The organism is Leptotrichia shahii, assembly GCF_008327825.1.
In the GTDB taxonomy this organism is placed as follows: Bacteria; Fusobacteriota; Fusobacteriia; order Fusobacteriales; family Leptotrichiaceae; genus Leptotrichia; species Leptotrichia shahii.
This window is the reverse complement of the sequence record NZ_AP019827.1, coordinates 1,845,485-1,960,827: the sequence shown is the minus strand read 5'-3', so window position 1 is coordinate 1,960,827 and position 115,343 is coordinate 1,845,485. Positions and strand designations below refer to the sequence as shown.

At 30.8% G+C, this 115,343-nt stretch carries 101 protein-coding genes, 8 tRNA genes, 3 rRNA genes and 1 pseudogene (2 of these 113 running past the window's edge); 53 read left to right on the top strand and 60 right to left on the bottom strand.

Going from position 1 to position 115,343, the window contains the following annotated elements; genetic code table 11:
- The 5 genes in view from F1564_RS09100 to F1564_RS09080 are tightly spaced (at most 58 nt apart) and all read left to right on the top strand, a layout consistent with a single transcriptional unit that may run on beyond the window.
- Positions 1-173, top strand: the final stretch of a protein-coding gene (locus F1564_RS09100) for an amino acid ABC transporter permease (RefSeq protein WP_018451004.1). The gene continues 505 nt to the left of window position 1, outside the view; only the last 173 of its 678 coding nucleotides appear in the window; the start codon falls outside the window, past its left edge; it ends in the stop codon at positions 171-173.
- A gap of 27 nt (positions 174-200) precedes the next feature.
- Entirely contained in the window at positions 201-983 is a 783-nt protein-coding gene (locus tag F1564_RS09095; protein ID WP_018451003.1) for an amino acid ABC transporter ATP-binding protein, read from the top strand.
- 58 nt (positions 984-1,041) lie between these two features.
- Entirely contained in the window at positions 1,042-2,307 is a 1,266-nt protein-coding gene (locus F1564_RS09090) for a dicarboxylate/amino acid:cation symporter (protein WP_018451002.1), read from the top strand.
- Positions 2,308-2,339: 32 nt separating this feature from the next.
- Positions 2,340-3,287, top strand: a complete 948-nt coding sequence (locus tag F1564_RS09085) for an ATP-grasp domain-containing protein (RefSeq protein WP_018451001.1) — start codon at positions 2,340-2,342, stop codon at positions 3,285-3,287.
- 37 nt (positions 3,288-3,324) lie between these two features.
- Complete coding sequence (locus F1564_RS09080) at positions 3,325-4,173, top strand: cysteine ABC transporter substrate-binding protein (protein ID WP_018451000.1); 849 nt, start codon at positions 3,325-3,327, stop codon at positions 4,171-4,173.
- A gap of 100 nt (positions 4,174-4,273) precedes the next feature.
- Here F1564_RS09080 and F1564_RS09075 read toward each other — a convergent pair whose 3' ends face one another.
- Positions 4,274-5,284: a low temperature requirement protein A gene (locus F1564_RS09075; protein ID WP_083917129.1), complete on the bottom strand. Its 1,011-nt coding sequence runs from the start codon at positions 5,282-5,284 to the stop codon at positions 4,274-4,276.
- A 293-nt stretch (positions 5,285-5,577) separates the two neighbouring features.
- Between F1564_RS09075 and recG the strand changes: the two genes are divergently transcribed.
- The 10 genes from recG (at position 5,578) to F1564_RS09025 (ending at position 15,415) form a co-directional block, all read left to right on the top strand.
- Positions 5,578-7,647, top strand: a complete 2,070-nt coding sequence (gene recG / locus F1564_RS09070; protein WP_018450998.1) for an ATP-dependent DNA helicase RecG — start codon at positions 5,578-5,580, stop codon at positions 7,645-7,647.
- A gap of 691 nt (positions 7,648-8,338) precedes the next feature.
- Entirely contained in the window at positions 8,339-9,223 is an 885-nt protein-coding gene (locus F1564_RS09065; protein WP_018450997.1) for a DMT family transporter, read from the top strand.
- A 98-nt stretch (positions 9,224-9,321) separates the two neighbouring features.
- Entirely contained in the window at positions 9,322-9,840 is a 519-nt protein-coding gene (gene def / locus F1564_RS09060) for a peptide deformylase (RefSeq protein ID WP_018450996.1), read from the top strand.
- Positions 9,841-9,863: 23 nt separating this feature from the next.
- Entirely contained in the window at positions 9,864-10,835 is a 972-nt protein-coding gene (gene fmt / locus F1564_RS09055; RefSeq protein ID WP_018450995.1) for a methionyl-tRNA formyltransferase, read from the top strand.
- Between the two features lie 104 nt (positions 10,836-10,939).
- The gene (locus tag F1564_RS09050) at positions 10,940-11,617 is read left to right on the top strand and encodes a redox-sensing transcriptional repressor Rex (RefSeq protein ID WP_018450994.1); all 678 of its coding nucleotides are present in this window, start codon (positions 10,940-10,942) and stop codon (positions 11,615-11,617) included.
- 69 nt (positions 11,618-11,686) lie between these two features.
- Entirely contained in the window at positions 11,687-12,544 is an 858-nt protein-coding gene (gene folD, locus F1564_RS09045) for a bifunctional methylenetetrahydrofolate dehydrogenase/methenyltetrahydrofolate cyclohydrolase FolD (protein WP_018450993.1), read from the top strand.
- Positions 12,545-12,563: 19 nt separating this feature from the next.
- Positions 12,564-13,043 (top strand): acetyl-CoA carboxylase biotin carboxyl carrier protein, encoded by a 480-nt coding sequence (gene accB, locus F1564_RS09040; RefSeq protein WP_018450992.1) that lies wholly within the window; start codon positions 12,564-12,566, stop codon positions 13,041-13,043.
- A 40-nt stretch (positions 13,044-13,083) separates the two neighbouring features.
- Positions 13,084-14,397: a hemolysin family protein gene (locus F1564_RS09035; protein ID WP_018450991.1), complete on the top strand. Its 1,314-nt coding sequence runs from the start codon at positions 13,084-13,086 to the stop codon at positions 14,395-14,397.
- On the top strand, positions 14,384-14,836 hold the full coding sequence (locus F1564_RS09030) for an NUDIX domain-containing protein (RefSeq protein ID WP_018450990.1): 453 nt from the start codon (positions 14,384-14,386) through the stop codon (positions 14,834-14,836). The genes F1564_RS09035 and F1564_RS09030 overlap by 14 nt, the downstream gene beginning before the upstream one ends.
- Before the next feature lie 48 nt (positions 14,837-14,884).
- Positions 14,885-15,415 (top strand): adenine phosphoribosyltransferase, encoded by a 531-nt coding sequence (locus F1564_RS09025; RefSeq protein WP_018450989.1) that lies wholly within the window; start codon positions 14,885-14,887, stop codon positions 15,413-15,415.
- A 222-nt stretch (positions 15,416-15,637) separates the two neighbouring features.
- On the opposite strand, the gene F1564_RS09020 is transcribed toward F1564_RS09025, so the two are convergent.
- Positions 15,638-16,420, bottom strand: coding sequence for an IS30 family transposase (locus F1564_RS09020; protein WP_232053415.1), 783 nt, complete (start codon positions 16,418-16,420; stop codon positions 15,638-15,640).
- Positions 16,378-16,680, bottom strand: a complete 303-nt coding sequence (locus F1564_RS09015) for a helix-turn-helix domain-containing protein (RefSeq protein WP_169333548.1) — start codon at positions 16,678-16,680, stop codon at positions 16,378-16,380. The genes F1564_RS09020 and F1564_RS09015 overlap by 43 nt, the downstream gene beginning before the upstream one ends.
- 314 nt (positions 16,681-16,994) lie before the next feature.
- Between F1564_RS09015 and F1564_RS09010 the strand changes: the two genes are divergently transcribed.
- The 6 genes from F1564_RS09010 (at position 16,995) to F1564_RS08985 (ending at position 21,908) form a co-directional block, all read left to right on the top strand.
- Positions 16,995-18,506, top strand: a 16S ribosomal RNA gene (locus F1564_RS09010).
- Between the two features lie 38 nt (positions 18,507-18,544).
- Positions 18,545-18,621: transfer RNA gene (locus F1564_RS09005), tRNA-Ile, on the top strand.
- 11 nt (positions 18,622-18,632) lie between these two features.
- Positions 18,633-18,708 (top strand) — tRNA-Ala (locus F1564_RS09000).
- 75 nt (positions 18,709-18,783) lie between these two features.
- A 23S ribosomal RNA gene (locus F1564_RS08995) occupies positions 18,784-21,644 on the top strand.
- A 58-nt stretch (positions 21,645-21,702) separates the two neighbouring features.
- Positions 21,703-21,815, top strand: a 5S ribosomal RNA gene (gene rrf / locus F1564_RS08990).
- The 16S, 23S and 5S rRNA genes sit together here with 3 tRNA genes alongside, the layout of an rRNA operon.
- 16 nt (positions 21,816-21,831) lie before the next feature.
- Positions 21,832-21,908: transfer RNA gene (locus F1564_RS08985), tRNA-Asn, on the top strand.
- Positions 21,909-22,163: 255 nt separating this feature from the next.
- Here F1564_RS08985 and F1564_RS08980 read toward each other — a convergent pair.
- Entirely contained in the window at positions 22,164-22,790 is a 627-nt protein-coding gene (locus tag F1564_RS08980) for a histidine phosphatase family protein (RefSeq protein ID WP_018450400.1), read from the bottom strand.
- 1,048 nt (positions 22,791-23,838) lie between these two features.
- Here F1564_RS08980 and F1564_RS08975 point away from each other — a divergent pair.
- The 11 genes and pseudogenes from F1564_RS08975 to F1564_RS08915 all read left to right on the top strand — a co-directional run bounded on the left by F1564_RS08975 (position 23,839) and on the right by F1564_RS08915 (position 28,792).
- Complete coding sequence (locus tag F1564_RS08975; protein WP_018450401.1) at positions 23,839-24,051, top strand: precorrin-6A/cobalt-precorrin-6A reductase; 213 nt, start codon at positions 23,839-23,841, stop codon at positions 24,049-24,051.
- A 529-nt stretch (positions 24,052-24,580) separates the two neighbouring features.
- Positions 24,581-25,000, top strand: a pseudogene (locus F1564_RS08965) (precorrin-6A/cobalt-precorrin-6A reductase); the annotation flags it as partial.
- Positions 25,001-25,504: 504 nt separating this feature from the next.
- Positions 25,505-25,708, top strand: a complete 204-nt coding sequence (locus F1564_RS08955) for a precorrin-6A/cobalt-precorrin-6A reductase (protein ID WP_018450404.1) — start codon at positions 25,505-25,507, stop codon at positions 25,706-25,708.
- Between the two features lie 19 nt (positions 25,709-25,727).
- A complete protein-coding gene (locus tag F1564_RS08950; protein WP_018450405.1) occupies positions 25,728-26,318 on the top strand; it encodes an IMPACT family protein in 591 nt (196 codons plus the stop codon).
- 144 nt (positions 26,319-26,462) lie between these two features.
- A tRNA-Glu gene (locus F1564_RS08945) sits at positions 26,463-26,537 on the top strand.
- 40 nt (positions 26,538-26,577) lie between these two features.
- Positions 26,578-26,653, top strand: a tRNA-Val gene (locus F1564_RS08940).
- Between the two features lie 7 nt (positions 26,654-26,660).
- Positions 26,661-26,737, top strand: a tRNA-Asp gene (locus F1564_RS08935).
- A gap of 6 nt (positions 26,738-26,743) precedes the next feature.
- Positions 26,744-26,819 (top strand) — tRNA-Thr (locus F1564_RS08930).
- 23 nt (positions 26,820-26,842) lie between these two features.
- Positions 26,843-26,927, top strand: a tRNA-Tyr gene (locus tag F1564_RS08925).
- A gap of 68 nt (positions 26,928-26,995) precedes the next feature.
- Positions 26,996-27,355, top strand: a complete 360-nt coding sequence (locus tag F1564_RS08920) for a YbaB/EbfC family nucleoid-associated protein (RefSeq protein WP_018450406.1) — start codon at positions 26,996-26,998, stop codon at positions 27,353-27,355.
- A 231-nt stretch (positions 27,356-27,586) separates the two neighbouring features.
- A complete protein-coding gene (locus F1564_RS08915; protein ID WP_018450407.1) occupies positions 27,587-28,792 on the top strand; it encodes an MFS transporter in 1,206 nt (401 codons plus the stop codon).
- Positions 28,793-28,975: 183 nt separating this feature from the next.
- On the opposite strand, the gene F1564_RS08910 is transcribed toward F1564_RS08915, so the two are convergent.
- The 5 genes from F1564_RS08910 to F1564_RS08890 form a co-directional block, all read right to left on the bottom strand.
- Positions 28,976-30,229: a Glu/Leu/Phe/Val family dehydrogenase gene (locus F1564_RS08910; RefSeq protein ID WP_018450408.1), complete on the bottom strand. Its 1,254-nt coding sequence runs from the start codon at positions 30,227-30,229 to the stop codon at positions 28,976-28,978.
- A 200-nt stretch (positions 30,230-30,429) separates the two neighbouring features.
- Complete coding sequence (locus F1564_RS08905; protein ID WP_018450409.1) at positions 30,430-32,019, bottom strand: prolyl oligopeptidase family serine peptidase; 1,590 nt, start codon at positions 32,017-32,019, stop codon at positions 30,430-30,432.
- A gap of 74 nt (positions 32,020-32,093) precedes the next feature.
- Positions 32,094-33,488 (bottom strand): sucrose-specific PTS transporter subunit IIBC, encoded by a 1,395-nt coding sequence (locus tag F1564_RS08900; protein WP_018450410.1) that lies wholly within the window; start codon positions 33,486-33,488, stop codon positions 32,094-32,096.
- Between the two features lie 296 nt (positions 33,489-33,784).
- Positions 33,785-34,846 (bottom strand): SIMPL domain-containing protein, encoded by a 1,062-nt coding sequence (locus F1564_RS08895; protein ID WP_018450411.1) that lies wholly within the window; start codon positions 34,844-34,846, stop codon positions 33,785-33,787.
- A 98-nt stretch (positions 34,847-34,944) separates the two neighbouring features.
- Positions 34,945-36,081: an SIMPL domain-containing protein gene (locus F1564_RS08890; RefSeq protein ID WP_018450412.1), complete on the bottom strand. Its 1,137-nt coding sequence runs from the start codon at positions 36,079-36,081 to the stop codon at positions 34,945-34,947.
- A 202-nt stretch (positions 36,082-36,283) separates the two neighbouring features.
- Here F1564_RS08890 and F1564_RS08885 point away from each other — a divergent pair, with 202 nt between their 5' ends.
- From F1564_RS08885 to F1564_RS08860, 6 genes are all read left to right on the top strand, one after another.
- The gene (locus F1564_RS08885; RefSeq protein WP_018450413.1) at positions 36,284-37,246 is read left to right on the top strand and encodes a PASTA domain-containing protein; all 963 of its coding nucleotides are present in this window, start codon (positions 36,284-36,286) and stop codon (positions 37,244-37,246) included.
- Between the two features lie 136 nt (positions 37,247-37,382).
- Positions 37,383-38,363 carry a ribosome small subunit-dependent GTPase A gene (gene rsgA, locus F1564_RS08880; protein WP_018450414.1) on the top strand — a complete coding sequence of 327 codons (981 nt, stop codon included), beginning with the start codon at positions 37,383-37,385 and terminating at the stop codon, positions 38,361-38,363.
- Positions 38,364-38,412: 49 nt separating this feature from the next.
- Positions 38,413-39,045 (top strand): ribulose-phosphate 3-epimerase, encoded by a 633-nt coding sequence (gene rpe / locus F1564_RS08875; RefSeq protein ID WP_018450415.1) that lies wholly within the window; start codon positions 38,413-38,415, stop codon positions 39,043-39,045.
- 118 nt (positions 39,046-39,163) lie between these two features.
- The gene (locus F1564_RS08870; RefSeq protein WP_018450416.1) at positions 39,164-39,826 is read left to right on the top strand and encodes a MarR family transcriptional regulator; all 663 of its coding nucleotides are present in this window, start codon (positions 39,164-39,166) and stop codon (positions 39,824-39,826) included.
- Between the two features lie 41 nt (positions 39,827-39,867).
- Positions 39,868-41,529 carry an Rqc2 family fibronectin-binding protein gene (locus F1564_RS08865; protein WP_018450417.1) on the top strand — a complete coding sequence of 554 codons (1,662 nt, stop codon included), beginning with the start codon at positions 39,868-39,870 and terminating at the stop codon, positions 41,527-41,529.
- Positions 41,530-41,656: 127 nt separating this feature from the next.
- The gene (locus F1564_RS08860; protein ID WP_018450418.1) at positions 41,657-41,917 is read left to right on the top strand and encodes an HPr family phosphocarrier protein; all 261 of its coding nucleotides are present in this window, start codon (positions 41,657-41,659) and stop codon (positions 41,915-41,917) included.
- 254 nt (positions 41,918-42,171) lie between these two features.
- Here the strand turns inward: F1564_RS08860 and F1564_RS08855 are convergent, their stop codons facing one another.
- The 18 genes from F1564_RS08855 to F1564_RS08775 all read right to left on the bottom strand — a co-directional run bounded on the left by F1564_RS08855 (position 42,172) and on the right by F1564_RS08775 (position 57,378).
- Positions 42,172-42,597 (bottom strand): lysozyme inhibitor LprI family protein, encoded by a 426-nt coding sequence (locus tag F1564_RS08855; protein WP_018450419.1) that lies wholly within the window; start codon positions 42,595-42,597, stop codon positions 42,172-42,174.
- 78 nt (positions 42,598-42,675) lie between these two features.
- Positions 42,676-43,320: a hypothetical protein gene (locus tag F1564_RS08850; RefSeq protein WP_018450420.1), complete on the bottom strand. Its 645-nt coding sequence runs from the start codon at positions 43,318-43,320 to the stop codon at positions 42,676-42,678.
- A 64-nt stretch (positions 43,321-43,384) separates the two neighbouring features.
- Positions 43,385-43,861 carry a hypothetical protein gene (locus F1564_RS08845; RefSeq protein WP_018450421.1) on the bottom strand — a complete coding sequence of 159 codons (477 nt, stop codon included), beginning with the start codon at positions 43,859-43,861 and terminating at the stop codon, positions 43,385-43,387.
- A gap of 110 nt (positions 43,862-43,971) precedes the next feature.
- Positions 43,972-45,186, bottom strand: a complete 1,215-nt coding sequence (locus F1564_RS08840) for a DKNYY domain-containing protein (RefSeq protein WP_018450422.1) — start codon at positions 45,184-45,186, stop codon at positions 43,972-43,974.
- Between the two features lie 41 nt (positions 45,187-45,227).
- Entirely contained in the window at positions 45,228-45,749 is a 522-nt protein-coding gene (locus F1564_RS08835) for a lysozyme inhibitor LprI family protein (protein ID WP_018450423.1), read from the bottom strand.
- 148 nt (positions 45,750-45,897) lie between these two features.
- The gene (locus tag F1564_RS08830; RefSeq protein ID WP_018450424.1) at positions 45,898-46,245 is read right to left on the bottom strand and encodes a hypothetical protein; all 348 of its coding nucleotides are present in this window, start codon (positions 46,243-46,245) and stop codon (positions 45,898-45,900) included.
- A 252-nt stretch (positions 46,246-46,497) separates the two neighbouring features.
- Positions 46,498-46,842, bottom strand: coding sequence for a hypothetical protein (locus F1564_RS08825; RefSeq protein WP_018450425.1), 345 nt, complete (start codon positions 46,840-46,842; stop codon positions 46,498-46,500).
- Between the two features lie 72 nt (positions 46,843-46,914).
- Complete coding sequence (locus F1564_RS08820) at positions 46,915-47,559, bottom strand: C40 family peptidase (protein WP_018450426.1); 645 nt, start codon at positions 47,557-47,559, stop codon at positions 46,915-46,917.
- 218 nt (positions 47,560-47,777) lie between these two features.
- Positions 47,778-48,563, bottom strand: a complete 786-nt coding sequence (locus tag F1564_RS08815; protein WP_018450427.1) for an META domain-containing protein — start codon at positions 48,561-48,563, stop codon at positions 47,778-47,780.
- A gap of 103 nt (positions 48,564-48,666) precedes the next feature.
- Positions 48,667-49,389 (bottom strand): acid phosphatase AphA, encoded by a 723-nt coding sequence (aphA, locus tag F1564_RS08810; RefSeq protein ID WP_018450428.1) that lies wholly within the window; start codon positions 49,387-49,389, stop codon positions 48,667-48,669.
- Positions 49,390-49,411: 22 nt separating this feature from the next.
- Positions 49,412-49,723, bottom strand: coding sequence for a hypothetical protein (locus F1564_RS08805; protein WP_018450429.1), 312 nt, complete (start codon positions 49,721-49,723; stop codon positions 49,412-49,414).
- Positions 49,724-49,753: 30 nt separating this feature from the next.
- The gene (locus F1564_RS08800; RefSeq protein WP_018450430.1) at positions 49,754-50,170 is read right to left on the bottom strand and encodes a hypothetical protein; all 417 of its coding nucleotides are present in this window, start codon (positions 50,168-50,170) and stop codon (positions 49,754-49,756) included.
- 68 nt (positions 50,171-50,238) lie between these two features.
- Complete coding sequence (locus tag F1564_RS10190; protein WP_018450431.1) at positions 50,239-50,400, bottom strand: hypothetical protein; 162 nt, start codon at positions 50,398-50,400, stop codon at positions 50,239-50,241.
- 197 nt (positions 50,401-50,597) lie between these two features.
- Positions 50,598-52,016, bottom strand: a complete 1,419-nt coding sequence (locus tag F1564_RS08795; protein ID WP_018450432.1) for an NADP-dependent glyceraldehyde-3-phosphate dehydrogenase — start codon at positions 52,014-52,016, stop codon at positions 50,598-50,600.
- 163 nt (positions 52,017-52,179) lie between these two features.
- On the bottom strand, positions 52,180-53,712 hold the full coding sequence (locus F1564_RS08790) for a coproporphyrinogen III oxidase (protein ID WP_018450433.1): 1,533 nt from the start codon (positions 53,710-53,712) through the stop codon (positions 52,180-52,182).
- A complete protein-coding gene (locus tag F1564_RS08785; protein ID WP_018450434.1) occupies positions 53,713-54,537 on the bottom strand; it encodes an undecaprenyl-diphosphate phosphatase in 825 nt (274 codons plus the stop codon). It abuts the gene before it with no gap.
- Between the two features lie 390 nt (positions 54,538-54,927).
- A complete protein-coding gene (locus F1564_RS08780; protein ID WP_018450435.1) occupies positions 54,928-55,452 on the bottom strand; it encodes an NAD(P)H-dependent oxidoreductase in 525 nt (174 codons plus the stop codon).
- A gap of 90 nt (positions 55,453-55,542) precedes the next feature.
- The gene (locus F1564_RS08775; protein ID WP_018450436.1) at positions 55,543-57,378 is read right to left on the bottom strand and encodes a DUF4153 domain-containing protein; all 1,836 of its coding nucleotides are present in this window, start codon (positions 57,376-57,378) and stop codon (positions 55,543-55,545) included.
- Positions 57,379-58,098: 720 nt separating this feature from the next.
- Here F1564_RS08775 and F1564_RS08770 point away from each other — a divergent pair.
- The 15 genes from F1564_RS08770 (at position 58,099) to F1564_RS08705 (ending at position 75,127) form a co-directional block, all read left to right on the top strand.
- On the top strand, positions 58,099-58,680 hold the full coding sequence (locus F1564_RS08770) for a helix-hairpin-helix domain-containing protein (protein WP_018450437.1): 582 nt from the start codon (positions 58,099-58,101) through the stop codon (positions 58,678-58,680).
- A 431-nt stretch (positions 58,681-59,111) separates the two neighbouring features.
- Positions 59,112-59,987 carry an alpha/beta hydrolase fold domain-containing protein gene (locus F1564_RS08765; RefSeq protein ID WP_018450438.1) on the top strand — a complete coding sequence of 292 codons (876 nt, stop codon included), beginning with the start codon at positions 59,112-59,114 and terminating at the stop codon, positions 59,985-59,987.
- Between the two features lie 99 nt (positions 59,988-60,086).
- On the top strand, positions 60,087-60,788 hold the full coding sequence (locus F1564_RS08760; protein ID WP_018450439.1) for an N-glycosylase/DNA lyase: 702 nt from the start codon (positions 60,087-60,089) through the stop codon (positions 60,786-60,788).
- A 145-nt stretch (positions 60,789-60,933) separates the two neighbouring features.
- Positions 60,934-63,864 (top strand): autotransporter outer membrane beta-barrel domain-containing protein, encoded by a 2,931-nt coding sequence (locus F1564_RS08755; protein WP_018450440.1) that lies wholly within the window; start codon positions 60,934-60,936, stop codon positions 63,862-63,864.
- A 68-nt stretch (positions 63,865-63,932) separates the two neighbouring features.
- A complete protein-coding gene (locus F1564_RS08750; RefSeq protein ID WP_018450441.1) occupies positions 63,933-64,523 on the top strand; it encodes a biotin transporter BioY in 591 nt (196 codons plus the stop codon).
- A gap of 477 nt (positions 64,524-65,000) precedes the next feature.
- Positions 65,001-65,675, top strand: a complete 675-nt coding sequence (locus F1564_RS08745) for a metal-dependent transcriptional regulator (protein ID WP_018450442.1) — start codon at positions 65,001-65,003, stop codon at positions 65,673-65,675.
- Positions 65,668-66,603, top strand: coding sequence for a metal ABC transporter solute-binding protein, Zn/Mn family (locus F1564_RS08740; protein WP_018450443.1), 936 nt, complete (start codon positions 65,668-65,670; stop codon positions 66,601-66,603). The genes F1564_RS08745 and F1564_RS08740 overlap by 8 nt, the downstream gene beginning before the upstream one ends.
- 260 nt (positions 66,604-66,863) lie before the next feature.
- The gene (locus tag F1564_RS08735) at positions 66,864-67,640 is read left to right on the top strand and encodes a metal ABC transporter ATP-binding protein (protein WP_018450444.1); all 777 of its coding nucleotides are present in this window, start codon (positions 66,864-66,866) and stop codon (positions 67,638-67,640) included.
- Position 67,641: 1 nt separating this feature from the next.
- Entirely contained in the window at positions 67,642-68,598 is a 957-nt protein-coding gene (locus F1564_RS08730) for a metal ABC transporter permease (RefSeq protein WP_018450445.1), read from the top strand.
- 3 nt (positions 68,599-68,601) lie between these two features.
- Positions 68,602-69,069 (top strand): metal ABC transporter permease, encoded by a 468-nt coding sequence (locus F1564_RS10565; RefSeq protein WP_408610474.1) that lies wholly within the window; start codon positions 68,602-68,604, stop codon positions 69,067-69,069.
- 32 nt (positions 69,070-69,101) lie between these two features.
- Entirely contained in the window at positions 69,102-69,326 is a 225-nt protein-coding gene (locus tag F1564_RS10560) for a hypothetical protein (protein WP_408610473.1), read from the top strand.
- A 613-nt stretch (positions 69,327-69,939) separates the two neighbouring features.
- On the top strand, positions 69,940-72,186 hold the full coding sequence (locus tag F1564_RS08720; protein WP_018450447.1) for an anaerobic ribonucleoside triphosphate reductase: 2,247 nt from the start codon (positions 69,940-69,942) through the stop codon (positions 72,184-72,186).
- Between the two features lie 30 nt (positions 72,187-72,216).
- Positions 72,217-72,765 (top strand): anaerobic ribonucleoside-triphosphate reductase activating protein, encoded by a 549-nt coding sequence (gene nrdG, locus F1564_RS08715; protein WP_018450448.1) that lies wholly within the window; start codon positions 72,217-72,219, stop codon positions 72,763-72,765.
- 208 nt (positions 72,766-72,973) lie between these two features.
- Positions 72,974-74,518, top strand: coding sequence for a glutamine-hydrolyzing GMP synthase (gene guaA, locus F1564_RS08710; RefSeq protein ID WP_018450449.1), 1,545 nt, complete (start codon positions 72,974-72,976; stop codon positions 74,516-74,518).
- A gap of 144 nt (positions 74,519-74,662) precedes the next feature.
- Positions 74,663-75,127, top strand: a complete 465-nt coding sequence (locus F1564_RS08705; RefSeq protein ID WP_018450450.1) for a putative hemolysin — start codon at positions 74,663-74,665, stop codon at positions 75,125-75,127.
- 117 nt (positions 75,128-75,244) lie between these two features.
- Here the strand turns inward: F1564_RS08705 and F1564_RS08700 are convergent, their stop codons facing one another.
- From F1564_RS08700 to mreB, 33 genes are all read right to left on the bottom strand, one after another.
- Positions 75,245-76,858: a CTP synthase gene (locus tag F1564_RS08700; RefSeq protein ID WP_018450451.1), complete on the bottom strand. Its 1,614-nt coding sequence runs from the start codon at positions 76,856-76,858 to the stop codon at positions 75,245-75,247.
- Between the two features lie 478 nt (positions 76,859-77,336).
- Positions 77,337-78,320 (bottom strand): class II fructose-bisphosphate aldolase, encoded by a 984-nt coding sequence (locus tag F1564_RS08695; RefSeq protein WP_018450452.1) that lies wholly within the window; start codon positions 78,318-78,320, stop codon positions 77,337-77,339.
- A gap of 103 nt (positions 78,321-78,423) precedes the next feature.
- Positions 78,424-79,143, bottom strand: a complete 720-nt coding sequence (locus F1564_RS08690; protein WP_018450453.1) for a GH25 family lysozyme — start codon at positions 79,141-79,143, stop codon at positions 78,424-78,426.
- Between the two features lie 466 nt (positions 79,144-79,609).
- Positions 79,610-80,881: a serine--tRNA ligase gene (serS, locus tag F1564_RS08685; RefSeq protein ID WP_026231238.1), complete on the bottom strand. Its 1,272-nt coding sequence runs from the start codon at positions 80,879-80,881 to the stop codon at positions 79,610-79,612.
- 22 nt (positions 80,882-80,903) lie between these two features.
- Entirely contained in the window at positions 80,904-81,683 is a 780-nt protein-coding gene (locus tag F1564_RS08680; RefSeq protein WP_018450455.1) for a hypothetical protein, read from the bottom strand.
- A 135-nt stretch (positions 81,684-81,818) separates the two neighbouring features.
- On the bottom strand, positions 81,819-82,832 hold the full coding sequence (lpxK, locus tag F1564_RS08675) for a tetraacyldisaccharide 4'-kinase (protein WP_018450456.1): 1,014 nt from the start codon (positions 82,830-82,832) through the stop codon (positions 81,819-81,821).
- Positions 82,833-82,861: 29 nt separating this feature from the next.
- On the bottom strand, positions 82,862-83,764 hold the full coding sequence (gene whiA, locus F1564_RS08670) for a DNA-binding protein WhiA (protein ID WP_018450457.1): 903 nt from the start codon (positions 83,762-83,764) through the stop codon (positions 82,862-82,864).
- A gap of 157 nt (positions 83,765-83,921) precedes the next feature.
- Positions 83,922-84,737 carry a toxin-antitoxin system YwqK family antitoxin gene (locus F1564_RS08665; RefSeq protein WP_018450458.1) on the bottom strand — a complete coding sequence of 272 codons (816 nt, stop codon included), beginning with the start codon at positions 84,735-84,737 and terminating at the stop codon, positions 83,922-83,924.
- 287 nt (positions 84,738-85,024) lie between these two features.
- Positions 85,025-86,320 (bottom strand): glutaredoxin, encoded by a 1,296-nt coding sequence (locus F1564_RS08660; RefSeq protein WP_018450459.1) that lies wholly within the window; start codon positions 86,318-86,320, stop codon positions 85,025-85,027.
- A gap of 54 nt (positions 86,321-86,374) precedes the next feature.
- Positions 86,375-86,743: a holo-ACP synthase gene (gene acpS / locus F1564_RS08655; RefSeq protein WP_018450460.1), complete on the bottom strand. Its 369-nt coding sequence runs from the start codon at positions 86,741-86,743 to the stop codon at positions 86,375-86,377.
- Between the two features lie 512 nt (positions 86,744-87,255).
- On the bottom strand, positions 87,256-88,479 hold the full coding sequence (gene tyrS, locus F1564_RS08650) for a tyrosine--tRNA ligase (RefSeq protein ID WP_018450461.1): 1,224 nt from the start codon (positions 88,477-88,479) through the stop codon (positions 87,256-87,258).
- Positions 88,480-88,660: 181 nt separating this feature from the next.
- Entirely contained in the window at positions 88,661-89,587 is a 927-nt protein-coding gene (locus F1564_RS08645; protein ID WP_026231239.1) for a phosphatidate cytidylyltransferase, read from the bottom strand.
- Positions 89,577-90,293 (bottom strand): isoprenyl transferase, encoded by a 717-nt coding sequence (locus F1564_RS08640; RefSeq protein ID WP_018450463.1) that lies wholly within the window; start codon positions 90,291-90,293, stop codon positions 89,577-89,579. Before F1564_RS08640 ends, F1564_RS08645 begins: the two co-directional genes overlap by 11 nt.
- Positions 90,294-91,256: 963 nt before the next feature.
- Positions 91,257-94,427, bottom strand: a complete 3,171-nt coding sequence (locus tag F1564_RS08630) for a cellulase family glycosylhydrolase (RefSeq protein WP_232053377.1) — start codon at positions 94,425-94,427, stop codon at positions 91,257-91,259.
- A gap of 77 nt (positions 94,428-94,504) precedes the next feature.
- On the bottom strand, positions 94,505-96,244 hold the full coding sequence (locus F1564_RS08625) for a hypothetical protein (protein ID WP_018450465.1): 1,740 nt from the start codon (positions 96,242-96,244) through the stop codon (positions 94,505-94,507).
- A gap of 251 nt (positions 96,245-96,495) precedes the next feature.
- Complete coding sequence (locus tag F1564_RS08620) at positions 96,496-97,539, bottom strand: glycosyltransferase family 4 protein (protein WP_232053376.1); 1,044 nt, start codon at positions 97,537-97,539, stop codon at positions 96,496-96,498.
- Positions 97,433-98,689 carry a glycosyltransferase family 4 protein gene (locus F1564_RS08615; protein WP_018450467.1) on the bottom strand — a complete coding sequence of 419 codons (1,257 nt, stop codon included), beginning with the start codon at positions 98,687-98,689 and terminating at the stop codon, positions 97,433-97,435. Before F1564_RS08615 ends, F1564_RS08620 begins: the two co-directional genes overlap by 107 nt.
- A gap of 14 nt (positions 98,690-98,703) precedes the next feature.
- Positions 98,704-99,579 carry a ribosome biogenesis GTPase YlqF gene (gene ylqF, locus F1564_RS08610; RefSeq protein ID WP_018450468.1) on the bottom strand — a complete coding sequence of 292 codons (876 nt, stop codon included), beginning with the start codon at positions 99,577-99,579 and terminating at the stop codon, positions 98,704-98,706.
- Positions 99,580-99,874: 295 nt separating this feature from the next.
- Positions 99,875-100,573, bottom strand: coding sequence for a 16S rRNA (cytidine(1402)-2'-O)-methyltransferase (rsmI, locus tag F1564_RS08605; protein ID WP_018450469.1), 699 nt, complete (start codon positions 100,571-100,573; stop codon positions 99,875-99,877).
- Between the two features lie 41 nt (positions 100,574-100,614).
- Positions 100,615-101,916, bottom strand: coding sequence for a S41 family peptidase (locus F1564_RS08600; RefSeq protein ID WP_018450470.1), 1,302 nt, complete (start codon positions 101,914-101,916; stop codon positions 100,615-100,617).
- A gap of 63 nt (positions 101,917-101,979) precedes the next feature.
- On the bottom strand, positions 101,980-102,717 hold the full coding sequence (locus F1564_RS08595) for a TlyA family RNA methyltransferase (RefSeq protein ID WP_018450471.1): 738 nt from the start codon (positions 102,715-102,717) through the stop codon (positions 101,980-101,982).
- A 470-nt stretch (positions 102,718-103,187) separates the two neighbouring features.
- Positions 103,188-105,428, bottom strand: coding sequence for a replication restart helicase PriA (priA, locus tag F1564_RS08590; RefSeq protein WP_018450472.1), 2,241 nt, complete (start codon positions 105,426-105,428; stop codon positions 103,188-103,190).
- Positions 105,429-105,463: 35 nt separating this feature from the next.
- Positions 105,464-107,584: a penicillin-binding transpeptidase domain-containing protein gene (locus F1564_RS08585; RefSeq protein ID WP_018450473.1), complete on the bottom strand. Its 2,121-nt coding sequence runs from the start codon at positions 107,582-107,584 to the stop codon at positions 105,464-105,466.
- Positions 107,585-107,606: 22 nt separating this feature from the next.
- Positions 107,607-109,043, bottom strand: a complete 1,437-nt coding sequence (gatB, locus tag F1564_RS08580) for an Asp-tRNA(Asn)/Glu-tRNA(Gln) amidotransferase subunit GatB (RefSeq protein WP_018450474.1) — start codon at positions 109,041-109,043, stop codon at positions 107,607-107,609.
- Positions 109,044-109,168: 125 nt separating this feature from the next.
- Positions 109,169-110,632, bottom strand: coding sequence for an Asp-tRNA(Asn)/Glu-tRNA(Gln) amidotransferase subunit GatA (gene gatA, locus F1564_RS08575; RefSeq protein WP_018450475.1), 1,464 nt, complete (start codon positions 110,630-110,632; stop codon positions 109,169-109,171).
- Between the two features lie 129 nt (positions 110,633-110,761).
- Entirely contained in the window at positions 110,762-111,061 is a 300-nt protein-coding gene (gatC, locus tag F1564_RS08570) for an Asp-tRNA(Asn)/Glu-tRNA(Gln) amidotransferase subunit GatC (protein ID WP_018450476.1), read from the bottom strand.
- Positions 111,062-111,077: 16 nt separating this feature from the next.
- A complete protein-coding gene (locus tag F1564_RS08565) occupies positions 111,078-111,641 on the bottom strand; it encodes a zeta toxin family protein (protein ID WP_018450477.1) in 564 nt (187 codons plus the stop codon).
- Positions 111,642-111,643: 2 nt separating this feature from the next.
- Positions 111,644-111,844 (bottom strand): hypothetical protein, encoded by a 201-nt coding sequence (locus tag F1564_RS08560; protein ID WP_018450478.1) that lies wholly within the window; start codon positions 111,842-111,844, stop codon positions 111,644-111,646.
- Positions 111,841-112,461 (bottom strand): ACP phosphodiesterase, encoded by a 621-nt coding sequence (locus tag F1564_RS08555; protein ID WP_018450479.1) that lies wholly within the window; start codon positions 112,459-112,461, stop codon positions 111,841-111,843. The genes F1564_RS08560 and F1564_RS08555 overlap by 4 nt, the downstream gene beginning before the upstream one ends.
- Positions 112,458-113,105, bottom strand: coding sequence for an MtnX-like HAD-IB family phosphatase (locus F1564_RS08550; protein WP_018450480.1), 648 nt, complete (start codon positions 113,103-113,105; stop codon positions 112,458-112,460). The genes F1564_RS08555 and F1564_RS08550 overlap by 4 nt, the downstream gene beginning before the upstream one ends.
- A 58-nt stretch (positions 113,106-113,163) precedes the next feature.
- Entirely contained in the window at positions 113,164-113,850 is a 687-nt protein-coding gene (locus F1564_RS08545) for a pseudouridine synthase (RefSeq protein ID WP_018450481.1), read from the bottom strand.
- A 102-nt stretch (positions 113,851-113,952) separates the two neighbouring features.
- Positions 113,953-114,603, bottom strand: a complete 651-nt coding sequence (gene scpB, locus F1564_RS08540; protein ID WP_018450482.1) for an SMC-Scp complex subunit ScpB — start codon at positions 114,601-114,603, stop codon at positions 113,953-113,955.
- Positions 114,604-114,876: 273 nt separating this feature from the next.
- A protein-coding gene (gene mreB / locus F1564_RS08535) for a rod shape-determining protein (RefSeq protein ID WP_018450483.1) crosses the window boundary here: on the bottom strand, positions 114,877-115,343 show its final stretch. It continues 580 nt past the right edge of the window; the window shows 467 of its 1,047 coding nt (coding positions 581-1,047); its start codon lies beyond the right edge, outside the window — the gene reads right to left on this strand; its stop codon occupies positions 114,877-114,879.

The following is a 115,343-nucleotide window of genomic DNA, read 5'->3' as shown; positions in this document are numbered from 1 at the left end:
TTATAGAAGTTGCAGAAGTTCTAAAAATAGGACGGCAAATTATAGAGTTTTCAAGCAGGAAAAATCCGATGGCACCATTTTGGGTGTATCTGTTCATATTTTTTCTATACTTCATAATTTGTTATCCAATTACATTATTATCAAAGAAAATGGAGAAAAAATGGGCTGTTTAAAAAATAAAGGAAACGGAGGTAAGTAAAATGGCAGATTCGGAAGTTTTATTGGAACTTTCTGATATAAAAAAAGAATATAAAAAAGGCATACCCGCACTAAAAGGAGTTTCACTTTCAGTAAATAAAAGCGAGGTTGTAGTAATACTAGGGCCTTCTGGATGTGGGAAAAGTACACTTTTAAGATGTATAAACGGACTTGAGGAAATTCAGTCTGGAGAAATAAAATTACAAGGAAATGTGATTAATAAAGATAAGACAAAATGGCACTTAATACGCCAGAGAATAGGAATGGTGTTTCAAAGTTACGAATTATTTGACCATATGACAGTTATACAAAATCTTCTGTTAGGACCGCTTAAAGTACAGAAGAGGGATAAAAAGGAAGTTACAGAGCAAGCAGAAAAATTGCTCGAAAGAGTAGGGCTTCTGGATAAAAAGAACTCATATCCAAGAGAACTGTCAGGAGGGCAAAAACAAAGAATAGCAATTATAAGGTCACTATGTATGAATCCAGAAATAATGCTGTTTGATGAAGTTACAGCGGCACTTGATCCTGAAATGGTAAGGGAAGTGCTGGATGTAATGCTGGAACTGGCAAAGGAAGGAATGACGATGATAATCGTTACTCATGAAATGGAATTTGCTAAAGCGGTTGCAGATAGAATAATATTTATGGACTCTGGAGAAATCGTTGAAACAAATTATCCGCTGGAATTTTTTAGAAGTCCGAAAACTGAAAGAGCTAAGAAATTCTTAAATATATTTAATTTTGAAAAGAAAGATAAGGTGGAATCGGCTTTGTTGATATAAATAAAAAAATTAGTAAAACAATTTAGTGAATGCTAATTGTTGAAGGGAGAATGAAAGTATGAAAAAATTATTAGGATTTAGAAAATTGAATTTATTGGCACAGATATTGATTGGTGCGTTATTAGGTATTTTGGTTGGGCAGTTATTTCCGTCGTTTGCTAAAGAGTTAAAGATACTGGGAGTACTGTTTACAAGTTTAGTTCAGATGGTTATTGTACCGCTTGTATTCCCGCTGGTTGTTTTATCAATAGTTACAATGAAAAATACTAAAAAGTTTGGAAATCTTGCATTTAAGACATTTTTACACTTTTTCTCAATTACAACGTTAGTAATCACGCTTAGCCTTATTTTAGGGAAAGTAACAGGAATTGGTGCAAATATAAAAGCTGGAAGCATTTCCACAGAAGCTATTAAAGATGTTGCCTCTAACATTAATTTGAGCGATTTTTTAACATCAGTTGTACCTAAAAATGTATTTACAGCATTTGCAGATGGAAATCTTTTACCAGTTATATTTTTTGCAGTATTTCTGGGAATAGCCTTAATTGCTGTTGGAGATGACAATAAACCTGTTATAACATTCTTTGAATCTTGGATAAAGGCTATGTATAAGATTGTAGATTATGCTATTGCATTTGCACCTGTAGGAGTGTTTGGGCTGATTGCAAGCAATGTGGCAAAAACTGGACTTGGAGATTTGTATTTGTTAGGACAGTTTGTACTGCTTCTTTATGTTGGATACTTGGCAGCTCTATTAATCGTATTTCCAATTATTGCATATATATTCAAAGTTCCTTATTTAAAATTATTATCAAATATTAAGGATTTGGTGTTAATAGCCTTTACAACAGGAGGTTCTGCAGTAGTTTTGCCGACACTTCTTGAGCGTAGTGAAGAAAATGGAATATCTGAATCAGTTTCAGCTTTTGCTACACCGCTTGGATATTCGTTCAACCTTATTGGAGCCTGCATTTATATAAGTTTATCAGTAACATTTATAACAAACCTGTACTCAACTCCGCTTACATGGGGCCAATTAATACCGTTAATATTGTTTTTGACAATAATTACAAAAGGAATTGCAGCAGTTCCATCTGGAGCATTGGTTGTACTGCTTGCGACTGCGGCGCAGCTTAATCTACCTGCAGAAGGTATTGCCCTGATTGTATCAGTTGACTTTTTGGCAAATGCTGGACGTACAGCGGTAAATGTAGTTGGAAACACACTTATTCCTGCAATTATTGAAAAAACTGGAGAATATGAAGTTGTGGAAACAGAGGAAGTGTATGCTGGACTTCGAGAAAATGCAGCTGTAGCTGAATAAACTTTAAAAATAAAAATAGAAAGGATGAAAATATGTCAAAAGTATACATAATTCATGAAAATATGGATTGGACAAGACATCTTACTGCAAGGCTGGATGAATTGTCAGTTCCTTATGAAGAACTGGATTTGTCAGAAGGAATATTAAATATAGGAAAAGAGCCTGAAAAAGGCGTGTATTATAATAGAATGAGCGCTTCTTCACATACAAGAGGACATAGATATGCACCAGAATTAACGGAGCAAGTCTTAACATGGCTGGAAAACAAAGGAACAGAAGCAGTCCGTGTAGTTAATGGAACATCTGCAATAAATCTTGAAGTGAGTAAATTGAAACAATACATCTTACTGCAAAAGGCAGGGATAAATACTCCAAAAACATTGGGAGCTGTGGGAAAAGAGCAAATTTTAAATGCTGCTAAGGAACTTGACACATATCCTTTTATCATAAAGCACAACAGAGCTGGAAAAGGGCTTGGGGTAAGGCTTATAAGAAGTTATGAAGAACTTGACAATTATGTAAATGGAAACGATTTTGAAGATTCTGTCGATGGAATAAGCTTGATTCAGGAATATGTAAAGCCTGTAGATGGACATATTATAAGAGCTGAATTTATAGGTGGAAAATATCTTTATGCCGTAAAAGTTGACTCAAGCGATGGATTTGAACTATGTCCAGCAGATTCGTGCCAGATAAATGATAAATTCTGTCCTGTAGGAGAAGAAGCTGCAGAAAAAACAAAATTTAGAATTATTGAAAGATTGCCAGAAAATCAAATTGAAAAATATGAGAAATTTTTGAAAGAAAACCACATAGATGTGACGGCAATAGAGTTTATCATAAATGAAAACAACGAAGTTTTTGTTTATGACATAAATACAAATACCAACTACAATGCCGATGCTGAAAAAATAGCTGGGAAATATGCTATGTTGGAACTAGCTAAATATTTGAAAGATGAATTGGAAAAATTAGGATAAGAAATAACAAAAATATTAAATAAATTTGGAGGTAATTATGAAAAAGAATTTTGAAAGGTTTGTAAAAATTATTGCAATCTTAGTTTTAGGAGTATTTGCAATAAGCTGTGGAAAAGGTGGAAAGGGAAGTGCTGAGCCAGGATCAATTGAGGCAATAAAAAAAGCAGGAAAAATAAGAATAGGAGTATTCGGAGATAAGCCGCCATTTGGATTTGTTGATGAAAATGGGAAAAATCAAGGATATGATATTTATTTGGCAAAAAGACTTGCTAAAGATTTATTAGGCGACGAAAATAAAATAGAATTTATCACATTAGAAGCTGCAAACAGAGTGGAATATTTATTATCAAATAAAGTTGATATTATTCTAGCAAACTTTACAGTAACAGACGAAAGAAAACAAAAAGTTGATTTTGCAAAACCTTATATGAAAGTGTCGCTTGGAATTGTTTCGCCAGAAGGTGCTCCAATAAAAGATGTTAAAGAGCTGAAAGGTAAAAAATTAATAGTTAACAAAGGAACAACAGCAGAAATTTACTTTACTAAAAATTATCCAGATATAGAATTGTTGAAGTATGACCAAAATACAGAAACATTTAACGCATTATTAGATAAAAGAGGAGCTGCACTTGCACACGATAATACTCTAGTATTCGCATGGGCAACAGAAAATCCAGGATTTGTTGTGGATATTAAACAGTTAGGGGAACAGGACTACATTGCTCCAGCTGTAAGAAAAGGGAACAAAGGACTGTTAGACTGGCTAAATACTGAAATAGATGCTCTTACTAAGGAAGGATTCTTTGAAAAAGCGTATAAAGCAACACTTGAACCTGTTTACGGAAATAAAGTTGATCCAAAAACAGTGATTATCGAAAATAAATAGACAGATAGATCATAATTTATGAAAACAAAAAATTAAACTGCTTCAGAATATTGAGGCAGTTTTATTTGTGTTATAAAATTTTATTTGCTGCAATTATACCCTAAGATTGTATTTTCCTATACTTCCTAGCAATTATCAGTAAAATTGAACAAGTTAGAAATAATATTGAAAATTCCATAATCATAAAATTTTGTCTAAAAATAAAAATTGCTATAAATGAAATAGTTAAGATTCCTAAAATTTTTGAAAAATCCTTTTTGTTAAGATGCTTTTCTTTGTCCAGGTAAATACCATTTGCGAATAACATTAAGTAAAAACCTGTATATCCAAAAATGTAAAAAAGTGCCAAAAAAGTTTTATTCGGCTCTTGCCCAACTAAATTCCAAGCGGAAATTATAATTCCTAAACTAATTAGCAGGAAAAAATGTGAATACATCAGTACCAATCCACGTGTTACCAGATGATGATTTATCATTTTGTTTATCAAGATTGTATATGTTCCAAATAGTGAAAATATTGCAATTAAAGCGATAAATGGATAAATTGTAAAATGCTTTATATCAAAATATTTTGCAATCCCGACAATCATTTCTCCAAAGAACAAAATTGTCAATAACTCAAACCGTTCTTTTAAATGTCCAAACTTAGCAACATTATTATCAAATTCAATTTTGTAAATTATAGGAAGAAAAACTCCTGAAAAATTTGTAATTATAAGAAGTATCGTTCCAATATAAAAATTTACGAACAGACTGACTATAAGCAATGAACTAACGATTAAAAGAATATTTCTCGCATTAACAGCTTCTTTTTCATCAAATCCTTTTTTCATTGCTTGACAGTGATACAAAAATGCTACACTCAAAGCCATAATCAACATTGAAATTGTAAAAGGATAGTAGGCTTGACTCCAATCTGCTAAAAAAGAATTAGACAAATAAATCGCTGCCGTCATATTTACACACATAGTTATAATTTTACGAAAGTTAAACGTCCCAAACCTATTCAAATAGTTTGTCATATACAACCATTCTTGTAAGACAACGAGCGATGCTAATACAAAATTAAAAAATGTCCAAGGCTCAATCACTCCATGATGAGAATGATGAATAATCCCTTGTTTTTCATTTTAGTTTTCTCTATTTCTGATTTAATGTTACTTCATGATTTTTTATATTTTCTTTATTTTAAACCAAAGTTTTAAATTTGTCTAGTAATTTTGTTTTATTAAATTATTTATTTGAATATAAAATATAAGATTAGTTATAAAAAGTATTATTCTATTTTTATTTTTTATAAAATATAGAAAATTTAAACAAATTATGGTATTATTATAGTAAAATCAATTTAATTTACATATACAGATTTAATTTGAAAAGTAATATAAATAAGGCGGAAATGGCTATGAAAACATATAACTTGCTTTATGAAAATTTAGAAAATGTAAAAATAAAAGGAGTTACAAAAACAAATATTCCAAAATTCAGGAAATTAGGAGTTTTTACACTTTATGACTTGCTTTATTTTTTCCCGAGAGCTTATGAGAATAGAAGTAATCATAAGAAAATTGCGGAAATTCTGGCAGATGAATTTGTGATTTTACAGGGGACAGTTGTGAATGTGGTTAATCAGTATATAAAGGCTGGGAGAACTATGTTTCGTGCGGTTTTGAGTGATGATAGCGGGATGATTGAGCTTGTGTGGTTTAATAACAGGTTTGTGAAAAATGGGATTCATATTGGCGATGAGATTATGGTTTATGGGAAAGTGAGAAAGACTGTAAAATTTCAGCTTGTGAATCCTGAATATAAAAAAATCAAGCAGGCTAGTTTTGATATGAAAGAACAAAAGCAGATATTACCAATTTATCCATCCACAGAATCGCTTAGACAGCAGGCAATCAGAAAAGTTATGGAAAATGCCCTGATGGATTACGGATATTTGTTGCAGGAAAATCTACCAAAGGAATTTTTGCAGAAGGAGAAACTGCTTGGAAGAAAAGAGGCAGTTTTAAATATTCATTTTCCAGAAAATGAGGAAAAGCAAAGCAAAGCACGGAAAAGATTTATGCTGGAGGAAATTTTACTTCTGGAAATGGGGATTTTGCAAAATCGTTTTAGCGTTGACAAGGCAAATAAGAATCTTTACAAACTTGAGGATAATAAAAATCTTGTGAGCAAATTTATAAAGGGTCTGGATTATGATTTGACAAAAGCACAGAAGCGTGTAATAAAGGAGATTTATTCTGAATTAAAGGCTGGAAAGATTGTGAATAGGCTGATTCAGGGAGATGTTGGTTCTGGAAAGACGATTGTTTCGTTCATAATGCTTCTTTATATGGTTGAAAACAATTATCAAGGTGTAATTATGGCACCTACAGAAATTCTTGCTACACAGCATTATCTGGGAATTGTAGATGAATTTATGAATCTTGACATACGAGTGGAACTTTTGACTGGGAGTGTGAAGGGAAAGAGAAAGGAAAAACTGCTGAACGAGATAAAAGAAGGACTTGTTGACATTGTAATTGGAACACATTCTCTAATTGAGGACAATGTAATTTTCAAAAATCTTGGGCTGATTGTAATTGATGAACAGCACAGGTTTGGGGTAACACAGCGAAAACTTTTACGTGACAAGGGAAATCTTGCCAATTTAATTGTTATGAGTGCCACTCCGATTCCACGTTCACTTGCGCTTACAATTTACGGAGATTTGGATGTATCGATTATTGACGAGTTGCCTGCTGGAAGAAGTCCGATTAAGACAAAATGGATACAAAATGAAATTGACAGACAAAAAATGTATAACTTTATGGAAAAGAAAATGAAAGATGGACGGCAAGTGTACATAGTGTCGCCATTGATTGAAGAAAGTGAAAGCCTGAATGTAAAATCAGCACAGGAAACATACGAAGAATACATTTCGATATTCCCAAATAGAAAAATCGGACTTATGCACGGACGGCAAACTTACAAGGAAAAGCAGAAAGTCATGGAACAGTTTAAAAATCACGAACTTGACATTCTAGTTTCCACAACAGTAATCGAAGTTGGAGTAAACGTGCCAAATGCTTCGATTATGGTAATTCGTGATGCTCAAAGATTTGGACTTTCCTCGCTTCATCAGCTGCGTGGAAGAGTTGGACGTGGGAAATATCAGTCCTACTGCTTTTTGGAATCTGAAACAACGAATGAAATTTCGGCAAAAAGGCTGGAAGTTATGGAAGAAACAACAGATGGTTTCAAAATTGCTGAAGAAGACTTAAAGTTACGTAATTCAGGAGAAATTTTGGGAACAAGACAAAGTGGAGTATCTGACATGCTTTTTACCGACATTGTAAAAAATGTGAAAGAAATCAAATTTGTACGTGATTTTGTAATGGAATATTTGGAAAAGAACGATGGAAAAATAAAAAATGAATTTTTGAAAATGGATATTTATAGGAAGTTTTTTAGCAATCAAACAAAGTAATGAAATGAATTGTAAAATTATTTTTAATAAGATTATTATATTTATTTAGTAGTTAGTAAAATACTCTTTAATTAAATTTAATCATTAAGTATCTATATAAGGGATTTTTATTTAGCTTTTGAAAAACTGTTTATTATTAATAAATATTTTTTCATAATTTCTTATTTTTTCTTTTTATAAAGCAAGGGAAATCAATCGCCATTTCCCTTGCAACCCTGGCTCGTCTAAGCATTTTTTTGAAATAAAAACGAAACTCGCTGACGCTCAGACAGTCGTTTTCATTCCAAAAAAATCACGACATTCTATATAAAATTATTAAAAATTATTATATTTAAATTTTAGGTTTTAACATTTTGAAAATATTAAATAAGCAAAATTTCGTTAAAGAAAAAATAACTGTCTGAGCGTAGTTTTTACGCAGCGAGTTTTATTTTTTCTTTATAAGAAAGTTTTGCGTAAAGCGGGGTTGTAAGGGCATGGCGTCTGATGCCCTTACGTTACAAAAAATTGAGTAAAAAAATAGAAAAAATTATTATTAATCATAATACTTATAAATAAATTATTAAAAATCTTTAAGATAGATACTTACGAATTAAATTTTATTTTTTAAATAGTGTTTAATATAAGTTAGATTTATTTAACTTTACTAATTTATTTTTGGAAAAATTTCAAAATGATAAGGAGAAGTTTTGTGAAACAGTATTTAGCAGATTTTGGGCTACTTTTTGTGGGAATATTTTGGGGACTTGGGTTTGTATTTGTGAAGATTGGGCTGAATACAGGAGTTGATCCATTTTATTTGTCAGCGGTTAGATTTCTTGTGGGAGGGATTATTCTTTATGGAATTTTCTTTAGAAAAGTAGGAAAATTCAAAAAAAATGATGTTCTTGCTGGATTAATAGTTGGAATTTTTCAATTTTTTGGATACGCTTTCCAAACTTATGGGGCGATGCTTACGACTGCCAGTAAAAATGCTTTTTTTACTTCGATAAACGTTATAATTGTTCCTTATATTTTTTGGTTTTTGCACAAAAAACGTCCTGATATTTTTGCATTTCTGGCTTCGGTTATTTGTGTAATGGGAGTTGCTGTGATAAGTTTTGACAGGAAGATGAATCTTGCAAATCTTAATTTTGGCGATATTTTGACAATTATAAGTGCAGTATTTTTTGCAGGGCAAATTGCTACAAATGGGTATTTCAGTAAAAAAGTTGAGCCTTTAAAACTTGTTGTTATGCAGATGTTTGTGGCTGGAATATTGTTTGTGATAAATGTTTTTATTTTTTCAGATATGAGCAAAATTCAAAAGCCTGATGGAATGATGCTAGTTTCGATAATTTATTTGACAATTTTTTCAACGGCGATACCGACAGTGTTGCAGACATTTTGCCAAAAATATACGACTTCTACGAGGGCTTCAATCTTGATGTCGACAGAGTCGCTATTTGCTCCACTTTTTGCATTTTTTATATTAAGCGAGAGATTGTCGCTTAGAGTGGCAGTTGGTGCTGGGTTGGTACTTTTTGCGGTGCTTGTATCGGAAACAAAATTGGGACTTAAGAAAATTGAGGAATAAAATAAAAAATTAATTGATGTTTTGTATTAAAATTTATCAAATAATATGATAAAATAAAATGGATAATAATGAGTTTAATAAGGAGAGAAAAAATAAAAATGAAAATAGTTTTATATGGACATCCAACTTTACGTGAAAAATCGGAAAAAGTTGATGTGGTTGATGATAATGTAAGGAAAACTCTGGATGAAATGGTTGCTCTTATGAGAAAAGCTAAAGGAGTGGGACTTGCTGCAAATCAGGTGGATATCGCAAAAAGATTTTTTGTGCTGGAACACGATGGAATCGTGAAAAAGGTTATTAATCCTGAAATTTTGGAATTTTCAGAGGAAATTGCGGATATGGAGGAAGGATGTTTGAGCATTCCTGGAATTTACAAGAGAGTAAATCGTCCTGCGAAAATTAAAGTGAAATACTTGAATGAAAAAGGCGAAGAAGTTGTTGAAGAATTGGAAGAAATGTGGGCTAGGGCATTTCAGCACGAATTTGATCACATTGAGGGGATTTTGTTTACAGATAAACTTTCAGTTATGAATAAAAGATTAGTTGCAAAAAAACTAGATGTTTTGAAAAAGGATTTTGCTAAAGGTAGAATTTATAGGGATTTGGACGAATAAAGTCAGGAAAGTGAGAAAAATTGATGAAGACAATATTTATGGGAACACCAGAATTTGCAATACCAAGTTTGGAAATTGTGTTTAAAAATACTAATTTACAGCTTATTTTTACAAAAGAGGATAAGAGAAATGCCAGAGGGAATAAAATCATATTTTCTCCTGTAAAGCAGTTTGGAATTGATAATAATGTGGAAATTATTCAGCCTAGAAAAATGAAGGATGAAGAAGTTATAAACAAGATTAAGGAAATAAATCCTGATTTAATTGTAGTTGTAGCTTATGGGAAAATTTTGCCAAAAGAAATAATTGATATTCCCAAATACGGAATAATAAATGTTCATTCTTCACTTTTGCCAAAATATAGAGGAGCTTCGCCTATTCATTCTGCAATTTTAAATGGAGATTCTGAAACTGGTGTGAGCATAATGTACATTGAGGAAGGTCTTGATTCTGGAGATGTGATTTTAAGGGAATATTGTGAAATTACTGAAGATGATACGCTTGGAACATTACATGATAAATTGAAGAATCTGGGAGCAGCTGGACTTGCAAAGGCATTAAACCTGATTGAAAATGGAGAAGTTCAGGCGGAAAAACAGGATGACAGCAAGGCTACTTTTGTGAAACCGATTACAAAGGAGCAGGTAAAAATCGACTGGAATAACACAAAAGAAGTTATTTACAATCAAATTCGTGGGTTAAATCCGTTTCCAGCAGCACATGCTTTCAATGAGAAAGGCGAAAATATAAAAATTTACAAAAGTGAAAAAATTAATAAAAGATATGAAGGTGAGAATGGAAATGAAATAGAAAATGGAACAGTTGTTGAAATTATTAACAAAAAAGGGCCTGTTATAAAGGTTAAGAATGGCGGGATTTTGATTTTGGAGGCAAAATTTGAAGGGAAAAAACTTCAAAGGGGATCAGATATTATTAATGGACGTAAAATGATAATTGGAGAAAAATTGCTATACAGCAATTTTAGTTTAAAATGAGAATAGAAGGTTAGGCTATATCTATAGCCAATCCGTTGTTTATAATTTTTGCTATAGTTTTTAAGTGGATTGACTATAATTTTCTAATTTTCGCAGGAGGAAATATGAGATTAAAAAAATTGGAAATTTCAGAAAGAGTTGTACAAAGATTGACAGAATATTTATCTATTCTAAAGGAAGCTCGAAAACAGGACAGCGAAATAAATTCAATCGAGCTTGCTAAAATTATGAACACTACTTCTGCTCAAGTGCGTAAGGATTTATCAACATTTGGTGAGTTCGGTGTACGTGGAAAGGGTTATGATATTGATAATTTGATAGAAATTATTACAAGAATTCTTGGGATTGATAAAACTAATGATGTTATAATTGTAGGACACGGTAAAATGGGAGAAATGCTTTCATCAAATTTGGATGTCCTAGGAGAAGGCTTTAAAATTATTGGAATATTTGACAAGGATAATGACAAAATTGGAAAAATGGCTGCAAATAATTTGGTTGTTCAAGATATTAGAAATATAGGTGAATTTATAAAAAATATGAAAAATGATTCTAATATAAAAATTAATATGGCAATTTTAGCAGTTGTAAAGGAACAGGCGCAAATTGCAGCAGAAGGACTTGTGAAAAATGGGATTTCTGCGATACTTAATATGACGACTTGCAAATTGGAACTAGATAAAAATGTAAAAGTTGTGGATATGGATATTTCAGCAAAGTTGCAGGAATTGAATTTTTGGAGAATAAATAATACGGAAAATAATATAGATGAAAAAATATAAAAAAATAAATGTTTAAAAATATTGTATTAATTAGATTAATAATAAAAAAAGAATATCGGAAGGAGAGCTATGACTATAATTGATGGAAAAGCACTTTCAGAAAAGACTTTTGAAGAAATTAAAGAAACACACGATGAATTACAAAAAAAGGCTGGTAGAAAAGCGGGACTCGCGGTAATTATAGTGGGTGAAAATCCAGCTTCTAAAATTTATGTGAGAAATAAAATAAGAGCTTGTGAAAAAGTCGGATTTAATTCTGAAACAATTAGACTTGATGAAAGTATTTCAGAGGAAAATTTACTTTTGGAAATTGAAAAATTAAATAATGATGACAATATAGATGGAATCTTGGTACAGCTGCCACTTCCAAAGCATATTAATGAACTGGAGGTTATAAATGCAATTTCGGCAGAAAAGGATGTAGATGGATTTCATACAACAAATATTGGGAAAATGATGATTGGAGATGAAACAGGATTTTTGCCTTGTACACCAGCTGGAGTAATTCAAATGTTTGAGGAATACAATATTGATTTGGAAGGAAAAGATGTTTTAGTAATTGGGCAAAGCAATATTGTAGGAAAGCCGATGACACTTTTACTTATAAAAAAACGTGCAACAGTTCAAGTATGTAACTCAAAAACAAAGAATCTGTCTGAAAAGCTGCAAAAATCTGACGTAGTGGTAGCAGCCGCAGGTTCTCCAAAATTGGTAAAAGCATCTGATGTGAAAGAAGGTGTCGTTGTAATTGATGTTGGGATAAACCGTGTGGATGGAAAACTGTGTGGAGATGTGGATTTTGATGAAGTTTCAAAAAAAGCCTCATTCATTACCCCTGTTCCTGGTGGAGTTGGTCCAATGACAATTGCAATGTTAATAAAAAATACATTAAAATCATATAAGCAAAAAATAAACAAATCAAAATAAAAAGAAAGCGAGAAATTAAATGAATGATAAAATTAAATTTATTGAAAAATTAGCTGAAAGTATGAATGAAAATAAAATTGAAACGGTAAAATATGAAGATAATAATTTTGAAGTTTCATTAACTAAGAAAAGAAAGGAAAGAAATGTTATTTTTGGAAGTCCAATGGCTCAACCTGCAGTATCTTCAAATGCTCCACAGGAAGTACAAGTTCAAGAGGAAGAAATCTCTGCTCCAGTACAGCAAGAGGATCCAGAAGAAATTTCAGGAACAAAAATTACTTCTCCAATGGTTGGAACTTTTTATGCTTCACCATCACCATCAGCAGGGCCATTTGTAAAAGAAGGAGATTCTGTGACAGAGGGGCAGACACTTTGCATAGTTGAGGCAATGAAACTTATGAATGAAGTTAAATCAACAGTTTCAGGAAAAGTAAAAAAGATATTTGTGAAAGACAACGAAAGTATAAAAAAAGGTCAGACATTAATGATTATTGAATAATTTTTATAAAAAATATAAATAAAAGAAGAAGGGATAAAATTTGGAAGAGAAGAGGATTTTGTTGAATATTATTCTATTGCTAATTTTACTATTTTTTACATCATTTTTATCAGCTGCAGAATCGGCATTGTCGTCGCTTAAACAGATTCATTTGAAAAGCGATTCAAAAGAAAAGGAAAAAACTAGGGAAAGTGAACTTTTGAAACTTTGGCTGGAAAATCCAAATGAATTGCTTGCAACGCTTTTATTTGTAAAGACAATTTCTTATTCTTCGATGGTTTTTACGGGAGTTTATTTAATAAAAAAAATTTATGAAAGAGATCTTTATGTGGGAATTTCATTTTTTGTATTAATTATTTTTATTTTATTATTTTCAGAATTAATTCCAAGATTAGTAGCTAGAAATAACATTTATGGAGTTTCTAAAACATTGATAATACCTTTAAATACCGTAAGAATTATTTTAAGACCGTTAATTCGTCTATTTATACATATTTCAAGATTTATTGTTGGAATATTTAAAATAAAAGTAAAAAATCAGATGTTTGAAATAACAGAAGATGAAATTTTAACATTTTTAAAGGCTGGGACAGAAAGCGGCGTCTTTGAAGAAGGTGAAGAGGAAATGATAACTAGTATTTTTGAATTTTCAGAAACTACAGTTAAGGAAATACTCACGCCTCGGATCAATGTATTTGCATTAGAAGCAGAAAGTAAAATTGATGATGTATGGGATGAAATTTTGGATCAAGGATTTACACGTATTCCCATTTATACCGAAACCATTGATAAAATTGTAGGAACAGTTCATCTAAAAGATTTGCTTCATTATAATAGAAGAACTGGAGAAAATCCACCTATAAAGGATTTTATGAAGGAAGCGTATTTTGTCCCAATTACAAAGCCATTAGTGGAACTACTCGAAGAATTTAAGCTAAAGCAGCTTCATATGGCAATAGTAATTGATGAATACGGTGGAACTCAAGGAATCGTAACAATAGAAGATTTACTTGAAGAAATTGTTGGTGAAATAAGAGATGAGTTTGATCAGGAAGAGGAAAATATTCAACAGATTCGTGAAAAAATATTTGATATAAAAGGGGATACACCTATTGAGGAAGTGAATGACAAATTGGAGATAGAAATTCCATTGTCTGAAGAATACGATACGATTTCTGGCTATATTCAAGATAAATTGGGAAAAGTTGCCGAAGTTTTTGATCAAGTTAGGGGAAATAACTTTGTATTGAAGGTAACTGACGTGAATAATAAACGTGTCGAAAGAGTAAGAGCAATTATTATTGAGCAAAAGGAAGATGATGAAGAAGTAAGGAGAGAAAATGGAAGAGATTAGACCTCGAATACGTGTGGCAGGAATTCTTATTGAAGATGGCAAAATTTTACTAATCCAGCATCACAAAAATAATAAAAAGTACTGGCTTATTCCTGGTGGGGGAAATGACTGGGGTGAAACTGCAAAGGAAGCATTAATTCGAGAATATAAGGAAGAAGCAAATATGGATATAGAAGTTGATGAGTTTTTATTTTTCTCAGAAACTATTTATCCAAATAAAGAGCGTCATATTTTAAATTTATTTTTTAGAATACATCGTAATGAAAAAAATAACAGCATTATAAAATTAGGAGATGAAGCTGTTTTAACCGATTTAAAATTTGTAACAGAAGAAGAGCTTAAAACAATGACAATCTATCCAAATATTAAAGAAAATTTATTAAAATTAATGAATGGTGAAAAAGTAAAAAATTATTTAGGAAGTTTATGGAATGAATAAGAATTCTAATATTATAATTAAAATTTTAGAAAAGAGGAAAAAAATAAAATGACAATAGAAGAAAAAGAAGAATTAAATAAATTAGTACGTTCAGTAGAGGATTTTCCAGAAAAAGGAGTAATTTTTAGAGATATTACAACAGCTTTAAAGGATAAAAAAGGACTGGAAATTATTATAAAGGATTTCACAGACAGATATAAAAATAAAGGAATTGATTATGTAGTAGGTGCCGATGCTAGAGGTTTTATTTTTGGAGCTGCTATTGCATATAATATTGGAGCTGGATTCGTGCCAGCAAGAAAGCCTGGAAAATTGCCAGCAGAAGTGGAAAGTGTTGAGTATTCGTTGGAATATGGAAAAAACAGCATAGAAATTCACAAGGATGCCTTTGAAAAAAATTCAAAAATATTAATAGTGGATGATCTATTAGCAACAGGAGGAACAGCCGAAGCAATGGTTAAGCTAGTAGAAAAATTAGGAGCTAAAGTTTATGAATTGGCATTTATGATAGAATTAGTTGATTTAAAGGCTAGAGATTTGCTGAAAGGTTATAAAGTATATACTCAACTAAAATATTAGATAATAAAAAAATAAAATGTTCAAAAGTAATAGTAGAGTGCTTTTTTATAAAAAAATTTTAAAGAAAAACACCTAAAATACCTAAAATATAATATTTAACGTAGAATTTTAAATTGAATTTTTAAAAAAATGGTGTATTGTCAATTCAAGTGCAACAGAAAGTAAAAATAATATAAAGTTAAAGTTTTTTTAAAGAGCAGAGATTTTTCTGCTCTTTAATTTTTATGATGTAGTGTTATCAAAATGATACTCTTCTGCTGAACGATAGTTCAGTATTTTTCTGCATCTCTCATTTAAAATTTTTTGTATTTCTGATATTTCCTTCTCTTTTCCGTTCATGCTCTTTCCTTTCGGAAGGAACTCCCTTATCAGTCCGTTTGTGTTTTCGTTTGTTCCACGCTCGTATGAGGAATACGGATGTGCAAAGAACACTTTCATGTTTCTGCTTTCCAGCTCTGCCAGCCTGCTGAATTCCGAGCCGTTGTCCGAAGTTATCGACTTGAAATTCTTTTTTCCAATCTTTCTGAACAGCTTCTGCAGAGCCTTGCTGGCATTCTGGGCATTCAGCTTGGCTAAAAAGAGGATATATGTGTATCTGCTTTTCCTATCAACTAATGTAATTATGCAAGCCTCATTCTTTCCATTCTTGCCTTTTACGGCATCAATTTCAAAGTGTCCTTTTTCTTCACGGCTGTTAATATGTTCAGGTCTTTGCTCAATGCTTGTTCCCAGTATCCTTTTATTCTTTTTAGTATTGCATTGTCCATCAGTTTTTCTTCTAGGCTTAAGCTTGATCATTCTTGGAAACATGTATGGCTTTATTCCTTCAATTTGCCCTCTGCGAATCATTTCATAGACAGTTTTGGTTGATGGGACAACTTTATCAGGATTGTCTCTTTTGTAGACATTGCAGAAAGTATCAATGCTGTGAACCCTTTTCTCTCTTTTAAGTATTTCTTGTTTCAACTCAACAAAGAATAAAGAATCATACTGCTTATGGTAGATACACTTCTGTCTTCTTTTTTGTATAGGATGTGAGCAGTATCAGCAATATAGAGATTTTTAAAGGCATAGGAGGAATCCATCTGTGTTACAGAGTTTCTTTTGAGTTCCCTTGAAATAGTGGATGGATTTTTTCCAAGCATCTTTGCTATGAAACGGATAGACTTGCCTTCATTTCTGTAAGCCTGAATCTGTCCTTTGTTGGAAGGAGTTAAATGTTTGTAGTGACATTTCTTTGAAATTGTGTTATTATTATTAAGCATAGTAAGAATGATCCTTTCTAATTTTGTGGAAGATATTAGCATATCATTTTTACTATGTTTTTTTAATATGTTTTAGGTGCTGCACTTGATTATACAATACACCTTTTTAAAAAAATCAAAAAAAATTGAAAAAAGTAGTTGACAAAGAATTACTTTTATGATAAGATATATCCTGTCGATACGAAAATGTATCATGGACAATAGAGATATAAATAGTATGAAGAAGCAATAAAGTGTAAGAAAAACAAGTCAAGAATCTTGAAAGAGATCACGTCAAGACTAAAAGGTGAAAATTAAGATATATGAAGATATATTGAATGAAGAGTTTGATCCTGGCTCAGGATGAACGCTGACAGAATGCTTAACACATGCAAGTCTTTGGCGAAGCTGCGCTTGCGCAGACGAGCCAAGGCGGACGGGTGAGTAACGCGTAAGGAACTTGCCCTGCAGACAGGGATAACAGACGGAAACGACTGACAAGACCTGATACAGTTGCCGGCACGCATGTGCCTGGCGATGAAAGGAGACGCTGCAGGAGAGCCTTGCGTCCTATTAGCTTGTTGGCGGGGTAATGGCCCACCAAGGCGATGATAGGTAGCCGGCCTGAGAGGGTGGACGGCCACAAGGGGACTGAGATACGGCCCTTACTCCTACGGGAGGCAGCAGTGGGGAATATTGGACAATGGGCGCAAGCCTGATGGAGCAATTCTGTGTGCGTGATGAAGGTTTTAGGGTTGTAAAGTGCTTTCAGTAACTGTGCACATCTTGACGGTACCTAATCAGAAAGCCACGGCTAACTACGTGCCAGCAGCCGCGGTAATACGTAGGTGGCAAGCGTTATCCGGAATTATTGGGCGTAAAGCGCGCGTAGGCGGTTTTTTAAGTCTGATGTGAAAGCCCACGGCTCAACCGTGGAGGGTCATTGGAAACTGGAAAACTTGAGTGCAGAAGAGGAAAGTGGAACTGCACGAGTAGAGGTGAAATTCGTAGATATGTGCAGGAATGCCGATGATGAAGATAGTTCACTGGACGGTAACTGACGCTGAAGTGCGAAAGCGTGGGGAGCAAACAGGATTAGATACCCTGGTAGTCCTAGCTGTAAACGATGATTACTGGGTGTGGGCATGAAGAGTGTCCGTGCCGAAGCTAATGCGATAAGTAATCCGCCTGGGGAGTACGGCCGCAAGGCTGAAACTCAAAGGAATTGACGGGGACCCGCACAAGCGGTGGAGCATGTGGTTTAATTCGACGCAACGCGAGGAACCTTACCAGATCTTGACATCCTGCGAAGGCCTGCGAGAGCAGGCCGTGCCTTCGGGAACGCAGAGACAGGTGGTGCATGGCTGTCGACAGCTCGTGTCGTGAGATGTTGGGTTAAGTCCCGCAACGAGCGCAACCCCTATCGCTAGTTGCCATCATTAGGTTGGGCACTCTAAGTAGACTGCCTGCGAAGAGCAGGAGGAAGGTGGGGATGACGTCAAATCATCATGCCCCTTATGATTTGGGCTACACACGTGCTACAATGGCCGGTACAAAGAGCTGCCAGGCGGCAACGCCAAGCGAATCTTTAAAGCCGGTCCAAGTTCGGATTGAAGCCTGCAACTCGGCTTCATGAAGCTGGAATCGCTAGTAATCGCAGATCAGCAATGCTGCGGTGAATACGTTCTCGGGTCTTGTACACACCGCCCGTCACACCACGAGAGTTGTCTGCACCTGAAGCCGCCGGTCCAACCGAAAGGAGGAAGGCGTCTAAGGTGTGGACAGTGATTGGGGTGAAGTCGTAACAAGGTATCCGTACCGGAAGGTGCGGATGGATCACCTCCTTTCTAAGGAGCATCACGCACTGCTTCTTCACATATCTTGTGGGCGTGTAGCTCAGGTGGTTAGAGCACTGTGCTGATAACGCAGGGGTCGCTGGTTCGAGTCCAGCCATGCCCACCATAAGAAGTCTTGGGGATATAGCTCAGTTGGGAGAGCGCTGCCCTTGCAAGGCAGAGGTCAGCGGTTCGAACCCGCTTATCTCCACCAATTATTGTTTAGGACAATGGGAAATGAATAGTAGGTAAAAGATTACAATAAACTGGAGTAAAAGTTATTCTGGATAAAAAAGCTAAAAAGGGCACACGGAGGATGCCTAGGCAGCAACAGCCGATGAAGGACGTGATAAGCTGCGATAAGCCGGGAGCAGATGCACATAATCTCTAATCCCCGGATTTCCGAATGGGTAAACCTGCATGCCTGGAGGGCATGCGTGAAGACGGTAAGCCTGCGAACTGAAACATCTAAGTAGCAGGAGGAAAAGAAAGTAAAACGATTCCCTGAGTAGCGGCGAGCGAACGGGGAGAAGCCTAAACCGTGCCAGTGCCAAGCGGACAGCCTTGCTGGCACGGGGTTGTGGACTTCCTTTAACGGATTGTCATAATGTTTAAGCTGTATGCATGTAAGTGGAACCAGATGGGAAGCTGGACCAAAGAAGGTGATGCTGTAGAACATAGTGCATATTGGACTGGAAGCACCCAGTAGCGTCAGGCACGAGGAATCTGGCGTGAATCAGCGTGGACCAAATCACGCAAGGCTAAATACTGTTGCTGACCGATAGTGAAGAGTACCGTGAGGGAAAGGTGAAAAGAACCCTGAGCAAGGGGTGAAAAGAATTTGAAACCGTGTGCTTACAAACGGTAGGAGCCGTTAAGGGTGACTGCGTGGATTTTGGTTAATCATCCTGCGAGTTATGGCTGGTGGCAAGGTTAATAAACGGAGCCGAAGGGAAACCAAGTCTTAACAGGGCGACAAGTCGTTAGCCATAGACGCGAAACCTAGTGATCTAGGCCTGTCCAGGCTGAAGCTGAGGTAAGACTCAGTGGAGGGCCGAACTCACCGCCGTTGAAAAGTTGGGAGATGAGGCAGGTCTAGGGGTGAAAAGCCAATCGAACTAGGAGATAGCTCGTTCTCTCCGAAATGCATTTAGGTGCAGCCTTGGCATTGAGATATGTGGGGTAGAGCTCTGTATGATCTAGGGGCGTACTGCTTACCGAAATCAAGCAAACTGCGAATACCATATATTATTGCCAGGAGTGAGTCCGTGGATGACAAGGTCCTCGGACGAGAGGAACAGCCCAGACCACCAGCTAAGGTCCCTAATTATGTCTAAGTGGGAAAGGAGGTGGACATTCACAGACAATGGGAGGTTGGCTTAGAAGCAGCCATGCCTTGAAAGAGTGCGTAACAGCTCACTGGTCGAGAGTGCCCGCGCCGAAGATGTAACAGGGCTAAGACATAAACCGAAGCTGTGGAAGATACATCAGTATCTTGGTAGGAGAGCGTTCTGTAGGTCTATGAAGGCATGCCGCAAGGCTTGCTGGAGATATCAGAAGCGAGAATGCAGGAATGAGTAGCGAAGGCGGGTGAGAATCCCGCCGGCCGGAAGTCAAGGTTTGGGGAAGGCTTGTCCGCCTAGGAAGTCGGGACCTAAGCATAAGCAAAATTGTGACGGCGAATGGAAAACAGGTTAATATTCCTGTACCACTATTATCGCTTGAGAGACGGAGTGACGCAGGAAGGTATGTGAGAAGGCTGACGGTTTAGCCTTTCTAAGGGCCCAGCGTGGGCGCGCAGGAAAATCCGCGCGCCTAAACGTGAGACCTGACGGGGAAGTGCATATGCATAAGTCACAGATCCTACACTGCCTAGAAAAACTTCTATCGATGAGAAGTAGTGCCCGTACTGTAAACCGACACAGGTGGACAGAGTGAGAAACTTAAGGCCGACAGGATAACTCTCGTTAAGGAACTCGGCAAAATGACCCCGTAACTTCGGGAGAAGGGGTGCTCTTTAGGGTTAACGCCCAGAAGAGCCGCAGTGAATAGGCCCAAGCGACTGTTTATCAAAAACACAGGTCTCTGCTAAACCGTAAGGTGATGTATAGGGGCTGACACCTGCCCAGTGCCGGAAGGTTAAGAGGAGGAGTGAGAGCCCGATTTGAAGCCCCGGTGAACGGCGGCCGTAACTATAACGGTCCTAAGGTAGCGAAATTCCTTGTCGGGTAAGTTCCGACCTGCACGAATGGTGAAATGATTTGGGAGCTGTCTTGGCTGGAGACCTGGTGAAGTTGTAATGCCGGTGAAGATACCGGCTACCTGCAGTAGGACGGAAAGACCCCGTGGAGCTTTACTGCAGCTTGGCATTGGGTTTTGGCAATGTGTGTATAGGATAGTTGGGAGACTGTGAAGCAACGGCGTCAGCTGTTGCCGAGTCGCTGTTGGAATACCAACCATATGCTGCTGAAATTCTAATCTGGTAACGGAGACAGTGCTAGGTGGGCAGTTTGACTGGGGCGGTCGCCTCCAAAAGAGTAACGGAGGCGTTCAAAGGTTCCCTCAGGCTGGATGGAAATCAGCCTAGGAGTGCAAACGCATAAGGGAGCTTGACTGCAAGACTGACGGGTCGAGCAGGTACGAAAGTAGGAGTTAGTGATCCGGCGGTTCCGCATGGAAGGACCGTCGCTCAACGGATAAAAGCTACCCCGGGGATAACAGGCTGATACTTCCCAAGAGTCCATATCGACGGAAGTGTTTGGCACCTCGATGTCGGCTCGTCTCATCCTGGGGCTGGAGAAGGTCCCAAGGGTTGGGCTGTTCGCCCATTAAAGAGGCACGCGAGCTGGGTTCAGAACGTCGTGAGACAGTTCGGTCCCTATCCACTGCAGGCGCTTGAATACTGAAAAGATCTGACCTTAGTACGAGAGGACCGGGTTGGACAGACCTCTGATGTATCAGTTGTCACGCCAGTGGCACGGCTGAGTAGTCACGTCTGGTACGGATAACCGCTGAAAGCATCTAAGCGGGAAGCCAACTTTGAGATGAGTATTCGCAGTATCCATGGAGAACACATGGTCGATAGGCCAGGGGTGCAAGCGCAGCAATGCGCTCAGCTGACTGGTACTAATATTACATACGCTTTTTTAACTGTCTTTTGCCTTTACTATTTATTTCTCATTGTCTTAATCGGCAGTACTTTTGTTAGTTTGGTGATCATAGCGACAGGGATACACCCGGTTACATTCCGAACCCGGCAGTTAAGCCTGTCTTCGCCTAAAATACTTGGATTCGTCCCGGGAAGATAGGCAGTCGCCAAACTTTTTTCAATATGTGTGTCTCCGTAGCTCAGCTGGTTAGAGCATCTGACTGTTAATCAGAGGGCCGCTGGTTCGAGTCCAGCCGGGGACGCCATTTTTTTTGTCTGTGAAAAAATAAAGGGTTAATAATAAAAATGGAGTTCAGCAGTACTGTTTTACTCCATTTTTTAGTTATTGACTTTAGTCAATAGTATTCATACCTAAATAGAGACGCATATAGTTCAATACAGAAAAAAGGACATCTAATGAAAAACCATGTGTATAAGGATATTATGTGAGTGCAAGGAGACACTCGACAGTTTATAGCTGTAGAGAGAGCAAACCAGCCTTTTCAAAGGCGGTCTTGACTTTATAATATTATATATTTTTCATTTTTAAAGGTAAATATTTTATATTGACCATTACCAATTAATTTTCTTTCATCTAAATCATTAGCTTCTTTATTTTGAATATAATTAAAAAATAATTCTAGAACAGTTCCGTGTGTTACAATTAGAACATTTCCTGATTTTTGTTTTTCTCGAATTTTTTTTAAGCCGTTTAAGAAACGTTCTAATCCTTCTTTTAAGTCTTCTCCTTTTATATTTTTTGCATTATAGTTTTTTACATCATAAAAGTAATTATGGGCTTCTTTTGGAAATTTAATAAAAGTTTCTTTAAATGTCATGCCTTGCCATTCTCCAAAGTGGATTTCATTTAGTTCAGATAATTTTTGTAGTTTTAATTTTTGATCCGAAGTTTTTTTCTGTTCATAATTGTTATTTTGTAAAATTATTTCTGCAGTAGCAACTGTTCTTCCCATCTCACTTGTGTAGCCTGCTTTAAATTTTATATCTTTAAGTTTTTTAGCAGTTTCTTTTACTTTTTTTATTCCTTCTAATGTAAGTGGGGAATTTAATTGTCCTTGAAATTTTTCTAATACGTTCCACTCAGTCTGTCCGTGCCTAACAATATAAAGTTTTAATTCGTTATCCATTTTTTATATCCTTTCAATTTTTATATTATGAACTCAAAATTTTATTTATTATTTAATTTAATGATTTGAGTTAACTTAATATTTTATATCATATTAGAAAAATTTTTTCAACATCTTCTCAACATTAAAGTTTCTTTCCTTATTTGATGTAAAGGTCTTAAACATCTTTTTTGGTATATCGGCTGTCAGATAGTTTTATTGCTTCCAGCATTGGATTTTTACTTTTAAGCTTCATCTTCATCGCTATATAGAATCGTGTCTTTAACTCTACAAGTGTTGTAAAGCGACTTTTCTTACTTTGAAACTGTTCTAGTGCGTAAAAATTTCCTTTGCGTTTTTGAATTGATTTTTCAATATTGAATTTTCCTTTTGTCTGCTTAGTTTTTGTTGTCCTTTCTTTCTCAAGACATTAGGGAAATATCTAGAAAATTGTTATACAGATGGCATCTACCAATTTCCCTGCCAACAATTTGTTTAGACGATCAGGTTATCTTCTATTAGATTTTTTTATTTAGGAGTAATTTTTGAATTTCTTCTTTGATTAATACCTTTTGCGTTGGCATCTGCCTGAGCATTTTCAGAAGGATATTCGCCATTAATTTTTTTATCTTACAGAATAGTAGCCTATGCCTGTTTTTCCTTTAGTAGAACCTCTAGTTTATTTCTTTCATTTATGGTAAAATATTTATGGTTCATGGTTTTTTCATTTTGTTAATGTTTTTGTAGTTACTAATATTTTAACACGAAATTATCATGAGTTTTTACATTTTCTAAATTTGTCACAATATATTATGCAATCTATAATAAAAAAATTTATTAATTTAGAATTAGGGATGTATAATTTTCTAAATAGATATAAATTCTGAATATAATTAAATTAATAGAATTTTATTGAATTTAAGCAATAAATTAAAATTTATAAAATAAGTATAAATAAAAAATAAATAATGTGGTATAATTAAAAAGTAGTATACGTTTTATATTATTTTAGTAAATTGGGGTATAATTGGAGGAATTTAAATTATAATTATTAAGAAAGGGAAATTGAATGATTTGGATAATTGGTGGAACAAAAGATTCTAGGATAATTTTAGATGAGGTTATGAAAGTGAGGGAAGATGATATTATCGTGAGCACAGCTACTGAATATGGTGGAAAATTACTTGAAGGTGTAGCTAAAAATAAAAATATACAAATAATTTCAGAGAAGTTGAATATATTACAGATTGAAAATATGATTCTTGAAAAAAATATTGATTAAAAATTACAGTTATAAAATAGTGTAAATTATAGTCAACACATATAGAAATATGTGTGAAAAGACAGTTTTCAAATTGTCTAATACTGCTTGAATTGCTGGGAAACCCTAAAGCTGATTTAACTACAACATAATATCTTTTTTACAATAGAATTTAGATGTAAGTGTGAAAGTGGCGAAAGCAGAAAAAATAAATCAGATGGCATAAAGAAAGATAGAAAGTCTATCAAGGTTAAATCCTAAGTGCTAAAATTAAATAGAATAATGGGCAATCAGCAGCTAAGACCGAAAGGTAAAGTTCAACGACTATTCCTTCTAGGAAGTACACTAAAGCTAGTGGAAGCGGGCAGACCCAAACAGATAAAGCTGTGGGATAAGATATAGTCTGTGCTTAATAGAAATATTAAGAAGTTCAAGGATACTTAATTTATTAATAAGTATTTATGAGAACTGCGTAGAAAGTAGCGAATCTATGTGAACGACAACCTTCTAAAGGATTAAAATTAACTTTTAATTTTATCAGGAGGTTCAGTTAGTTATTGATGCAAGTCATCCGTATGCACAAAATATTAGTAATACTGTCATTTCAATGTTAAGTTATCTAAGTGAACGGAATATAGCAGGAAATAAAATAAAATATATAAGATTTGAAAGAAAAACATTAGATTATGGAACTCAAAATGTATTTCAATTTAAAAATCTACAGGAAATAATTGTATTTTTAAGTAAATTTGAAAATAAAAATGTATTAAGTACATTAGGATCAAATGCTTTGATGGAATTACAGAAAATAGAAGAAAGAAATAATTTATTTGTTAGAATATTACCAACAATATCTTCTATACAAAATGCAGAGGAACTTGGGTATTTACCAAAAAATATAATTGCTATGCAAGGTCCTTTTTCTAAAGAAATGAATGTTGCAATATTAAAAAGTTATAAGATTGATTAAAACTACAGCTATAAAGTTTCTAATAGGAACTAAAATGTATGAATTAGACTGTAAAGTATAGTCAGCATATATAGAAATATGTATGTAAAGGCAATTTTTTTTATTGCCAAATACTGCTTGAATTGCTGGAAACCCCTAAAGCTGGTTTAACGACAACATAATATCTTATTATTTATTTTAGATATAAGTGTGATCGTTGCGAAAGCAGAAAAAATAAACCAGATGGCATAAAAAAAATAAAATGGTTAAAACCTAAGTGCTAAAATCAATTGAAGTAATGGGCAATCAGCAGCCAAGACCGAAAGGTAAGGTTCAACGACTATCCCTTTTAGGGAGTACACCAAAGTTGGTGGAAGTGGGCAGGCCCAAACAGATGAAGCTGTGGGACAAGATATAGTCTGTGCTTAATAGAAATATTAAGAAGTTCAAAAATATACCTATTTATTAATATTTTAAAAGAAATATAGGATATTAAGAGAACTGCATGAGAAGTAGCGAGCTTGTGTGAACTATAAACTCTTTAAAACAAATGAGAGATTTCAGTATCTTATTACAAAAGAAAGCGGAGAAACAGGTGGAGAACTTCAAAAAGTTCAAGCATGTCGGGAATGCGGAGTTACTATTTTAACAATAAAACGTCCAGTATTAAATTATGGAACAGTTTTTTATACAATTAAAGAATTAGTTGAATATGTAGAAAATTTATGAAACGAAAGGAGAATTAGGTTTGAAAAGCATAAAAAGGGAAGCGATAATTGAATTTGAAGAAAAGAAATCCAAGTTTATTGGATACATTAAGCCAGTTTCAACAATAACTGAAGCAGAAAGATTTATTGGCTCAATAAAAAAAATACATACTACAGCGACTCATAATGTCCCACTTTACAGAGTTATAGAAAGTGGGCAGGAGTACTTTAAATATAATGATGATGGCGAGCCTAGCAATACAGCTGGAAAGCCTATGGCAGAAATATTAAAAATTTTAGATATTTATAATGTAGCACTAGTTGCTACGAGGTATTTTGGAGGCATAAAACTTGGAGCTGGCGGACTTATAAGAAATTATGCTAAAACTGCAAAATTAGCTGTTAATGAAGCAGAGATTGTGGAATATGCAGAAAGATCTATTTTTATTTTGGACTATGATTATGAAACTACTTCTGAAATGGAGACGTTTTTAAGTGAGAATACTCAAAAATTTGGAATAGAAATATTGGAAAAAAATTATTCAAACAGAGTAACAATGAAAATATTATCAAACGATGAAATTGAATCTGAACTAAATAAATTGCAGAAAGTTATTGTAATAAAAGTATAAAAAGATAAAAAGAAATACGGAAAATGAAAAAAATTTTAGGAAATATGAATTTTTTTAAAAAAAGTTGTTGACAAATAAATTTAAATATGATATTATATTTCTTGTCTGTGAGTATTAAGAATAAACAGATAAGGGAATGAATGTGCGGCCTTCGTCTAGTGGTTAGGACCTCGGGTTTTCATCCCGGTAACAGGGGTTCGATCCCCCTAGGCCGTACCAATTTAAAATTAAATATAAAATGTTAAATGGTGATTTGTATGGTCGCATAGCTCAGTTGGGAGAGCACCTGCCTTACAAGCAGGGGGTCATTGGTTCGAGCCCAATTGTGACCACCATTTTTATGGAGGTGTAGCTCAGTTGGTTAGAGTGCTTGCCTGTCACGCAAGATGTCGCGAGTTCGAGTCTCGTCACTTCCGCCATTTAGTGCCGCTTTAGCTCATCTGGTAGAGCAACTGACTTGTAATCAGTAGGTGGTTGGTTCGAGTCCGACAAGCGGCACCACTATTTAAAGTTTAGAATGTTGTGGAGAGGTTCCCGAGTGGCCAAAGGGATCAGACTGTAAATCTGCCGGCTCAGCCTTCGAAGGTTCGAATCCTTCTCTCTCCACCATTTTTTTTTATAAAGATAAAAATTGTTATAAATATATAAATCATAATTCGTAGGAGGAATTATTAGCTATGGTTAGAAAAATAAAAGGAGCAGGAAATAAATCAGGTGGAAGCCAACAGGATATAATTAAACAAGCTCAAGTAATGCAACAAGAAATGTTAAAAATTCAAGAAGGTTTGAAAGATAAATTTGTAGAAAGTTCAGTAGCTGGTGGTGGAATTACTGTTAAAGCTAATGGTCAAAAAAAATTAGTTGATTTATCAATTTCCTTAGATGTTTTAAAAGATGCAATTGAAGAAAATGATTCAACCATTGTTTCAGATTTAATTATAAATGCAGTAAACGAAATTTTAGATAAAGCTGAAGAAATGGCTGAAAAAGAAATGGAAGTAGTTACTGGTGGAGTAAGTATTCCAGGGTTATTTTAGAAAATAAAATTTTGAATAAATATTTTTGTTGAAACCAGAGTAATATCTGGTTTTTTATTTTTTCATAATTGATTTTAATTATAAAAATAATTTGATTAAAATAAATATCATGCAAAATTTTGTTAAAGGAATAACTTAAAACATAAAATAAAAAAATTACTTCTTTAAATAATTTAAGAATAAAATTTAATAAAAATATTTGAGATGTAAAAAAGAAAGGAGATGGAAAAGGTGAAAAAAAATATAAATAGAATGATAATAATGATGTTTTTATGTATGGTTATATATAATCTGGGACATCCAGGGACACCTGACCTGATTCAGATGAGAGGATGGAAAAAGAGCATTTCTGGAGAATTTCTAGCATTTATGAGCACAGCTATGTTTATTTCTTCGCCTTATTTAGGAGCATTGGCGGATAGATTTGGAATGAAGAGGATTTTTGTGCTTATGCCGTTTTTCTACGGGATTGCTCAGCTTATTTTTGGATTTGCGACAAGTATTCCTATTATATTTCTGGCTCGAATAATTGCAGGATTTGTTTCAGGTGGAACTTTTGCAGTAGCTTTCGGATATGTAAGTCAGCTGTCTGAAAAGGAGGAAAAGGCAAAAAATATAGCTAAAATCAGTTCAGCAATTGTAATTGGAGGAGCAATTGGGCAAAAAATCGGAGGAATTGTGGCAACTGTTGATCCTAGATATTCCTTTGGGCTGCAGTTTATTTGTGGCGGTATTTTATCGCTTTTTATCTTAGTATTTATGAGAGAAATTATAAATAGAAGAGAAGTTATAAAAAAATTAGAAAATACATTAGATATTAAAAATAATAAGAGCTTAAATCCATTTTTGACTTTTAGATATATAAAGGAACTTGATGGATTTTCAAAATTTTTTGGTGTTATAATTTTTTTATCTGGAATTGGGATTTATTCCTACGCAAGTGCATTAAATTATTTTTTCAAATTTTATGAAAAGGTTTCTGCAGATACGATTGGAACTTTTGTAATGTGTTCATCGCTTCTGGCATTTTTAGGAACAGGATTTTTACTAGAAAAGTTATTGAAGAAATTTAAAGAGAAAAGCATTCATAAAATTATGATTTTTATTGGTATAATATTGATGTCAGCTATATTTTTTAGAATAAAGTCAGGAATTACACCATATTTTATAATGGCAGTTTATACGATGAGCTATGAAATAGTACGGTCTCTAGGGAATACGATTATTGCTAGAAGATATGCTGAAAATCAAGGAAAAATACTAGGAATGGTATCTGCAGCAGATTCACTTGGAAATGCTATCGGATCTTATTTATCTGGACATTTATTGGCGTTTAATCCATTTTTGCCATTTATTGTAAATATTGGAATAATGGCTGTTGTGTTAATTTTGATTGAGAGGAGAGTATCCAAAATTTTTTATAAACTTAAAATATAATAACTACAGGACGGTATTTTTATTGAAACATATATCACGATATTAAAAATAAACTGTAATAATTATTTTAGTAAAAGATGTCAAATAAAATTTTATTAGAAAAAAAACCTATTCTATAATTATTAATAAAAATAGAAATAGGTTTTCTTTTATTTAATTTACTAATATCAAAAGCTCAAAAAATTAATACCATCCTCTTAATTTCATTGCTTTTGAAATTCTTTCGATACTCTTCATATAAGCAGCATTTCTTAAGTCTACCTTATATTCAGATGCTAAAGTCCACACATCTTCAAATGCTCCTGATAATAGTGCATCTTCTTTTTGTTGAACTTCTTCAAATGGCCAATAGTAGCTTTGCAAGTTTTGTACCCATTCAAAGTATGAAACTACAACTCCACCTGAGTTTGCAAGAATGTCAGGGATAACTACGATTCCTTTTTTAAATAAGATTTCATCGGCTTCTGGAGTAGTCGGTCCATTTGCTCCTTCTGCAACTACTTTTGCTTTAATTCTGTCAGCATTTTCAGAAGTAATTTGATTTTCTAAAGCACATGGCGCTAGAACGTCAACTTCCAGTTCTAATAATTCAGCATTTGTAATGTCTTTTCCGTATCCTTTGTTTGCTGCAATACGTCCATTTTCTTCAAAATCTTTTATTACAGCTTCCATGTCAATTCCATTTTCATTATAAATTGCAACATCTGAATTTGAGAATGCTACAATTTTGGCACCGTCTTTATGTGCGTAATAAGCTGTATAAAATCCTACATTTCCAAATCCTTGCACAGCATAAGTTGCCCCTTTAACATCAATGTTTAATTTTGCTAATGCTTTTTTAGCTGTTAAATTAACTCCGTATCCAGTTGCTTCTGTTCTTGCAAGAGATCCTCCAAATTCTAAAGGTTTTCCTGTAAATACACCTTTTGTTGATTTTCCTGCAACTTCTTCATAAGCGTCAACCATCCAAGACATGATTTGTCCGTTTGTGTTAACGTCTGGAGCTGGTATATCAACTTTTTCTCCAATAATTGGTGAAATTGCTTTTGCAAAACCTTTAGAGATTCTTTCTAATTCAGCTTTAGAATAATCTTTAGGGTTAATTGCCATTCCACCTTTTCCACCACCATAAGGGATTCCTGCTACTGAACACTTGAACGTCATCCAAGTTGACAATGCTTTTACTTCATCTTTTGTTACATCTGGATGGAATCTAAGTCCACCTTTAAAAGGTCCTACTGCGTTGTTGTGCTGTGATCTGTATCCTACAAATGTTTTAACTGTTCCATTGTCTAGTTTTACTGGGAACGATACTTCCAACACTCTCATAGGATTTTTTAGAATTTCATAAACAGCTGGATCTGCATTTAATTTATCACAAGCTGATTTGATTTGTTTTTGAGCAATCTCAAATGGATTTAATGTTTCTTTTGCCATCTTTTCTACCTCTCTTTTTTCTAGTCTATTTGATTTTTAATTTTTTATCAAAAATCTTTTCTACTTGTATATAATACTACAATTTTATATAAAATTGCAAGTATTTTTTTTTATCGCATCTTTTATTTCCTATATGTAAAAAATTCCATAAATTCAATTTTTATCGTATATTTTTACTATTTTAAATTTTGAAAAAAAATTTATTTTTTTCTATTTTTTTTCTGAAAATTCATCCATTCAAACACATTTTTAAAAGTTCTCTCTTTGAACTGAGCCTTCTCTCTTCCACCTTTCCCAGCATTACTCGGTTCAAACCCAAAAGTTTCCTCATCTTTAGAATTTTTTATTTTATCTCGATTTTGCACACCTTCCACTTGATTATTCAAGAAATATATCCATGAAAAATGTCCAGGAAATCTTGAATTTGGTACATCTGTCCCAATTACATTTTCATAATACGAATACCATGCGTTATCTGCCCCAGCTTTCAGCAAATCCCTATAAGTTGGAAGTGAAAATTTTTGTGGCGTAACAATCTCATCATCTGCCGCTGCAATAAACCATACTGGTGTTTTTTTCATCTTATGAATTTTTTCATTTGTTACCCACAGTTTTTTAGTTTCCACAAATCTTGAAACTGCACTATTTTTACCGTCTGCTGAAACTTCAAGATTATTTGTCTTATAAGTTCCATCGCTGTTTCTCGCATATTCGTGATAAGCATACGCCTCGCAGATAGGTACTGCTGCCGCAAAGTAATCTGGATAAGTAATTATCATATTTACAGTCATATATCCGCCGTTTGAATCTCCCGCAAGATAAATTCTGCTTGTATCAACATACGGATTATGTTTTACATATTCCTTGATTGTATCCATCAAAATTTGCGTGTATCTTGAATTTCCGCTTCCATTTCCATTAGTTCCATCTCCTTCATCCATCCAGTAAGTTGGCGACTGCACAGCCAAAACAAATGCACCTTTTGTATCAGTTCCTCCTGTAGTAAAATATTTCTGAATTTCCTCTTTTGCAAGTGCCGAAGTTTCTGTACCCAAAATATCAATATCAGGATCAGTTCCACCTTCCCCTTGTCCGTGAAGCCAGACAATTAACGGCTTTTTTGCTCCCAATTTAAAGTTTTCAGGTTCATAAGCCGCCATTTCCAGTTTTAGATTTTCCATTTTTTTGGTAATCGGATTTTTATAATTTCCACTAAATGAACTTCTATAATTGAATAATTCTGTATCAGTTGAAACTCTATTATTAATTATATTTTCTCTTTTATTAACTAAGTAATCTTTTCCATCAACTGTAAGTTTCCCTTCAATTTCCACAATATATTCTTTTGCCCATTCATTAAAAAATTTTTCCCTGTTATACATAAATGGTGTTCCTTCATACTTTAAAGTATTTTGATTAAATAGATTCTCAAGTTCAAGTGTAACAACTCCAGTATCAAAGGCTTTTTCACCTTTTTTATCCGAAACATAAATATCTTTAACTTTTCGTTCTGCCCTATTTGTCTTTATTTTCCAATCATTTTTATTCAGATTTGTAATTCTAAAATCAGTCATTTCCAAAATAATTTTGCTTACAGCAGGTCCGCTTTCAAATCCTTGTACAAAAATACTAATTTTCTTTATTCCGTCATAATTTGATAAATCCACAGTTTTTTCACTCACTTTCGCATTACCAATTTTCTTCCTGCTAATCCTTTTCCTATTTGCACTATTTCCAATTACTCCAATAATTAAAGCAATAAATAATAGCACTACTAAATTTTTTTTCATAACTATCACTCTCCCAATTTTATAATTTTCAAAAAAAGCAGGAGCTATAAACTCCCGCTAAATTTATTATTTTTTTATTTATCAAGTTTTACAAATGTATGTGTCAACACAAAACTTACTCCTGCACCTACAATTATAGAAATTAGGTACAATGGCAATTGGGCATTTAAGAATAACAAGATTCCTGGTAACACTGTTACTGCCATTCCTGATGCTTTCAATCCAAAAATTGATGCTAGGAATCCTCCTGCAGCTCCACCTGCTAACCCCATTAGGAATGGTTTACCTTTACCTTTTATTAAATTTACTCCATAAATTGCAGGTTCTGTAATTCCTAATGCAGCTGATAATGCTGATGGTAATGCTAATGCCTTTAATTTGGCATCTTTTGTCTTAACTCCAACTGCTAAAACTGCTCCAAATTGTCCTGCAACAGCTGCTGATAACAATGGATTAAACTGGTTGAACCCATCTTTTGCAAGTAATTGGATTTCCAAGAAGTTAAATACGTGATGAACTCCTGTAACTACGATTAATTGCTGAACTCCTCCAATTATAATTCCTGCAATTCCCAATGGCAATGATAAAATCCACTCAGTAGCTTTTAAAATATAAGTTTCTAATGAATGGAACACAGGACCTATTATAAATAATCCCAATGTACTCATAATTAAAAATACTAAAAATGGCGTAAGTAATAAATCCAAGGCATCTGGAATAACTTTTCTAAGTCTTTTTTCTAATTTAGCACCTATCATTCCAACAAATAATGCTGGCAAGACGGTTCCTTGATATCCAACTACTGGGATAAATTTAAAAAACATAATAGGATGTGCATCTCCTGAAGCCACTTGATAAGCATTTGGCAATGAACTGCTTATTAACATCGAACCTAATACTATTCCTAATACTGGTGAACCACCAAATACTTTAAATGCTGACCATGCAACTAATGCAGGCAATATTATAAATGCTGTGTCAGTTAATACTTGCGTATATAATAAAAAGTTTGGATTTATACTATCAGGTTTTGTCCCTAATAATTTTAATAAGTTTTCATTTGTTAGCAATCCACGAAGTCCCATAAATAAACCTGTTGCAACTAATACTGGTATAATTGGAACAAAGATATCTCCAAATGTTCTTGAAATTCTTTGAACTATATTACCTTGTTTAGCCGCTTCTTTTTTCATATCAGACACTGAAGATTCACTTACTCCTCCAAGTCCTTGAACTGCCTCATAAACTTTATTTACAGTTCCTGTTCCAAAGATTATTTGAAACTGTCCTGAATTAAACATTGTTCCTTTTACTTTTTCAATGTTGTCAACTTTATCCTTGTCAATTTTATCTTTGTCAACAACCATAATTCTAAGCCTTGTTGCACAGTGAGCAAATGAACTTATGTTTTCTTTTCCTCCAATAGCTTCTACCACTTCTCTAGCTATCTCTTCATAACTTTTCGCCATATTTTTCTCCTTTACCGTATTTTTGTAGTAAATATTATAATCTTATTTCTTAACAAAGTCAATACTTCTTTAGAAAAAAACCATAACTTTATTTGAAATGCAATAGTATTTTAATTTTAAATTTATTATTTATATTGTCTTCTATTTAAGCAGCGTACTAGTCATGAATTTCTTTGCAAGGCGTAAAGCCCTATTGTCAGCATAATATAAAATACAATTTCTATTTTTTTTAATGGAGTTTATATAAAAAAACTGCAATATTGTAAAATAAAGCAGTTTTTAAAAGAGTTAAATTTCTAATTTATTTCAAATTCTATATAGACAGTTTTTGAAATATTTAGTTTTTTTGGAGAAATTACAATGTTTCTTCTTGATGATTCATCTAAAAGTTCCCTATCGCTTTTTTTCAGTTGTACTACATTAGTTGCATAATTTGTTTCATTGTAATAATTATAATTGTAATCATAATAAGGTTGAATAATTCCATACGATTTATCTGTTATTGTAACTGGATTTTTTAAGTTTAAATCTGTTTTTCCTAAGATAACTTGCGCTTTTTTCAAGGCTTCCTTGTAGGCATTTTCGTAAAGTTCATTTTCTAGCTGCTGCTTGTTGTCAATATCGTATTCGATTTGCCCGGTTGTACCGATCCCTAATGCGCTTGCTACGTTTATAATATTTCCAAGATTTTTTAAATCTTTTGTTTCAACTTCTATTTGATGCGAAACAACCTGAATATTTTTTTTGTTGCTTGTTCTTTTTTCAAGGCTTATTTCCTTATTGTCGTATCCTGAGATTTTTACTGTATTTGCTGGAATTCCTGTTTTGCTCAATTTTTGCTGAATATTATTAAATTTTGACATTGCATTTTGGTATGCCTGCTTATTTGTTACATTTTGTGATTCAATAGTAAAAATATATGTGCCGTTTTTGCTTCTGTTTAAAGAATAAATTTTTTCAGTTGCAAGAATATTCATAAAATTTTTCAATGTATCAAGGGAAATTCTGTCAACTTCTACTGAAAGTTTTGTCTGATATTCCTTTTTCCCTTTGTTTTCAACTACCGTATCCCATTCGTAAGATTCATAAGTGGAATATCCTATTGAATTAATTTTGTTGTACTTTGTCCCAGTCTGGGCAAGCAATCTTTTATATCTTTCTAAAATTTGAGAATTTTCAGCACTTGCCTTATCCAGACTTTCGTTCTCAGTTTGAATTGTAAGAGCAATTTTTGCTGAATTTGGCATAATTTCCTTCTTAGAAACCCCTCTAACCTGTATTCTTTTTCCAGTAATTTCACTATTTGAAAATGATAAAACTGAAAAAATTATCATAAATAATGCTATTATTCTTTTCATTTCCAAAGTCCTTTCTTTAAAATCAATTTCTTTATTTTATAAAATATAACTAATTAAATTTTTATCAATTAATCTGCTTTAATTTAAATATAACTTTTTTATTTCATTTCATACATAACCGATATATTCTGTGTTAACTTTAACGGCTTCGGAGTATAATCAACTCTAGATTTACCAGCCCTCATTACCATAGGTGAAGGAGCTGCCGCTGCATTAGTTATAACTTTAGCATTTGAATATTCGAGTTCCGCCATTGGTGCTGAATCATAAGCCACACTCCAGTCCTGATCAATTCTATCAATCATTTTTTGCTGAAATTCCACATCTTCACTCACGATAATAGGTTCTCCCAGCTTCATCTTGCTCGAACGTAAAATGCTTTCTGCTTTCTGTTTTGTTTGATTATATGCCTCTTTATACATTTCTGACTCAATTCTGTCTTTATCCGACAGGTCAAAATTAATTGATCCGTTTATGTTTATTCCGTTGTCATCAGCGATTGAAATTATTGTATTAAGTTCCTTTATATTTTTTGTTGTAAGCACAAATTCATCTGTAACATAGTAAACATCTTTTTTTGTGCCTTTATTTTCTGTATAGTTTTCTCTTATTGCATAATCACTCAAAATAATATCACTTTCAGGGATTCCAGCTGAAATTAGCTTTCTTCTGGAAGTATTAAGTTTGTTAAATACTTTATTTAAAGCCTGGTCAACTGTTGTTCCATTTTCATTTATATTAAATGCAAACGTATTTTCATCAAAATTTTTCTGAATACTTTGCAAATTGTCTCCATCTTCCAAGTCAATCAATGCTGAAATTTTGTTAAAATCTGTATTTTTTACTAGCATTGACATTTTCACATCATAAGAAGTTGGATTTTTATCAATTTTTTTAACATTCTTATTTGGAACTGTCTTTACATCTAAAATATCCTCATCATTTTCATATTCTGTTCCTTTTCTATTATAAAATGCCTTTGTTTCTAGATTTTCCAGAGATATTCTTCTAGCTCTCAAATCATTCTTAAATTTCTCAACTTTTTTATTTACATCATTTGTTGCCTGATTTAAATTTTTCCCTTTTACTTCAACTTTAAAATTAATTTTCGCTAAATCTGGCATAATTTCTCTTTCTGCATTCCCTGTAACACTAATTTTTCTTACAATATTTTCATTCGCTCCAAATGAAAATATGCTTATCAAAGAAAATAGTGCAATTGCTATTTTTTTCATTTTTCCCTCCATAAATTTTATTTATTATTTAATTTTAAAATTTTTATTATCTAAGCTAAGTATATCACAAATAAATTAAAAGTAAATGAGAGATTTTATTTTTTTCTAAGATTTTTTTATAAAAAATAATATATATCATTTTTTCAATATTTATGGTATTATATAAAATAAAGAATTATTAATAAAAATAACGAGGTGAAAAATGGCCACAGAATATAAATTTAATTATGGTAAATTTTTTAAAAGTATTATTGTATTGATTTGTCTAGTTGTATTAGTAATATTTGGAAGAAGAGTCTTTGAACGGCATTTTTTTAACACTAGACTTACTGTTATTCCTGATGTTACAGGACTTGACAAAAAAGAAGCAATAAAATACTTGAAGGAAGCTGGATTAAAAGTCAAAGTTATTAATTCCAAAACGGAAAAGGTACCGTTAGATACGGTGCATAATCAGGATCCACGCCCTGGAAAAGAAGTAAAAGTGAACAGAGTCGTGAGAATATGGGTAAATAATGGAGAAGATGTAAAAGTTCCTAATATTATTGGATTGGAACTGCTTGAGGCAAGATCTCGGCTAAAAGGGCAAAATATTCAAATTGAAACAATTGATTATTATCCATCTAACCAAAAATATAATACTATTTTAGGAGTTTATCCAAAACCAGGTACAAAACTGGAAATTAACCAAAAAATATCAATACTTGTTTCTTCACAGCAAATGATAGATCCATCTGTTATGCCAAATATAACAGGACTTGATTTAAATGATGCAAGAGAGTTATTAAAACAAATTGGACTTGAAATTGGCTCTATATCTCAAACAAATGATCCAACATTGCCAATAAATACGATAATTTCTACAAATCCTGCAGCTGGAACAAAAATACAGCGTGGACAAAAAGTATCTGTTGTAATAAATAATGGAGCAAGCATAAAGAAACGAGCGAGATCAAATGAGGAAATCATCAATCGTTCTCAACAAAACATAAATCAGAAAGAAATCGAAAAAGCTATTGATGATACAATGAATAAGATGGATAACAATGATTCAACAAATTCTCAGCAAGATAATAAGCAGCAAAATAATAATCCATCTGATAATTCAAATAGTAACGGAACTTCCAACGAACCAAGTGGGGATGGCGGAGACGACGATAACTAAAAATTATAAAAATTAGATTTGTTATTTAATCATAAAGCAAATATAAAAAATACAGAAAGGAGATGGGAGTTATTTTAATTTTTTATTAAACTTGCTTAATAACTATGTAATCTGATTATCAAGGGGTCTCTGCCCCTTGTTGCTGTATAATTCCTTTAATGATGTAAATTTTAGATTACTGAGCAGATTTATTTTAAAATTTCTCCCAAATATTTTTATAAAAGGAAAAGTTGTTAGAAAAATAAAGGGATTTTATTATGTTTTAGATGAAAATTCCAAAAATTTAAATGAAGAAAATATTTATGAATGTAAATTACGTGGAATGTTAAAAGTGAAAAATGACAAAATGAACTGTATAATTGGTGATTCTGTGGAATTTGATGAAAAAGAAAAAGTTATTGAAAAAGTTGAGAAAAGGCAAAATTTTTTATATCGTCCACTTATTGCAAATATTGATTTTATCGGTGTTTTATTTGCAATAAAAAGTCCAGATTTTGATTTTACAAATTTTCAGAAAATGCTTTTAAATGCAAATTCTCAAAATATTCCAGTTGTGCTAATCTTATCTAAAATTGACTTGGCTTCACAAGAAGAGCTGGAAGAATTTTTAAATAAATTCAAAAAAATTTTTAAAGATGTAATTTCTATTTTTCCAATTTCTACCGAGACAAAAACTGGACTTTCAGAATTAAAAAAATACATAAATAAAAAATCTGTTGTAATCTCAGGACCATCTGGAGCTGGAAAATCTACGCTTATTAACACTTTAATTGGAGAAGAAGTATTAACTACAAATAATATCAGTGGAAAAACCAGAAAAGGACGGCATACAACGATAGAGAGCCGATTTTTTATGACAGCTCCACGTTCATATTTAATAGATACGCCTGGATTTTCAACGTTGAATTTTCCAAAACTGAAAAATAAAAAGGAATTGGAAAAATTATTCCCAGAATTTCTGGAATTTATTCCTAACTGTAAATTTCGTGATTGTATTCACGTAAATGAGCCAAATTGTGCAATAAAGGAAAATGTGGAAAATGGAAATATTTCAAGGGAACGATATGATTTTTACCTGTATTCGCTGGAAAATATAAAATTTTTAAAATATACTTAAATAATTTTCATTTATGAATAAATATTACTGAAGAAAAGAGTTGATTTTTATGGATAAAAAGATTATAATATCACCTTCTCTGCTTGCCGCAGATTTTAGTAAATTAAGGGAAGAAATCGCAGAAGTGGAAAAATTTGGAGCAGAATATCTGCATTTGGATGTTATGGATGGGAACTTTGTGCCAAATATCAGTTATGGAGCTCCTGTTATTTCGTCTTTAAGAAAACATAGCAATCTGGTATTTGATGTTCATTTAATGGTAAACGAGCCTGATTATTTGATAAAGGATTTTGCACATTTTTCTGATATTATTACAGTTCACGCTGAAGCCGTAAAACACTTGAACAGAACAATTCAGCTGATAAAATCTTTTGGAAAAAAAGCAGGAGTTGCACTAAATCCTTCCACTCCGCTAGATGTTTTAAAATATGAATTAAAAAATATTGATATGGTGCTAATTATGACTGTAAATCCTGGTTTTGGCGGACAAAAATTTATTCCTGAAATGATTCAAAAAATAAAGGACTTACGAGAAATTGACAAAAATATTGACATTGAAGTGGATGGTGGAATAAACGATGAAACTGCAAAACTTGTGAAGGAAGCTGGAGCAAATATTTTAGTTACAGGTTCATATATTTTTAGTGGAGATTATAAGAAAAAAATTGAATCTTTAAAATAAAGAAGAAAAAAGTATAAAAAAAATCAAGAAAGGGGAAAATTAGAATGTATGAGAAAATTGAATCTTTAAAATAAAGAAGAAAAAAGTATAAAAAAAATCAAGAAAGGGGAAAATTAGAATGTATGAGAAAATTGAATCTCTATTAGACAATTTTTATAAAACATACTATAAAATTGAAGAGATTAACTTAAATCAAGTAATTAAGTGCTTGACAACATCAGAACTGCATATTATTGAAGCAATTGGAGAAAATGAAATTACAATGAATGAACTTTCTGATAAAATAGGCATTACAATGGGAACAGCTTCTGTCGCTGTAAATAAGCTGACTGAAAAGCAATTTCTAGAACGTTCTCGGTCGAATACCGATAGGCGTAAAGTTTTTGTGAAACTGACTCCAAAGGGAGAGGTCGCTTTAAATTATCACGGTAATTTCCATTCAACTATTTTAGAAAAAATAACAGATGATATTCCAAAGGAAAAATTAGATACGTTTGTTGAAGTTTTTGAAACAATTATGAAAAATCTTGAGAAAGTCAAAAAGGACATTCAGCCTGAAACAATCCTGAATTTTGAAAAGGGTGACTTAGTTCAAGTATCTTCAATAAAAGGAAGCACAGCTATTAGAAAATATTTGAACGAAAAAGGCGTTGTAATAAAATCGCTAATAAAAATTTTGAATATTGATAAATATTTAATAAACATGATTGTTGATGGAGATGAAAAAATATTAAATATTGAGGATGCTGAAAATATCATGGTTAGAAAAAATGCACTTTAAAAAATAACTGAAAAGATATAAAAATAAAAAAGGAGGGAAATATGCTCTATTTAGATGGAATTGGAATTTCATTTCTTGTAAAAGAAATAAAGGAAAAGATACTACGATATAAATTGACAAAGATTTTTCAATATGACAGAGTGTCATTTTCACTCTTTTTTGGAAAAAATAACCTTCTTTTTCAAGTAAAGGATAATTCAACAATTTTTTATTTAAAAGATGAAAAAGATCCAAATACTGATTTTCAGTCAAAATTTTTGCTTTCATTAAAAAAACATTTGCAAAATTCGATTTTAGTTAATATTAGGCAGGAAGGTTTTGACAGAATTGTATATTTTGACTTTGAAAAGTTAAATCAATTTGGAGATGTGGAAAAATATACTTTAATTATTGAAATTATGGGAAAGGCAAGTAATATTTTCTTGACTTGTAAAGATAAAATTCTGTCTGCACTTTATTTTACTTCGATTGATGTTGGAAACCGTGTTATTATGACTGGAGCAAAGTACACATTGCCCTTTGAGGAAAAAAAGATTTCGCCAATTTATTTGGAAAAGGAAAATTTTCCATTTGAAACAGAAACTTTTTTGGAAAAGATTGAAGGTGCTGGGCGTGCTTTTGCGGTACAGTGTTCAAAAGATTACGATATTTTTAAAAAATATTTGTCTAGTTACAAACCTGTAATGTATGAAATATTAAATCGTGGAAAAATTCAGAAAATGCTGACTTATAATGAGTTTTTAGAATTTAGTCAAAAGGAAAATACTAATTTAGAAAATAATCCAGAAAATAAAAATAACAGAAAATATTTTGAAACTTTAAATGAAGGCTTAAATGCTTATTTTAAAACAACAATTACTTCCAATGTCATTAGTGAAAAAAAGAAAAGTTTGTTAAAATATGTTGATTCGCAAATAAAAAAATTCAAAAAAATAGAAAAAAATATAAAAGTTGACTTGAAGAAAAATGAGAATTTTGAAAATTATAAAAATATCGGAGACATTTTGGCAGCAAATATGCATCAGATAAAATATGGAATGAAAAAAGCCACAGTTTTTGATTTTTATAATAATCAGGAAATTACGATAAATCTCGATCCACTTTTATCTCCAAATGATAATTTAAATTTTTATTATAATAAATATAATAAAGGAAAACGTACTATTTCAGCCTTAAATCTAAGATTTGGTGATATTCAGAATGAAATAAAATATTTTGAAGAAATAAAAATGTTCATTGAAAAGGAAAATGACTTTATTGGGATTGAAGAAATTGAAAATGAACTGAATTTATCAGATAATGGAAATAAAATAAAAAATAAAATTAAATTGAATAAAACAAAAAAACGTGAATTACTGTCATTTGACTATAAAGGTTTTCAAATCTTTGTTGGAAGAAATAATAAGGAGAATGAGGAAATATCCTTTTCTAAAGGGCAGACAAACGATATATGGATGCATATAAAGGATATTCCTGGAAGTCATGTTCTTATTTTACGAAATAATCAGGAACTTCCTGAAGATGTTTTAATTTATGCTGCAAATCTCGCTTGTGAATATTCTAAAGCAAAAAAAGGCGATAAAGTTACAGTTGATTACTGTGAAAGAAAATTTGTCAAGAAAATAAAGAATAGTAAGCCTGGAAATGTGACTTATACTAATTTTCATTCATTATTAGTTAATGTTACAGAAAAATCTCTTTAAAAAATATTTTCTAAAATTAGATTATTATGTATCTTTCCTTTTAATCAAAAAAATGTTTTTACTGCTTATTGACAAATGCCAAAAACTGTTGTAAAATTAAAGTAATGATATTTAAGGAGGACTAATAATGGCAAGTAAAACAGTTACTATGACAAATCCTACAGGATTACATACAAGACCAGGTGGAGTATTTGTTGCTAAAGCAAAAGAATTTGAAAGTAAAGTAGAAGTTGAAAATGAAGGGAAAAAAGTAAACGGAAAATCTTTATTGAAATTATTATCAATTGGAATTAAAAACGGTTCAGAAGTTACAGTTCACGCTGAAGGGCCTGATGCTGAACAAGCAGTTGAAGTATTAGGAGAATTGTTAGCAACTATTAGAGACTAATAAATTCATTTAAAATTGCGCCAAGAAATCTGTATTTTTAAAAATTTATTTTTTATAAATATTTGATAGATGGCGTTTTTTTATTTAGAAAAATAATAAAAATAAGACTGTATGGAGTAGAATTAAAAGAGCTGATAAAAAAAATAAGGAAATAGCTGAAATTTTACACCATTTCCTTTTACAGTAAAACTTATTCAAAACAGAACTCAAAAACTATAACTATTTTACTCAAGCCCTAAATTTATTAGGATTTTTTATTTATTTAATTTATCGTATTTTTTTGCCAATTGCAATGCTCTATCTTTTGTTATTGATAATCTATCATTAGCGGCAAGTTCCCCAGCCATTCTTGGTCCCTCTTCTGCCTCATATTTGTCGTATGCCTTCTGAACTTTAGTTTCTCTATCCTTTATCCATTTTTGCTGTTCAACTTTAAATTTTACTTTTTCCTTTGCTGGAAGTTTTTTTAGAATCAAGTCATAGACTTTATTCATTTCTTTTTCCCATTCAGTATCCAAATCTAGTGAAGCATTTATCATATCAGCTCTTACTCCACTATCCCATCCAACCTGTGCTTTTTCTTCTACAGCTTTCATTCTTTCTGTCAATTCATTTTCATATTTTCCTGCAAATGCAATAGTTCCTAAAAGTAATAATCCTACTATTAGTAATTTTCTCATTTTTTATCAACTCCTATTTTTGGTATTAAATCACAAACCTCTTTTTTAGTCAACTTAATTTTCAATAAAATTCAGATATTAATTATATCCTGTTGGACAATAATCCTTTAATATGTATGGGAGAATTATATTCCCGTCCTTATCAATTTCAACCATTGTTTGAAGTTTTGTATCAAAAGTAAATCTTCTGTCATCTCCAGTGTCTTTAGTTCCATATTCAACGGTAAATCCATTTTTTGCTACAGTTATAAGTTCATCCCATCCGCCATCATCCTCACCATGTAAATACCACTTTCCATTTTTCTGAACAATTTCAAACAGTTGATCACACCAATATCCCTTCACTTTATTCATATTAAAGTTTGTATCTACTGTTGCTTTTGTTTTTTCAGGCAGTTCAATAAAAAGTATCTGATCTGTATCATTTTTAGCAAGCGTTACTAAAGTTTTCATTTTCGTATCATAAGCATAAGTTTCTTTTTCACGTTTTTTATAATTTGCTGAAAATTTTCCATTTTTTTCCATTACTATAGGAACTGTTTCCGTTTCATCGAATCCGTCATGTATTTTTGTTATGTACCATTTATCATTTTTTTTAAATATTTCAATACCTTGATATTTTCCTGCCGCCTTCTCCAAATTATGTTTTCCATCTGTCGTAACCTTTACTGCAAACGCTGGTATTGCAGCTAATATCATAATTAAAAATAATATTTTTTTCATAATTTTTACCTGCTCTTTCTGTTTAAATTTATTGTTTAATAATTTATCATTTTTTAATCACAATTTATTTATACAATTTATAATAATCACGATATAATTTATACATTTCAGGATTATCCTCAGGAAATCTTCTTAAAGTTTCAGGGTCATCAACTTTATCGTAGTTTTCTTCACGTACAATACTAATTATTCTTTTCGTTTTTCTATTCAAAATTACTGGATCTTTTAATTTTGTATCGTATCCAACACAGATATATTCATCACAAAGCACATTTTTTTCCTTAATTGCATCTGTAATTCGTGGCGGCTCATTTTCATCTCCAGTATCAGAAGCGTAATCCCAGAACTGATACTTCCCATTTTTCAATTTTTTTATTTCTATTGAAGTATCATCAGCTGTTATCTCTCTTTTCAGTAATATTTCCTCATGCAGTTTCCCATCGCTTGTGAAAGGTAAATCATAACCTTTGTAACTAAATTCTTCTTCTGAAAATCCAATAACCCCTATTAATAGCAATAATGCCATAATAATTTTTTTCATTTTTGTTTCCTCCGCTTTCTATTTTTTCTTCTTTGTTTATTTTTTCACTAATAATATATCATAATTTTATTAAAAAAAAAATGAGAGTTTTTATTTTACTTATTATTTTTTTAGTCTGCTTTTACTGTTTCATAAACTTTATTTTTATCTTTTATTTCATACACATCTTTTTCATGATTATATTTCATATCAAAAGTTGCATAATCAGCACCTGTCAGAACTTTACCTTTAAAATAAACGTTTTTTCTTCCTTTTGCATATTCAGTATCGCCATATGCACTAAACTGATGGCTTTCTGCTTTTTCAAGTTTTTTAAATGCACCTTCATCTGTGTCTAAGTAATAAACTACATCATACTTATTTATATATTTGTCATTATATGTCGATAAATTATATGGATCAACCTTAGGAGCGTCTTTTATTTTTACAAGTTTATGATTTTTTACAAAATACATGCTGTCCTTATCGTGATACAAGTTAGTTTTGATAGCTAACTGTGAGAGATTTTCAATATCTACTTCCTTACTGTCTATCGGAGCTACACTTCCATCTTCCTCAACAATGTAAAATCCATTTTTATCTTCTATAAGAAAATTGTCAACTAATCTGCTTATTTTCTTAAATGTTTTTACATCTATACCTTTCAATTTCTTGTTTTCATAATAAATATTGTTTTTATCTTTTGAATAATACCCATTTACTACAGAGCCAAAATCATACGTTAATTCAAATGTATTTTTATCCACTCCCTCTATTTTTTTATCATTATAATAAATATTATTTTTATCCTTTGAGTAGTTATATTCATCTATTTTTTCAAAAGTGTCTTTATCAGGGCCTGATATTTTCTTTCCTCTAAAATAAATATTATTCTTGTCTTTTGAATATATGTATTCATCTATTCTTTGAAATGTAGGTAAATCTACTCCGATTATTTTTCTATCTGAATAATAAATATTGTTTTTATCTTTTGAATATAACTGATTTATCACTTCATATGTCTGTGAATCATATGGCAAATTTTCCAGTACCAACTTATCACTATCTCCATCCATACTGTAAATGATACTGTAAATTCCATTTTTATCTTTTAGATATCGACGTGCACTTCCGCTAATATTTATAATTTCAAAAGTAACTGGATCCAGCCCTTCTAATTTTTTCCACCCTCTATTTTCCCAAACATAAACTCCATTTTTATCTTTTGAATATGTAGCATCTATTTCCTGAAATGTTGCTTTATCTATTTTTGTATTGCTTTTTGCATAACTTACATTTGCCGCTAAAGTCATAATTACAAATATTTTCAAAATTTTGTTTTTCATAGCTAATGTCTCCCCTTCATTATTTTTTTTATCTATAAATATTATTTATTATTTAATAAATCATATCTTTTTGCCAATTCTAAAGTTCTTTTCTCTATTGCACTTGCCCAGGCATTTCCCCCTAGAGTTCCTGATATTGTTCCACCTTCTGACTCTTCAGTGCTTTTTTCAACATCTTCCTTAACTTTTTTTATCCATTCTTCCTGCTCTTTTTGCAATTTTGCCTTTTCATTTTCTGATAATTTTGATAATAGCAATTCATAAACTTTTTTCATTTCTGCATCCCATGAATCTCCTAATTTTTGAATTGCATTATTCATGTCTGCAGTCACTCCAGAATCCAAAGCTGGCTGAACTTCCTTTTTTACTGCTCCCATTCTTTCCAATATTTGAGCTTCATAGCTGCTTTCTGATTTTATGTTGCTTGAAGAAACTGCTGTTGTTTTATTAACTTCTTGCTTTATTTCCGTTTCTTTCGTTTCCTTTTTTTCATCTTTTCCAGATTTTGAACATGCGACAACTCCCATTAATAGTACTGTTAATGTTAAAAATAGTTTTTTCATAAGTTTTTCTCCATTTTGTTATTCAATTTTTCATTAATTATTATATCGTAAGTTTATTAAGGAAAAATGAGAGTCACAAGCAACAACGTCTATTGCTATACAACTATTTTTTTTCCTATTTTCCCTCTCCTTTTTAAATGCACTAATTTTACCATTCAGGATAAATAACTCTCATATCTTCAGGATCTATGAATACTGCTTTTTTTAATTTCATGTCATATCCAATGCAGGTAGTTTCATCACAAATAGAATTTTTTTTCACTTTTGCTTTTTCAACAGATACTTCACCATCAGGCTCTTCAGGAGAACGTACAATTTCATACTCCCCATTTCCTGCTTTTCTTATTTCTAATTCTGTGTCTTCAGAAACTATACTTCTATTTAACAGTTTTTCTTCATGCAATTTTCCATCCGTATTAAATTTTAAATCAAGTCCTGCTGCTCCATAACTTATTGCTCCTATTAGCAGTATTGCCATTAATAACATTTTTTTCATATAGATCTTTCTCCTTGTTTATTTTATTAATATTGTACCATATAATTTCTAAAAAAAAATACAATTATGATAATAAATTTTCACCCTTTGGCTTATTCATTAATTCTTGTATTCCTTGCTTTGCAAAGATATTCAACTGATTTAATGGAGTTTAGTATAGATTTGTTATGAATTGTTTTGACAAGGGGATTAGAACCCCCTTGTTAATGATAAAATTGATTTAATAGTCATTTTTTTGAATAAAGCTCTGTATTATTTGACTAAAAGACAAGAAGTATTTTTTCCGTTTTGTGTAAGTGTCATACGGTTTCCCTCTATATGAATTTTGACATTTCCATTGCTGTATTTTTCTCCGCCTGTAGACACAGTTCTGTCTAATAGCGATTTCTCATACGTTTTCATATCCAAAAGCTGAACCATTTCATCTGTAATATAATTTACTGTATATATTTTTTTATTACACTTAAATTTTTTAAAGACAAGTTTTCTGCGTTTATCATTTATAACTGGATTTTTTCTCTTGATAGATCCATTTGAAATAAATCCTGCTGATAATATCCCTAATAATATTATTGGTAATTTTTTTACTATTTTCATAAAAATTCCCACTTTCCCTTTTTTATTCATTTTTAGTTAATTCAAATTTTTTCAAAATTAAACTAATATTTATTAAACATTGTGGACTCTAACTCCATATTTAAAATATTTTCTCCAATATGGACTTTTTAACGATGACATTACAACTCCTTTTGAAGAGGAAGCATTAATAAATAATGTATTACCAACATAGACTGCTGTATGACTCGTTCTATTTTCAGGTTTAAAATAAACAATATCTCCTGACCGCAAGTTTTTAGCTGAAACTCTTGTCCCTTGTTTTACTTGCTGTGTTGAAACTCTTGGAAGCTCCTTGTTGAAAACTTCTCGATAGACTCTACGCGTTAACGCTGAACAGTCTATCCCTTTTCTAGAATCTCCACCTAAGGAGTATTTTGTTCCACGCCATTTGCTGTAAGAAGTTAAAAGTTTTTTTTCTACAGCTGCTCTTTTTCGTTCTTGAATTGATCCTGAAGTCATTGCTTTTGTATGTTTTTGTCTTAATTCTGCCATTTTTGTTTCAATAAGAGTACTTTTATTGTTTGAAGAAATTCCATAAATCCCACTATTATTACTATGATCTTTTTTTGAATTTAAAGGCTTATGAGAAGTTTTAGCTTTTACTGTTTTTTTCCCTTTTGCTGTTTTGGCATGAAGATTTGTTCCTATAAAAGTTGATAACATACATATTGTAGTCAAAAATTTATTTTTTTTCATATATTTTTTTATTCCTTTCAAAATTAGTTTTTATAATATTTTTATTGTATCATTTTATTTTAAAAAAGTATACTAAATGAATTTAAAAATTACATTAATTAATTCATAATTTATAAAAAGGGGGCAAAACCCCCTTATTGAAGAATAATTATCTGATTATAATCCAAAATTTATATTTAATAAATCTATTTAAAAATATGATTGCTCCATCTATATTTCTATTGGTAAATTTTTTCAAATGTCAAACTCTTTCCTTTATCTGTTGTCAAAACCAAAGTTTTTTGATCAGATAGTTTAACTTTTTTAGAATTTTCTAAAAGTTCCAAAAATTCCCTTTCAACTTTCATAAGATTTTCGGGACCTGCCATTTTTGTTGAACCAAGAGGACCGACTTTAATATTGTTATTAACTATTTCATAATCTCCAAAATAGTTATTTATTCCTGAATTACCATTTATTCCATTTTCATTAAAAGAAAGTGTAATATTATTCTCATTTTTTGAAATCAATTTGCTAATATCTTTTCCATCCATATTCAAGAGTTTCCAACTTGTATTTTGTAATTTTTTATCTAATGTCAGAACTTTAAAAGTCCAAACTTCCTTTTTATTATTACTCAAAGTCAAAGTATTAGCACTATAACTTATTTTTGGAAAAGACTGTAAAATATCAAGAAAATTTTGTTCAATATTCATCAAATTTTCAGAGCCTGCCATCAAAGTTGTAGCTACATCAGCTGATAATGTAGAATTATTTTTTATCATATAATCTCCAGAATAATTATTTATCCCCGAAAATCCATTGATTTCATTTTCTGAAAAATTAATTGTAATCTTAGTCCCCTTAGGAATTACAATATTCTTTCCTTTTCGGCTAACTTGTATCAATTCCCATGACGTTCCATTTAAATTATAGACATTTTGTTTTTTTGAATATGCACTTAAAACAAAGCAATTTAATAAAAATACTGTAAAAATTCCGATTAAAATAGACATCTTTTTCATTTTAAATACCTCTTTTCTGATTTCTTTCTTTCTTTTCTAATTAAATAATATCACATATTTATTAAAGAAAAATGAGAAAATGGAAATTTTTTCTTTCTTAATCTTACCATGCTGAATTTATCAAAACTTCTTCTCCATATCCACCATTCATCTTTTGCGGATTTGTAGAATTATAAGCTCTTTGAACTCTTATTCCACGAATTCCTACTTCTCTTGCAGCTAAAATATCATCGTCGCTGTCACCGTAGTGAATTGAAACATTGTGTTTTTTAATGTAGAATGATTTATCGTATTTGTAGCCACCTGTTGGAGTATCGGCTGTATATTCTACATAGACTTCTTTTGGCAAATCAAAGTATCTTTGCAATGTTTTTGATAATTTTGTTGAAGTATAGTTTTTATCTTTTGAATGTTTTGTTCTTCCTGTGATGAAAAATATGTTATCTCCTCTTTCCAAGTGCATTTTTATCAAATCTTTTGCAGATTGTTTTGGAATTGAGTGTTCATCTCCATTTTCAGCTACATAATCCCAAAATTTTTGATTATATAGATAACTTACAGCTCCTCTTTTATCTCCTGGAATTTGAAAGTGATATTGTCCATAATTAAAATAACCACTTGAATGTAACAATGTATCATCAATATCAAAACTTACATTAATTGGTCCTTTCCCCTCAAGACTCTTTTTAATGTCATCAACAGAAACAAAATGAACAGCCTTCTGAACTTTATCTGTCGAATAAAATCCCTCATGAGTATAAGGAACTTTTGGTCCTGCCGCAAATATTACAGATGCAGCAAATAAAAATAATAATGCTTTTTTCATAACATTTCCTCCTATATGTTTTTTATTTATTTAAATATAATCTTATCCTATTTTTCAAATTCTTTTCTTTTTTTTCTTTTTCCTCTAAAAATTTTTCCAAATATACTTTTGCAACTTCTTTTGGGAGTATAAACCATGTAGGTATTCCTCTTGATTGTGGTGTTCCGATATTATCTTTTTCTTCATTTGTTGTATTCCATCTTACACCAACACATTCAGTTCCATCGTATTCAAGAAGTGCTATTGAGTAATCTTCTTTATCATTTTTTATAAGAATTTCTAAATTTTTTACTTTATCTCTTGGAGAAAGTACATCTTCTGGTCTAATATACATTAAAAATCAACTCTCTTTCTTTATTTTAATTTATTCATTCCAAAAATAACCCTTACAAAAAACATAATCTTTTGGAATTCCACTTTCTTGGAGCAATCCATATATATCATCATTAAAATTATACAAAAATATTTTCGATGAATCTCTTTCACAATCATATTGAGTAATCTCATCATTTAGTTCTATTTTTTCTTTGATTAAAATTAAATTTAAACTATTAAGAAATCTATTTTCAAAATTGTCATTTTTAAGATATTTTGTAGAAAAAAGAACTATTCCATATTCCCAATTATATTTTGACATATCAATATTTTCTGGTTCAGCATCAATCCAAGTAGCTTCATGAGTAGCTAAAGCTCCCCAAGTAGTTCCAATATATTTTTTTAAAATTTTATCACTAATCTCTTTAAATCCTTTTAGATTTATATACCCTTTTTCGCCTTTCAATTTGCCATTTAATATTTCAATTAGTATTCTATTTCCATTTCCAAAATCTTTTATTGTAAAATTTTTTGCTATCTTATAGGCTCACAGCCTATAAATTCTCCCTTTGCCGTATAAGTACATAAATTTCCTGCTTTTTCTCTTCCATCGCCTTTAGGAATCTTAAAATAAGAGCAGCTTGTAGATGATAGCACTGTTAAAACTAATGTTAGAAGCATTGTTATCTTTTTCATAGGAAAGTCCTCCTCTAAAATAATTTTTATTTAAAATTTTAAAAATTATACTCGAACTCATTCAAAATTAAACTATTAAAAATTATATAAACTTAGAGTTTGAGTAAAATAGTCATAGCTTTTGAGTTCAGTTTTAAATCAGTTTTACTATAAATGTAAAAAAAGATGCTTTCCCGAAAGAAAACATCTTCTTAATTTTATATATCAAATACGATAGATTTAACTCTTGTCATGCTTTCTATACTGTATTTTATCCCTTGAACTCCTGCTCCTGAACCTTTAATTCCTAAGAATGGGAAGCTGTCAGGCCCTCTTTGAGTCTTGTTATTTATATGTACTGTTCCTACTTCTAATTTTTCAGCGATTTCAAATGCTAATGGGAAATTTTTTGTAAATACTGCTGATTGAAGTCCATATTCTGATTTATTTGCAATTTCTACTGCTTCATCTACAGATTTAACTCTGATAATTGGCAATACTGGTCCAAATGGTTCTTCCCAGGCGATTCTCATATCAGTTGTTACGTTGTCAAAAACTACTGGCCAAATTAGATTTTTTTCTCTTTTTACTGTAGTCAATGCTTTTGCACCTTTTTCTTGTGCATCTTTTATTAATCCTTCGATAAAGTCTGCTGATGGAGTATCAATTACTGTTGTAATGTCAGCATTGTCAAAAGGATCTCCAACAGTTAATTTTTCAACTTTTTCTTTTATCAAGTTTGCTAATTTGTCTGCAACTGAATCCATTACAAGTACTCTTTTAATGGCGGTACATCTTTGTCCAGAATAACTAAATGCCCCTGCTACGATATTTTTAGCGGCATTTTCCAAGTCTGCATCTTCTAATACAATTCCAGCATCTTTTCCACCTAATTCAAGCATAATTGGACGCATTCCAGCGAGTTTTCCAATTTTTTCCCCAATTGGTGTACTTCCTGTAAAGTTTATAAAGTTTACTTCTTTGTGTTCAATTAAGTAATCTCCAATTTCAGAACCTTTTCCAGTTACAGAGTTAAGTACTCCCGCTGGAATTCCAGCTTCTGCAAATACTTTTGTCAATAATAATCCACTTATTGAACCTTGTGTAGGCGGTTTGAAAATTACTACATTTCCTCCGATTAAAGCTGGCACTATTTTAGATGCTGATAAGTTTACAGGATAGTTAAATGGCGCAATTGCAAGAACAACACCAACTGGCTCTCTTTTTACAGCTCCATATTTTCTCTTGCTTCCAGCTTCAAATCCACCACCATTTACAAATTCACCTGTGATTCTAAGCCCTTCTTCCGCTGCATATCTAATTAAATCTGCCGTTCTGACAACTTCTGAAATAGCGGCTTTAATTCCTTTTGCCACTTCCTTTGCCAAATTTTCCCCAATTTTATCTTTATCTCTTTCAAGAATATCTGCAGCCTTATTCAGGTATGCAGCTCTTTCTACAGCCGATAAAGCTCTCCAAGCAGGTAAAGCCTTTCTAGCAGATTCCATAGCATAGTCAACATCTTCTCTTGACATAGCTGGAACGGTTCCAAGTTCTTCCCCATTTACAGGCGAATAAATAGTTATTGTATTTTTAGAGTCTTTCCATTCTCCATTCACTAAATTTTGATAATTCATCAAAATACCTCCTTATTTTACATATCTTTTATTATACACTTTATTTTATCATATATTTTATATAATTAATATAGTTTTTTTCATATATTTTTTGTTTTATCAATCATTGTATCTAATTTACAGTTCCTAAAACATAAATTTATCGTTAAAATTTTGAATATTATTACAGAAAATCTTTTTTAAATATTCTTTTAATTTCAAACTTTTTCTGTTCCAGCCGATCTTCCAGCTCATTCATCCATACTAGCGGATCTTTGGGATTTACAAGCCTTTTTATATTATCTCGATTTTTTTCTTCGTCAAACCAGATAAGTTTTGTAATTGCTCCCGCCCCAATTCCAATAATCGTCTTATTTTCTTCAATCATTTCAATATTATAAATCGACTCGCTTCCATTTAGTGAATATCCTAGATTTTCTCCCCATTGAAAGCTGTTTTTCTGGCGATACATATAATATGGAAAAAGCTCTTTATTTCTAGTCACATTTTCGATTTTTTCGTAAATCTTTTCATAATCCAGTACGTCTTCGTGAGCATAATTCTCTTTGTTAAGACGGCTTGCATTTTTTATTGCTAGATTATGAATTGTCAGATTTTCCATATTATATTTGGAAATTTCGTCCATTGTGTACAAAATATCTTCTGTAGTTTCACGTGGCAAACCTAAAATCAAGTCCATATTTATTTCTAATCCAAGATTTTTAGCAAGTTTGTAAACATTATCAAACTGTTCCCTGTCGTGATAACGATTTACAAGTTTTAAAGTTTTTTCATTAAAAGACTGCGGATTTATACTAATTTTATTTATTCTATAGCTTTTAATAATAGTCAATTTCTCCTCATCTAAGGTATCTATTCTTCCAGCTTCAAATGTAAATTCCTTTAAATAACCCAAATTATAGTTTTCTTTTACAGTTTCTAGCAATTTGTCAATTTCTTCTGCCGTTAAAATCGAAGGCGTTCCTCCACCGATATAAATTGTGTTAATTTTTAAATCCAGCTCCTGCGTTAATTTGCCAATTTCACGGACTTCGTGATAGATAGACTCGATATATTCATCATATCGCTCTGCATATTTCCCTCGTAGCAGATAGGCTGGGAATGAACAATATGAACATTTTGTAGGGCAAAAGGCAATTCCGATATAAATTCCAATTGTTTCTTTGTCCAGATATGGCTCTTGACGTTTTACAATGTCTAGCAGAAGATTTCTTTTTTCATTGCTTACAAGATATATTTTTTCCAATATTTTGTTAATTTCATTATAAGATAACCCCATCTTTAAAAAACGCCCCACAATCTTTGTAGGACGTACTCCTATTAAAATACCCCATTTATATTCATTTTTTTTATTAAAAAGTTTCATCAAGGAACTTTTTGCCATAACTTCTGCCTGATCAAAATATTCTTCATTGACTTTATTATGTGAAAATATTACTTCTTTTAAAATTTTTCCATTTTTATTATCAATTAATACCGTATTCACAATAATTGTTTCTGTATTCTCACTTTCTGAATCTTTGAGTTTTCCACAATCATTGTCAAAGTTTTCCACATCTTGACTTTTTTCAAAATTAATACTAATTTTCACATCTTTTTCACTATTTTCCGAAAGAATATCATAATGCTCAGGTAAAAGCACACGCATAAATTCCTCAAGTTTATTCTGATTAATCTCAATATTCGCTCTTATCATCTATTTTATAGCTCCCATAAAGTATAGCACCAGCACAATTATCCCAAGAATAATACGATAATATCCAAATACCTTGAAATCGTGCTTTTTTATGTAATCCATAAATACTTTTATCACAGCATACGCAAATACAAATGATAAAACGAATCCTAAAGCAATCAAAAACCATTCATACCCGCTTAAAGCCGTACCAAGTTTCACCAGTTTCAAAAGTGTTGCCCCAAGCATTGTCGGAATTGCCAGAAAAAATGAGAACTCTGTTGCCAAAACTCTGTTTAATCCAAGCAAAACTCCACCAATAATCGTAGCAGCCGATCTCGAAGTTCCTGGAATCATTGCAAGACATTGAAAAAGCCCTACTCCAATCGCAGTTTTTACTGACATTTGTGTAATTGAAGTAATTCCGCCTTTCTTTTTCTCCCTTGACTCAAGCCAAATAAGTATAACTCCATAAATAACTAGCATTATTGCCACAACCACCGAATTAAACAGCACTTTATCAATAATATCGTCAAACAGAAGTCCCAGTACAATTGCAGGAAGCACTGCGATCACTATTTTTACCCACATCTGAACAATATCCATCCGCTGACTTTGACTAAGCCCCTTTGCAAATGGAAAAATTCTTTTCCAATAATACACAACTACCGATAAAATTGCCCCTAACTGTATAATTATCTTGAACGCATTGGCAAACTCCTCATTTTTTGAAAGCTGCAAAAACTGATCCACAATAATCATATGTCCTGTACTACTGACAGGTATAAACTCTGTAAGCCCTTCCACAAGGCTTAAAATAAATACTTTAATAATTCCTGTGAACATAATAATTTCCTTTCTTTTTTATTTTTCAATTAAATCCATGAGATTAATATTAAACAAAATCATTATATCACAAATTTTACACTTTATTAATAGCCATAAAATTTTCTTGTTTATTTATCTGAAATATAGTATTCTAAAATCGTAAAATTTAAAGTAGAAATTTATTCGATGCTTTTAGAGTACAGAGAAGATGGGAAGGTTTATTTTGTGAAAAATATTGAAGTGGCAGAAAAAATATTTTGATATTTAAATCAATAAAAAATCGGAATAAATCCACAAGCAGCAACAAACTTGTTTTGAAGCTAAATACCAAATTTCTGACTGTAATTTTTAAAAGTTCAGAAAGTCAAAATATAGCTTGAAAAATCCCGATTTTTTTATTAAACTTAACTACTTTGTATTGAAAATATGTTTTATATAATTTTCAGCATTTTCTGACAACTTTTCATCACTTAAATTTTCAGTGTCAAAAATAAAATGATGAGGAACTAAATTTGCCTTAATGTATTCAACAGTAGCTTCAAAAGGTGCTAAAATTTCATCCATTGAAAATCTAACGGAACCTTCTTTTGAATATTCCTGCTGCGGTCCTCCGACAGATACGGCAAAACCTATGTTTTTACCTTCAAGCCTGTATTTATTTCCATAAGCCCAGTTATATGAAAGGACTTCATCAAGCCATTTCTTTAATATTGGCGGACTACTGTACCAGTAAAGCGGAAATTCAAAAATTATATTATTGTGTTTTTCAAGCAGTTCCTGCTCCTTTTCAATGTTTATATTCCAGTCTGGATATTCTTTATAAAGTTCATGGACTGTGATTTTGTCAGGATATTTTTCTAGTTCTTCTTTCCATCTTTTGTTAATTCTCGAATTTTCCATATTAGGATGTACCAAAATAACTAAAGTTTTCATAATTTTATTTTTCCTTTCATTTTTTATTTATGGTAACATTTTTTTTAATCAAACTCAAGAGTTTCGGATGTTTTAAGATTATTTCAAAAGCTATTTCTTCTCAGAAAACATAAAATCAAATTCATCATAATACAAATCCTTTGGTTTCCCATCTACTGTCTCTTCATTAATACTTCTTAAAGAAATCTTATAATTAATTTTTCCAGCCTTTCCAATATACTCCAAATCTTTTTGAGAAACTTCATAGCCTGTATCGGTTGTATCTTGCAATTTTAAAGTTTTTAATTTGGATACGATTTGCTGTACTGCCTCTTCGTAATTTATTTTGGCAAGTTCTGTTCCATCTTTGCTGTTTATTGTGATTATTTTATTTTTAATTGTAATTTTATATTTTTCAGATTCATTTTCCTGATCTACTGGGTCTATATTATCAACTTTTCTGTAAGATACAAAGTTGTCATAGCCTGTTATATCAGATATAATTTCAGCATTTTCGCTATTTTTTATTTTATATGTGACAATTTTATGTTCATCATCTTTTTCCCTGTCATCATCTTCACTATCGTATATAGAATACTCTTTCCAAGACTCTTTCACATCTAGCCCTTTTTCCAAATCTCCAAGAGTTGAATAAATCTCTCCTTTTTCATTTTTGAAATTTAATTTCGCAATAGTGCTGTTGTCAGATATATATTGAATTGTTGTATGAATCTGACTTCCCTGTCTGTTAGTCAATTTTTGTGTAATTTTAGAAATTTTTCCATCTTTTAAAGCCCCATATTTTACAAGTATTCTTTTCAATCTTTGACTTTGGCTAAAATTACTAACATTTTTGGCACTAAGTGGAGTGTAAACTGAAATTATAAAACAGATAATTAAACTTATGAAAACTCCTGTAACATTCATGTTTCTAATATATAAAATCATGCAGAAAAGCAGCCAGAATATTGAAATTAGTACGTAATACCGATTTTCTGTAATTCCGTATTGATATGTTCTTTGAAAAACTGCAAATAGTGAAGCAAAAATTAAAGGTATCGAAAAGTATGGAAAATATTTTTTAAAGTTCTCAAAAAATTTATCTTTCTGTGTAAATGGCGTTATTAAAATCATCATGAAGACACTAAATGCTGTATACCAAAGAACGAGATGAGAAATTAGTCCTTTTGGCAAATGCATTGATATAATAACCTTTGTCATATAAATATATAAAACACCTGTGTAAATAATAATTAATGGAATAATTACAAATTTAATCAATAAATTGAAAATAAATGGGAATTCATAATTTTCAAGATTATCATTAGGCTTTTTCAATAAAGATAAAAACAATGATGCTCCAAATACTTCAGTTATAAACCAGAAAGAATACGTAGTCAGTCTAAAAAATAAACTGTCACCAGAATAAAAAAACAGATAATTCACTGTTGCCAGTATTATTTCAATACCAATCCAGAGAACTGCCGCAAAAATGCCAGTTATAACAAAATTTGAAAATACTGACTGCAAATACTTTTCTCTATTATCCTTTTTTCTTAAAATAGGAATTAATAAAAACAGAACCATTGAAATCGGAATCAATGTAAAAAAATAAACATTGTAATAATCATTAGTCCGTAAATACTCTACAAAAAAAATAATTGATACAGCAAATGTTATAACTGAATAAACACCTCTAACTAGCCATCTATTTTTTTTATAAAAATATTTTTCATAAAGCATTTCAAACATTGCTGTAATAAAAATACTCCCAAACAAAAGAAAATTAATTTCAATAAATTCATCAGACTGAAAATTTCTAACTTCAGCTATGTATATGCCTGTAATAAAATGCATAAAAACTAAAATAATCGTTACTGGAAATCTCTCAAATCCACTTTTAAAATGTAAAAGCAGTTTTTTTACATTTTCTTTAATTTTTTTCATAAAAATCACCTCTTATCATATTTCAATCTCTTTTTCAAAATTAAATAAATAGAGAAAATTATTTATTTCACAATAATAATAACATATTTTTATTAAAGGCAAATGAGAAAATTAGTTTATTTTCTTTTTTCTACTTCAAAAAACTCAGCAAAGTTATTTTATTAGTTTTTATTTTAGTATTATTTTTGTTAATAAATATTTTTTTTATTTTATGTTTTTTATTTTGTAAAAAAAATTTGCAATAAATCTGTTATTTGAATGAGATTGAATATAAAAGTAAGTAACAAGCAAAATTTCGTTAGAAGAAAAATAGCTGTTTGAGCTTTTGGAATAAATTTTAAATTAGATAAGATTACTTGAATTAAAATTATTTATATTCAAAAGCGAGTTCTATTTTTCTTATATAAGAAAGTTTTGCGTAAAGCCGGGTTGTAAGGGCATGGCGTATGATGCCCTTACGTCAAAAAAGATTTAGAATTATAAATAAAAAAATGATAATTAATTAAAATATTCTAAAAAATAAGTGATTAATAAAATAACCTAATTAAATAGATAAAAATTTTATTTAATGATTACAGAATGATAAAATTTAAATTTTAATTTTTTTATCTATTAAATAACAAATCAATGTGGTATAATTTGTCATAAAATATAAGTTATTTTATTTAAGTGGCAGATTTTCAAAAATTGTTAAATAAAATAATTAAAAGGGGGATTATTATGAAAATAAAATATGTCATTATTTTTGTAATGCTATTAATTGTGGGAAATTTTTTAAGACTTTTAATTGAGGAGAAAAATATTCCTGAAATTGAAATTAGCAAGGAAAAAAATTATAAAAAGGATAAGGCTAAGAAAGATACTGATTTGACAAAAAGCAATGTAAAATTTGATATTAACAGTATTGAATATAAAGATTTGCTAAAGCTGGGGATTAATAAGAATAAGGCTGAAAAATTTGTTAAATATCGGGATGAAGTTGGGATTATTAAAGATGTTGATGAAGTAAAGAATGTCTCTGGATTTGGAAAATCAGGATTGGAAATTGCTCAAAAATTTTTGTTTGTAGATAATGAAAAAATACAGAATTCCAGACAAAATTATGGGCGTGAAATAACAAAATATTATATTAACAAATCAAATGAAAAGGAATTAAAAAAAATAGGATTTACAAATAAGGAAATAAAAAAATTGATTCCTGAAATTGAAAAAAATAACATAAGGTCAAATGTGGATTTGGAAAAGATTATTGGGAAAGAACGTTATGTGGAAATTGAAGATAAAATAAAATTTATAGAATAAAATACATTTTAATTTAGTTAATATTAGATATGTTCGATAACCTAAGTTTTTTATCTATACAAGAGATCAAAACCTCTTGCTTCAGGATATTTATTTATTAACCTTTAAGTTTATATAGTTATCAAACAGGTCTATTATTCATTATTTTTTTATAAAATCTGCCACTTAGGTAATTTTATTTATATTATTTCGCAAAATAGTTATAAATTTTAAATTATACTTGAATCCACTCAAAATAAAACTATTAAAAATCATATAAACTTAAAATAGTCATAGCTTTTGAGTTCAGTTTTAAATTAGTTTTATTATTTTCGTAAAAAAATAAAAATTAAACAATAGTAGTTTATGATAAGTAAAGGAATGAAAGCCTTTGTAAAAAAGCAGTAAAAAAGAAAGGAGTTTGATTATTTTTTTAAAATAAAATAAAAAAAATGAGTTTATTATCAGATATTGCAGTACCAATCGCAAAGTTGGTAAATATGAAAAAATATAAGGAAAAGGATTTTTTAAATCCAAGAAGAGATACGGATTTTTTGAATAAAAAAAATTTTGACAAGTCGCTTGCTATTGATGAGCAGTTCATTGACGAATATCAAATTTTAACAGTTTTCAGTGAAAAAAGCTGTAACAGGCATATTATTTTTTTGCACGGCGGGGCTTATGTCATGCGTGCTGTTCGGGGGCATAAAAATATTATTGAAAAACTCGTAAAGAAATATCATTTGAAAGTTACATTCATTGATTATCCGCTTGCTCCTGAAAATACTGTGGAGAAAGCACATAAAGTTGTAATGGGGGCTTATAGAAAAATAATAAAAAAATATAAAGATGATGAGTTTTATTTATTTGGAGATTCTTCTGGCGGGGGGCTGGCACTTGCATTTTTGCAAAGATTAAAAGAAGAAAAGCAGTTACCTTTTCCAGAAAAAACTGTATTGATGTCGCCTTGGGTTGATGTTTCAATGACAAATGAGGAAATAGAGGAATTTGCAGAAAAAGATCCGCTTTTGCCGTTAAATGGGCTGATTGTAACTGGAAAGCAGTTTGCTGGGGAACTGGATGTGAAAGATCCGCTGATTTCGCCAATTTATGGAAATATGGATAATCTTGGGGAAATATTCCTCATTTTTGGAACAAATGAAATTTTGTATCCTGATTGCTTAAAATTAAGCGATATGCTGGAAATTGCAGTTGGAACAAGCGTAGAAATAAAAATTGGAGAAAATTTGTGCCATGACTGGATTTTAGCACCCCTTAAAGAAACAGAGGAAACTATTGATGAAATTGGAAAATTTTTTCTGAAATAATCAAAATTTTTCAAATTTAAATAAATTCTATAAAATCTTATTTCTATTTTTTTCTAGAGTTTATTATTATCCAAAAAAATAAAAAAAGGAACTTTAATTATGTCTAAAAAAATTGAGAAAAAAAGTGATAAATATAACAACATTAGTAAAAAAATTAATCAGGAAAAGCACAAGGAAATCCTTAAAATTCACAAAGAAATAAAAACTGGAATTGAAAAGGCTATAAAAGGTTATAAAAAGGCATGGGAAGGTACAGAACAAGAGGTTTTTGCAGAAATGGCATTTTGTATCTTGACACCTCAGTCGAAGGCTAAAAATGCTTGGAAAGCTATTACAAATATAGTGAAAAATGATCTTCTGTATGAAGGAAAAGCTGAAGAGATAGTTGAATTTTTGAATATTGTCAGATTTAAAAATAATAAGTCTAGATATTTGGTGGAATTACGAGAATTAATGACAAGAGACGGGAAATTGCAGCCAAAGAAAATTTTGTCTGGAATTGGGGATACTTTTGAAAAACGAAAATGGATATTGAAAAACGTTAGAGGTATGGGACTAAAGGAGGCAAATCATGTGCTGCGAAATCTTGGATTTGGAGAAAATATTGCAATTTTAGATAGGCATATTTTGAGAAATCTTGAAGCTCTTAATGTGATTGATGAAATTCCTAAGACAATAACTGAGAAAAAATATTATGAAATTGAAGAAAAAATGAGAGAATATTCATATTTTTCAAAAATAAAAATGGATGAGCTGGACTTGGTTTTATGGTATAAGGAAGCTGGAGAAATTTTTAAATAATTTTAAATTCTGTAGTGATTTTTTCAAAAAAATATGGTAGAATACTATTGGAAAATTATTATAAGTATTAGATATTATATTTAGTTTTTTATTTAAAAAATAATTTCTTAAATAGCAGTTTAAAATTGAAAGGAGAGCGGTTACTATGACCACTAATTTAAAACAATTCAAGAAAGATATGAAAAAGCATAACTTTGCCAAAAGCACGATTATCCTCGGATTAGCTGCGCTACTAATTAGCTGTGGTGGAGGCGGAGGTGGCGGAGGCGGCAATTCGGGTGGAACAGCAGCGGCTACTCCTACTCCTACAGATCCGGCACCAGTAACAACAAAACCGACTGTAACAACAACAACTTCTGGAATAGGCTGGAATTCTTCTACTCTTTCTTATAATAAAGATAATCCTCACAACAATTCAAATACAACACTCACAGGTAATAATGTAAAAGTGGGAATTATTGACGTAGGATTTGAAAATTCAGCATTTAGTTCTGATCTTTCAGAAAAATTTGGAAGTCGTTTAACAAAACTTACAGTTTCTGGATTTACATCAGAAGCTACTGAAAACGATGATCATGGAATTGTTGTAGCGGATCTTGCTGCAGGTTCTTCAAATGGAATTGCAAAAGGTGCTAGTGTATATGTAATTGACGCAGCTAAACGTAATACTGACAAAAAAGTGACTTATCCAAGCGTAAAATTAGAAATGTATCAAAAATTAAAAGATAATGGGGTAACCATCTATAATCAATCATTCGGAATCGACGGAGAAGTAACGGATTTTAATAATGATTCTGCTTCAAGCCATTATTATGGACACCAAATTGGAAGTTCTATGCTTGATTTTTATAAAAATGAAGTAAATAATGGTTCTTTATTTGTATGGTCTGCTGGAAATGATTCTTCTGACAAACAGCCTACACTTGAAGGAGGTTTACCACATTTTGAAAGCGGACTTCAAAAGGGATGGATTAATGTAGTTGCATTGACTTCAAAAAACGAATCTAAACTGGGAGATACAAGCTGGGATAATTTGACTCCGTTATCACCTGCAGGAGTTGCTAAAAACTGGACTGTAACTGCTGTTGGAGATCAAACATTTACAATAAAAGGACAAAATTATGTTGGTGGGGGTTCTTCTTTTGCCGCACCGCTAGTAACAGGAACAGCTGCATTACTTAAAGAAAAATATCCTTGGATGGATGCTAGCCTAATTCGTCAAACAATTTTATCAACTGCGACAGATATAGGAGCATCTGGTGTCGATGAAGTTTACGGATGGGGACTTTTAAATATTGATAAAGCGTTAAAAGGGCCTGCCTTATTTAGTAAGGAACTTGCGCTTTCAGATAATGTAAGCATTAATATTCCAAGTGGAAGCTATACTTTCTCAAATGATATTTCAGGAGATGCAGGTGTAATTAAAGATGGAGCTGGAGACTTGATTTTATCTGGAAACTCTACATTTACAGGAGATACAACTGTAAATAATGGTAGATTGCAAGTAAACGGTGTTTATGCTTCTTCAATCAACGTAAGAAGACAGGCTATTCTTTCTACAAATAGCGCTATAATAAAAAATAACATTAAAAATGATGGAACAATAGAAAACTTCGGTTCTACAGAGGTTGCTGGAAACTATGAATCATTGGAAAATTCTAGAATTGTAACAGACTTAAATTCTAATATACATGTAAAAGGAAAAGTCAACTTAAATAATTCTAAACTTGAAGTAAAACCTGAACAAAATGGTGAAAGAAAATATATAACATCTAATGGAACTGTACAAAATGTAATTACATCTGACGATAAAATCCAAGGAAATGTTACTGATGTAAATACTGATGAAATGTTAAATACTAAGATTGATCAGACTGAAAATTCTGTTTCTGCAAAAGTAAGTAGAAAAAATGTACTGGATTATGTAGAAAAGATATCAGAATCTGATGAAATGCAAAAAAATACTGCACAAAATCTAGAAACCGCTTTTCAAAAATTAGATCAAGACATTGAAAATGGAACATCTGGAAATGTTACACAGTTTGAAAGAAAAGCCGCTAAATTACAAGCTCTTACTTCTTCAAACAGGGCAGCCGTTTTGGATAGTCTATCTGGACAAATTTATGCTTCAGCACAAGCATTGACTTTCCAACATTCTCAAACTGTAAATAAGGATTTGTCTAATAGATTAGTTATGTTAGGAACTCTTGACAATGTTGGAGATAAATTTGGATTATGGATTTCTGGATTGGGTGCTAATGGTAAATTAAAACAAGATGGATATGGTAAGGGAAGTACTAAAGTATATGGTGGACAAGTTGGAGTTGATAAGCAATTTGGAGACAACTTAATTTTAGGTACTGCTTTGTCTTATTCAAAAGCTGATGTTAAATTTGACAGATATGGTGGTAAATCTGATGCTAACAATTTTGGAATTTCATTATATGGAAGATTAGGAAACAAAGATGTTCCAGTCTACTTACAAGGACGTTTTGGAATTGGATTTGTTGACAGTGATGTGGAAAGGGATATTATTTTAAGTAATAACGACTATACTAGAGCTAAAATTAATCATAATGATAAAGTTTATTCTGGATATTTAGAAACAGGATATGACGTTAAAAATGCTAATGGAGATTTTGTAGTAACACCATTTGTAGGATTAACTCACGATACGGTTGTAAGAGGGTCATTCTCTGAAGAAAAAAGTCAATTTGGATTAACTGCTGACAAGAAAAATTATAATCAGACAGCTGCATTAGTTGGACTTAGAGCTGGAAAATCTGTAAACTGGAAGGGTGGAAGCAAAACTACATTCCAAGGATATGTAACACATCAAAGAGCCTTTAATAAACAGGATCTAAGTTTTGATGCAAGATATACTGGACTTCCAGGAGCAACATTCAAAGTAAAAGGTATTGGACTTTCTAAGAATAAAACTTGGGCTGGAGTTGGAGCATTGACAGAAGTAAATAAAGACTTTGGATGGTATATAAATTATGATGGTTCTGTTGATAGTGGAAAAGGTAAAGGAAATAATAATGTATTTACAACAGGGGTTAGATTTAATTTTTAATCTGAGATTTACATTTATTGACTTTTTATATAACACGTGTTATAATAATACAAAAATGGAGGTTTTTTATGAAACAGAATACATTAATTAGCAATATTGTCAAAATTGAATCAAAAGAAAAAGAAATTTTAAAAAATGTTCTTTTAGTATTAGGTGGAGTAGCATTTTTGAGTTTAATGGCTCAAGTTATGATTCCATTACCTTATACTCCAGTACCAATTACACTTGGGACATTTGGAGTCACATTAATGGCGTTACTATACGGCAAAAAATTAGGAACTGCAACAATCCTTTCCTATGTTGCAGCAGGTAGCTTAGGTGCTCCAATTTTTGCTGGTGCTAAAGCAGGATCCTTATTTTCACCAACAGGAGGGTATATTTTAGGATATATTGTTTCTACAATTCTTTTAGGATATTTAGCTGATAAAGGAGTTACAAAATCTTACGTAAAAACAATACTTTCATTAATGCTTTCTAGTACAATTATCTTGACATTAGGTGCATTGCAATTATCATTATTTTTACCAGGTAAAAATGCATTCATGGTTGGTGTATTGCCTTTCCTTCCAGGAGATGCGTTAAAATCAACTGCTGTAACATTGCTTGTTCCAACATTATGGAAATTTATTCCAAAAAATAATAATGATAAAAAGAATTAATTTATGAGACAAAAAAATTCAAATGAAAATTATTTCTACAAATTTTCAGTAAATATTATAAAATATGGTAAAATATCCATAAAACCAAACTAGTTTTGAATATATAATAAAATTCCTATTATTCTTTAGTAAAATTTAAAATAGGAATTTTTTTTATGTAACCAAAGTTACACTTTATTTAAAAAAAATGTTGTAAAATAAAAATGGAGAAAATTAACATTAAAATTGATTTAGAAAGTTATATAAAAAACTTGGATAATTCATTCAAAATTATATTTTATCTAAGTTTTAAATATTTTCTTTTTCTGTTATTTAAGTACACAAGCATTTAATAATGCAAGTGTGCTTTTTTTTGAAATCTGAAAAAATTATTAAATCTATCTTGACAATTTAAATATATGGTGGTAATATAATATTGTTATTAGGTTGACCTAAATATATGGTTAGGCTAGGCTAAACAAATAGAAAGGAGTTGAGATGAGCAGAAGTATAGAAGATTATCTAAAAGGAATATATACTTTGAAAAAAAAGAAGGAATATTCCAATAAAAAACTTGCAGAATATTTAAATATCTCTCCAGCTTCAGTCAGTGAAATGATAAAAAAGCTGGTAAACGATGATTATTTAACTATTGACAAGAAAACGGTAAAACTTACTGAAAAAGGGAACAGTTTTGCACTTGACATTATACGTAAACATAGGGTTTGGGAAGTTTTTTTGTTTGAAAAGCTGGGGTATGAAAAGGAAGAAGTTCATAAGGAAGCGGAAATTCTGGAACATGTAACTAGCAATAAACTTCTTCAAAAGCTGGAAAAATTCCTGTTTTATCCTAAGGAATGTCCGCACGGGAGCCCGATTTTCTATAATTTGGAAAACTTTGATGAGGAAAATATTATAAAATTATCTGAAACTGAAGAAGACGATGAAATTGTTATATTAAGTGTGGAAGATAATATAGAATTATATGATTATTTACGGGATTTGGACATAAATTTAAAGGAAAAATATATTGTGGAAAAAAAAGATCCGTTTAATGGACCGATATATTTGAAAAGTGAGCAAAATAATGAAAAAATAGTGGCTTTTAATGCAGCAGATATGATTGAGGTTTATAAAAAAAATAAAGATTTGGAGGAGACAGATAATGAGTAAAAACAACGTATTAACAAAATTAAACTTAGTAATCGCAGTATGTGTAGCAATGATGCTACTAATATCTTGTGGAAAAGGTGGAGCTTCATCAGGTAAAAAAATAAAAGTTACGACAACAACGACAATGCTTACTGACCTTGTAAAAACAATTGGTGGAGATAAAGTCGAAGTTACAGGACTTATGGGAGAAGGAGTAGATCCGCATTTGTATAGTGCTAGTGCAGGAGATATTGAAAAACTTGGAAATGCAGACATTATAGTGTATGGTGGATTACATCTGGAAGGTAAAATGACAGAAATTTTTGAAAAATTAACTTCTCAAAACAAAAATATACTAAATGTTGGGGACAAACTAGATAAAAGTAAAATTCATTTAGTTGACCAAAATACTCCTGATCCGCATGTATGGTTCAATACAGAATTATGGGAAAAAGAAGCTGAGGCAGTCGAAGCTGAATTAAGTAAATTTGATCCTAAAAATAGTGACTACTACAAAGAAAACTTGAAAAAATATAAAGCTGAACTAAATGAACTTACAACTTATGTAAAAACAAGAATAAGTGAAATTCCTGAAAAAAGCAGAGTTCTTGTAACAGCTCACGATGCATTTAACTACTTTGGAGAACAATTTGGACTAGAAGTAAAAGCAATACAAGGTGTTTCTACAGATTCTGAAACTGGTACAAAAAATATAAGCGACTTAGCCAATTTCATTGTTCAAAGAAATATAAAAGCAATATTTGTAGAATCTTCTGTTCCGAAAAAAAGTATAGAAGCATTGCAGGAAGCTGTAAAAGCTAGAGGAAAAGAAGTTAAAATAGGTGGAGAATTGTATTCAGATTCGCTAGGAGATAAAGCACATAACTCTGAAACTTATATTAAAACAGTTAAAGCAAACGCCGATACCATTGTAAATGCTTTAAAATAAAAATTAAACTCGCTTTTCTCAGACCATAATTTTTATTTTCAAAAAATGCTTAGACAAGCGGGGATGCAAGGGTATGGCGATTGATACCCTTGCAATAATTAAAAAAATAACATAAAAAATTAAAGGAAAATATTTATTAATAACAATTTATTTTATAAAAATACAAAATGATTATTAAAAATTAAGACAAAATGAGACATTAAATAAAAAATAAATTTGCAGAAATAGAACAGTTTTACAATTTAGGAGAAGGAGGAAAGATGAATCAAAATGTTTCTGATGATATTATTATAAGGGTTGAGGATTTAACGGTAGCTTATGAAGATAAGCCTGTTTTGTGGGATGTTGAGCTTGACATTAAAAAGGGAGTCCTTATGGCTATAGTGGGACCAAATGGGGCTGGGAAATCTACTTTAATTAAAGCAATGCTTGATTTACTAAAGCCTGTTACTGGAGAAGTAAGATTTTATAATGAAAAATATAGCAAAGTGCGGGATAAGATAGCTTATGTACCACAAAGAGGAAGTGTTGACTGGGATTTTCCCACTACTGTATTTGATGTTGTGGAAATGGGGCGTTATGGAAAAGTCGGGTGGTTAAAGAAAGTTAGAAAAATTGATAAAGAAAAAACGAAAGAAGCGATTCACAAAGTTGAAATGGATGAATTTTCAGATAGGCAAATAAGCCAGTTGTCTGGTGGTCAGCAGCAAAGAGTGTTTTTGGCACGGGCATTAGTGCAGGATGCTGAAATATATTTTATGGATGAGCCGTTTCAAGGTGTCGACAGTAAAACGGAAAAATCTATTGTAAATATTTTAAAAAAATTGCGAGATGAGAAAAAAACTGTAATTGTTGTTCATCATGATTTGCAGACAGTAAAGGATTATTTTGATTATGTGACATTTATAAATGTGTCTGTTATAGCTTCTGGACCTGTGGAAGAAATTTTTACTCCTGAAAATATTGAAAAAACATATAAGAGTAAAAAAGCAACTCAAAATAATGGAAATCTGTCTGAAATTGAAAAGGAGCGATAAAATGAATATATTAAATCTTCTTATAACAGATCATACATTCAGAACAGTTGCACTTGGTTGTCTATTGCTTGGAATGGTTTCAGGAATACTTGGATGTTTTGCCGTTTTACGAAAGCAAAGTTTATTGGGAGATGCAGTTTCTCATGCTTCACTTCCCGGAGTTTGCTTAGCTTTTTTATTTACAAACGTGAAAAATACAGAAGTTTTGCTGCTTGGTGCCTTAATAACAGGAATTGTATGTATTGGTTTAATCCAATTAATTCAAAATTATACAAAAATAAAATTTGATAGTGCTTTAGCATTGATTTTATCAGTATTTTTTGGGTTAGGGTTAGTTTTACTTTCTTATTTGAATAAATTGCCGGGTGCAAATAAATCGGGATTAAATAAATTTATTTTTGGGCAAGCATCGACATTTATTAAAAGAGATGTAAATATTATCTTCATTACAGGGATTATTCTTTTAATTATAATTATTCTTTTCTGGAAGGAATTTAAAATTGTTTCGTTTGACTCTGATTTTGCCAAAACATTGGGATTTCCAAGCAAGAAAATCGAAATATTAATTTCCATATTGATTGTAACTACTGTAATAATAGGTATTCAGGCGGCAGGAGTAATATTAATAAGTGCAATGCTTATTTCTCCAGCAGTTGCGGCACGGCAATGGACAGACAAACTTTCAATTATGGTAATTTTGGCGGCTTTTTTTGGTGGAATATCAGGTTTGCTTGGAACTTTGATTAGTATAAGTGAAAGTAATTTGCCTACCGGGCCTGTTATTGTCATAATTATAAGTATAATTGTAATTATTAGTATTCTTTTTTCAAATAAAAGAGGGATTGTATTTAAAATTATAAGAAATCAGAAAAGAAAAAAAGAATTTAAGAAAAAACTTGAAAATAAAAAATCTGAATTAAATAGTTTAAAAATGAATAATTTGGAAAGGGGGAAATAAATTATGAATTTTTCATTGGAAATACAATTAATTGCGATAATGGTGGCAAGTGCCTGCTCGATTTTAGGAACATTTCTGGTTTTAAAAAGTATGGCAATGGTTTCGGATGCGATTACGCACACTATCTTACTTGGAATTGTAGTTGCATTTTTTGCAGTTCATGACTTAAATTCTCCCTTGTTAATCGTTGGTGCGGGAATAGTTGGAGTTTTAACCGTTTACCTTGTGGAACTTCTTAATTCAACAAGACTTGTCAAGGAAGATTCTGCAATTGGAGTGGTTTTTCCGCTGTTATTCAGTATTGCGGTAATTTTAATTTCAAGATATGCTGGAAATGTACATTTGGATGTTGATTCAGTATTACTGGGAGAACTGGCATTTGCACCATTTAATCGGATACAGATATTTGGATTTAGCATTGCTAAAGGATTAGTTGCAACTTTTATCGTTTTTCTCCTAAAAAAGGTCTAATTTTTACAATTAATCGTAAAAGAAGCCAAAAAATGATTTTTTCAGTTAGAATTCTTTTAATCCATTTGTCTAACCATGCTAATACTAAACATGAAAAAGATGAATGTGGAACTGAAACGATTGATAACCATCTTCGTTGGAATAAAAGCTTTTTAGATAAAGTTATTGAAAAGGCAAAAAAGGAAAAATATATTTATGTGGATAATGATGTTTTCAAGGTTTCTGAAAAAGGAGAAAAATATTTACTAAATATCTAATATTATATCCATTCAAATAAAAAATTTATTATAAATTCTTATTTAACAAAGGGACAAAATCTCTTATTACTAAATTTCTATTTTTTTTAATTAATAAATTTAAAATAAATCAACTATTATGGATTGTTTTTTATAAATTATATGAAACAATCCTTTTTATATTACTTTTCTCCAATACAAGGCTCCATTCGTTTAAAATTTTTCTAATTTACTTTGTCTGCCTCTAAAATATATCGAATACTAACTTAGTTAGAAGAACAAAAAACTGTATTTTATTTATTTTATAATAAGAAATCTAAATTTTTTATTTAAAAAATTCATACAAAATCTAACATTTAAATAAGAAATATTATAAATAGTAAGCTCATAACAAATTCAAAAATTTATGATATATATAATTAAAATAAGATAAATAAATTTTTTTTATCCTAATTAATAGTATAAAAAATCTAAAAATTCGGAAAAATAGGGAACTATGAAATTATATATTTTTTTTATGAAACTTGAAAAACACAAAATATTGTGTTATCATTATGTTATAAAAACAATATATAGTGTTTTAGGTAAAAAAACCTGAATGAATTAGATATGTTTAGAGGGATAAGGGAAATTGATGGTTTGCAGAAAAGTGGAAAAGTATGAAAGTAAAAATAAGGGAGGAATAAAAATGCAACCACAATTAACAGAAAATTTAAAAAATATAATAGCAGGAATAGTGAATGTTGAAAGCAACGATACTTGCAATGAAAATGCTAATATGTCTTCAATGACACCCGCGGGACAAATGATGAAATTTGCAAGTGAAGTATCAAAAATTTACGCTTTGGAAAATTTAGTTTCACCAAGATTCAAAAAAGCTCATGAAAAAGGGCTTATTCATATTCACGATTTGGATTTTTATTCCAGTAAAACTACAACTTGCCTGCAATATGACTTAGCAGATATGTTTGAAAATGGTTTTTATACTAAGCATGGATACATTAGGGAAGCACAAAGTATTTCCACTTATGCAACACTTGCTACCATTATTTTTCAGACAAATCAAAATGAACAGCATGGTGGACAAGCAATACCGGCATTTGACTTCTATATGGCAAAAGGTGTGCTAAAATCGTTTAGACGGCACTTGAAAAGAAGAATTTTGAGCTTCGTAGAAATTAAAAATGGAGTGGAAATTACACAAGAATATGAAAAAAATGCTAAAGAATTTTTGAAAAAAAATGTTTCTTCAATTAAATGCAATGAAAATGAAATCAAATTACTGGAAGAATACTTTAAAATAAATAGAGATGATTTAATTAAGTTGCTAGTTGAGGCTTATGATGATACTCAAAATGAAACTTATCAAGCAATGGAAGGATTTTTGCATAATTTGAACACAATGCACTCTCGTGGTGGAAATCAAGTTGTCTTTTCTTCAATAAATTATGGAACTGACACCTCAGAAGAAGGTAGAATGGTTATCCGTGAATTATTAAAGGCGACATCAAGCGGACTTGGTAAAAATGAAACTCCAATTTTTCCGATACAAATTTTTAAGGTAAAGGAAGGGCTTAATTATTCTGACAATGATTATGAACTAGCTAGAAGCGACTTTGATGAAATTTTGGAAACTGTAAAAAAACAAAAAATTTCTTATGACGATAATTCAGAAAATAAAAAATCACTTTTTGAAACACCAAATTTTGACTTGTTATTATTGTCTTGTGAAACTTCAAGCAGAAGATTATTTCCAAACTTTGTATTTCTGGATTCTGAATTTAACAGACACGAAAAATGGAGAATGGATGATCCAGAAAGATACAAATATGAAATCGCAACAATGGGTTGCCGAACACGTGTATTTGAAAATGTAAATGGTGAAAAAACTAGCCTTGGACGTGGTAATTTGTCCTTTACAAGTATTAATTTCCCTAGAATTGCGATTTTGACTAGAAAAAATGTAGAAAAAGAGATTGCAGAAATGGAAAAAGATGGAAAATTTGCGAATGAAGAAGAAAAAAATAATAAAAAAGTTGAACTTTTAACAGAAGAATTTCAAAAAAGAGTGCTTGAAGCAACATATTTAGTTGGAGATCAACTTTATGAACGTTACAATTTCCAAAGAACAGCTTTGGCAAAACAATTTCCATTTATGAGAAGCAATAATTTATGGAAAGGGCTTGGAGAAAAAGATGGAAATGATGAAGTTGGAGATGCGATAAATACAGGTTCTCTTTCAATTGGTTTTGTTGGAGGGGCAAATGCGATGTATGCTTTATTTGATGCAGAACACGGAACAAGTGAAGTTGCTTATAAGGTGCTTTATGATACGATTGAAAAAATGGGTGCAGTTGCAGATGAATTTAGAGATAAGTATCATTTGAATTATTCAATTTTGGCAACTCCGGCAGAAAGTTTGGCAGGAAGATTTTTACGTATTGATAGAGATGAATTTGGAGTAATTAAAAATGTCACAGATAGGGATTATTATGTAAATTCATTTCATATTGATGTAAAAAAGGAAATTAGCCTTTTTGATAAAATTAGAAAGGAAGCTCCATTTCATAAATTGACAAAAGGTGGACATATTACCTATGTGGAATTAGATGGGGAAGCACGAAAAAATATGGGTGTTATGTTAAAAATTGTAAAAGTTATGAAGGACTCTGGAATTGGTTATGGTTCAATAAATCATCCAGTTGACAGATGCAGAGATTGTGGAACCGAAGCAATAATTTATGATAAATGCCCAATTTGTGGAAGTCATAATATTTCTAGAATTAGAAGAATAACAGGCTATCTGACAGGAGATTTAGACAGCTGGAATAGCGCTAAGCAAGCCGAAGAACACGACAGGGTAAAACACGGTATAAAATAAATATATTATATAACAGTGAGGTAATTTAAAGTGAATAAACTAAAGACAGAAAAAGAAAAAATTTTAGAAAAAAATTTTTCAAAAACTCCAAAAAATGATTTTACATTGAAAATCTTAACAACTTACAAGGAAACAATCGTTGACGGTGTCGGTCTTCGTTATTCACTTTACTTTGCTGGCTGTTCTCATGCCTGCCCTGGGTGCCATAACGAGTATTCATGGAATCCAAATCACGGAAATACTCTAACTTATGAAATTTTAGAAAAAATTGCCAATGAAATAAATGAAAATACTCTGCTTGATGGAATTACAATAAGCGGTGGCGATCCCCTCTTTAATCCAGTAGATATGTTAAAAGTCCTGAAGTTCTTAAAGGAAAAGACTGGAAAGAATATATGGCTTTATACGGGTTATACAATTGAACAAATTCGCTGTGATGAATTGCGAAAAAAATGCCTTGAGTATGTAGATGTGCTAGTTGATGGACGGTTTGTAAAGGAACTTTATGACCCGAAAATAAAATTTAGGGGAAGCAGTAATCAAAGAATTATAAAAAAAGAAGATTTTTTTATTAAATAGATTTATTTGATAATTTTATAAATACATATTTTAAATTAATTAACGAATAAGTCTATTTTTTTTATAAAATTTTACCCAAAAAACATTTCATATTCTCATATCAAAAGAAAAATTAATGTAAAAATATATAGAAAAAACTTAAAAATAATGATAAAATATTTATGTACAATTATGTTTTATAAAAAAATTTAATATATAGAGGTGAAAAGTGAAGGAAAAAATTATTATTATCGATTTTGGTTCACAATATAGCCAGCTAATTGCTAGAAGAATTAGAGAAATGGAAGTTTATTGTGAAATTGTGCCTTTAATTGATATTGAAAAAATAAAAACTGGGAAAGAAAAGGTAAAAGGGATTATATTTTCTGGAGGACCTGCCTCAGTTTACGAAAAAGATGCTCCAACTGTAAATCCTGAAGTATTTAACCTAAATCTTCCTATCTTGGGAATCTGTTACGGAATGCAGCTAATTACACATTTGAATGGCGGAAAAGTTGAAAAGGCTGATTCGAGAGAATTTGGAAAGGCTGTATTGGAAGTAAAAAACAATGATAATCCATTGTTCATAGGAGTCAAAAAATCTTCTAACATCTGGATGAGCCACAATGACCACATCACAGAATTGCCAAAAGATTTTGAAGTAATTGCAAAAACCGATTCATCAATTGCTGCAATTACAAATAATAATGGAATTTACGCATTACAATTCCATCCAGAAGTAGTTCATTCTGAATGTGGAACTCAAATTTTGGAAAATTTTGTATTTAACATTTGTAAATGTGAAAAAAATTGGAAAATTTCAAGTTTTATCACTGAAAAAACAAAATTTATAAAAGAAACTGTTGGAGATGAGCATGTACTTCTTGCCCTTTCAGGTGGAGTAGATTCATCAGTTGCTGCAGTTCTTATTAACAATGCAATTGGACATCAGCTTACTTGCATGTTTGTAGATACTGGACTTTTGAGAAAAGATGAAGGTAAAAAAGTATTGGAATACTACAAGGAACATTTTGACTTGAATATTGTATTTGTTGATGCAAAAGACAGATTTCTAAATAAATTAAAAGGTGTAGATGAACCTGAAGCCAAAAGAAAAATTATTGGAAATGAATTTATTGAAGTATTTAATGAAGAAATTAGAAAACTTAAAGGTCAAGAAGGTGCAAAATTTTTGGCACAGGGAACAATTTATCCAGATGTTATTGAATCCCAATCTATAAAAGGACCTTCCCACACAATAAAATCTCACCACAATGTTGGAGGATTGCCAGAAGACTTGCAATTTGAGTTATTAGAACCTTTGAAGGAATTATTTAAGGATGAAGTTAGAAAGGTAGGACACGAGCTTGGACTTCCTGATACAATCATAAAAAGACATCCATTCCCAGGTCCAGGACTTGGAATCCGTGTAATTGGAGAAGTAACACCTGACAAAGTAAAAATCCTTCAGGAAGCCGATGATATTTTTATTACTGAATTAATGGAAAAAGGACTTTATGATAAAGTAGATCAAGCATTTGTAACATTACTTCCTGTAAAAACTGTCGGAGTAATGGGAGATCAAAGAACTTATGAATTTGTAGCGGCAATTCGTTCAGTAAATACAATTGATTTTATGACAGCCACTTGGTCAAAACTTCCTTATGAATTTCTGGAAGAGGTGTCAAATAAGATTATAAACAGAGTAAATGGGATTAACAGAATTGTATATGATATTTCTTCTAAACCGCCTGGAACAATTGAGTGGGAATAATTTTATTTTCCCCCAATAAAATCATATAAAAACTATAATTTTTGTATACAAATATAATTTTAATTTAATTTTTATTTTTTATTATATAAAAAACGAGAATATATATGATATAATATTTATAAACAATAAAAAGGAGATAAAAAAATGAAAAATTTAAAAATTACAGTAAGTGCAATGATGGTTATTATGTCTATTTCTGGAATGTCAGCAAGTTTTAGATTCTTTAAAAAGAAAAATAATGATAATAATAAACCAGCAGCAACAGTTCCAGCACTTTCAAAAGTAACATCATCAAATCCAGCTTCTGACTATTGTACAAAACAAGGTGGAAAATCTATTATTGTAAAAAGTAGTAAAGGTGATTATGGAGTCTGTATGTTAAAAGATGGTACAGCTATGGAAGAATGGGAATACTATAGACAAAATAATACTCCAAGAGATGCTGAAGCAGCGGTAATTGGAATGCCAAATCCAGCTTCTAAATTCTGTGTTGATAAAGGTGGAAAATCTGTTACTGAAAAAGATAAAAATGGAAATGAAAGAGGAGTATGCAGATTTAATAACGGTACAAAAGTTGATGAATGGGATTATTATAGAGAAAATAATTAATTAATTTAAATTTTTAACAAAAAGATGGCAAGTTTTTTTATTTGCCATTTTTTTGTAAAATAAACAAGGGGGCTTTTAACCCCTTGCTAGAAAATATTTAATATATTTATAATTTTATTATCTTTCGCTTCGTTTTTTCAATGCCGCTTTTATCCAGCCTGTAAATAATGGATGAGGACGGTTTGGACGGCTCTTAAATTCTGGATGGTATTGTGAAGCTATAAAATATGGATGATCTTTTATTTCAATTACTTCTACGTAATTTCCATCTGGAGATAATCCCACAATGTCCATTCCTGCTTTTTCAAATTCCTCTCTATAAGCATTGTTAAACTCATATCTATGTCTATGTCTTTCAGCAATTTCAGTTTTTCCATAAACTTTTGCTGTCAAACTATCTTCTTTTAATACACAAGGGTATGCACCTAGCCGCATTGTTCCTCCCATATTTTTAAGCCCTTTTTGTTCTTCCATAAGACTGATAATTGGGTAAGCTGTGTCTTTTTCAAATTCTGTAGAAGTTGCATCTTTATAACCCAGCACATTTCTTGCAAATTCCACACAAGCCATTTGCATTCCAAGGCAAATTCCGAAAAATGGAATATTATTTTCCCTAGCAAACTTAATTGCTTCAACTTTTCCATCAATTCCCCTGTCACCAAATCCACCTGGAACAAGAATACCATCATAATCTGCTAATTCCTTCACATTAAATTCTCCAGCCTTGAAATAGTTGATTTCAGCTTCTGTATCAAGATTAAATCCAGCATGTTCTATTGATTCGTGAATACTTATATAGGCATCCTTTAATTCAATGTATTTCCCAACAATTGCTACTTTTACAAGTTTTTTAGGATTTTTAAATTTTTCCACCATTTTAGTCCATTCTTTCAATAATGGTTTTTCATTTTTTATTTTAAAATGTTTACAAATAACATCGGCAAGTCCTAATTTTTCCATAGTCAATGGTATTTCATAAAGATTTTCTGCATCTAGTGATTCAATAACTGCTTCTTCATCAATATCACAGAAAAGTGAAATTTTTTTCTTAATATTCTCATCAACAGGGTGTTCACTTCTGACCACAATTACATCAGGCGAGATTCCAAGCCCTTGAAGCATTTTCACACTATGCTGTGTAGGTTTTGTCTTTAATTCTCCCGCAGCTTTCAAATATGGTAGCAATGTTACGTGAATATAGGCGATATTTTCTCTTCCAACTTCTCTTTTTAATTGACGAATTGCTTCAATAAATGGATCACTTTCGATATCTCCAATAGTTCCACCAATTTCAGTAATTACAATGTCAGAATTATTTTCTTCAGCTGCTTTTATAACATTATACTTGATTTCATCAGTCATGTGAGGGACTGTTTGTACTGTTCCACCCAAAAATTCTCCACGACGTTCTTTTGCAATAATTTTTGACATAATTTTTCCTGTTGTTAAATTATTATATTTTGTCAGATTTTCATTGATAAATCTTTCATAATGTCCCAAATCTAAATCTGTTTCTGCTCCATCCTCTGTCACAAAAACTTCTCCATGCTGATAAGGACTCATAGTTCCTGGATCCACATTTATATATGGATCAAACTTCTGAATTGTAACTTTATATCCCCGCTCCTTTAACAATCTTCCCAACGAAGAAGCTACGATCCCTTTTCCAAGTGATGAAACAACTCCGCCTGTAACAAAAATATATTTTGTCGTATTATTTTGTTTATCCATTTTTTCCTCCTACATTTTTTCATATATCTATTAATTTTTATTTATTTCTGGCAATTTACTGAAATATCATTTTATCCTATTTTTTAACAAAATTTAGTATAAATTTTATTAGATCTGTTTGATAACTTAGTTTTTTTTTAACAAGAGGTCAAGATTCCCTTGCTTTAGAGCATCTGTTTTATTAAATTATAATAAATACAGTTTCCAAACAACTCTATTCTAATACTATTTTCTGTTTTAAACAGCGAACTAGTAAGATTCTTTGTTAGCAAATAATATAAAATATAACTTCTATTTTTAAATAGGATTTAGTAAATTTATTGATTAATAATTATTTTTTTTTCACAAAAAAAGATGAAAAAAAAAATTTTCACCTTTTTAAACAAAATTCTTTTGAATTATTTCAAAGGAAATATCCCAAGTTTCAGAATAAACTTGAGATAGTTCCAAATTTAATTTTCATTTTTTGTTTTTATTATTATCTTGCAGTTCCGGCTTTGTAAGCTCCATTTGCTCCAAATACATTTCTAATTTTATCTTTATAATATTCTTTCATATAATCTTTTGCAGGACCTAAATATTTTCTTGGATCAAATTCTCCTGGTTTTTTAGCGAATACTTCTCTAATTCCTGCTGTGAAAGCCAATCTTCCATCAGTATCTACATTAATTTTAGCTACTGCTGATTTAGCGGCTTTTCTTAATTCTGAATCAGGTATACCGATTGCATCTGCAATTTGTCCACCATATTGGTTAATCATTTCAACAAATTGATGAGGTACAGCTGATGAACCATGTAATACAATTGGGAATCCAGGAATTCTTTTTTCAATTTCTGCCAAGATATCTAATCTTAATTTAGGATCGTCTCCTGGTTTGAATTTGTGAGCTCCATGAGAAGTTCCGATTGCGATTGCTAATGAATCAACTCCTGTTTTTGATACAAAGTCTTCAACTTCATCAGGTTGAGTGTAAACATGTTCTGCTGCTACTACATCATCTTCAATTCCAGCTAAAACTCCTAATTCAGCTTCAACTGTTACATCGTGTTCGTGAGCGAAGTCAGCAACTTGTTTTGCTTCTGCAACGTTTTCATCATAAGGGTGATGAGATCCGTCATACATTACTGATGAGAATCCATATTCGATACAGTCTCTTGCTTCAGCATAATTTGGACCATGATCCAAGTGCAATGCTACTGGAATGTCTGATCCAGATGCTTCTACATAAGCTGTTGCAGCTTTTGCAAGCCAAGGCAGCATTTCTTTACCGATATATTTTCTCGCACCTGTTGATACTTGAAGAATTACTGGTGAACCTTCTTCAACACATGCTTCAATAATTCCTTGTAATTGTTCCATGTTGTTAAAGTTAAAAGCAGGTACTGCATAACCTTCTTTATTTGCTTTAGCAAACATTTCTTTAGTGTTGCTTAATCCTAAATCTTTAAAATGATATTTCATTTTACGCCTCCTAATATTTATTAATCAGATTAACTTCTCTAATTATATGTTACCAAATTTTTTTATAAAAATCAATAGAAAACAAAAAATAATTATAAAATTATCAATTTATTTTATTTTGCTCAATCAAATCCTCTACAGTCATTCCTTTTCTAAGTACATTTTTATCAGTAAATCCTGGGATTCCATCAATTCTTCCACGTCTTGAAACTTGCCAGATTATCCACCTGTTATCTTCTTTTATTCTAGGGAAATATTTATAATCTGTAATCCATATTTTATTTTTAGGAAATTCTCCCTTTATATATACATTGTAAGTATTGTAGTTCACATAAAAAATTACTCTTTTTTTATAATGCTTCTCAAGTTTGTCGACCATTTCCTCTAAATTTTTTATTACATCCTTTTTTTTATACTTCTTTGTAGATATTTCTAAATCAATAATTGGTGGCAATGTCTTATCAGAAGCAGAAACTTTACTTATATAAAAATCTGCTTGTGCCACGCCACTGCTTGTCATTGTAAAAAAATGATATGCTCCAACTATAAAGCCATTTAATCTAGCATTATTCCAGTTATACAAAAAATCTGTATCAAGAAAATTTTGTCCTTCAGTCGCCTTTAAAATAATAAATTTATATTTTGGATCTACACGAGTCCAGTTTACCTTTTCCTGATGGTGTGAAATATCCAATCCTTGTGTATTATAACCTGCTATTTGTGCCAAAATCTCATTATGGTACAAATATCCGCTAATTTCCAAAAAACCTGCTATACCTCCAACAATTATTACAATTATCAAAAATTTTATAAATTTTTCCATATTTTCTCCATTCAGTTATTTAATAGAAGTGTTCAATAACCTAAGTTTCTTTATTTCCACAAGGGGTCAAGATTCCTTGCTTCAGAATATTTGTTTTATTAAATTCTAAATATATATGAGTTATCGAACAGATATAATAACAAAATTTTTTCAAAGTCGCTCAAAATTGCTCAAAGTTTTTAAAATATACTCGAATTCGTTCAAAATTGAACCGTTAAAAATTATATAAACTTAGGGTTTGAGTAAAATAGTCATAGTTTTTGAGTTCAGTTTTAAACCAGTTTTACTATATATTTAATTCCTTTCACAACAAACTAGACAGATTTAGAGTTTAATAAATTATAATTTTTGAATTTAATTTTAAAGTAATTTTACTTTAACTTTGTATTATTGAGCTTAATTTTTGAGCATTTTTGACAGTTTAGGAAAAAATCAAATTAATTTGATATTTAATTTATGGCTTTTGTTATTTTATAACTGTCATTCCGCCCATATACGGCACCAATACTTCTGGAATTTTTATAGTTCCATCTTCTTGCTGATAATTTTCCATAATTGCAAGCAATGTTCTTCCTACAGCAAGTCCTGATCCATTTAAAGTATGAACAAAATGGCTCTTTTTAGTCTCTTTTTCTCTATATTTAATCATCGCACGTCTAGCTTGAAAATCTTCTGTATTTGAGCAAGAAGAAATTTCTCTATATTTATTTTGACTTGGCACCCAGACTTCCAAATCATAAGTTTTTGCTGCACTAAATCCTAAATCTCCGCTGCAAAGTGCCAGCACTCTATATGGCAATTCCAATTTTTGCAATATTTTTTCTGCACTATTTACCATTGATTCAAGTTCATCATAAGAAGTTTCAGGTTTTACAATTTTTACCATTTCAACTTTGTTAAATTGATGTTGACGAATTAGCCCTTTTAAATCACGTCCACCTGAACCAGCTTCTTTTCTGAAACAAGCTGTATATCCACAGTAATGTTTAGGCAATTCTTCTTCATCTAAAATTTCTCCATTATGTAAATTTGTAAGCGTTACTTCTGCCGTTGGAATTAAATACATTTCTTCCCCTTCGATTTTATAAGCATCATCAGCAAATTTAGGAAGTTGTCCAGTTCCAACCATCATTTCTTTTTTTACAAGCTGCGGTGTAAAAATTTCTTCAAAATCTTCTTCTTGAGTATGAACATCAATCATAAAAGCAATTAATGCTCTTTCCAGTCTTGCTGCTGCATTTTTATAAACTGTAAATCTTGAACCACCAAGTTTTGCCCCTCTTTCAAAGTCTAAAATCCCAAGTTCTACTCCTAGTTCATCATGTGATTTTATTTCAAAGTCAAACTCTCTCGGAGTTCCCCATTTTCTAACTTCCACATTTTCATCTTCATCTTTTCCAACTGGAGTCGTATCACTTAATTTATTTGGAATCGTATAAGCAAGTTCCAACTGTTTTTCATCAATTTCAGCCACTTTTTGATCAAGTTCCTTAATTTTGGCACTTACAGTTTGCATTCTAGCAAGTAATTCAGCAGGATCTTTTCCTTCTTGCTTATATTTTCCAATTAATGAACTTGATTCATTTCTTTCCTTTTTCAGCATTTCCACTTCCTGAAGTAAATTTCTTCTATCTTCATCAAATTTCAGCAATGAATCCAAATCAAAGTCACTATTTCTATTTTTTAAATATTCTCTGACTTTATCAGCATTTTCTCTTATGTATTTCATTTCCAACATAATTTTTTTATTTCCTTTCTTTTTATATATATTTATATAATATTTTTTTACTTTCACTTAAATTTTTAAAATCATAATTCTTGTTAAATTCAATTTTTTCGACATTCTGAATATTATACTTTTCCATAATTTTATCGTAATTTTCCACATAAATTTTTTTGTAAAGTTCATCAGCTTGATTTTCCACAAAATAGTTTAAGTTTTCCACATTTTCAAAATTTAGAAAAGTTAAATCGGATTTTGTAAAGTAATTTATAATATTTTTTATTATCTCGTCTATTTTATCACGAATTTCATTAAATTTCGAGCCATTTTCAGCCTCTATCTTTTCTATCATTTTTTCTGCAAAAAAAGTTTTTACAAGTTTATTCGTATCAGTTGAAATTAAAGAATAGTTATACAAAATTTCAAAAAATTTATTTTTATCTCGATGTAGCAGTTCATTTCCCAATTTTACAGCATAAATCGACTCTTTGTTAAAAATGCTTCTTCTAAATCCATCTATTAATTTTGACAGTTCAACTTTGCTTAACCGTTCTATTTTTTTATTTTTTTCCTTAAATGTTTCCAAAAATTGTTCACTTATGATTTGCTTTATATTTTCATTTTTTTCGTTTTCACAAAAATAAATATATGCCAGTTCTAATATAAATGATGGTTCTTTGCCTGTTATTTTAAAATTTTTATCAAGCTGGAAGTATTTTTGTTTTTCAAAATTATTTTTATATTTTAAAATAAATTGTGAAAAATTTTCTATATTTGAAAATATATTTTTACTTTCCAACCTTTTAGTTTCAGTCAAAATTTAATTCCTCCCTCCTGCTTTTATTTCTAATCTTTGTAAAAGTCTAAAATTCCTAATAATTACAATATTTTTTTATAACTTTTATTTTTAAAATTTTGTAAAGTTTTATTTCATAAAAACCGTAAATTCACTTTATTTTTCAATAATTTTAAATTCCATTTTCAAAATCATTAAATTTTCTATATTTTCATCAATTTTCACAATATCCTTTTCTGTTGTCAAAACATAATCATAACTTTTTGCTTCTTCCTTTATTTCCAAAATTTCTTCATTTGTATAAGTGTGATGATCTGTAAATTTTATTTCATCAATCTTACTTGGGTTTAATTTTTTTATTGTTTGATAAAATACAGCTGGATTTGCTATTGAAGAAAAAATTAGTACATTTTTATTTTTAATAATTTCCAATGGAAATTTTTCATTTCCTATGTTGTTTTCATTATTTATTTTATCAAATTTTTTTCCATTTTCAAAGTTTAATTTGTAAAAATAACTTTCCTCAAAAGTAGCAATAGAAATTGTTTTTTCATATTTTGCCAGTCTTTCCCTAATTTTCCCAATTTCTTCTTTTGAAACATAGTTACTTTTCGTAATAATAATTTCATCAGCCCTTTTCAAAGCATCAAGTGATTCCCGTAATCGACCTTTTGGCAAATAATTGTCCATTCCAAAAGGATTTGTAGCATCAATCAAAATTATATTTTTATTTTTCTTCAATTTTCTATGCTGAAAGCCATCATCCATAATAATTGTTTCCACACCACATTTTTCCTTTAGAAAAATTGCACCTTTGTAACGGTTTTTACAAACTACGACAGGAATTTGAAAATTTAAGGCATGTAAATAGGCTTCATCTCCTGATTCTTTGGGATTAGCATAAATCTTTTTTTCATCTCGCACGAGCAATAAATCTGTTTTCCGTTTTCCCTTGTAGCCTCGGCTCAAAATTCCAACTTTTTTATTTTTTTCTAAATATTTTTGAACAAAATACTGCACAGCTGGAGTTTTTCCAGTCCCGCCTGCTACAATATTTCCAATGCAAATTATTTTCACTCCATCAACTTTTTTTTCCTTAAAAATTTTTAAATCATAAAGTTTATTTCGTAAAAATACGATAAATCCATATATAATTGATAATAATTTCATTAATCTTTCCTCAATCTAATTTTTCTAAATTAATTTTCCACTAATCCTTTGTAAATTGTTTCCAGCCTTCTAAATCGGTTTTTTATTCCAGATTTGGAAATTTCCATTAAGTCTGCCAACTCCTGCAAAGACATTTCCTGGTTTTTCAGCCGCACTTTTGCCGTTTCACTCAATACATCTGTCAGTTCAGAAAGCCCCAATTTTTGATCAATTACTTTTATCATGCGAATCTGCTTTTCGGAAGCTGACAATTTTTTCGTTTCATTTGCAATTTCCCAGTTCATATTCCTATTAATTTTATTCCGAATTTCCTTATTTATCGTAACTTCCTCAAATTCAAAAAATGAATTTATTCCGCCAATTAAAAAAATTATATCAAGAATATCCTCTGAATTTCGTAAATAAACAAGGCTCTTATTTTTTTTCTTCGTCTGAAAGACCTTTTTCCCCATCTGCTTAAACAAATAATACAAATAAGTGGCGGAATCCTCGCTATCCACAAAAAAATCCATCGCATAAGCCTTTTCTGGAGACTTTATATATCCACAGCTAAGGAAAAAACCTCTGATTATACCAGCCAGCTGTTTTTCATTCTCCACAACTGCAAAATTTTTGTGAAAATATATTTTTTTTAAAAATGATTTGTATTCCTGTTGATTGTGCTGCGTTGGGAAAAGTATCACTTCATACATCTTGTGTGTTCCAAGACGCTTACTAATAACATATTTTAGTTGAATTGGGATATTTGTTGCTGCCCGTAAATTTGAATAAATTCTTTTAGCAAGCGACACATTTTCAGTACTAAAATAAATTCCATGTTCTGTAATTACATTCTTTGCAATAAAAATTCCAAAAAGCTCTGCATAAACAGTATTTTTATCTGAATTTTCCAAATTAAAGATTTCCCTTTTTACATTTGCTGAATACGACAATTCCCCGCCTCCTTTACATTTTCATCTAGCTATTTATAAAAGTCTAAAGATTACGATAAACACTGTATTTTTAAGTTCTTATTTTTCTCTGTTCTCTAACAAGGGGTCTTGACCTCCCTTGTGATTATACGATTATAAATACTGCTATCAGACAGATCTAATAATTTATTTTTCTAGGATTTCCTGCCTTATCATAGTAAGTCCAAGTTCCCGTTCTTCTTCTTCCTTTAATGCTTCCCTCGAATCCAAGGCTTCCATTTGTATAATATCCTTTTACAGTTCCAGTTTCCCCATTTAAATTTGCTTCATACAAAAGTCTTCCATTTTCATAATAAACATTCATTTTTCCATCTACTTCATCATTTACATAATTAATTTCAGATTTTTTACCTCCGTTCGTATTCCATTCAGTAAATAATCCATTTTTTTGTCCATTTAAATAGTTTCCTTGTGATTTTCTTGCACTATTTTCATAATATTCAGTCCAAGTTCCTGTCATTTTCCCATTTTCATAATTTCCAACTGTTTCTTGAGCTCCTGTTTTTGCATAATATGAAATATAACGTCCATCTAACTGATCATTTTTATACTGATATTTTTTCCAAACTTGTCCGTTTTCAGTATAAACTGTCCATTCTCCTTCTTTTTTCCCATTTATATAATTTCCCAATGTAAATCTATTTCCATTTGCGTAATATTCATCATATTTCCCATTTAATATTCCATTATTTAAATTAACAACAAGTCTTCTTCCGCCCTCTTCCATAATTCTATATTCTCCACTTCCTGTCAATTCATAAGTACTGGGATCTAATCTTTTCACATCTTCCATATTTGGAGAACTAAGCTGGGATAACCTAACTTTTCCAAAATTTGTTCCATAATTTGCAAATACATCTTTTCCGTAAGCAACTGCTGAAAGTATCATCATTCCAGCAATAAATAGTATTTTTTGGCTATTATTTTTTTTCATTTTCCAATCTCCTATTATTTTATAAAATTTGTTTTTTTATTTTATCAATTTACCTTTTTACATTATAACAAATTTTTCACATTTTTTAAACTAAATTATTTTTTCTTCCAATTTTAAGTTATATTATCCATTTGTAAAAGTATAAGAATTTCAATAAACACAATACTTTTTTTGTTTGACTTTCCTGTTTTTCTTTACTCTCTAACAAGGGGTCTTGCCCCCTTGTGATTATAAATGCTGCTGTTATTCAATATTTATCATTTATACTTTTGTACTCGCCTATTAAGCTACATTATAAGTAAACTTGGTTTAATCAGCATTATCAGTCCCAAAATAATCATCAAAATTCCACCAAATAAATTTACCCATTTTGAATATTTTGTAGTTAATTGCAATTTATTTATGCTCATTAATGCAAAACCGAAAACTATTATATCGTCTACCATATAGCCAATTATATAAATAAATGTATAAAATTGTCTTGCCCAAAAGGGAACTTCGTTTATTTGAAGAATTTTTGTATATGTTTGCGGAATTCCAATTGAACAGGCAAACTCTATTACATTTACAGAGAGTGCCAATCCAATTATTGCAAGTGCTGTAAGCAATGTAAATGGCTTATTAGCTATATCTTTTACTTTTCTTGAAATTTTTGCTCTTTGCTCCAAATCTGTCACTTCACATTCTAAAGTATCGCCTTTCTTCAAATAATTTTTAATAAAGAAAATTCCTCCAGCTATTCCGACAATCCCGACAATTGGAGTTACCCATTTATCCAAACCTACAAAATCCCAAGTATAAATCCATGCATTTAAAATCAAAAAATACATAACAGCTTCCGCTAAAATAAATAACCCAGCTACTCTAAACATCTTGACTTTATTTCCAACTGCAATTAAGGCCGTCAAAAATAAAACCAAAACCCACATAGCACAAGGATTAAATCCATCAATTGTTCCTAGAATTATTGACATTGTCAATAAAGAATAATTTGTCAAGTCAATCGTCTTATTAATAATTGGAATATTTACAAGCACCTGATGTTCAGCGCCTTTTGTAAGTCCTGGAATTTCACAAACTTTATCTCCAGTACAAACCGCACCATTACTGCTCACACTCCCCTTTCCAGCTTGCCCGCTTTCCACATATTCCTTCAAACTCAAAATCTTATCTTTAGTTTTTCCAGAATCTATCAGCCCTTCAATTTCCTTTCCAGTAGTTTCTGCTGTATTAAACCCTTGAATGATATGCCCATCAACATAAATAATCGGAGTTCCCTTTACAAGTTTCAACTTTGTCGCAGTTTCATCAAAAAATGCCTTTTCATCCTTACTTTCATCAATCTTATGCTCCACATACTCAAAATCATTCCTTTTAGTTGACAATTCCTTCAAAAACTTTTCCAAATTCGCACAATTCTTACAATCTTTTCTCCCAAAATACTCAATTTTTACCTTTTTTACTTGACTATTCCCAGCAGAATAATTAATTTGATTTATAAAAAATAATCCCAAAATCATAATTAGCAATGCAAAAACTCTGCTTTTTCCTACTTCATCTCTAAAATCATTTCTCCAAAACATACTTTTTCACACCTTTCTTTTTTCTAACTTTTATTCTTTTATTTTAAAATTTTTCTATTCCTTATAAATAATAACCGTACTAACCGCATATTCTCTGCTATGTGAAATGCTAATCTGAATCGTCATCCCAAAAGCCTTTTGCTTTATCTTGTTATAAAGTGTCACATAAGGCTTTCCCAACTCATCATTCAAAATCTCAATATCACTTAGCGAAAATCCATGTACCCCAGTTCCAAATGCCTTAGAAACTGCCTCTTTCGCTGCAAATCTCCCCGCATAACTAGAATACGGATGTTTCTTTTTCTCAATATGCTCAATTTCCTTTTTTGTATAAACTTTTCTTTTAAAAAGGCTTGTCTGCTTAATCGCCTTTTCAATTCGGGATATTTCAATAATATCTGTCCCAATACCATATATTTTCATATTTATCTCCTTTTTGAAACTTGCTATTGTTAGATTATACTACAAATTTTTAAAAACACAAAATTTATAATAAAACTCATTTAAAAATAGAAATTAATTCTTATAATAGTATTGTTTGATAGCTAATTCAAAATTATTTAACTAAATTGTTTTTTATTATTTTTCAGTTATTTTGATTAATAAATATTTTTCCATATTGTTATATTTTTTCTTTTTTATTTTCGTAGGATTGCTCATTGCCGCAAAACCTTATCTTGCAGTAAAGATTTATCCTGATAATGAAAATATTTGGCAAGATTGCTATGCAATAACCTATGGCTAGTTTATATTAGAATCTGTTTAAAAGAGGAAAATTATATCTTAAATTACTTGAAATATTAGGTTTTTATCTTTTACTAGAAAAGTTTGTAATAAATTCGTTATTTAAACAGAGTTTAGTGTTAATTTATAAAAAAAACTCTACATAAGAAAAAATGATTCTTAAATAGAGATTTTTTATTTGTCAAAATTTACTATTTCACTTTCACAATTTTCTTTTTCCCAGCCCTAATAATCATTCCGCTTTCGACATTTACAATTGCCTTAATATCTTTTATCGCTTCATCATTTATTTTGAATCCACCTTGTGAAATTAGCCTTCTTGCTTCACTTGTTCCTCCAAGTAATTTTGCTTCTTTTACAAGCAAGTCAATTACATTAATTTCTCCATAAGGAATTTCCACTTCTGGTAATTCTACATCAAGATTTCTCTTACTGAATACATTTTCAAACCAATTTCTCGCTTCTTTAGCAGCTTCTTCACCGTAGTAAATTTTTACAACTTCTGCTCCCAATTGTTTTTTAGCTTCCATTGGATGTAAACTTCCATCTGCGATTTGAGTCTTGATTTCTTCAATTTTCTCAAAAGGAACATCCGTTATCATTGTGTAGTAATTTTCCATTAGTTCATCTGAAATTGACATAACTTTTCCAAACATATCATTTGGAGTATCTTTTACACCAATATAGTTTCCTAATGATTTAGACATTTTTTCCACTCCATCAAGTCCGACCAAAATTGGCATTATCATACAAATTTGTTGCTCTTGACCAAAGTTTTTCTGCAAATCTCTTCCTCTTAACAAATTGAATTTTTGTTCAGTCGCACCTAATTCTACATCTGCATGTAATTCTACTGAATCATACCCTTGTAAAATCGGATACATAAACTCAATCAGTGAAACTGGCTTATTTTCAGACAATCTTTTTGAAAAATCCTCTCTCGAAATCATTTGCGAAACTGTAAATTGCGATAACAAATTCAACGCATCTGATAGGGATAATTTTTCCAACCAGTCAGCATTGTAAACAACATTAATTTTATCCAAATCCAATATCAATTTTACTTGATCCAGATATGTTTTAATATTTTCCATAACTTGTTCTTCTGATAACATTTTTCTAGTTTCTGATTTTCCAGTCGGATCCCCAATTCTTCCAGTAAAAGTTCCAATCAGGAAAAACACATCGTGTCCCAAATCTTGAAACTGTTTCAATTTTCTCAAAGGTACCGCATGTCCCAAGTGCAAATCAGACCCAGTTGGATCAATCCCTAATTTTACTCTTAATGGAGTATTTGTTGAAATTGATTTTTCCAACTTTTTCTTAAATTCATTTTCATTAATTATTTCATCGCATCCACGACTCAAAATATTAAATTGTCTCTCTACTTCTTGTTTAATTTCTAATTCTGTCATTTTATTATTTTTTCTCCTTCTTATTTTTTATTTTATATCTATTTGTAAAAGTATAAAAATTATTTTTTAATGTTTGATTTTATTATTTTTCTCCACTCTCTGATAGGGGTTTCTAGCCTCCTTGTTTCAATAAATATACTTGTTTTTAAATTTTCAGTAACTTTATTTTTACAAATATAAATTATAAATACGCCACATATTTCATAAAATAATACACAATTGGCAATACAAATAACGCACTGTCAAATCTATCCAAAAATCCACCGTGTCCTAGAAGCAAGTTTCCAGAATCCTTTACTTCCAGTTCTCTTTTTATTTTAGATTCCACCAAATCTCCCAGCTCGGCAAAAACTCCAATTGCAAGTGCCAAAATAAAGGCTTTTAAACCGCTAATTGCGACATAGTCATAATTTACTGAACAAGTTTTTGTTAGAAATGAAATTCCGCAGACAAAATTTGCTATAAATAAATATATTTTATCAAAAGATAAAATTACTAAAAACACCCCTAAAATTCCCGCGATTGCACCTTCAATTGATTTTTTTGGACTGATTTTTGGAGCTAGTCTATGCTTAAATATTTTTCCGCCAATTGCCATTCCAACAAGGTAAGCTGAAATATCACATGCCCAAATTAGCAAAAATGTCATTACAACTAAAATATTCCCATTTGGAAATTCGTATTTTATTAATAAAATATGTGAAAATAAATATGAAACATAAATTATTCCAAATAAAGTATAGGAAATTTCTGCCATTGCATTTTGAATTTTTACTTTTAAAACTTGTCTTAACGACAGAAGAATTATTGCAAATACAATGAATCCTCCCATATCAAAGTTAATTTGCTTGAAAAATTCAAATTTAAAATATGAAAAAATATTTTTAGAATTTTCCTGAAAATATATTGCAACAGGCAAAAATAATCCAAGTCCCATTCCAATCCTGCTTGCTACTTCAAAGCCTTTATCCTTTAACATTTTATAAAATTCAAAGAGGGACATCCCAATTATTACAAGCGTAAAAATTAGAAACATTACATTCCCCTTTAGAAATATCCATAAAAGGAAAGGTACAAATAACAAAATAATAAATAATCTACTTAACATTCAGTCCTCCGTATCTTCTATCCCTTTTATTAAAGGATAAAATCGCTTTATCTAATTCTTTTTCATCAAAGTCAGGCCAATAAACATTTGTTATGTAAAATTCCGAATAGGCAATTTCCCAAAGTAAAAAATTACTTATTCTAAATTCTCCGCTTGTCCGTATCACAAGTTCTGGATCTGGAATTTCTGGACGATACATATATCGAGAAAACTCTTCTTCTGTAATGTTTTCAAGTTTTTTTGTTTTATTTTCATCCAAAATTTTATTTACTGCACTTACAATTTCCCTTCTTCCGCCATAATTAAAAGCAATGTTAAAAGTTATTCTATCACAGTCTTCCAAAAATTTTTGTGTGTCTTCAATCTTTTTTAGAAGTTTTGGAGAAATATTTTCCTTTTCTCCTGTTACAGCCAACTTCACGCCTTGTTTTTTCAAATTTTTTTTCTCTTTGTCCAAATATTTTCCAAATAAATCCATAAGACCATTTACTTCCTTTTGCGGACGTTTCCAGTTCTCAGTTGAAAAAGCGTAAACAGTCAAATATTTTACTCCAATTTCCCCAGCATATTTTAAAATTTTCTCAAGGGTTCTTGCCCCAGCTCTATGCCCTTCTAGTCGAATTTTTCCACGTTCCTTAGCCCATCTGCCATTTCCATCCATAATAATTGCAATATGCCTAGGAATTACCAGTTTATCTCTATCCATATTATTCCTTTCAAGAATAAAAATATTATTGCTATAATTATAACAGCCAAATCATTATTTTTCAAGGTATTTATAAAATTATTACATAAAAAAGAAGCAGAATCCCCAAAATTCCACTTCCAAGTATACTAAGCCTTTTTAAAAACTATATCAATTGTTACCCTAACTTTCTTTTCTCTTTCCTGAAATTTACGCACACATTTTTTTAATTTTTTAAATTGAATAAACATCGGTCTCGTTATCGTAATATCTTCTTAGGAAGTTTTGCAATCTTTCACTTCCAGAGTTTTTAAAAATTTCTTCAGGCACTCCTTCTTCTATGATTGTTCCAGATGAAGCTGTTTCAAGAAAATTAAGGCTTCGTAAAAACTACGCTCACTTTCGCAAATAAGAATTATTTTTACGTAAATAAGTTTTAGTTTTATAAAAATTTTCTCTTTAACAAAATTTTGCTTATTTAATATTTTTTGAATTTAAGAACTTAAATATGATAATCTTTTTAATTTAATATATAATGTCGTGATTTCCCTTGCCTTGTAAAAAGAAAAAACATAGAATTATGAAAAAATATTTATTAATAATAAGCAGTTTCAAAATCCAAATGAAAATCCCTTATATGGATATTTAATGATAAATTTAATTAAAGGACATTTTAATAATTACATAAGTTACATAATAGCATAACCCTAAAAAAATGACTTTAATTTCATAAATTTTTTGATATTATTTTTCATTTTTAAAGCCTACTTTCCTAATTACATTTGTATATAGAAGTATTATACTATAAAAATTTTAATTTTTAAAGTTTTATTTTTGTATATACATATTTCTTTGATAATAGTTTTTTCTTATTTTATTTACTCTAACCATTGCCATCCTATGTGTCCATAGGACAGCAATTAAGTTGCCTAAAAGCATATGAAATCAAGCACATTTAGGCAACCTGAAATAGAGCGGCATCAACTATTTTTGATACAATCGAACATAATCAATCTCTGTAGTTTGAACTGGGAATGGAGAATGCTCAGAAGGTGGATTCAATCCTGATTCCCATTCCACATAGTCATTAAAAATGAAATGCCATTTATCATTCTCAAATCCTTGTTTAACTAAAGCAGAAGGAATATTCAGTTTGCTAAAGTCTTCATCTGGCATAGTAGAAAGATAGTTGCCATATTGATCGTATCTAGTATTGTCAACCACACTAATACGTTGAGCATCCTTAATACGATAATGAACAACAGGAATCATTCTTCCATCCATGTAATAACGTACCTTTGTTCCATCAAATTCAATTGCCCAGACATGCCATTCATGTGTCAATGATTCACTATGTCCGCCAACAATATTTTCAAGACGATGAGTAAAACCACGTGGAGTCCACTCGTGATTGACTTGGCTGTAATAACAGCTGATATTAGTTGCAGGCCATGCATAACTAGGAGTACTTGCAAACCATTCCAAAATTAATAGTGAACCGTAAGGGGCGCTTCCGCCTGGATTTTTACAAATAGGCGTATCCACATCATTTTGCTGTTTCTGCATCCAGAGAGCTGTACGCATTCCTTGCAGATGATTCCAGTTCATTTTGGCACGTATTTCTGCACGGAACGGCTTAGAAGCATCTACAAGCTTATTAGATTCAAGCCTACCGCTTGAATATTGGGTAACCTTACCTGCAGGACATACACCTGTAGTTGCATTTGCATCAGTCAGGGGATCGCCTTTTCTATTAACGCAATGACGTCGTGTAGTAATTTTGACGTGATCGCCATCCAGACTGATGTTGTTTGGCAGATAAGTCAAATGACTGTCCAAATGATTAATGATTCTTTTACTTTGCCAGTCAGAAGGAATATTTCGGTCTTTAAATTCCCAGCATTTTACACTCTTCCATTGCCCTGACGCATCTGTGGCACTGTCACATCCATTTGTAAGCGGAGCTGGTGAAGATATTGTCTTATTATTAATAAATCTTCGGATTACATCTACTGCTTTTTTTTCAGTGCCGTCTGACTTCCAAATTCCAAAATAATTTTCAGGATCTGCCGCATCCAGTATATCAGGACGTCCATTATTGTCCGCATCAATATTTGCATCAGGAATACCATCCCCATTTGTGTCGATGTTTACGTCAAGCCAGCCATCCCCATTATTGTCCCTATCCACTACTCCTGAAGTAATATAAGGCTTTCTGTCTTTTGCCTGATACAAAATAAGAGGCCCAAATATGTTCGATTTTTGATACCATCCTAAAATTTGACTTATTACATTAGCCTGTTTTATTTCATCGACTCCAGGGTAAGCAGCATCCAGTCCTACTTCTGAAGGCCATATTTTTTTATTTCCATCGCCATTCTCTGACATTATCTGATATAATGTTTTTTCTCCTCCACCAGGTTTTACAACATCACCTATCATATTTGCCCAGCCATTATCCCGAAAAGTTCTAGCATAAATTCCATAAGGATGGTGTGATACACCATCAAAATATCCTTTTGCCCCAGCCCTGTACATTCTCTCCAAAAATTCCATAGGCCCGATATACCCTGTTGAACTATTGCTGCTTCCTACCGTCATACCACCAGCCATAATATTTACATCATCATGGGCATTATGTGCCGCTGTATATGCTATTTTCAGCAAATTAGTATAATGTTCAGGATTCGGCTTGGGATTTTGAATAGTATCATGCCAAAATTCAGGATTTCCTGGTTCATTCCAAAATTCATAGTCGATTACTCCCTTTGTAGCATATCTTTTTACCAATGCAGTTACAAAGTTTGAAAAATCATTATCATACTGTGGAAGCGGAGCAAATGATGCTACCCAAATTTTTCTTGCATTTAACGCATTTTTTTCAGCAGCAGAAAGTTTGTCTGCTCCTGTTGCCCATTCAGGAGCGCCGCTTATCTGCATTAGAACTTTCAAGTTATATTTTTTTGCAAGAGCGACAGCATCATCTATGTCTTGCCAATCATATCCTCCATTTTTTTTAGATTGGATTCTATGCCATGAAGCTGTAATTCTTACCCATTGGAATCCTACCTTTGCTATTTTTGAATAAGAATCTTCTGCTTCTTGAAGATTATTTCTCCAAAAAGGATTGACAGGCTGTATTCCAATTCCTCTCACATTATGTATTTTGGGATCATCTTTCTTTTCTTTTTTAGGATTGGAAGCGTCATCTTTTCCGCCACCATTTTTTGGAGGCTTGGAATTTCCGTCTTTTCCGCTGCCACCTTTTGAAGGGCTAGAACTGCCGTTGTCACCACCACCATGATGTCCAATTCCGCCAATAATTGCTCCGACAGCAGAAGCTCCTGCCACTCCGCCAATAATAGGCCCAATAGGAACTTTCCCTCCTATATTACCTCCTGAAGATCCTAAATTTCCTTTTGGTTGTTCTATATTTCCAATAATATTGCTGTTTTTTTCCGTTGCATCTGAACAGTTTAATATTACTGCATCGCTATTTTCTGGGTTGTCTGGAAAAACTTTATTCCCATCAACAACTCTAACTATATTTGAACATTTTAGAGTTATTTCATTTGAATTAGATGTTTCGCCACTATTTATTACTGTTTCATTTTTCGGAAGATTTTCAGAAACACTGGAACATTTTAATATTATATTATTTGAACCGATGCTGCCTGATATTGGTATTTCAGCTTTATTTCCATTTTTTACTGTATTTGAACATTTCAGCTGTATGCCGTTAATGCCTCCAATTTTATCTGTTTGAAGTAATTCATTTGCATTAATTATTCTAACTATATTTGAACATTTCAGTATTTTTTCATCAGAATTTCCATTTTTTTCTGCTTCACCTGCTGTATTTTCATTTGTATTTAAACATTCCAGCAATATATCTTTAGAGCTAATTTTATTTGTTGTAACTGTATTTTCACTACTATTTTCAAAATTTAAACATTTTAAAAATATATTATTGCCATTATTTTCAGTTATTCCAGTTTCTTGTGCACTTTCTTCCGCTATATTTAAACATTTCAATAATATCTCATTATGCGATTTTACTTCATTTACTGAAGAAGACACATTACCTATATTTTCAGCCATTATTGAAAAACTCATAAAAATTAGGAGTAGCCCAGCAACTATAATTTTTTTCATTTTCTATCTCCTTCCCAAAATTAATGTTTCAACTTCACATTATAGTTAGATTTTTTCTTTTTAGAAAATTTGTAATTTTATAATCTGTTAAAACTTAAATTATTGATTATATCTATGGAATCTTCTTTAGATACAGTTTTAGCATTTTCTTTTTTTATCTCATCTTCAAAATATTTTTCTCTTTTTATAGTACCTTTTTTTAAAGTTGAAACAGTATTGCTTTTTCCTTTTAAATTACCAGCTATATCTATCCTGTCTTCTTCTGGTATATCATTATAGGTATAATAGTCTGCCACTCTAGCTTCCTTTGTTTCACTTTCCAAAGATTTTTGCCTTTTTATAGGATTCTTTCTAGAAGTTAAAACTTCATTACTTTTATCTTTCAAATTATTAGCTATATCTATTCTATCTTCTTCTGGTATGTCATTATAGGCATAGCCTGCTGTCTTAACTTCTTTTATTTTAGGTTTATTTTTTATACTTCCTATTCTGTATCCTACTCTTATACCAAATGTGTCAATTTTACTTTTAGTTTTTATAGGATTGATAATATCTTCTGGCTGATATTTAAAATTTGACCTTTCGTAAAGGGCTTCTATGGAAACAGGTCCTAATTCTGTACCTAATCCTCCAGCGTAGTAAAGACCGCCCCGAAGATCTTTCCTGTTAAAGTTCTCTTCCTTTATTTCACCATGTACATATCCTATTCGTCCAACAGCATAAAGAAGATTATTACCTTTATTATTTACTAAGTTAATTTTTGTTGTAGCATAAGCGGAATAGGTTCTTAAAACATGTTTTTGATTTTTATCATTAAAAAAAGCTGTAATATCATAGAATTTTTGTTCAACACCTAGACCTAGTTCAACAATTCCCTGATTATCAAATAAATATTCTAAGCCAGCAACAGGCATCTTTTTAGTATCAAAATCTGATTTTGCAGACTGCCATTTATTATTTTTCATTCCTGTTCCTAAAAATTGCTCTGGCTGGACATTATATCTGTTCTTAAAATTATATCCTGCATTTAATCTAAGTTCTCCGCCATTCCATTTTCTTTTCTGAATTTTATCTGTAGTATACTGCATATCTCCTGTTTTAGCAAAAATATCAGTTCTAAAAGGATCAAAAGGTACAGTTTCATTTTTTTTCTTTGGTAAATTTTTGATATTTCCGATACTGTATCCTACCCTTACACCAACTGTATTTATATTATCTTTAGTCTTTTTAAAATTATTTAGGGTATTTATATTATTTCTGTTTATATTACCTAAATTCATTTTATCATATCGTAAATTTGACCTTTCATATAATGCTTCGATTGAAACGGGACCGACTTGAGTACCTAGACCGCCGGCATAATAAAGTCCACCATGAAAATCTTTATCATTCAAATCTTCTTTATTATCTCTTCCAGCTTTAGCCTTAGCATACCCTACTCTTCCAATAAGGTAAACAAGATCATTTCCTTCTTTAGAAGTTATTAAATTATATTTACTTGTTAAGTACATTGGTGTTATTTCATACATTTTCATTTCATTCTTATCTTTTAAGGCTGAAGATTTCACAGAAAACTTATGTTCCGCACCAATTCCTAGTTCAAGCCTTCCTTGATTGTCAAATAACCACTCTATTCCTGCAACAGGACCGTTTTTGAATTTATAATCATAGCTGGTATTTGAAAGCCCCTTATGATGTTTAGTTAAATCATTTTTATATGCCCTGTCAAAGTCCCAGCCCCCATTTATCTTTATTTCCTGAGCCATTGCAGTTGCTGCTGACAGCATCATTGTACTTAAAATATGTAATTTTTTCATAATTCTGTTCTCCCTTAATTCTGCAAATCTCTTTTTTATAATTTTATACTTAAACATTAGAAATTAGAAATATTATTATATTTTAACCAAAATGTATATTCTATTAATAATAATATTTTACTAGATTTTTTATAATTTTTCAAGAAAGCATTACATAAATACTATAAAATTTAATTAAATTTAATGTAAATAAAAAAGAAAACCATTTTCTTATTTGTTGTCAACAGTTTTCTCTTCTTAATTTATTAAAATTATTTGTTTTTTTGATTCAATATATACTCGTAGTATTCCTTATATTTTTTTCCTATATTTAGCAAATCCCGCTCTACGGCAATATTATAGGCAGTTTCTATAATTTCATCCAAGTTTTCCACATTGTTTTCCACAATATTTCTTATTTTTTCACAAAATTCTTCGTTAGTCCTAGCCTTAAAGCAAGTTTTTCCATCTTCCAGCCAGTCTTCGTACACAGGAATATCTCTCACTACAAGCGGTAATTTTGCTGAAAGTGCTTCTAATACTACAATTCCCTCATTTTCTTCATAAGTCATAAATAAAAATGCTTTAGCCGCACTAAATGCTCCAATTAGAATATCTTTGTCAACGTATCCCGGAAAAATTAGATTTTTTGGCGGATTTTCGATGATTTTTTGTATTTTATCAGGCAACATTGATTTTACACTTGATGATCCGAACCAAAGAAATTGGTAATCGCTGCATTCCTGTGCCACTTTTACAAAATCTTTTATCCCTTTTCTCTCGAAAGGCAGTCCAGCTGTTATAATTAAGGGTTTATTTATGTCATATACTGATTTATATTCATTTAAAAATTTTTCTTTTAAAACTTCATTTTTATTAAATTTATTTATATTTACACCGTTTGAAATTACTCTAATTTCTTTTTCTTTTTCCAAGTATTTTGATTTTATAAGATTTTTTGTATATTCTGACGGAGAAATCAAATAATCTGCTTCGTTATATAATTTCTTTGTCCAAAATTTTATAATTGGTGACAAGACATAACTTCCCTTTATACTTCCACGAAAATCTTCATAAGTTGTATGTGTATGATAAATTACAGGCTTCCCTTTTTTCTTTGCCTGTTTCAATACTTCATAAGATTTTAGTGCAACTGTATTTATATGTGCCAAATCATAATCATCTTCAGGATCCTGCGTAATTTCAATATTATTTGCTCCAAGGGCTTCTACCTGATGATTTAAGGCTTGCCCAACGCCGGATTTGCTGAAGGAACTTTTCCCCTCTGAATATAGTAAAACTTTCACGACTATCATACTCCTCTATTGTTTTTTTATAAACTGCTTCTACACGTTCCCCAAATTTTTGTGCTGTGTAATCTTGTGAAGCAACAAAAGCATTTTCAATAATTTTTTCCCTGAATTCCTTATCTTCCTTTAAAAGCATTATAGAATCAATAAATTCCTTTTCATTTTTATAAACAAGTCCTGCTTCATTTTTTACAAGCAAGTCTTCTAAATTTAAGTCATATCTTGCTACAACAGGTGTCTTAGCTGCCATTGCTTCCACAAATGTAAGCCCTTGCGTTTCTGATACACTCGCATTCAAAAATACATCTCCCATCTGATAATACGCAGCAACTTTATCATGCGGCACTTCCCCAGTAAATATAACTCTATCAGATATTCCAAGTTTTTTAGCTTGTTTTTTCAAATCATCTAAGATTCTTCCACGACCAACAATCATAAATTTAAATTTTTCATCCTTAATTTTAGAAAACATGTCAATTAACAAATCTATACTTTTCTCTTCTGCAATCCGTCCAATATACACACAAAGAAAATCACTTTCGTCAATTCCAAAATTTTCTCTCATAAATCCCAAATCTTCGTCAGAATAATTTCCACGATAAAACTTATCCAGTTCTAGTCCAGTTGGAATAATGTTCATTGTCTGATCTACACCATAAGAATACAAAATATCCTCAACTTTTCTTGTGGGAACAATCAAAGCATTACATTTTTCACAATAAAACTTACTAATTGCAGCTGCGATTTTTTTTCCAGCTTTAACAAATCTTGATCCAAAAATATAATGAGTATAATATTCATACAACGTATGGTAGGTATGAACAAGCGGTATTTCCAAATTAATCGCAGCAAATCTCGCAAATGTTCCAACTCCCCATTCTGTCTGTGAATGAATAATATCCAATTCCAGTCTTTTTATTTTTTTTATTATTTTTGCCGAATAAATCATCCCTAACCTATACTGTGGCAACGGCTTAAATTCCATACTTGGAAGTCTTAGAACATTAGGTTCTACCTGAGGTGCATCAGGATCAGTTGTAGTAATAATATATACCTTATGCCCTTGCTTTCTAAGCTCCTTTTCAAGTGTCATAATCGAGCTGACAACTCCATTTACCTGAGGTCTATATGTATCAGTAAATATTCCGATTCTCATTTTATAATTCTCCTTTAATTCTTAGGAAACTCCAAAAAGAACTTTCCAATTTTCGCCATTCTATAATCTCTCATCAATCTTCTTGAAATAATTTCATAATTATGCTCATCATTTTTAGAAACTCCCAGTCTTTTTTCTAGAATCTCCAATATTTTATGACTTTCCATTCCCAAAATTTCTTCATCTGTAGTATATTCTTCCAAATTATAAACCTTTATAAGATCTCCAATTTTTCCAAGAACTTTTAATTTATTCAAAAATTTTATCGCAATATGCTCCAACTGCAGCACATCATCTTTTATCGAACCAGTAATCGCCAAATTATAAGCTACATCATCATCTTCAAATTTTGGCCATAAAACTCCTGGTGTATCTAGTAATTCCAGCTTCTCATCAATTTTTATCCATTGCTTCCCACGTGTGAATCCTGGAGTATTTCCCACTCTTGCCTTATTTTTATTTACAAATTTATTTATAAATTTAGACTTTCCAACATTAGGAATCCCAACAATCATTGCCCTTACTTCAGTTTTACGAAGTCCCTTTTTCTTCATCTTCTCCAATTTTTCTGCATAAATTTTATCCGTGATTTTTCGTAGTTCATTAAAATTAGTCCCTTTTTCCACACTTAAAGGGACAAAATAGTCAGAAAAATTATTTTTCAGAAAATAATCTTCCCAAATTTTCAATTCCTTATTATCAATTAAATCCACTTTATTAAGCACAATAATTTTTTTCTTATTATTCGCCAATTTTGAAATATCTGGATTTTTACTGGAAATCGGAATCCTTGCATCCAAAATCTCAATCACAACATCAATTATCTTGAGATTTTCTACAATCAAATCCTTCGTTTTCTTCATATGCCCTGGATACCAGTTTATATTCATTCTTTCATTCTCTCCATTTTCTTTCTAAATTTTTATTTTTAATCCTAAAATTTAAGATTAATTTTAAAATTAAAGATAAAAACTCAAAAAATATTTTTATTCTAATGAAATTTTGTTTATTATGTCTGTATTAAAATAATTATTGTACCCTAATTAAAATGCTTAGACAAGACAGAGATACAAGGAAAATGGCGATTGATTTCCCTTGATTAAAAAAAAATATAAAAATTACAGAAAAATATTTATTAATCAAAATTTATTTATAAAAATCTATCTTATCTTTACTAATTTTTAATTACTCTAAATTTTTATTTTTTAAATAAATGCCATCATCATTTATTGCCCTTATAAATAAAACAATCTCTCCCTTAATCGGCTTTTTTTCCAGCTTTTCTATAATTTCTGAAACATTTCCACGAATTATTTCTTCATAAATTTTAGTAAGTTCCCTTGTTATTACAACATATCGCTCTCCCAAATATTCTTTTACATCTTTTAAAGTTTTTAAAATTCTGTTGGGAGATTCTAAAATTACAATTGTTCTTTCTTCTTCTTTTAATTTATTGAAAAGTGTCTGTCTTCCTTTTTTCTTTGGCAAAAAGCCTTCATAAGCCATTCTTCGCATATCTAATCCAGAAATGCTTGCTCCAGTAATAATTGATGAAGCTCCCGGTATTCCAACAACTTTTATTCCAGCTTTCAAAGTTTCATTTACCAGCTCAAATCCAGGGTCTGAAATACACGGTGTTCCTGCATCTGTTACAAGTGCAATTTCTTTTTGATCTTTTAAAAGATTGATGATATTTGTGATTTGATGAAGTTTATTATGTTCATGGTATTGATACACCGTTTTTTCAATTTCATAGTGGGAAAGAAGTTTTTTTGTAACCCTCGTATCTTCTGCAAAAATATAATTAACTTTCTTTAAAGTCTTTATCGCCCTAAAAGTTATATCTTCCAAATTCCCAATTGGTGTACCAATAACATAAAACATATATTTTCTCCTAATTCTTTATTTGTTTTCTTTAATTTTAACTATTTTTTTATTTTTTTGTTCATTTCTTCAATTGCTCTTTTCAATTGAACGTCACCTGCAGAAATAATCTTGGCAGCTTCTTCCTTACCTTTATCTTTTGTTATTATTTCTTCGATTTCTTTTTCTCTGTTTTTTCTAGCTTGTTCACTTTCGTTAGTATAACCTTTTAATGTCAGCAATTCTTCCATTTTAACTTCTATGTCAGGTTCAATACCTTTTTCATGAATATAATTTCCTTTTGGTGTGAAATATTGGGCGATAGTAAGTTTTATAGCATCATCAGTTCTTAAAGGTATAACTTGTTGCACGATTCCTTTTCCAAATGTCTTTTCTCCAATAATTGTTCCACGCTTATAATCTTTAATTGCACCTGTTACAATTTCTGATGCACTTGCACTTGCTTTATTTGTCAATACAATTAATGGGAAATTACCAAGATTTTTTAAAGTTCTGTTGTAGTTTCTTTGTTGTCCATTTTTATATTTCAAATAAACTATCAAATCATCTTTTACAAAAAGAGAAGCTATATCCTGTGCTTCTTGAAGCGATCCTCCTGGATTAGAACGTAAATCTAGAATTAAACCTTTCATTCCTTTAGCTTGTAAATCTTTTATAGCTTTTTCAACTTCTGCTCCAACATGATTTCCAAACTTCAAAAGACTAACATAACCAATATTGTTTTCGAGCATTTTACTTTCTACCATTTCTAATTTAATTTTTGCTCTTGTCAATGTGAATTTCATTGGCTCCTTTTTACCTTCTCTAACCACTTCCACATCAACTTTTGTACCTTCTTTACCCTTCAAAAGTTTTACAGTCTCATTTGCTGTAAGCGGTAAAATATCCTTTCCATCGACTTTTGTAATTTTATCTTTTATTTTAATTCCAACTTTTTCAGCAGGACTTCCTATAAATGGTGAAACAACTTCAAGAGCTTCTCCTTTTTTCTTGCTAATGCTCATTCCAACTCCAACATATTCTCCATCCATATCTTCTGAAAAATCAGCAAGATCTGCTTTAGATAAATATTCTGAATAAGGATCCTTCAATCTATTTACAACTCCTGCAACAGCACCTTCATAAAGATCATTCTTACTTGGAGTAGCTTCCTTTCCAACAAAATTATTTTCAATAATATTAATTACATCTACAATTCTGTTCAATTCTGTCGCATCTTTTGTGTATCCAGCACTTGTATCCTTATCATTTTTTGATGTTTTTACTATAGTAGTTGCCGCAAATAAAGGCATACTCACTAATACAAGTCCTAATATTGCCTGTACTATTTTGTTTTTTTTCATTCTTCCTCCTAAAATATACTTAAATAATCAACTCTAAAATTAATATAAATTGCCATTTTGAATTTATGAAAATTTCAATAACATTAAAAACTCCTTATTTCCCTTTGTTCCTCTTATTGGCGAATCTTCTACGCCAAGTAATTCATATCCACCTTCTTTTGAAAAAGAAATTATTTTTTTTATAGCTTCATCATGATATTCTTCATTTTCTACAACGCCATTTCTTCCAATTTTTTCTCTTCCAACTTCAAATTGCGGCTTTACTAACATCACAATATTACCAGTTTTTGCAAGAAACTTTTTAAAATATGGAATAACTTTTGTCAAAGAAATAAAAGAAACATCAATTACTATGAAATTTACCTTTTCATTATTAATATCCTCTTGCTTGAGATCCTTTATGTGCATTTCCTCCAATGAAAGAACTCTTTCATCGTTTCTCAATTTCCAGTCGAGCTGATTTTTTCCAACATCAACACTATACACACATTTTGCACCATTTTGCAAGGCACAATCGGTAAATCCTCCAGTAGATGCTCCAATATCAAGTACTAATTTATCCTTAAAATCTAAATCCCAAGTTTTTATAGCCTTTTCTAATTTCAAGCCACCACGACTGACGTATTTTAGTTTATCCTTGATACGAATTTTTAATTTATCATTGTCCATAAACATAGTTCCTGCCTTTGTCTCAACTTGTTCATTTACAATGACATTACCTGCCATTATTTCCCTTTTTGCCTTTTCCCGTGTCTCAAAAAGCTCCCGTTCCACCAGAATTAAATCTAATCTTTTTTTCATCATTTTCTCTTTCTAAATTTTATAAACAAAAACTGAATAAATCTCAATTTTTTCCAAAATTATAATTTTAAAGTTAGCCTTTAAGTAGTGATACTATATCATAAAACATATCTCTTATTTTTCTATTTATTTTTGATTACTAAAACCATATTTATCATTTTATTTCAAAGTTTATTCAAAAATAATATTTTATATTATTTGCTAACATCTTGCTCCTTTGCAAAGAAATTTATAACCAGTCTGCTGTTTAAATGGGAAATAGTATTAGTCATTTCTCAACTATATTTCAGATCCATTTATTTTTTACAAATTTATTTATTTTACCACATTTTAAACTATTTTTCAAATTTTTACCCTTTTCTCATATAACAAAAATAAGTAATATTCAATAAAAAAAAGACTATTTCAATTTTTTTGAAATAATCCTTATATTGTTAAACTTCAATTTGGGGTCGAGTATATTATAAAAATTACATCATATTTATAGGATCTACATCAATGGTTATTCTAAGTTTTTTCTCCGTTTTCTGAAATTTACCAGCACATTTTTTTATAATTTTTTTTATTTTCAAAATATTTTCTCTTTCAAATTTAAAAAATATCTGATATCGGTATCTACCGTTTATCTTATAAATTGGTGATTTAAAAGCATCCGATATAAAATTATTTGTTGTCAATTTCACGACAGTATCTATATTTTTAACAATTTCTTTCCGTAAAGTCTGAGCTTTTTCCTTTGCTAAATTTTCTTCTGTCGCTGAAATTACTAGAATCACAATTCTTCCAAAAGGCGGATAATTTAACATTTTTCGTATAATCATCTCGTTTTTGTAGTAACCTTCATAATCACTTTCGATAGTTTTTTTTATTACATCATTTTCTCCATTAAAAGTCTGAATAATCACTTCTCCATCTTTTTCTCCACGTCCTGCACGCCCTGAAGCCTGTGTCAGCAGCTGAAAAGTTTTTTCTGAAGCTCTAAAATCTGGAAAATTCAAGATTATATCAGCATTAATTATTCCAACTAATGTTACATTTGAAAAGTCCAATCCTTTTGCAATAATCTGTGTTCCAAGCATTATGTCATATTTATGATTTTTAAAGTCATTATAAACTTTTTCATAATTTTGCTTAGTTTTTATGCTTTCTGAATCCACTCTTACAATTCTAGCCGATGGAAATAGTCCTGCTAGCTCTTCCTCGATTTTTTCAGTTCCAGCCCCAATTTGCCTCATCTTATGACTGCCACATTCATCACACGTGCTGTTAAATTGTGTTTCATAACCACAATAATGACATTTCAGTTGATTGTCATATTTGTAATAATTCAAGGAAATACTGCAATTTGGGCAAGTTGGAATATTTCCGCAATCTTTACATTTTAGTAAATTTGAAAATGCTTTTCTATTCAAAATTAATATAGCTTGTTCATTTTTTTTCAAAGTTTGTGAAATTTTGTCCAATAGTTTTTCAGAAAAATTTTCCGCAGTTTCATTTAAATCGATAACTTCAAACTTGGGCAATTTTGCATTTTTATACCGTTTCGTAAGCTCAACTAATTCAATATCCCCTTGCTGTGCTTGATAATACGTTTCAAATGAAGGAGTTGCCGAGCCTAAAATCACTTTTATTTTCTTACTTTTTACAGTTTCATCTTCTTCCAAATTATCATTTTGCAAAAATGCTCTTTTTATCGCCACATTTTTTACGTGATAACGTGGGTTATTCTCCTGCTTATAGGTATTTTCATGCTCCTCATCCACAATGATATACTTCAAATTCTGAACTGGAGCAAAAATTGCCGATCTTGCCCCGATTACTATTTTCTTTTCCCCATTTCGTATAAATGTCCACTCTTCCCGCTTTTCCTTGTCTGTAAGTTTGCTGTGAAGAATAGCCACTTCATTGTGAAATTCCTCTTCAAGTCTTTGTATCATCTGAACCGTAAGTGAAATTTCAGGTACTAGGAAAATACTTCCAAATCCTTGCTTTAAGGATTCCTTTATCAAATTAATATAAATTTCAGTTTTCCCTGAACCAGTTATTCCCTTTAGCAGAAAAATTTGGTTTTCGCTATTTTTTATTGTATCTACAGCCTTTTGCTGCTCATCATTCAAAATAATTTCCTTTTCTGCAATTTCACTTTTTTTCTTTTCCCCTTTTGAAATTTTAGAATTTAAAATTACTTTTTTTTCAATAGAAATAACTTTTTCGTTTATTGCTTTTTCCACAATCTTGCTGGAAAAATTTTTCTTCAAAGTCGCAATTGTAACTTCCTTCCGCTTTTTCATATAATCATTAAATTTTTTTATTTCATCTAGACTATTTTCTGAATTATCTTCTCCAATCAAATATTCATTTTCTAAGAAATCCTTTTGATAAATAGCCTTTTTAGAATAATTTAATTTCAATGCTCCTGGATAAACTGCCTTTATGACACTATAATAATCGCTTATATAATAATTTCTTATCCATTTTATAAGTTGCATAAGATTATCAGGAATGGACAAAACAGGGGCTGCCTCTTTAATTTTTTTTATTTTAGAAATATCAATCTGAATTTTACTTTCTTCAGTTATTGCTAGAATAAGCCCCATTTTATACCTATTTATAAAATTGACAATGCACCATTGTCCAATTTCGTATTTTTCTTTAGACTTATATGTATATATTCCTCTATTATTCTCTATATAAATTTCATAATAATACATTTTATTCCTCAAAAACCTTCCTTGTTTTTCTTCAATTATTCCAACATTATTTGTATCTTAGACTTTTTATCTAATTTTGTTCCTTTTTCAGGAAACTGTGAAATAATCGCTCCACTTCCAGTAACTTCATACTGTGAAAATTTCCCTTGTGGATAAATTGATAAAAATTCCCTTAAACTTATTCCTGTCAAATCCGGCATAATATTTTTATTAAAATCTTGCTTTATTTTTCCTAGATCCTTCTTCTTTTCCACTTGAACAGATTCAGTATTTTTTATATCTATAGTCTTAATTTTTCCATCTGGCTGTATTCTTTTATACTCTATTAATTTTTGTAGTACATTTCTTGCAGATGGCAAGGCAACTTGCGCTCCATAATATTTTTCACCTTTAGGTTCACTGATAGTTATCAATATAGCATATTTAGGCTTGTCTGCTGGAAAAAATGCAAAAAATGAACCGACATGACTATTTTTATATCCATCCTTTCCAGCTTTCTGAGCAGTTCCTGTTTTTCCACCAACACGGTAGCCGGGTATATATGCTCCTCCTCCAGTTCCACGATTTACACTTGCTTCCATATACTTTCTATTTAATCTTGAGGCTTCATCACTAAATACTTTTTTTATCATATCGGGCTTATTCTGTTTTACCGTATTCCCTTTGTTGTCTTCTATCCTGTCTACCAGATAAGGCTTCATTAACTTACCATTGTTAATGACTGTATTTAATGCCATTATCATTTGAATCTGCGTTACTGCAATCCCCTGTCCAAAAGATATATTAGCCCTTCTGACTTCATCTTTCAAAGTTTTAAACTCACGAAGTTTCTGCATTGATTCAAAATACGTATCTATGCCTGTTTTTCCGCCGAATCCAACATCTGCTAAATAATGGTAAAAAGTATTTTTATTAATCTCATTCTGTATTTTTACCATCGCCACATTTCCAGAATGTGCAACTATATCTGCTAAACCTAAAGTCCCAATTGTTGAACTGTCATGATCTCTTACTATTGTATCATATACTTTTATTGAACCTGATGAATATATTTTTGTATTTTTATTAATTGCTTTTGTTTCCAATCCTATTGCAACTGTTATAGGCTTAAATATTGAACCAGGTTCAAAATAATCTGTAATTGGTCTATTTTTTATTTCAGCCTTTTCTTCTGCCTTTGGATACGATGACATTGCAAGTATTTTTCCAGTTTCTACCTCGACTAAAATTCCCATTGTAGAAGAAGCATTATATTTTACATAAGCATCTTCTAGTTCATCATTAAGAGCATATTGTAAAAAACTGTCAATTGTAAGTACAAGGTTATCTCCTTCTTCTTCTTTTCTGTCTTCAGATTTCTTTATATTCGCAAGTTTCATAATTCCCTGTAAAGCCTTTGGAATTTTTCTAAGTCCAGTTATAATGCCTGTTTTTCCTGAAAGTTCCTTATCATAATATTTTTCAATCCCATAAACGCCCTTATTTTCATTATTTACATACCCAAGAGTTTCTTGAAAGACATTATTTTGAATATAATTTCTTGTAAATAATGTTTCAAATGTTACCCCTTTAAATTTTCTTTTATAGCCCTCTTTTTTCTTCTTTTTCATATTTTTGATATCATTATCAATTTCTGCTTCAATGGCTATTTTTGTATTATAGGGAATTGTATGCTCAACTTTTAAATATTTTTTTTGAATCTGCTTATCTTTTAAATACTCGCTTTTATATTTTTCGATCTCCAGTTCAGGAATGTATTTTTTTAACATTTCAAGCACTATGTCAATATTATTTTGCTCAATAAGGCTAGGATTTAGATTAATAATAAATTCTTCGTTGTCATAAGCTAAAACTTGTCCATCACTGGTGGAGATTCGCCCTCTTTTAGCTTTTGTAAAACTTTGAGATGAATATTGCTTTTCACCTTTCTCTCTGTATTCTTTTCCACCTCCAGTTTGAAGACTATACACTTTTCCAAGTATTACTGCAAATCCTATAGTTGTAAACAATACCAAAAGTCCAAATCTTCCTCTAAATGTGTTTAAATATTTTAACAATACTTTGAAAAAATTCTTAACTTTTTGCTCTTTTCTGTTTTTTTCCATATTTGACTTTGCTCTGTCAATAATATTATTTTTTTTCTTGCCCTTTTTCATTTTTCTCCTAATTTAACCAATATTAACCTTCAAGTCTAGATAAAATTATTTCATTAATCATTTGAGGATTAGCCTTGCCTTTAGACAATCTCATCGCTTGTCCAACAAGATATTTTAGTGCATTACTCTTACCATTTTTATAATCTTCAACCGATTGTGCATTTTCAGCCAACACTTGCTCAACAATTTTCTCAATCGCACTGTCATCAGTAATTTGAACTAATCCTTTTTCTTTTACGATAATTTCAGGATCTTTATCTTCTGTCAATAAAATTTCAAATACATCTTTCGCTATTTTTGAGCTAATTGTTTTTGCTTGAATCAATTTAATCAATTTACCTAAATTTTTTGGCGTTACATTAAATTCTGAAATCGAAATATTTTTTTCCTTCAACACTCTCAAAACTTCTGTCAACACCCAGTTTGCCGCAAGTCTTGGCTCTTTTGTATCATTTACAATTTCTTCATAATATTCAGCTAATTCTTGTTCCGAAGAAAGTGTTGCAGCTTCCATTTCATGCAATTTATACTCATTTACAAATCTTCTCGCTTTTTCATCAGCAAATTCTGGCATTTCACCTTTTACTTTTTCCAATCTTTCGTCAGAGATTACAAGTGTAGGCAAATCTGGCTCAGGGAAATATCTGTAATCCATAGCTTCCTCTTTACTTCTCATTGGCTTAGTTACAGCATTTTCCTCATCCCAAAGTCTAGTTTCCTGAACAACTCTTCCACCATTTTCGATCACTTCAATTTGTCTATTTGTTTCATATTCAATAGCTCTCATAACCGCTTTAAACGAGTTTAAGTTTTTAGTTTCCGTTCTAGTCCCTAATTCTTTTTCACCTTTTTTTCTAACAGAAACATTTGCGTCACATCTAAGCGACCCCAATTCCATACTTACATCACTAACTTTAGTATATTTCAATCTATCCTTCAATGTATTCAAGTACGCATAAGCCTCTTCAGCATTTTTAATTTCTGGCTTAGAAATAATCTCGATTAATGGAACAGACGCTCTGTTGTAATTCAACAATGTTTCAGAAGTTGTGTGAATACTTTTCGCCGTATCTTCCTCAATTTGAATTCTCTCAATCCCAACAACTGCTTCTTTTCCAGAATTTGTCGTAATTTTCAAAGTCCCATTTTCCGCATAAGGTTTAAAATATTGCGTAATTTGATAATTTTTTGGCGAATCTGGATAAAAATAATTTTTTCTATCAAATTGACTCTCCTCATTTATCTCACATCCCAAAGCAAGTGCCGCTTTTATCGCATAATCAAGCACTTTTTCATTCAATTTTGGCAATGCTCCTGGTTGACCAGTACACACTGGACACGCCGATGTATTTGGATGTTTGTTATCATAATCGGCATCACACGAACACCATACTTTTGTATTTGTTTTTAATTGACAATGCACTTCCAGTCCGATGACTGTTTCATATTCAATACTCATTTTCTAATATTTTTCCTTTCTCCTTCAAATCTTTCATTTCCACTTTATTTAATAAAAAACTCGCTATTCTTAAATGTTTTTTTTTTTATCTTTTATTATTTTAAAAAATTTTTTTACTTCTATTTTTAAAACTCAGGATATTCAATTTCCCCACGAACACCTTCAAATTTATGAGAAATATTAAACAATAAATCTTCTCTAAAATAATTTCCAATCAACTGAATTCCAACTGGCAATCCATCTACAAATCCAGCAGGTACTGAAATTGCAGGAAGCCCCGCCATATTTATTGATACGGTAAAAATATCTCCCAAATACATCTGGACTGGATCAGTAATTTTTTCACCTTTTTTAAATGCTGTTGTTGGAGAAACTGGTGTTAATAAAACATCTACTTCTTTTAATGCTTTTGAAAAATCATCTCTAATAAGTCTTCTAACTTGCGAAGCCTTTTTGTAATAAGCGTCATAGAATCCAGAACTTAACACATAGTTTCCAATCATAATTCTTCTTTTTACTTCATCTCCAAAACCTTTTGTTCTTGATTCAACATACATTTTTTCCACATCTTCGTTACTTTCTCTCACACCGTATCTTACTCCGTCGTATCTTGACAAGTTTGAAGCAGCTTCAGCCGATGAAATTATGTAATAAGTAGAAATCGCATATTTTGAATATGGAAGTGATACTTCTTTAATTTCAGCTCCTAATTCCTTCAATTTTTCCACCGAATCCATTATCACTTTTTTAATATTTTCATCTAATCCTTCTGCAAAATATTCTTTTGGAATCCCAATTTTCAAGCCTTTCAAATCATTATTCAAACTTTCCAAATAGTTAGGAACTTCCACATTTACACTTGTCGCATCCTTTTCATCATATCCCGCAATTATTTGCAAAAGTCTAGCCAAATCTTCAGTCGATTTTGCCAAAGCTCCAATTTGATCAAGTGAAGATCCAAATGCCATAAGTCCGTATCTTGAAACTCTTCCATAAGTCGGCTTAATCCCAACAGTTCCAGTCAAACAAGCAGGTTGTCTAATACTTCCACCAGTATCTGAACCAAGTGCAATCGGTGCTTGTCCCGCTGCAACCATCGCTGCCGATCCTCCACTACTTCCACCAGGAACTCTTGTCAAATCCCACGGATTAGAAACTGATTTTATCGACGAATTCTCATTTGAAGACCCCATCGCAAACTCATCCATATTAGCTTTCCCAATTATCGGTGTTCCAGCTTTTTTCAATTTTTCCACAACTGTCGCATCATAAACTCCCACATAATTTTTAAGAATTTTCGATGCAGCCGTAGTCAAATCTCCTTTTGATACAATATTGTCCTTCAAAGCCACAGGCACTCCAAACAACAACTCAATATCATAATTTTTCCTATCTTCCTCATTGTTTTCAGAATCATATTTTTTTGCCTCATCTATAGCCTTTTTAGGAAATACATTAGAAAATGCTCCTATTTTTTCTTCAGTTTTCTCAATTCTATCCAAAAAAGATTTTGTCACTTCTTCAGAAGAAATTTCTTTATTTTTTATCATTCCAGCTATTTCACTAGCCGTTTTTTTATATAAACTCATTTTTCCACCTTTCTAATTTTTTTCTAAAATGTATCTAAAAATCTCAATTTTTCAAAAAATTTTTTCTCTTCCAATTTTCAAACTTCTATTCTTTAAAAATTCTACCAATCAGACATTTTTCAATACATCCTAATTATCCGCATTTTCTCCCACAACTTTTGGAACAATTATAAATTCCTCATCACTATTTGGTGCATTTTCCAAGATTTCTTTCTTAATTCCACTATTCTTAACAACATCTTTTCTCAATACATCCTTCAAATCAAGCACATTAAAAAGTGGCTCAACCTCACTCGTATCCACGCTATTCAACTCTTCCATATGATCAAAAATTTTATTCAAATCCACTCTAAATTTTTCAATTTCACTTTCTGAAAATTCCAGCTTTGAAAGTGCTGCTATTTTCAGTACATCTTCTTTGCTTAACATTCGCTATTTTCCTCCTTTAAAAAATATCTTTAGCCCAATTGGGTAACTCATTAGATTGTTTTATTATTTTTTTATTTATAATTTTTAAAATCATTTTATATTCTTTTGTATTATCATAAATTGTAACATTATCAAATTTATTTAAAATTTTCAATAAATTTTTCAAAGATTCATTATATCTTTTTTCGACAATTTTATCAGGAATATCATGTCCGCCTCTTAGAACTCTATTTCTTATTCTTTCTTTTACAATATCTACGCTATTTATTCCTATATAAAACAAATGAAGTTTATAATTTTTGCTTTTTAATTTATCAATTAATTTTAATATTGTTTTCCCAGTTAATGTAGTTTCCTCGTTAAAAGAAAGTCCTTTTTCAATATATTCATTTCTCAATTTAATTGCTATTTTTGCTGATTTTATTTGATCAGCTTCATTTTTCCAATTTCCAATTTTTTTAACTATTTCATCAGTATTTATTCTAAAAGTTTCTTTAATATCCTCAGTAATTATACTAAACAAAGTAGATTTTCCTACTCCATTTACTCCTGCAAACAAATAAAAATTTCTATCTTCCATAATTAATATATCCCTTTTTCAATCGCTTCTTTCTGTTTACTCCGTATAACCAAATCCTGCAATTCAATATAAAAATCAATATCTTTCTTATTTTTGGTTCTTTCTAGCAATGTGTTAAAATCTTTATAACTTATCATTTCTATCAATTTTTTCAATTCCATATTTTCAATATCTTGATTTGGAAACAATTCTTTTAATTTCATAGTTTCTCACTTCTCTCAGAATTTTTTACAATTTTTCCCTTCACAAACAAAAACTCTCTCAATGATTTCTCCTCAAATTCCCCATAATTCTTTCTCAGTTCACAAACTGCATTTCTAAGAATTTCCCCTTTTCTCACTCTTTTCGACACTCCAAGAAAAACTCTCTCCAAAAAATCCAAATCTTTGTATCTTGCCAAAACTTTTTCTCTCTTCAGCCAGTTAAAAAAACTTTTAAAATCACTTGGAAAAAATTCATCATATTTTTCAATATTTTTAATTATTTTTCTTTCAACTTTTTCCACATTCTCAAAATCAGGATTTCCACTAAAAATATTCTCAAAATTTTTACACAAAAAATGGTCAACATACATATCCGATACAATCCCTTTAAAAATCCCAAATTTTTCTCGCAAAAGTTCATTCAAAAAATTCTCTTCTCTATCAGAAATTTTATCAATCAATCTATGCAAAATTATCCCGCTTTTCAGATTTTCTTGTAATTCGATTTTCTCAACCTTCCCTTTATAAAAATCTCCAGTAAAATTGCCATAAAGCGTATTTTCATTCATTTTTTTATCAATTTCAAGTGATATAACCGAATGAGCTAAATAATTCATTTTGACTCCTGTTTTTTCAAATAGTTCAAAATTTCATCAAAATTCTCAAACTCAAAAAAATCAATCTCATTTTCTTGACAAAACTTAATCGCTCGAGTTCCTTTTCTAACAAAAGAAAAATCTGCCACTTCAATCGCCCTGTAGTCTGAAGGTCCGTCGCCAACGAAATAAACCGTATAACCTTTATTTTGATATTTTTGAACGGCTTCTTTTTTATCAACACCGTAATACTGCTCTTTATCTAAATACGGAAATGAAACAGTAATCTTATTCCCATTAAATTTAATATCATTTGATATAATCTCATTTTCATCCAAGTCAATTCCGTAGTTTCTAAGAACACCTGATATATTTAATTTTGTCCCAGCGCTTACAATTTTGAATTCAATGCCACTTTTTACAAAATCTGTAAACGTTTCGTCAATTCCAACTAATTTCAATGTTTCTAGAAATTCCTCTTTCGTAATATTCAAGCTCTCAATCCCAGTCTGCAAATATTCCTTCATCGTAATTTCGCCACTTCGATATTTTTTCCTGATATCTGCCTTTAATTCTGGCTGATACACCGAAAGTAGCGTATCTGTCGAATCTTTTTTACTAATTGTAATATCAAAATCTATTAAAAATATTAATTTTTTACTCACATTTTCTCCTTTAGCTGTCAAAAATACTATTATTTCTCAATTTTTAACGACTTTATTTTTATAAATTTTTCAAATATTTAATTTCGTCTTCATTCAAAGCACGGTATTCTCCCACTTTCAAATTCCCAAGCGTAAGTTCTCCCACTTTAATCCGTTTCAATGAATTAACGTTATACCCCAATGTTTCCAGCATTTTTCTTATCTGACGGTTTCTTCCTTCAAAAATTGCAATTCTAAGTTCCTTTTTGTCAATTTTTTTAACTTTAGCAGGTGCTGTTCTTTTTCCGTCAATTACAACTCCATATTGCAATGCTTCGATATCTTTGTCGTCAATCTCACGGCTTACTTTGGCAACATAGCTTTTGTATAATTTTTTTCTTGGGTGCATTACATGATTGTAAACGTCGCCATCATTACTAATTATAATTAGACCTTCTGTCATAAAGTCCAGTCTTCCGTAAGTAAAAAGTCTGGCACGTGATTTTATAAAGTCAATTGCAAGTTTACGTCCAAATTTATCCTCATTTGAACAAATAACTCTTTTTGGCTTGTTTAAAATATAGTATTCATATCTTGTATTAAGTTTCACTCTTTCCCCATCAATTCTAACCACATCTTCAGGCTTTATATCCATTCCAATAATAGCTTCATGCTTGTTTACCGTAACCCTTCCTTCATTTATTAGCTCATCAGCCTTTCTACGAGAACAAAATCCCGTTTCTGCTATAAATTTATTTAATCTCATTTTTTACCTCTTTATTTTTAATTTCTAATTTTTTAATTTATTAAAAATTATTTTTAGAAGAAAGTTCAACCTTCTTTTTACTAAATAACTAAAATATAATTTTTATTTTTCAGCATTTTCATTATCTGGACTTTCAATTTGCGTTTTTTCATCTTCTTTATAAAGCAAATTAATTTTTTGAAACTGCTCACTTCCAGGCAATTCTTCTCTTCCGTGAATATTCAAGTAACTGTAAAAATCTTGTGTCACTTCATATAAATTTGGAGTTCCAATTGATTTTTTCTTTCCAGAAATATAAATTAATTTTCTTTCCAAAAGATTAGCCATTGTTTTATCTGCTCCAGCACCTCGGATCTGTTCGATTTCAGCTTTAGTTACAGGTCCTTTATATGCAATAATTGCCAATGTTTCCATTGCTGAACGTGATAATTTCTTTAATTTCATTTCTGGATTAAAAAATCTTTTCACCTCAAAGCCAAAAAGCGGATTCGATACTAGATAAACTGCTCCATTTTCAATTTTTAAGTTTATTCCAGTATTTTTTCTCTTTTCCCTCAAATTATACAGGACTTCTTCCATTTCAAACTTTTCCATTGTATAAAACTGTGCTAGTTCCTGTACTGTCACTATTTCCTTTGCCAAAAAAATAATTGCTTCCACTTTTTCTTCAATTTCACTAATTCTAATTTTTCTTTGAACGCCAATTATATTGCTTTGTTTATCTTCATTTTCTTTTTTTTCAAACTTTTCCATATTCTACCATTTTTCTTTTTTATTTTTTCTGTAACAATAATTTATTTAATGCTAAAAAATTTTGTAATTACAATAAACCTGTTCGATAACTATACAAACTTAGAATCTAATAAAATAAATCTTCTAAAGTAAGGAATCTTGACTTCTTGTCATAGATAAAAAAACTTAGATTATCAAACATATCTAATCATAAGTTACCACTATTTTCATTAATAGGGGAATTCTCCTATATAGTTTCTTTCAGAAAATTCCCCTAATTTCTAATTATTCAAATTAATATTCGTGTGTTGGTGAAATGATAATATTTTTGTATCTCTTGAAATCTGTCAATACTTCTGCAATTCCTGTTACTACAGCATGAATCGCATCATCTCCAACAGTTACCTTTAACAGTAATTCCTTTTCAATTCTTTCTTTCAAGATTTTTATACCTGCTCCACCACCAGATAAATAAATTCCTGTTTCATAAATATCCGCTGCGACTTCAGGCTCTATTTCTTCTATCGTAAGTCTTACTTCATCAATAATTGCATCAATGTGTCTTGTAATTGCTCCATTTATAGCAGAAGTCTTAATTTTCATGCTTTTTGGTAATCCAACTCCTAGTTCACGTCCTCTTATTTCATATTCAAATTCAGGATCATCTTGGCTTATTGTATTCATTTTTAGTTCTTCAGCCGTTCTTTCACCGATTAATAAATTATATTCATCTTTTACAAATTCCATAATATCTTCGTTTA

Bases quoted from the DNA above. Each gene is read 5' to 3' on its own strand.
- F1564_RS09095 (WP_018451003.1), top strand. From the start codon at position 201: ATGGCAGATTCGGAAGTTTTATTGGAACTTTCTGATATAAAAAAAGAA.
- F1564_RS09090 (WP_018451002.1), top strand. From the start codon at position 1,042: ATGAAAAAATTATTAGGATTTAGAAAATTGAATTTATTGGCACAGATA.
- F1564_RS09085 (WP_018451001.1), top strand. From the start codon at position 2,340: ATGTCAAAAGTATACATAATTCATGAAAATATGGATTGGACAAGACAT.
- F1564_RS09080 (WP_018451000.1), top strand. From the start codon at position 3,325: ATGAAAAAGAATTTTGAAAGGTTTGTAAAAATTATTGCAATCTTAGTT.
- recG (WP_018450998.1), top strand. From the start codon at position 5,578: ATGAAAACATATAACTTGCTTTATGAAAATTTAGAAAATGTAAAAATA.
- def (WP_018450996.1), top strand. From the start codon at position 9,322: ATGAAAATAGTTTTATATGGACATCCAACTTTACGTGAAAAATCGGAA.
- fmt (WP_018450995.1), top strand. From the start codon at position 9,864: ATGAAGACAATATTTATGGGAACACCAGAATTTGCAATACCAAGTTTG.
- F1564_RS09050 (WP_018450994.1), top strand. From the start codon at position 10,940: ATGAGATTAAAAAAATTGGAAATTTCAGAAAGAGTTGTACAAAGATTG.
- folD (WP_018450993.1), top strand. From the start codon at position 11,687: ATGACTATAATTGATGGAAAAGCACTTTCAGAAAAGACTTTTGAAGAA.
- accB (WP_018450992.1), top strand. From the start codon at position 12,564: ATGAATGATAAAATTAAATTTATTGAAAAATTAGCTGAAAGTATGAAT.
- F1564_RS09030 (WP_018450990.1), top strand. From the start codon at position 14,384: ATGGAAGAGATTAGACCTCGAATACGTGTGGCAGGAATTCTTATTGAA.
- F1564_RS09025 (WP_018450989.1), top strand. From the start codon at position 14,885: ATGACAATAGAAGAAAAAGAAGAATTAAATAAATTAGTACGTTCAGTA.
- F1564_RS09015 (WP_169333548.1), bottom strand. From the start codon at position 16,680: ATGCTTAATAATAATAACACAATTTCAAAGAAATGTCACTACAAACAT.
- F1564_RS08980 (WP_018450400.1), bottom strand. From the start codon at position 22,790: ATGGATAACGAATTAAAACTTTATATTGTTAGGCACGGACAGACTGAG.
- F1564_RS08975 (WP_018450401.1), top strand. From the start codon at position 23,839: ATGATTTGGATAATTGGTGGAACAAAAGATTCTAGGATAATTTTAGAT.
- F1564_RS08920 (WP_018450406.1), top strand. From the start codon at position 26,996: ATGGTTAGAAAAATAAAAGGAGCAGGAAATAAATCAGGTGGAAGCCAA.
- F1564_RS08910 (WP_018450408.1), bottom strand. From the start codon at position 30,229: ATGGCAAAAGAAACATTAAATCCATTTGAGATTGCTCAAAAACAAATC.
- F1564_RS08905 (WP_018450409.1), bottom strand. From the start codon at position 32,019: ATGAAAAAAAATTTAGTAGTGCTATTATTTATTGCTTTAATTATTGGA.
- F1564_RS08900 (WP_018450410.1), bottom strand. From the start codon at position 33,488: ATGGCGAAAAGTTATGAAGAGATAGCTAGAGAAGTGGTAGAAGCTATT.
- F1564_RS08895 (WP_018450411.1), bottom strand. From the start codon at position 34,846: ATGAAAAGAATAATAGCATTATTTATGATAATTTTTTCAGTTTTATCA.
- F1564_RS08890 (WP_018450412.1), bottom strand. From the start codon at position 36,081: ATGAAAAAAATAGCAATTGCACTATTTTCTTTGATAAGCATATTTTCA.
- F1564_RS08885 (WP_018450413.1), top strand. From the start codon at position 36,284: ATGGCCACAGAATATAAATTTAATTATGGTAAATTTTTTAAAAGTATT.
- rpe (WP_018450415.1), top strand. From the start codon at position 38,413: ATGGATAAAAAGATTATAATATCACCTTCTCTGCTTGCCGCAGATTTT.
- F1564_RS08870 (WP_018450416.1), top strand. From the start codon at position 39,164: ATGTATGAGAAAATTGAATCTCTATTAGACAATTTTTATAAAACATAC.
- F1564_RS08865 (WP_018450417.1), top strand. From the start codon at position 39,868: ATGCTCTATTTAGATGGAATTGGAATTTCATTTCTTGTAAAAGAAATA.
- F1564_RS08860 (WP_018450418.1), top strand. From the start codon at position 41,657: ATGGCAAGTAAAACAGTTACTATGACAAATCCTACAGGATTACATACA.
- F1564_RS08855 (WP_018450419.1), bottom strand. From the start codon at position 42,597: ATGAGAAAATTACTAATAGTAGGATTATTACTTTTAGGAACTATTGCA.
- F1564_RS08850 (WP_018450420.1), bottom strand. From the start codon at position 43,320: ATGAAAAAAATATTATTTTTAATTATGATATTAGCTGCAATACCAGCG.
- F1564_RS08845 (WP_018450421.1), bottom strand. From the start codon at position 43,861: ATGAAAAAAATTATTATGGCATTATTGCTATTAATAGGGGTTATTGGA.
- F1564_RS08840 (WP_018450422.1), bottom strand. From the start codon at position 45,186: ATGAAAAACAAAATTTTGAAAATATTTGTAATTATGACTTTAGCGGCA.
- F1564_RS08835 (WP_018450423.1), bottom strand. From the start codon at position 45,749: ATGAAAAAACTATTTTTAACATTAACAGTACTATTAATGGGAGTTGTC.
- F1564_RS08830 (WP_018450424.1), bottom strand. From the start codon at position 46,245: ATGAAAAAAATGTTATTAATGGCAATACTGCTAATAGGAGCAATAAGT.
- F1564_RS08825 (WP_018450425.1), bottom strand. From the start codon at position 46,842: ATGAAAATAGTAAAAAAATTACCAATAATATTATTAGGGATATTATCA.
- F1564_RS08820 (WP_018450426.1), bottom strand. From the start codon at position 47,559: ATGAAAAAAAATAAATTTTTGACTACAATATGTATGTTATCAACTTTT.
- F1564_RS08815 (WP_018450427.1), bottom strand. From the start codon at position 48,563: ATGAAAAAGATGTCTATTTTAATCGGAATTTTTACAGTATTTTTATTA.
- aphA (WP_018450428.1), bottom strand. From the start codon at position 49,389: ATGAAAAAAGCATTATTATTTTTATTTGCTGCATCTGTAATATTTGCG.
- F1564_RS08805 (WP_018450429.1), bottom strand. From the start codon at position 49,723: ATGTATATTAGACCAGAAGATGTACTTTCTCCAAGAGATAAAGTAAAA.
- F1564_RS10190 (WP_018450431.1), bottom strand. From the start codon at position 50,400: ATGAAAAAGATAACAATGCTTCTAACATTAGTTTTAACAGTGCTATCA.
- F1564_RS08795 (WP_018450432.1), bottom strand. From the start codon at position 52,016: ATGAATTATCAAAATTTAGTGAATGGAGAATGGAAAGACTCTAAAAAT.
- F1564_RS08790 (WP_018450433.1), bottom strand. From the start codon at position 53,712: ATGATAAGAGCGAATATTGAGATTAATCAGAATAAACTTGAGGAATTT.
- F1564_RS08785 (WP_018450434.1), bottom strand. From the start codon at position 54,537: ATGTTCACAGGAATTATTAAAGTATTTATTTTAAGCCTTGTGGAAGGG.
- F1564_RS08780 (WP_018450435.1), bottom strand. From the start codon at position 55,452: ATGAAAACTTTAGTTATTTTGGTACATCCTAATATGGAAAATTCGAGA.
- F1564_RS08775 (WP_018450436.1), bottom strand. From the start codon at position 57,378: ATGAAAAAAATTAAAGAAAATGTAAAAAAACTGCTTTTACATTTTAAA.
- F1564_RS08770 (WP_018450437.1), top strand. From the start codon at position 58,099: ATGAAAATAAAATATGTCATTATTTTTGTAATGCTATTAATTGTGGGA.
- F1564_RS08765 (WP_018450438.1), top strand. From the start codon at position 59,112: ATGAGTTTATTATCAGATATTGCAGTACCAATCGCAAAGTTGGTAAAT.
- F1564_RS08760 (WP_018450439.1), top strand. From the start codon at position 60,087: ATGTCTAAAAAAATTGAGAAAAAAAGTGATAAATATAACAACATTAGT.
- F1564_RS08755 (WP_018450440.1), top strand. From the start codon at position 60,934: ATGACCACTAATTTAAAACAATTCAAGAAAGATATGAAAAAGCATAAC.
- F1564_RS08750 (WP_018450441.1), top strand. From the start codon at position 63,933: ATGAAACAGAATACATTAATTAGCAATATTGTCAAAATTGAATCAAAA.
- F1564_RS08745 (WP_018450442.1), top strand. From the start codon at position 65,001: ATGAGCAGAAGTATAGAAGATTATCTAAAAGGAATATATACTTTGAAA.
- F1564_RS08740 (WP_018450443.1), top strand. From the start codon at position 65,668: ATGAGTAAAAACAACGTATTAACAAAATTAAACTTAGTAATCGCAGTA.
- F1564_RS08735 (WP_018450444.1), top strand. From the start codon at position 66,864: ATGAATCAAAATGTTTCTGATGATATTATTATAAGGGTTGAGGATTTA.
- F1564_RS08730 (WP_018450445.1), top strand. From the start codon at position 67,642: ATGAATATATTAAATCTTCTTATAACAGATCATACATTCAGAACAGTT.
- F1564_RS10565 (WP_408610474.1), top strand. From the start codon at position 68,602: ATGAATTTTTCATTGGAAATACAATTAATTGCGATAATGGTGGCAAGT.
- F1564_RS10560 (WP_408610473.1), top strand. From the start codon at position 69,102: ATGATTTTTTCAGTTAGAATTCTTTTAATCCATTTGTCTAACCATGCT.
- F1564_RS08720 (WP_018450447.1), top strand. From the start codon at position 69,940: ATGGTTTGCAGAAAAGTGGAAAAGTATGAAAGTAAAAATAAGGGAGGA.
- F1564_RS08705 (WP_018450450.1), top strand. From the start codon at position 74,663: ATGAAAAATTTAAAAATTACAGTAAGTGCAATGATGGTTATTATGTCT.
- F1564_RS08700 (WP_018450451.1), bottom strand. From the start codon at position 76,858: ATGGATAAACAAAATAATACGACAAAATATATTTTTGTTACAGGCGGA.
- F1564_RS08695 (WP_018450452.1), bottom strand. From the start codon at position 78,320: ATGAAATATCATTTTAAAGATTTAGGATTAAGCAACACTAAAGAAATG.
- F1564_RS08690 (WP_018450453.1), bottom strand. From the start codon at position 79,143: ATGGAAAAATTTATAAAATTTTTGATAATTGTAATAATTGTTGGAGGT.
- serS (WP_026231238.1), bottom strand. From the start codon at position 80,881: ATGTTGGAAATGAAATACATAAGAGAAAATGCTGATAAAGTCAGAGAA.
- lpxK (WP_018450456.1), bottom strand. From the start codon at position 82,832: ATGAAATTATTATCAATTATATATGGATTTATCGTATTTTTACGAAAT.
- F1564_RS08665 (WP_018450458.1), bottom strand. From the start codon at position 84,737: ATGAAAAAAAATAATAGCCAAAAAATACTATTTATTGCTGGAATGATG.
- F1564_RS08660 (WP_018450459.1), bottom strand. From the start codon at position 86,320: ATGTTTTGGAGAAATGATTTTAGAGATGAAGTAGGAAAAAGCAGAGTT.
- acpS (WP_018450460.1), bottom strand. From the start codon at position 86,743: ATGAAAATATATGGTATTGGGACAGATATTATTGAAATATCCCGAATT.
- tyrS (WP_018450461.1), bottom strand. From the start codon at position 88,479: ATGACAGAATTAGAAATTAAACAAGAAGTAGAGAGACAATTTAATATT.
- F1564_RS08645 (WP_026231239.1), bottom strand. From the start codon at position 89,587: ATGTTAAGTAGATTATTTATTATTTTGTTATTTGTACCTTTCCTTTTA.
- F1564_RS08640 (WP_018450463.1), bottom strand. From the start codon at position 90,293: ATGGATAGAGATAAACTGGTAATTCCTAGGCATATTGCAATTATTATG.
- F1564_RS08630 (WP_232053377.1), bottom strand. From the start codon at position 94,427: ATGAAAAAAATTATAGTTGCTGGGCTACTCCTAATTTTTATGAGTTTT.
- F1564_RS08625 (WP_018450465.1), bottom strand. From the start codon at position 96,244: ATGAAAAAATTACATATTTTAAGTACAATGATGCTGTCAGCAGCAACT.
- F1564_RS08620 (WP_232053376.1), bottom strand. From the start codon at position 97,539: ATGATAGTCGTGAAAGTTTTACTATATTCAGAGGGGAAAAGTTCCTTC.
- F1564_RS08615 (WP_018450467.1), bottom strand. From the start codon at position 98,689: ATGAGAATCGGAATATTTACTGATACATATAGACCTCAGGTAAATGGA.
- ylqF (WP_018450468.1), bottom strand. From the start codon at position 99,579: ATGAATATAAACTGGTATCCAGGGCATATGAAGAAAACGAAGGATTTG.
- rsmI (WP_018450469.1), bottom strand. From the start codon at position 100,573: ATGTTTTATGTTATTGGTACACCAATTGGGAATTTGGAAGATATAACT.
- F1564_RS08600 (WP_018450470.1), bottom strand. From the start codon at position 101,916: ATGAAAAAAAACAAAATAGTACAGGCAATATTAGGACTTGTATTAGTG.
- F1564_RS08595 (WP_018450471.1), bottom strand. From the start codon at position 102,717: ATGAAAAAAAGATTAGATTTAATTCTGGTGGAACGGGAGCTTTTTGAG.
- priA (WP_018450472.1), bottom strand. From the start codon at position 105,428: ATGTATTATTATGAAATTTATATAGAGAATAATAGAGGAATATATACA.
- F1564_RS08585 (WP_018450473.1), bottom strand. From the start codon at position 107,584: ATGAAAAAGGGCAAGAAAAAAAATAATATTATTGACAGAGCAAAGTCA.
- gatB (WP_018450474.1), bottom strand. From the start codon at position 109,043: ATGAGTATTGAATATGAAACAGTCATCGGACTGGAAGTGCATTGTCAA.
- gatA (WP_018450475.1), bottom strand. From the start codon at position 110,632: ATGAGTTTATATAAAAAAACGGCTAGTGAAATAGCTGGAATGATAAAA.
- gatC (WP_018450476.1), bottom strand. From the start codon at position 111,061: ATGTTAAGCAAAGAAGATGTACTGAAAATAGCAGCACTTTCAAAGCTG.
- F1564_RS08565 (WP_018450477.1), bottom strand. From the start codon at position 111,641: ATGGAAGATAGAAATTTTTATTTGTTTGCAGGAGTAAATGGAGTAGGA.
- F1564_RS08560 (WP_018450478.1), bottom strand. From the start codon at position 111,844: ATGAAATTAAAAGAATTGTTTCCAAATCAAGATATTGAAAATATGGAA.
- F1564_RS08555 (WP_018450479.1), bottom strand. From the start codon at position 112,461: ATGAATTATTTAGCTCATTCGGTTATATCACTTGAAATTGATAAAAAA.
- F1564_RS08545 (WP_018450481.1), bottom strand. From the start codon at position 113,850: ATGAGATTAAATAAATTTATAGCAGAAACGGGATTTTGTTCTCGTAGA.
- scpB (WP_018450482.1), bottom strand. From the start codon at position 114,603: ATGGAAAAGTTTGAAAAAAAAGAAAATGAAGATAAACAAAGCAATATA.